The sequence below is a fragment of the Staphylococcus sp. ACRSN genome, assembly GCF_022346615.1.
Lineage (GTDB): Bacteria > Bacillota > Bacilli > Staphylococcales > Staphylococcaceae > Staphylococcus.
Map to the genome: position 1 here is coordinate 173,015 of NZ_JAKRNS010000003.1, position 115,343 is coordinate 288,357.

Here is a 115,343-nt window from a genome sequence, read left to right on the forward strand (position 1 = left end):
CTGCGCGATTTAGTATTATGAATATTGGTGATACATTTAAAGTAGAAGATATTGATTTATCAGGTGAATTATCACTTGCGGATAAATGGATTTTAACACGATTAAATGAAACGATTGCTAATGTAACTGATCTTAGTGAAAAGTATGAATTCGGTGAAGTTGGTAGATCTTTATATAACTTTATTTGGGATGATTTCTGTGATTGGTATATTGAAATGAGTAAAATACCAATGAATGGTGAGGATGAATCACAAAAGCAAACAACAAGATCTGTTTTAACGCATGTATTAGATAATACAATGAGAATGTTGCATCCATTTATGCCATTTGTAACCGAGCAAATTTGGCAAAATTTACCACATCAAGGTGAAACAATTGTTAATGCAGCTTGGCCTGAAGTGGACGAGGCTCTTGTTTTCGATGAAAGTAAAGAAACAATGCAACAACTTGTTGAAATTATAAAATCAGTCAGACAATCTAGATTAGAAGTAGATACGCCATTATCAAAAGCAATCCCAATCTTTATTCAAGCTAAAAATGATAATACTAAAGCAACATTGATTAACAATTCAAATTATATCGACAGATTCTGTCATCCAAGTGAATTGACAATTGAGACTGAAATTGAAATTCCTGAAAAAGCCATTACATCAATAACTACAGCAGGAGAAGTGATACTTCCATTAGAAGGTTTAATTGATATGGATAAAGAAATCGCTCGATTGGAAAAAGAATTGGAAAAATGGCAAAAAGAATTAGATCGTGTAAATAAAAAATTAGCAAATGAGAACTTCGTAAACAAAGCACCTGAGAAAGTAATAAACGAAGAACGTAGCAAGCAAACAACGTATCAAGAAAAATATGATGGTGTTAAGTTACGAATTAAACAATTAAAATCATAGGAGTCCTTAACATGAATTACCTTGACAGCTTATATTGGATACATGAACGAACTAAATTTGGCATCAAACCAGGCGTTAAAAGAATGGAGTGGATGCTAGAACAATTGAACAATCCACAATTTAATATAAATGGTATTCATGTTGGTGGAACAAATGGGAAAGGTTCTACAGTAGCTTATTTAAGATCAGCATTAGTTGATAATGGATATGAAGTTGGAACCTTTACTTCACCATTTATAGAGACTTTCAATGAAAGAATAAGCCTAAATGGTGTTCCAATCAGCGATGATGAAATTGTCGAACTTGTTCAAAAGGTAAAACCAGTAAGTGAATTATTAGAAGTTGAAACTGACTTAGGCGTAGCTACAGAATTTGAAATTATAACTACTATGATGTTTTTATATTTTGGTGAAATACATCCAGTAGATTTTGTTGTAATTGAGGCAGGACTCGGTATTAAAAACGATTCAACAAATGTATTTAAGCCAATTCTGTCTATATTAACTAGTATTGGTTTAGATCATACAGATATTTTAGGAGAAACATACGCTGATATTGCTAGAGATAAAGGTGCTATTGTTAAACCAGAAACACCTGTAATTTATGCAGTGAAAAATGAAGATGCTTTGCATATCATTCGTGAGTTAGTAGAGCAACAAAATGCTGAAGGTATTGAATTAGAAAGAGATATCAGTATTATTTCAGAAGATGAAGAATTCACTTATCGTTATAAAGATTATGAATTAGAGACGCTAATGTTAAACATGTTAGGTGAACATCAAAAAGAAAACGCTGCGCTTGCCATAACTGCATTAATTGAATTAAATGAATCAGGTGTTGTAGATTTAAACTTCAATAAAATGATAGATGGTATAGAATCTGTAACTTGGACTGGTAGAATTGAACAAGTTAAAGAGGAACCACTAATGATTGTAGATGGCGCCCATAATAATGAAAGTATTGAAGCATTAATTGAAACAATTAGAAATTATTATCATAGAGATAAGTTAGATATATTATTTGCAGCTACTAAAGGTAAACCAATTGCGACAATGGTGGATCAACTAAAAGAAATTGCTGAAACGTTTTATATTACTGACTTCGATTTTCATAAAGCTATGGATAAGCAAGATATATTTAATGAAATCAAAGTAGATGATAAAATTCTAATCGATGATTGTGTAAGATTTATCGAAAATTATGAAGGTGAAGGTTTATTAATAACAGGTAGCCTATATTTTATCAGTGAAATAAAAGCAAAAGTGAATTTTTAAATTCATAATTCAAATCATATTTTTTAAACTTTTATGTGTTTATATTTTTTACAAAGTAGTTATATAGTGATTTATTTAAAATTGTATGACTAAGATGAATATATTCAAAACAAATAAAAACGTCAATTTCTATTTACCTCAATAGAAATTGACATTTTTTTTATGTCGAAATTTTAATGTGAATTCATAGGAGCAATAATATTCTGCTCCGTATCTTAAATCATTCAATGTAAATATAAAGCAGTTTTCAAATTATTAAAATTTAAAAAATAAAATTTACAAATTTGTAAAACAATTTTAAAATTACCGTTTAATTTTTATAAATTAGGTAATAAAATATATAAAAAGCAATTATAACGATATAAATTTATGCTTTGTTTATTTATATAGATTAAATAAATATTATATAGTATTATATAATTAGTCGATAATTATAATTAATATATGGGGAATTGATTATAAGATGAAAAATTTTAAAGGGGAGTTTTCAAAATATGCGGATAAACATACTTGGATATAACATTTTCTCTAAAGGTGGGACTTCTAGAAGTAATATTAATTTAATTAAAACTTTTTTAGAAAAAGGTCATATCGTTCAATATTTTAATAGTCAACCATTTGAAGCAAGTGACATAACTAGATTAATTATTCATGAAGACATTAGTTCAGCAAATTTCACAATTTTTAGTAGTCAATTTGAAACTAAACTTTCAACGGGTGACGTATTGATTATTACGCGGGAAGATTTATTTAAATATTCACGAATTATAAAACAACATAATAAACAAATAAAAATAGTAGGGGAGATTCATGGCCCACTTGAATACATAAATGATGAAATTGATTTAGCATTAGATTCTATAGATTGTATAAGGGTGAGTACAGAATCTATAAAGCAGAAATTCAAACAAAAGTATCAGTATGATGCAGTATTTAACAAATATGTTAATGCGCAACATATAAATTTAAATGAGAAACCCACAAATACTAAGCGTAATTTATTGATAAAATCACGTTTTGAAGATGGTATCAAAGATATTTCATATGTAATAAAGTTAATAAATTATATTAAGAAAAATACAGATAAAACAGATATACAATTGTATATTGTAGGATACGGACCTTCAGAAAATTTATATAAAAATTTAGTCGCATATTATAATTTACAAGATAATGTACATATAAATGAAAAAGAACCACTAAATTATATTTATGTATCTACCTCCCCTTATGAAACGTTAGGTTATTCTATATTAGAAACAATAGGTATTGGGAATCAAGCGTTAATATATGCTGGAAACGACAATGTATTAAATGAAATATATGAGCAATACCACGGTGTATCATTTTTGACAAAACATTTTGAAAAAGACAGTGAAAAATTAATATCGGTGCTTGAAGGTAAGTACACTCGTGAGCAGCGTATGGAAGATATACAAAATCTGAAAATCAATTTTACAAACGATAATTATGCTGATGATTATTTAAAGAAAATCAGTAAAATGAAAATAAAAAAAGGCAAAGAACGTAAACTGCCTTCGTATAGGTTTAAAAAAACACATATTAATAAAATACAAAATCTTGATCATAAACGTGATTTATATGAACAACTTAAAAAGACAACAATGTTTAAGTTGCTACTAAACAATAATATCTTTTTTAATCGAATGAAAAAAATGTATACTTTTAGAAAAGAGAGATTAGAAAGAAAAATCATGGATGGAATAGAACCAGATGAAAATAAAGTATTTATAGAATCTTTTCATGGTAATAACTTTAGTGGTGACCCTAAATTTTTAGCACTTAAAATTAAAGAATTATATAAGCATAAAAAGGTATATGTTAGTTCTGTAAATTCACTAGTGGATATTGAAGTAAGAAATGCTGGTTTAATTCCAATACGTTTTGGAAGTACAATATATAAAAAGATATTTCGCTCTTGTAAATATATATTTATGAATGGAAATTCTTTAGACAAGGTTTTCAAACATAAAGATCAAATTTTTATACAAACCTGGCATGGTTTTCCATTGAAAAAAATGGTGAATGATTTAGCTGATAAAAAAGAGAAACAAGCACAACTTAATAAATTCCTTCCTCGTATGAAAAAATGGGATTATTTAATCACTGCTTCAAATTTAAATACATTATTGTTGAAATCTGCATTCAAATTAGAAAAAAATCATAATTTAACAGTGTTAGAGTTAGGTTCACCAAGAAATGAATATTTAATAAATAATAACAATGAGGAAGAGTGGTTAAGGGTGCAGCGCAAATATTTATTTACAAATGATAAAAATATGAAGTATATATTATATTGTCCTACATGGAGACAAGGAGAGCGCGAGAGTTTAACTCAAATTGATTTAATAACTTTATTAAACCAATTACCGAAAAATTATAAAATCATTGTTAAATTGCACCCTAATGAAGCGAGATTACGAAATAAATATAATGGCTTAGATGCAAGAATACACTGTTTTTATAATGAATTTGTTGATATTCAAGAATTATATATTTTGTGTGAATCCATGATCACAGATTATTCTTCTACAATATTTGATTATGCGCATTTAAATAAACCTATATTTTTATTACAAGAGGATGACTCTCAATATAAAAAAGATGTTGGTTTTTATTTTGATATTAATGAGGTAGGAAGATTTCCAGAAGCAGCATTAAATGAAGCAAAGTTAGCAGGTCAACTAACTAGAGTTGGCACAATTGATTATAGTCAAATGATTAATAGATTAATGAAAAATGATAAATCGAATACTTCAGAAAATATTCTAAAATGTATATTTGAAAATACAAAAGAGAATGTGAGTAAATCATCATGATAGAAAATAAAATATTTAAATATACAGAAAATATAATGTTTGAAAATCAAAAGCGAATAATGATAGATACAGGAGATTCAGAAAACTATATTCAAAAAGCAAGACACTCTAGTGCAATTTATGAAAATTATATAGAAATGTTAAAACAAGATTACGTCTTATATTTTCATGAGCAAACAGTTTCAAAATTTTATAAACGACAATATGTGGAAGAACTATTTCAACGAAAAGATTTGATTAGACATAACGATATCTTTTATACATTAGATTATCCACGGGATAAAAAGTTGAACCGTTTTGAATCAGTAAAATTACTTGTTTTATTTACTTGTATGCCTAATGCTGAAAATTATGATAGTTCACTGATTCCTAAGCGTATGTTTCCAAAATTTTTCGATGGTATTGAACGAAGTTTAGTTAAAAATGTATATACAATGAGAATTATGGATCTCAATGCTTCACATGGTTCACATTATATAAATACTATAAATAATATGTCATATGAGTCAGATATTGTTTCTGCAATTCGTAAAGTACAAAATGAGCTAAATATACCTGATAATCACACCGTTTTATATGGCGCTTCTAAAGGCGGCACAGGTGCATTGTATTATAGTGCAAAAATGAATTTGAAAAGTTTAGCTGTTGATCCGATAATTAGTGCAGAAGAATATAATTTGAAAGATGAGCATTTTTTAAAACATATTCGAAAAGAAGACTTAACTAATGAAATTAATCATAACCTAAATATTAATAGTACACGTGAAAAATATATAATTAGTTCTGAAAATGTAGAATTTAATTACTCGAAAGCCAATGCAATTTCAGGAGAAAACTTACAGTTAATTAATAAAAAAGATGAATATATCACATCTCATCCGGAAGTATCAAAAAACACTGTGCCAGAACAATTGATGATTTTAAATAAATTGTTAAGCAGTGAATCTTTGACAAACTTATAAAGTATACGCCACAGTTATAATTACTGGGGCGTTTTTTATTAAACAAAAAATTAGATATTAATAGGAGTGTAAACTATGATTGAAACAGAAAGATTAAAAATTATTAAACCAACACTTCAATATACAAAAGAATTATTTCAAATACATGCTCATATTTCTTCGACACTATATACACCTGCAGGTAAACATCATACAGCAAATGATACAGCTTTGATGATTGAATATTGGCTTGCTGATTGGAATAATTTTGGCTATGGTTACTTCTTATTTTTGGATAAATATAGCCATCAATTAATTGGTAGTGGTGGCATCAAAAATATATATCTAGATCAATTCAAAGTTCTGAATTTATATTATCGATTACATCCGGATAAAACAGGGCAAGGTTATGCTTATGAAGCAATGCAATCAATAATTCAATGGATTGATACGATTGTAGGTAAGGAAATAAAAATGCTGATTAGAACAGATAGAGAGAATCAAAAATCGATTAAATTAGCTAATAGACTAGGTTTTGTAAACGATGATACTTATAATGATTATATTGCAAAAGGTGATATATTCTATTTTAAAAACAGATAATATAAGACGAATTCGTTTATTATAATTTGATTTATAGATATTAGCTTAATTATAATATACAATATAATTGTTAAGTAATATAAATTGTTTAGTAAGAAAAAATATTGGTATAAGATATATATGTATAATGAGATTCAATAGTTTAAAAAAATCATAATATAGCTTGAAACCATATCATGAAAAGAAGGTAATAGCTTGAATAGCTATAGTTGGGCAAATTTTTTTCCATGTTTTTGTTTATTATTTGCTGTAATAATGTTAATGATAAATATACTTATCATTAAATTTTTAAAGCATTAGATTCTTAATAGTTTACCTAAAAGAATAAATGTTGTAACAAATACATAAATTAAGAAAAGTTTAAAAGGCATTAAGTATATACTAAACTATTAGGTTTTTATATACTTAAGTGTGATTGTATTAAGAAGTTTGATAGTCTTTAATTATTTTACGGGCAATGATAATTAACTGAAACAATTAATTCAACATAGAATAGTGCGCTGGGGAGTGACATAATGAGCGTAACATCAATCATCATCATCGCCTTTATATTATCAATATTAATTAAAGTAATAAAAACGGTGTTACATTTTTTAATTACGATGATATTTGCTATATTTTATATTTATTTTCTTGTTAAAATAATGACTTGGTTGATTGCAAACTCAAGTTAACCTTTAAATAATTGATATTAAATCAATTAAAATTCAATCTTGAATGTTACATTATGAAATCAAAATTATAGAGATGTATTTTTAGGAGATTTTAAAATGAAAAAAGTTATAGGATCTATAACATGGATGGTAGTATTCGGCTTAGGGTTAACATTATTTTTAGGTTTTCCAATAGGGTCAATTGTAGGTATTGCAATAGGTGCTGCAATTAGCAAACGTATAAATAGAGATAGATAAAAGTAGGTGTGAAGATGGACTACTATATAAACGAACTGCCTATAGAGGCAGAACTATATAATTTATATCATTCTGTAGGATGGTTTAACTATTTATCATGTGAATATAAATTGACTGCGATGCTAGAGCAATCGAGCTATTTTGTTACTGTTAAACATGATAATCAGTTAGTTGGTTTAATTCGAGCATTAACGGACGGTATATCAATTGTCTATATACAAGATTTATTAGTTTTACCAGAGTACCAAAATAAAGGTGTTGGAAAGCAATTATTAAATTATGTATTGAAGCAATATAATGGAGTTAGACAAATTGTATTAACGACAGACAATGATCCAACGAAGAAATACTTTTATGAAAAATCTGGCTTATTTGCAACAATAGATTTTAACTGTATTAGTTATATGAAATTGAATATGTAATGAATTACAATTGTACTTGAAATAAAAACTGTCGCTAAGCATCTTATCGACAGTTTTTTATATAAATCAGTTGTACAATTATCTTTTTAAAACATGAAAATGATATGTAGAGGGGAGAGATAGTATGATTACTAGAAATGACATTTTTAATTACGTTAATGAGAGATATCATATTATTCCTGATTACCCATGGAAGAATCATAGAAATTTTGCTGTGTTAAGACACAATTCAAATAATAAATGGTTTGCACTCATTATGGATATTTCAGCAGATAAAATAGGATTAAATAAAGATAGTATGATTGATGTTTTAAATATTAAAGTGCAAAAGGAAATGATAGGTGGTTTAAGAAAGAAAAATGGATTTTATAAAGCCTATCATATGGACAAATCAAATTGGGTTACTGTAAATTTATCGGAAATTGACACAATTGATGAAATAGAAGTTTGGCTAACTGATAGTTATGACTTAACGTCATAAAAGTTTATCTATAATACGGACATTTAAATTGAATATTATGACTTAGAAAAAATGAAAAATATTAATAAGTGAGTATTTTCTTACTTGAAGGAAAAGAACGTGATATCTTTACTTTAGGAGGTTTTATGTTTGTATATCAATTTATAATTTGTCCAATTTTGTTTAGTTTTATGTATCAACTTTGTCATGTAGAAACACTGAACATACATTATTTTTGTTCGAGGTCGCAATGCGATAATTGTAAAAAAGCAATTCGATTCTTGGATTTAATACCGATATTAAATTTTATCATATTAAAAGGGAAATCACGCTGTTGTCAATGTAAATTGAAATATACATATTTAGTTGGCGAGCTTCTTTCACTCATACCAAGTTGCCTTTTATTAATTTATAAAATGGATATACATCCTACCACTTTTTTGTTAATTTATTTGTTTTTGCTAGTACTTGCCATCTATGATTTTGAAACCTATACCATACCGTTGCATATCGTCATTATTTTTATTATATGTATAACAATAATTTGTAATGGCTATTTCATGAATTTTATTATAGCTACTACTTTCACACATTGTATTTACTTTATATTTAAAGGTGCGATTGGCTATGGTGATATTCTTTTATTTTCCATATTAGCATATTTACTACCTACAGAGTTGTACATATCAATGGTACTACTTACATTTACTACAGGTGGAATTATAACTTTGTTTTTAATATGCTTTATAAGAAAACCCATCTTAAAAGTGCCTCTAATTCCTTTTATATTAATTGGCTTTATTTTAGCTAACATTTTATAAAAATAATAAAAGGTTTAATTAAAATCCCACTTAAATCAAAGAACTTTTTGTAATAATTTTTGTTTAGTTTTATATTTAGTAACAATAATACCAGTATCGTAAAATCCTAATGATTTATATAAGTTATAGGATACCTCATTACATTCATTTACAACCAGCGCCACATGAAAAATATCTGTATAATTATTTTTTATATACTTACTTAAAGCATTTAAACAGGACTTGGCATAACCTTGTCGTAAAAACCTTTTATCTGTAGAAAATGATCTAAAGAAAAGTGTGTTTTCAGTTTCTGTGGTAAAATGCGTAGCATATTCACTGTTAGATTGTAATACAAAGAAAGATACTAATTGGTTGCTCTCATTAAAGCATAGTATACAGTGTAACTCATTATTCTTTTTTGCCTTTTCTATATGGTATGAAGGGGACTTAGGGAAGTGTATTTGATCTTGCTCTAGTTGGAAATTATTAATATCTGATAAGTGCTGATTAGTAAATTTTATTAATTGCATATACGTGTCTCCTTTCATTTTATTTGAGGTATTGCATAAATTATAAATAAACGGAAAATTCAGTTAAATAAAATTGGATTAATTTAAGGTTTTTGAAGAATTTAGTGATTTTAAAATATAGTAATTATAACTATAAATGAATATAAATACAATACTGATTTGGGGGATTTGTAATTTTCTGGACTAAAATTTAACTGAGATGATGAATAAGTGAATAGTGATGTAATAAAATATACAGCTTATGAAATAAACGTCCGGATACAGCAAATAAAAATACTAATAAATAACAATACATTAATAAGTCGGAGGTATATTTATGAGAAAATATCAATCAGTTAGCATATTTAATAAAATAGCAAATCAAATTGAAGATTTTAATATTTCAAATATAAGCAAAGAAAAATGGAATTCAGAATATGAAGCAATAAGTATGCAAGTTAATGATGTGAAAATTAAAAGTCGATTGGCCAAAAAGACAAATAAGAAAAAAGGGCAATTTTTATCGGTATGGACAAAAGATGACGAAAATAAAAATAGATCATTTACCTTTAAAGAAATTGAAGAATTATTGGTTGTTAACATTATTGAAGGTAGATATTACGGACAATTTGTATTTCCTAAAATGATATTACTCAAGCAACAAATACTAATGACTACAGAAAACAAAGGGAAAATGGCGTTTAGAGTATATCCACCATGGGATAAAGATTTAAATAATACAGCAGCCAAAACACAAAAATGGCAAAATAATTATTTTGTAGATTTAACTACTAATATTGATAAAAATAAAATTAAGAAACTCTATAATTTAAATTGAAAAAGGGAAATGTTTGTAATATTACTTATATTCTGAAAAATCTAATATTTAAATTTTTCAATATTTAATATAAAATAAATAATGTAAGTAAGAATGGGAAGCTTACTTACATTAATTCTCAGGCATTCTATTAAAAAAACATATCTGTTATTCTTAATTTTATCCATACCATTTTATTATTAATGAAAAAATTTATGTTGAATTGCTGTAAGTTACTCAGGCTTACAGCATTTTTTTATGGATATAATTTTAATTTGTATTGAAATATGTGGTTTCATAATGCTTATATACGCTATGTAGACGATACTAGCAATGCTCAAAGTAGATGGACATTAAGGTGCTTAACAGTACTTCTAATATAGACTCAAACAACTGTATGACTTCAAAGAATTTTTGAGGATCTAATCATGGAGCTTTTTTATCCGTAACATCATACAAGAGAAATATAACTTAAAATTAAACATTATTAATTTTGAGTATTTTTGGTTATTATTAATAACTTCAAAACATTTAGTTAACAAAAATTTATTGGAAATAATATATATTTGTTATATAATTAAGTTGGCTTATAAATATGTTGTGTATATTAGAAAAGGTATAGGAGGAATTTTTATGTCATCCAAATTATTAATTGTTTTATTATTGTTGTTCTATCCATTATTTGTAAAAAAAAGCTAAAAGTAGAAAAATTAATGACTAATCTAATTTTAGGAAAGGCAATAAACAACTATTTATTTGTAGTAGTGTAACAAAATAATACATAATGTTTCAGTTAAAAATATGTTCAAATTCAAATCTAATAAATCTGAATATTTAGAAAACAATAGAGTGAAAATCATGCTATACGCTTAATTTTAAAAAATACTTGAACCTAAATATATTTATAAACATGTTGAAAGTAGCAATTCAGATTAATTGAGTAAGTTAATAAATTTTATTTTGACAAATATTTGCAATGATATAAGGGGTTTTAATCTTGAACAAACGTTTCATAAATGGTCTGAAAGATGGTCTATTAGTGTTTATAGGTTTGATTCTGCTGGCAGTCATATTAAATTATATAGGCATTGATTTTGGAGACAATAGAATATGGCATAATCTAGGTGATTTAGGTTTGATTAATATTTTTGTAAATAAAGAATTAAATGGCTTAATTATTTTGGGTCTAATTTTAAGTGTCTTTTCTTTTGCATTTGGATACGCCCATCCGAGTAAAAAGAAGTGAAAATGAATTAGTTAATGAGAAATATAAAATTAGGGGATGAGATTCATGAATTTAGAACAATGGATTATCAGTATTGTAGTAGGTATATTAATGTTTTTAATCGTATTTTATGTAGGTCAATCAACATTATTACCCTCTTTACTTTGCGCCATAATTGGTTTTTTAGGTAATATATATGTTTCGATTAAAGCGAATAAAAACAAGAGCTAATATAGAATGGTTGTTATCAAGATATTATTGTTTGCTTAGCAATATAAAGTAATAAAAATAAGTTATTGCTTTTTTAAGGGAGGGATTAAATGTTCAAGTTTATAAGCTGGATTCCATACATATTGATTTTATCATTCGGTTTTTGTTATACCCTCGGGTTAATTGCAGGATTAGCAGTTTCAATTATAATTGGAACAATGATAGGAATAACTGTTGATTATGATAAAAAAAGAAAGAAACAAAAACAGTTATTAAATAATAGATAGTACGGATTATTATTTATAAAAATAGAGGGTGTATCGTTAGTGGAATTTAAAAAAAGAAAGAAAGAAATAAAAGAGGTGTCTATTTCATTATTTCCTGATATTTGCAGTTTGCTTATTCGCTTCTTTAGAAATATTTTTTCCTAACGCTATTATGTTGTAAATTAAAATATAGAATGGATAATAAACTAGTATAATGAAAATGACAAATACATTAACTTTGTTATAGAAACGGCACATTACCGATAGAATTACTAAAAGGTGCTAGCTTAATAGGCGATCTTAAATATCTCAGAAATATAAAAAAGACTTAATTTCTATTATTAAGTCTTTTTTATTATGTATTAATATTTATTAATTTACAAATGTAATCTCTGAAATTTTATTTGTATCAATTTAAAATAAAAAAAATAAAATTGCCAATATCTATGGCTTTGAGGATTAGAATTTTGTATTATTAAAAAGGTGTGCAATTTAAAAAAATTATCATATTTTATAAACGATGCATTAGCAGGAATTATTAATCGTTAGATATAGTTATTCATGTCGAATGTTCTATTAACAACATGATATTGGGAGTTTGAAAACAATTGAAAAAGATACTGATTGTTCTATTATTTTCGATTGCTTTTTTATATGCTTGTAATGACAATGTTTTGAATAAGAATTATCTTAATATTGCTCATAGAGGTGCAAGTGGTTCTTCACCTGAACATACATTTGCTGCTTATGATAAAGCTATAAATAAAAAAGCTGATTATATAGAATTAGATTTACAAATGACAAAAGATAAAAAATTAATTGCTATGCATGATTACAAAGTGGATAGAACAACTAATGATACAGGATATGTTAAAGATAAAACATTAAAACAAATTGAATCATTGGATGCCGGATCATATTTTGGGAGAAAATATAGAGGTGAAAAGGTACCTGAATTGTCCGAAGTACTAGATAAGTATTATAAGAAAGCAAATTTTTACATAGAAACAAAAAATCCTGAAATGTATCCAACAATGGATGAAAGATTATTTAAAGAATTAAATAAAAAGGTTTTATTAACAAATCATAAACTTAAAAAGGGTAAGATTATCATACAATCCTTTTCTGAAAAAAGTTTGATGAACATTCATCATATAAATAGTAATATACCACTTATTAAATTAATCAGTGATGATGATGTGAATAAGTTATCTGATCACGAATTAGATAGGCTTTCCAAAAATATATATGGTATTGGAATAAATCAAAATAAAGTAACGAAAAATATGATTAAAAAAGCACATAAGCATGGCTTGAAAGTTCACGTATTTACATTAAATAGTAAAAAAGAAGTGAAAAATATGAAAGAATTAAATGTAGATGGTGGTTTTATTAACAACCCTTAAAATCGTAATTTATAAAAATATTTTTGATTACGTATCTTACATATTCTTATTTCTTAATTAGGGTATAGGACAAAGTTTGGTATGCGAAACGTTTTCGTAGCGTTATTGAAAAATATTTTGAGTGTAATTAAGCATTTAATTTCTAAATAGTAGAGGATTAATATGAAAATACAAATGTAATTCACTTGGGAATGATATTACTTAAAATTTGTTAATCTTTATAGGTAGTTTAGTAGACATTTTATTCAAATAATTAAAGACATCTAGTTTTTGAATAATGTATGGTTTATTTATATGATATTTGTATTTTGGAAAGTGAGAAAACATAGGTCGAAATGTTTATGTTACATTTGAAATTGAATTGTTTAAGCTAACGAAGTATTGGTATAAATAGAACTAGTGCTAATCTATCAGATACGATTTACAATTTTTAAACACGAAGTAATGGTGAGTTTGTTTATGTAATTTAATTAATTTGTAAATACAAATGAAATAGAACTAAATAACTACATTTGTGGATTAACATGGGGAGGCGTATATGGTTTTTTCGATATTAATAATTTTTTTATTACTTAATATTTTGCCAGCTATTTATTATGGGAAACAATATTTTGATTTAAAAAAGAAAAAGTCCTCAGATAAGGAATTTAAAAAATTAACTGATTCTATGATGAATGCGGATAAATTATTAATTCCGATTTCTATCATCACAGTTTTAATACTTTATTTTATTCAAAAGTAGAAATAGATAAAAATTTATAGCAAATCATTTAATTGTAATTTTGCTTTATATTAAATCAATAAATTCTAGTATATCAACCCTTTGATTAAGGGGTTAATATTCACAACCTAATACAAAACGTATTTTAAAAGTCCTTATTCAATTTACCAAAATTAAATAAGGACTTTTAATTATATAACAATATGAATATTTAATTCCTTATAAAAAATAAGAGTTACTTCAAAAATATAATGTGGAATTTTATAGATATAATGATTTATTAAATTAAGTATAAGATTTTTATAGTAAAGATGCTAACGAATAACTTTTAAGCATAAGGCGTTTGCTTTTTGTCTATCAAATTCAATCAATTATAACGGTTACCTCTATAATTGAAAAAACACTATCTTATTTAATCGGAAAATTTGAATATGTTATTTTGCTCTGGGTTTCTATTTAATCTTGCTATAATTAACTTATAGATATAGCATAATAATTTTTATATTAAACTTTGAACTATGGATTAATGTCAATTTTAAATCGCTTTGCTTAAATTAGCTATTTTCAACTTAAAGAGATGTTTTAACGAGAAAGGAAATTATTATATTTAACAATAAATTTGTTATGAAGCCTACGAGTCCATATCGATTATTTTATTTATGGAGGTCTAACTATTTGAAAATTAATGAATTAGCAGTAACACAAAAGCCTAGAGAACGTTTGTTAAGTGTCGGTGCCTCTTATTTGTCACATGCTGAATTAATCGCAATTCTAATTAATACTGGAAGAAAGGGAGCGTCTAGTATTGATGTAGCAAATGAACTTTTGAAATCAGTTGAGAGTTTAAAAGAATTAAAGTCATTGTCAATAAATGATTTGAGAAAAGTGAAAGGTATGGGTTTATATAAATCACTAATATTAATAGCAGCATTTGAACTTGGTGAGCGTATGCATTCAGGTAGTGTGGAAGAGAAGATACAAATTAATTCTCCAAAGGATGTTGCAAATTATATGATGGGAAAGATGGAACATCTAAAGCAAGAACAGTTTGTCGTATTGTTTTTAGACTCGAAAAACGTTGTCTTTAAACAAAAGGTAATTTTTATTGGAACTTTAAATGCTTCGATTGTTCATCCGCGAGAAGTATTTTCTGAAGCGGTTAAGCTTTCTGCTAATGCAATTATACTATTACATAATCATCCGTCAGGTGATGTCATGCCTTCACGTGAAGATTTGATTACAACTGAACGTTTGCGTGAGTGTGGTGATATGATAGGTATTGACGTATTAGATCATTTGATTATTGGTGATCATTGCTATTTAAGTATGGTGGAAGAAGGTTATTTTGATTAAGTGTATAAAATAACAGGCATTAACGTATAGTTATAATGAATTGATACGTTGTTCAGTGATACCTAACAATTTGTTTATATGCTTGATTATTTATTAAGTAAGTAAAAGACGTAATTAATTAGGGTTTGAATTTTATAACAAATCTTTCTCCTAATCTAAGATTAAGGTATACTTTAATTGAATTATGAGGAGGATTGTAAAGATGGGAATAGTTTTAATCCTAGGTTTATTGTTACCAATGATTTATGTAATGCAATTGACAAAGAAAAATGAAAAAATAACTTTGAAATGTTTGGGTATTACTACGGTTTTATCGATAGTAGGTAATGTAATTGTTACATTGATTTATTCGTTAGTGGATCAATCGAATCTTTCAATTTGGTTAGCTTTAGGTAGCTCTATTGTAGTTGCTATTGTATGGGCACTTTTGTTATGTGGAAGTTACGCGGCGTACCAAATATTGTCAAATAGTTTAAAAAAATAAGTGGATAACGCATACTTGTTCTATCATTGCGATAATCAATTTTATTATTTAATATTAAAAAGCGCTTAATTAACATAAGTCTATTTAAGCGCTGAAATTTTAATTTATGAAATTTAAATACGTATTAAAGTTGTCCATTAACCAAAGGATACCTTGATAACCTAAGTATATACATAAGATGATAATACCAACATATATAATAAATCTTAGTAAAGATAACCCAACTCTAAATAATAGAATTACTAAGAGTGCTAGTAGAATGATTGAAATAATACTCATAGAAAATTCACTCCCTTTGTAAATGATTATACTATACAATGTATGCTTGATGCATCGGTCTATAGTAAATTTTAAAATACTCCTAAAGACTGATGTAGTTAGGTATTCAAAGGAATTATAATGTAAATGTTGAAGTAGGAGGATGGTTCATGCGGTTTATATTTAGCCTAATAAAAAATATTATAGCTGTGATTGCAATTATAATAATTGTATTTTTCGCATTGAAATACGCGCCTTTTTTAAAAGATCAAGAATGGAATCCAGTCCACAATAATAGACCTCCAATGAGTAATAATGCTCCACCAGAAGAACAACAACTCAATGGTGGCCAAAGATATACATTAGAAGATAATGATTTATTAAATAATGTTCCATTAAGTCAAACTAAAAATATGTTTAATTGGATTGATAAGAAAGAATTTATGTCAGTTTCTGGTATAGGAAGAATGGGTTACAATGATAAATATATTGCTGGTCAAAGAGGAGATCAATTTATTATTTATAAATTCGGGTCTGAAAGTATAAGAGTTTATAAGACTGAAATTGAAATGCAACAAGATTTGAACAAGTTAGGACAGCATATTGAATTGCAGCCGCCGTCAAGTTTCGAGTAACACGTTTGAATTCTAACCGAAAATGCGTTAGCCTTATAATGAAAATAGTTAAAGGTTGGTGTATAAATTATGAGTGAACAATCTAAAGAAAAGAAAGCCGATGAACAAGCAAAGGCACAAAATTTGTTTGCACGATGGCGTAAAGAAGAAACACTTTATAAAGAAGATGAAAAAGAAGACAAAGCATCAGCTGAAACTGAAAAAACTGATGATAAAGCTTAATATGCAATATACTGATACGTCTCATTACATGAGACGTATTTTTTATGCTCAAAAAAGCGTTAATTATTGTGTATGTGTAATGTTAATAATAAAACTTAAATATTAAATGAATTTCCACATATGTTTTATAAAAAATGTAGTCACAATCAATATAGACATGATTGTTTAAAATGTAATTTAAAGGTAATTAGCATAAAATATATATTTTTATTGCTCAATATTAGGGTTCGTGCTTTATTTCGGTCTATTTGTAATATAAAATGATAACAGAACATAAAATAGTAGGTTAATAGAGGTGTTTAGGTTGTCAAAGTTCTTTAAAAATAACAAAGCGATTGTTATTTTATGTGCAATCATTGTATTTATAGCCTTGATTGGCGTTTCTTTGCGCTCACAATCGCAATCACCCGTTGAACAGTATGTCGGGGATTCAGTATCTTTTGGACAAAGAGTAGTGAGTTATCCTGTGCAATTTGTTTCGGGATCAATTGGAAGTCTGTTCTCTGATAATGGCTCTAAGGAACAAAATAGTAAGATTAAAAAATTAGAAGCGGAGAACGAAAGACTAAAAGGAGAGAATAAAAAATATAAAAAGGAATTGGATATAGATGATATATCTGAATATGATCCTATTTCAAGTACTGTTTTATCAAGAAATCCAGATCAATGGATGAATACCTTAGTTATCAATCAAGGTTCAAAAAATGGTATAGAAAAGAACATGGCTGTATTAACTTCTGAAGGGTTAGTAGGGCGCATCTCTAAAGTGAATCAATTTTCTTCGCAAGTTGATTTGATATCAACAAATACACGGTCAAATCGTTTATCTGTCAATGTACAACATAAAGGGAAAAATGTATTTGGTTTAATTGACAATTATGATAAAAAATCTGATGAACTTGTGATTACGGATATTGATAATAAAGATAGTGTTAAAAAAGGAGATAAGGTAGTTACAAGTGGTTTAGCTGATCAACTTCCTAGCGGCATTTACATAGGTGAGGTAGTAAAAGTTGAAAAAGATGAATATGGTTTATCTAAAAAAGTTAAAGTGAAAACAGCAGCTAGTTTAACAGATTTAAATCATGTATATGTAGCTAAAAGAAATGGTTCCACTATACCATCAGATGAAAGCGGTGGTAATTAATGCGTTCATTATATTACTTTCTAATTGGTATTGTGTTATTTTATATTGATACAATCATTGGTTTGGTAATACCGATGCAAATAGGACATAAAGAAATTATTTTTGTACCGCATTTAACATTAATGTATATATTAATTATTTCTGTATATCGAAGTTTTAATGTGGCTATTATCTTGGCTATTATCTTAGGTTTAATTACAGATTTGTATTTCGGTAGTTTCTATGGGTTGTACTTATTTGGTTATATATTACTTGTAGTATTAATGGACTTTTTCTTTAAATCATTTTATCGAGATAAAGCAATGTTGTTCGTGGCTACATGGTTGGCAGTATTAGTGCTAGAAACATATGTAGCTATTATTTATGGCACCTTAGGGCTGATTCATTTTAATTTATTAGATTTTCTATTATTTAGAATTATACCAACCTTAATATTAAACTTTTTATTATTATTAATAGTCTTCCCGTTTATAACAAAATTTTTAAGAAAAGTACAAATCAAGATTGACAGTAAATAGCAGTGATGCTAAAATGCAGTAGTTGAGTAGTTTATAGCTACATACAACCGCTCAGATTCAGGTTCAAGTACAATATTGTCACCTGTCTTTGGCGTGACTTAAATTATAGGAGGTGCAAAGTATGTTTGCTATTATTGAAACAGGTGGAAAACAAGTCAAAGTTGAAGAAGGTCAAGAAATCTTCGTTGAGAAATTAGAAGTAAATGAAGGTGATTCATTTACTTTTGATAAAGTCTTATTCGTAGGTGGAGACGCAGTTAAAGTTGGTGCGCCAACAGTTGAAGGTGCTACTGTTACTGCTACAGTTGAAAAACACGGTCGTGGTAAAAAAATCACTGTATTCACTTACAAACGTCGTAAAGACTCTAAACGTAAAAAAGGTCATCGTCAACCTTACACTAAATTAACAATCAACAAAATCAACGCTTAATTATGATTACTGTTGATGTAACACTGAATGATGCAGGCCAGGTTACTGACGTAGTTATGGATGGTCATGCTGATCATGGCGATTATGGACATGACATCGTTTGTGCTGGAGCATCTGCAGTGCTATTTGGTAGTGTAAATGCTATTATGGGATTGACGTCTGAGAAACCAGACATCAATTATAATGACGATGGTGGACATTTTCATATTAGAAGTGTCGATACCAATAATGAACAAGCGCAATTAATTCTTCAAGCAATGTTAGTATCTTTACAAACAATTGAAGAAGAATATAAAGAAAACATTAGACTAAATTATAAGTGAGGTGCAACCAAATGTTAAAATTAAACTTACAGTTCTTCGCATCTAAAAAAGGGGTAAGTTCTACAAAAAACGGACGTGACTCTGAATCAAAACGTTTAGGTGCTAAACGTGCTGACGGTCAATACGTTACTGGCGGTTCAATCTTATTCCGTCAACGTGGTACTAAAATCTACCCTGGTGAAAATGTAGGTCGTGGTGGCGACGATACATTATTCGCTAAAATCGACGGCGTTGTTAAATTTGAACGCAAAGGTCGCGACAAAAAACAAGTTTCTGTTTACGCAGCAGCTGAGTAATTTTTGTCAACATTAACACCAGAAGTGATTACTTCTGGTGTTTATTTTTTGTCTTTATTTTCTAGTTTTTTGAGAAAATGGTATAATATATAGGATCTTTAATATAAAATTAATGAAAAAGAGGTGAAATCATGTTTGTCGATCAAGTTAAAATATCACTAAAAGCAGGTGATGGTGGTAACGGGATTACCGCTTACCGTAGAGAGAAATATGTACCATTTGGTGGGCCAGCAGGTGGCGATGGTGGCGATGGTGCTTCAATCGTATTTGAAGTGGATGAAGGATTGAGAACGTTATTAGACTTTAGGTATCAAACTCATTTCAAAGCTAAGCGAGGAGAAGGCGGCCAAAGCAGTAATATGCATGGTAAAAATGCTGAACACTTAGTTTTAAAAGTACCACCAGGTACGATAGTAAAAAGTGTTGAAACTGAAGAAGTATTAGCTGACTTAGTAGAGAATGGCCAACGAGCAGTAGTTGCTAAAGGTGGTCGAGGTGGTCGAGGTAATTCAAGATTTGCTTCGCCAAGAAATCCAGCACCAGATTTTAGTGAAAATGGTGAACCAGGAGAAGAGATTGAGGTTACTTTAGAACTTAAATTACTTGCCGATGTAGGTCTAGTAGGTTTCCCGAGTGTGGGTAAATCAACATTGTTATCTATAGTTTCAAAAGCCAGACCCAAAATCGGTGCGTACCATTTTACAACTATCAAACCGAATTTAGGTGTAGTTTCAACAAAAGACCAAAGAAGTTTTGTACTTGCAGATTTACCTGGTTTAATAGAAGGCGCTGCTGAAGGTGTAGGGCTGGGTCATCAGTTCTTAAAACATGTTGAAAGAACGAAAGTGATTGTACACATGATTGATATGAGTGGATCTGAAGGCCGAGATCCGTATGCAGATTATAAAGTGATTAATGATGAATTAAAAGCTTATGAACAACGTTTGGAAGATCGCCCGCAAATTGTAGTTGCTAATAAAATGGATATGCCTGATGCACAAGATAATTTAGAGGTATTCAAATCTCAAGTAAATGATGAAAATATAGAAGTTATTGCTATTTCAACGTTTACAAGGGAAAATATAGATCATTTACTATATGTGATTGCAGACAAATTAGAAGAAGTGAAAGACATCGACTTTAATAAAGAAGAAGAAGACTTAGGTATTAACCGCGTATTATACAAACATACGCCAAGCCAAGATAAATTCACGATTACTAGAGACGATGATGCAGCATATGTAGTAAGCGGAAAAGCGATTGAACGTATGTTCAAGATGACTGACTTCAATAGTGATCCAGCAGTTCGACGATTTGCTCGTCAAATGAGATCGATGGGTATCGACGATGCATTGAGAGCACGTGGCTGTGAAAATGGTGATATTGTAAGAATTCTAGGTGGAGAATTTGAATTTATTGAATAGGAGTGCTTAAAATGGACGAAAAAGATTATAAAAAGTTTTATTTAATAAGGGAAGATGTACTGCCAGAATCGGTTGTTAAAACTCTTAAAATTAAAGATCTTTTGAAAAATGATCCTTCAATGTCCATTTTCGAAGCAGTTAAACAATTTGATTTATCTAGAAGCGCTTTTTATAAATATCGAGATACCATTTTTCCTATAGATGAAAAAATGGAAGAAACGCGTGAATTTACGCTTATATTATATGTCAATGATATCGTTGGTATGTTAGCGAATGTATTGAATACGATTTCTCAACTTAGTTTATCAGTACTCACGATACACCAAAGTATTCCTATGGAAGGTAGAGCTACTATCACACTTTCATTAGATGCAAAAGGTACCGATTTGGAAGTTGATGATGTTATTAAAGCATTGAATAAAGTAGATCAAGTTTCTAAAGTAGATTTAATTAGTATGACGATATAAGGAAGTGTAAATGTGTACGCATATATAAAAGGTATATTATCAGAATTACATCCGACTCATGTAGTTGTAGAAACAACAGGTATTGGTTACGAAATTCAAACACCGAATTCGTACCGTTTTCAAAAATATTTGGACCAAGAAGTGATTATCCATACTTCTTTAATTGTAAGAGAAGATGCGCAATTATTGTATGGCTTTATTAATCAAGAAGAAAAAGATATGTTCTTAAGTTTGATAAAAGTCACAGGTATTGGACCTAAATCTGCTTTAGCAATACTAGCAACTAGTTCTCCAAATGAAGTTAAGATTGCAATTGAAAATGAAAATGATGCATATTTAACAAAATTTCCTGGTATTGGTAAAAAGACAGCTAGACAAATTGTTTTAGATTTAAAAGGCAAAGTACAAATTAATGATATTGATGAGAAACAGCAGTTAGACTTAGGCGTAGATGTAAATGATTCATCACAAGTGATTAAAGAAGCTTTGTTAGCGCTTGAAGCCTTGGGATATTCTAAACGTGAGTTAACTAAAGTTGAAAAGGAATTGAACAAAACGCATTTCGAGTCAGTTGATGATGCGGTTAAACGTGGATTACAATTACTTGTATCCTAAATCAATAAAAAGTAAATGAAAGGGGGATAAGAATGGATGAGAGAATGGTAGATCAAGCAATGCATGAAGATGAAACTTCATTTGAATATTCATTAAGACCGACTAAATTACGTCAATATATCGGTCAATCTACGATTAAATCGAATTTAGAAGTATTTATTAAGGCGGCGAAGTTACGTCAAGAGCCATTAGACCACGTATTGTTATTCGGACCCCCAGGTTTAGGTAAGACGACTTTATCAAATATTATTGCTAATGAAATGGATGTCAACATCAGAACTGTTTCAGGTCCTTCTATTGAACGTCCAGGAGATTTAGCGGCGATATTGTCAGGTTTGCAACCTGGCGATGTATTGTTCATCGATGAAATACATAGATTGAGCAGTGTTGTTGAAGAAGTATTGTATCCTGCGATGGAGGATTTCTTTTTAGATATTATTATTGGCAAAGGTGAAGAAGCACGGAGTATCCGTATTGATTTACCGCCATTTACCTTGATTGGTGCGACAACAAGAGCAGGTAGTTTATCAGCACCACTAAGAGATCGTTTTGGTGTACATTTAAGACTTGAATACTATAATGAAGCCGATTTAAAAGAAATCATTATACGTACTGCGGAAGTACTTGGCACCTCTATAGATGAAGAAAGTGCGGTCGAGTTAGCAAAACGTAGTCGTGGAACACCTCGAGTGGCGAATAGGTTACTAAAAAGAGTACGAGATTTTCAACAAGTAAATCAAGATGAAGTTATTCATATTGATACGACAAGACGTTCATTGGAACTTTTGCAAGTTGATGATCAAGGTTTGGATTATATAGATCATAAAATGATGAACTGTATTTTACAACAATATAATGGCGGTCCGGTCGGTTTAGATACAATCGCGGTATCAATTGGAGAAGAGCGTGTGACAATTGAAGATGTTTATGAACCATTTTTAATTCAAAAAGGCTTTATAGAACGTACGCCAAGAGGTCGTAAAGCTACTGCCTATGCATATGAACATTTTAGCAAGAATGAAAAGAGGGACTAAGTTGGATATTGAAGCATTTGACTACCATTTACCAGAAACGTTAATCGCACAGACACCACTTAAGAATAGAGATGAAAGTAGATTATTGGTACTTGGTAAGCATTCAGGAGACATTGAACACAGACAGTTTAAAAATGTCATTGAATATTTGAATGAAGGTGACACGCTAGTATTAAATGATACACGTGTTATGCCAGCAAGACTGTTTGGTTTGAAAGAGGACACAGGTGCTAAAGTAGAAATGTTAATGTTAACCCAAATTGAAGGAAATGATTGGGAAGTATTACTCAAGCCTGCGAAAAGAATTAAAGTTGGAAACAAACTATCATTCGGAGAAGGGAAAATTATAGCTGAATGTATAGAGGAACTTGATCAAGGTGGACGCATTATGCGTTTGTATTATGATGGCATATTACAAGAGCGATTAGATGAACTTGGAGAGATGCCATTACCTCCTTATATTAAAGAGAGATTAGATGATCAGGAGAGATATCAAACAGTATATGCAAAAGAATCAGGTTCTGCAGCTGCACCAACAGCAGGACTACATTTTACTGACGAACTTTTGCAACAAATTAAAGACAAAGGCATAAATATTGCTTTTGTTACATTACATGTTGGACTAGGTACATTTAGACCTGTAAGTGTTGATAACATCGATGATCATGAAATGCATAGTGAATATTATCAAATCAACCAAAAAACAGCAGATTTATTAAATGCTACAAAAGAAAATGGTAAACGTATAATATCTGTAGGAACAACCTCTACGAGAACACTAGAAACAATTATGCAATCCAATGATACATTTGTAGCGCAAAGTGGTTGGACCGATATTTTCATTTATCCAGGTTTTGAATATAAGGCTATTGATGGATTGATTACCAATTTTCATTTGCCTAAATCAACGTTAGTAATGTTAGTGTCAGCATTTAGTTCACGAGATTATATCATCAAAGCCTATCAAGAAGCTGTGGATTTAAAATATAGATTCTTTAGCTTTGGAGATGCAATGTTAATTATTTAAGGGAATTGAGAGGAGAATATTATGCCAGCAGTTACTTATGAACATATAAAAACCTGTAAACAATCTGGTGCAAGATTGGGTATTGTTCACACACCGCATGGCTCATTTGAAACGCCTATGTTTATGCCAGTTGGAACAAAAGCGACTGTAAAAACAATGAGTCCTGAAGAGTTAAAACAAATGGAAGCGAAAATCATTTTAGGAAATACTTATCATTTGTGGTTACAACCAGGAAATGATATCATCAGAAAGAGTGGGGGCTTGCACCGGTTCATGAACTGGGATGGTCCGATACTGACTGATTCTGGTGGTTTCCAAGTATTTAGTTTAAGTAATTTAAGAAACATTTCAGAAAAAGGCGTTGAGTTTCGTCATCATACAAACGGATCAAAATTATTTTTGAGTCCTGAAAAAGCAATGGAAATTCAAAACGATTTAGGTTCAGATATTATGATGGCTTTTGATGAGTGTCCTCCAATGCCTGCTGAATACAAGTATGTGAAGGATTCTATCGAAAGAACAACAAGATGGGCTGAGAGATGTTTGAAAGCACATAAGAGACCTGAGGATCAAGCTTTATTTGGTATAATTCAAGGTGGAGAATATAAAGACTTAAGACAACAAAGTGCTGAAGAATTAGTTGCTTTAGATTTCCCTGGATATGCAATAGGTGGTTTATCAGTTGGTGAACCAAAACCGGTCATGTATGATATGGTTGAGCACACCGAACAATTTATGCCGAAAGATAAGCCACGTTATTTAATGGGCGTTGGTTCGCCGGATGCATTAGTAGAATGCAGTATTCGTGGTATGGATATGTTTGATTGTGTGTTACCAACGCGAATTGCGCGAAATGGGACATGTATGACTTCAGAGGGCCGATTAATTATCAAAAATGCTAAATACGCAGAAGATTTACGACCACTTGATGAGAATTGCGACTGCTATACTTGTAAAAATTATAGTCGAGCTTACATAAGACATTTAATCAAAGCAGAGGAAACTTTTGGTATCCGTCTTACTACTTATCATAATTTACATTTTCTGCTTAAATTAATGGAAAATATACGACAAGCTATTCGTGAAGATCGTCTTCTTGATTTTAAAGAAGAATTTTTTGAGCAGTATGGGCTAAATGTAGAGAACCCAAAAAACTTTTAAAGAGGAGCAATAAACTATGCAATTTACTTCATTGATATTACCGATTTTATTATTAGTATTAATGTGGTTCTTCTTAATCAGACCACAACAAAAGAAAGCCAAAGAGCATCGTGAAATGATTAGTCAAGTGACTACAGGACAACATATTACTACAATTGGTGGTATTAAAGGAACAGTTCGTAGCGTTGATGAAACTACTGTCGTAATTTCATTAAACAGTAATGGTACTGAAATCACTTTAGAAAAACCAGCAATCAAACAAGTTGATCCTTCATAATAATTGAAGATATATAAGAACTGATGTCTAACATCGGTTCTTTTTTTATTTAATTTTAGATATTCGTTAAGTTAAAGGGTATGATAATAGATATAGTAATATATTTAAGTGATGTTGTTAACCGTTTACAATATGTTATTTAATAAATATATAATTGAGTTGGTTTTTACTATGGTTGTAATATGTTAAGATATATAAGGTTATTCAGAAAAGTTTTTAGAGCTTAAGAATACTTGCAAAAAAGCATTTTAATCAAGTATTCTTATAACATAAGCTAACAATGAGGTGTTTAAGTGAAAAAAGGTAATAGAATTGTTGCATTCATATTACTTGTGGTCCTATTATTTGCAGGTATGGGACTTACATATAAGAATGTAGTTAAAGATGTTAACCTTGGTTTAGACCTCCAAGGTGGTTTTGAAGTCTTATATCAAGTCGATCCTTTACAAAAGGGCGATAAAATAGATGATAAAGCAGTTAAAGCAACTGCTAAGACACTTGAGAACCGTGTCAATGTTCTAGGTGTTTCGGAACCTAAAATTCAGGTCGAAGATAAAAATAGAATCCGTGTCCAACTTGCTGGTATAAAAAACCAATCGCAAGCACGAGACATTTTATCATCACAAGCTAATTTAACAATTCGAGATGCGGATGATAAGGTTAAATTAACTGGTAAAGATATTCAACAGGGTTCTGCGAAACAAGAATTCAAGCAAAATACGAACCAACCTGCAGTTACTTTTAAATTGAAAGATAGCGACAAATTTAAAAAAGTAACAGAAGAAATTTCTAAAAAAGATGAAAATGTAATGGTTGTATGGCTTGATCATCAAAAAGGTGACACGTATCATAAGGAAAAAAATAAAAAAGATCCTAAATACGTATCAGCAGCATCGGTTGATAAACCAATTAATTCTGACAGTGTAGAAATTTCTGGTGGATTTAACGGTGAAAAAGGTGTAGAAAAAGCGAAGCAGATTTCCGAGTTACTTAATGCAGGGTCATTACCTGTTGACTTGAAAGAAATTTACTCTAATTCTGTTGGTGCACAATTTGGTCAAGACGCTTTAGACAAAACTGTACTTGCAGCATTTGTTGGTGTAGCGATTATTTATCTATTTATGTTAGGTTTCTATCGTTTGCCGGGTCTAGTTGCAGTTATTGCACTTACTGCTTATATTTATTTAACATTACTTGCATTTAACTTTATTTCAGGTGTGCTAACCTTACCAGGTTTAGCAGCGTTAGTATTAGGTGTAGGTATGGCAGTGGATGCCAATATCATTATGTATGAGCGGATTAAAGATGAGCTGAAAATAGGTAGGACATTAAAGCAAGCATACAAGCGTGCAAATAAGAGTTCGTTCCTTACGATAGTAGATGCGCAGTTGACAACTGTAATTGCAGCAGCTGTATTGTTCTTCTTTGGTGAAAGTTCGGTTAAAGGTTTTGCTACAATGTTACTTTTAGGTATACTAATGATTTTTGTAACTGCAGTATTCCTTTCTAGAGCACTCTTATCATTACTAGTATCATCTAACTTCTTCAAAAAATCATATTGGTTATTTGGAGTTAAAAGAAAAGAAAGATATGACATTAATGATAGTAAAGATGTTCATGATTTAAAAACACCGTATGAAAAAATTGATTTTATGAAACTAGCAAAACCATTAATTTCATTAAGTGTACTAATTATTATTATTGGTGCAATTATTATCTTTATCTTCCGTTTAAATCTTGGTATTGATTTTACAAGTGGTACGCGAGTTGATTTCGAATCCAATAATAAAGTATCTGATACGAAGATAGAAAAAACACTTGCTGCTAAAGATTATAAACCTGATCAAGTATCGCTTGGTGAGAATGGTAAAAGTGCCACAGTTCAATTTAAAAAAGATTTATCAAAAGAAGATGTATCAAAAATTAAAGATATCATACACAATAATTATGGGCATGATCCAACAGTAAATACTGTTTCACCAGTAATTGGTCAGGAACTTGCTAAAAATGCAATGCTTGCATTATTATATGCTTCCATTGGTATTATTATCTATATTTCATTCAGATTTGAATGGAGAATGGGACTTTCATCAATTTTAGCATTGTTACACGATGCATTTATGATTGTAGCTGTATTTAGTTTATTCCGACTTGAAGTAGACATCACGTTTATCGCTGCGGTATTAACAATTGTTGGTTATTCAATAAATGATACGATTGTTACCTTTGACAGGGTACGTGAGAACTTACACAAGGTTAAAGTTATTACAGAAACAGCTCAAATTGATGATATTGTGAATAGATCAATCAGACAGACAATGACGCGTTCTATTAATACTGTGTTAACTGTTGTAATTGTAGTAGTAGCACTTTTACTTTTCGGTGCACCAAGTATCTTTAATTTCTCATTAGCGTTACTTGTAGGATTAATTATGGGTGTTTTCTCATCTGTATTTATTGCTGTACCGCTTTGGGGTATTATGAAGAAACGTCAACTTAAGAAAACAGATAATCATAAACTAGTAGTTTATAAAGAGAAAAAATCTAATGATGAAAAAATCTTAGTTTAAACTGCTAGAGAATGGGGGAATAAATCCCTATTTTCAAAATAAGAGAGCCAATCCATTGTGGATTGGCTCTCTTTTATATTTAAAGTTTAACGATTTTAAATACTCTCCCGCAGCCTGTGAAATTTTTCGTGCATTCGTGCACAATCATCGTATGCTTATTAATATAGGTGGAGTGATATTATATTTTTTCGTGTAAAATTATAATTATGTTGTGCAGATTTTGGCGAAATTCCTGAGAGGATAATACTATTCAATGACTAAGATTAAGGCGACATCCTAGGAAAGCGAACCGATAATACAAATATAGTCAATCAATATAAACTTCTTTTATTAGTTACTTCACTAAAATATATTTTTTATGCACTTGTTTTGCCTATTTAATAAATCAAATTATAACTTTGATTGTATCTACTTTTTATTTTGTGGTTTCTTTTGTATAATTGCTTGTGGAAATGAGGGATAATCTTATGATTAAATCGAAGTATGCTTGGGATATTAATAATCCCGAATCAAAGATTACGGATACTATTGCTTCAAAATATAAATTAACGCCTATTGTAAAAAAGGTTTTAGAGAGTAAAGGTTTTACTGAAGGCGAAACGATAGATGCATTATTAAGCGATGAGGGTGTTTTACATAATCCTATGGCGATGAGTGACATGCAAAAGGCAGTCGATCGTATTAATTTGGCTATAGATCAAAATCAAAAAATACTTGTGTATGGAGATTATGATGCTGACGGTGTAACTTCAACAACTATTTTAGTATCTACATTAAGAGAGTTGGGTGCACATGTAGGTTGGTATATACCTAATCGCTTTACAGAGGGGTATGGGCCAAATGAAATGGCTTTTAAAAATGCATATGATGAAGGTGTTTCATTAATAATTACCGTTGATAACGGTATACAAGGTCACAAAGAAATAGAAATGGTACAAGCATTAGGCGTGGATGTCATTGTAACAGACCATCATGAAATTGGCGAAACAATACCAAATGCGTTTGCAATTATACATCCTATGCATCCAAATTTTGAATATCCTTTTGAATACCTATGTGGTGCAGGTGTTGCATATAAATTAGCACAATCATTACTAGAGCAACCGCCGATATCATTTTTAGGTTTGGTTGCTATTGGTACGATAGCCGATTTAGTATCGTTAACTGATGAGAATAGAACTTTAGTTAAACATGGATTGAAAGTCTTGAATGAGCATTGTCCACCTGCAGTCAAAGCACTTTTAAAGCAAGCTGATTATAAAGATGAAATAAACGAGGAAACAATTGGTTTTATTATTGGTCCAAGGTTAAATGCAGTAGGCAGACTTGAAGATGCAACGTTAGCTGCAGAATTATTAATGTGTGACAATGAAGAAGAAGCTGATTTTTATGCAGAACAAGTGGAATTTTTTAATCAAGAAAGAAAAGATATTGTAGCTCAAATTACTGAAGAAGCATTACATTTAGCTGAATCCCAAGTCGAAAAAGGGAATCAATTTCTGTTGTTGGCAAAAGAAGATTGGCATGAAGGTGTATTAGGAATAGTGGCTTCGAAAATTGTTGAAACTTATTCATTACCAACATTAATCTTAAATATTGATGAAGCTCAAAATCATGCAAAAGGTTCTGCGCGAAGTATAGAGCAAGTGTCGATGTTTGAAATTTTAAGTGAACATTCCGAATTAATATTAAAATTCGGAGGACATCATATGGCAGCAGGTATGACATTGATGATTGAAAATGTGGAGCCCCTAAGATTGGCACTAAATGAATCGATGAAGGTAATAGCTGAAAATACATCACTTGAACCGAGAAAACATGTGGATGCTCAAATAACAGAATCAGAAATCACTCTCAAAAACATACAAGATATTCAGCGGCTCAGACCATTTGGATCAGATTTTAATAGTCCATGTTTTGAATTAGAAGATGTCATTGTTCAACAAGCTAAAGCAATTGGACAAGATCAAAAGCATCTCAAATTGACGATGGGTAAAGAAAAATTACAGGCAATATTTTGGCAAAACGGCCATTTAGTCAATGAATTGGGTGGCGACCAGCCTGTAAATATAATTGGTACTTTACAGATAAACGAATGGAATGGTTTTCAATCTCCGCAGTTTATGATTCAGGATTTATCAAGTAATAGTTTGCAAATTTTAGATTATAGAAGTAAAAATAAAGTAAATCAGTTTGATGACAATGAATCAGATATCGCATATTTAGTGCACAAACAGAATGATAAAATTAAAGAAAATTATTACGTATATGGTGAAACAATAGATCAAGATTATAAGAAATACGTTTTTAGAGACTTGCCTAGCTCTATAGCGGATTTGAAAAATACATTAAAAACAATTAATGTTTCTCAAATTTATCTTGTGTTGAATCATACACGTTCGGTATACTTTGAAGGTATGCCTAAAATTGAAACTTTTAAGCATTGTTTTAAAGCGATTGCCTCGAAAGGTCAAGTGAATTTAGCAAATGATGGTTTACACCTTTGCCAATTCTTAAATATTGAACCTAGCATGCTTAAATTTATTTTAAAAGTTTTTGTGGACTTAGACTTTATAAATGATGAAAATGGTATAATAACTATGAATCATAATTCGACAAAAAGGGAAATTGAATCTAGTAAATACTATCAAGGTCGACTTGAAAGAATAGAAGTTGAAAAACTCATGCTTTATGAAGATTTTAGTAATCTTAAACAGTGGATTAAGGCGGAATTGAAGGAAAATTAGGAGGAAGTAAGTATGGATTTAAAACAATATGTCTCTGAAGTGAAAGATTGGCCAAAACCTGGTGTAGACTTTAAAGATATAACTACAATTATGGATAATGGTGAAGCATATGGTTATGCAACAGATCAGATTGTTAACTATGCTAAAGAGCGTAATGTAGATGTTATCGTTGGACCAGAAGCACGTGGCTTTATTATCGGTTGTCCAGTAGCATATTCAATGGGAATTGGTTTTGCTCCTGTAAGAAAAGAAGGAAAGTTACCTAGAGAGGTAATTCGATATGAATATGATTTGGAATATGGTTCAAATATTTTAACTATGCATAAAGATGCGATTAAACCAGGTCAACGTGTACTAATAACAGATGATTTATTAGCAACAGGTGGCACAATAGAAGCGACAATAAAGCTAATTGAACAATTAGGCGGCATCGTTGTAGGTATTGCGTTTATCATTGAATTAAAGTATTTAAATGGCATCGATAAAATTAAAGATTATGATGTTATGAGCTTAATTTCATACGAAGATTAATTCATTTAAATAAAGTCAGATGAAAGCATTTATATTAGTGTAATCATTTGGCTTTTATTTTATACATAAATGGGAATGAAGAAATAAAACATCAATAGACTGAATTTTTTGTGAGCTTATTACACAGAAATTGTAAAGAGGTTAAATTTAAAATACATTTTCTTAATAGTAAAAGGAACTCATTTATTTATTTTAAAACATGTAGTATCATATAACTATTATTCGAATTTTGTAAAAAATAAGTTAAATTAAGTTTCAACTGTTCAGTTATGTAGAATAATTGAATTTGAAATTTGGTTGATGCTAATTTTAAAAATAATCAAAAGTGTGGGGGTGTCTAATGTGAATAATGAATATCCATATAGTGCTGATGAGGTATTATCCAAAGCGAAATCATATCTTTCTAAAGAAGATTATCAATATGTATTAAAAAGCTATCACCTTGCTTATGAGGCGCACGAAGGTCAATTTCGTAAAAATGGACTACCCTATATTATGCATCCCATTCAAGTGGCAGGTATCTTAACAGAAATGCATTTAGATGGACCTACTATTGTAGCAGGATTTCTACATGATGTTATAGAAGATACACCTTATACATTTGATGATGTTAAAGGTATGTTTAACGAGGAAATTGCAGTTATCGTTGAGGGTGTAACTAAATTAAAAAAAGTGAAATATCGTTCTAAAGAAGAACAACAAGCAGAAAATCATAGAAAACTATTTATTGCTATTGCAAAAGACGTCCGTGTTATTTTAGTGAAATTGGCCGATCGTCTTCATAATATGAGAACCTTAAAAGCAATGAAGAGAGAAAAGCAAATTAGAATTTCAAAAGAAACATTAGAAATTTATGCGCCATTAGCACATCGTTTAGGTATCAATACAATCAAATGGGAATTAGAAGATACATCATTGAGATACATTGATAGCGTTCAATACTTCAGAATTGTAAATCTGATGAAAAAGAAACGTAGTGAACGAGAAGAATATATACAAAATGCAATTGAAAATATTCAAGAAGATATGTCTTCTATGAAAATTCAAGGTGACATCAGTGGTCGACCTAAACATATTTATAGTATATATAGAAAAATGGTTAAGCAAAAAAAACAATTTGATCAAATCTTTGATTTATTGGCGATTAGAGTAATTGTGAATTCAATAAATGATTGTTACGCAATATTAGGTTTAGTACATACATTATGGAAGCCGATGCCAGGTCGTTTTAAAGACTATATTGCAATGCCGAAACAAAATATGTATCAGTCATTACATACTACTGTCGTTGGTCCGAATGGTGATCCATTAGAAATACAAATTCGTACGTTTGAAATGCATGAAATTGCTGAACACGGGGTTGCAGCACATTGGGCATATAAAGAAGGTAAGAAAGTCACTGAAAAAAATCAGACTTTCAACAAAAAATTAAACTGGCTTAAAGAATTAGCTGAAACAGACAGTACTACTTCTGATGCTGAAGAATTTATGGAAACACTAAAGTTTGATTTACAAAGTGATAAAGTATATGCATTTACACCGGAAAGTGATGTAATTGAATTACCTTATGGTGCTGTACCGATTGACTTTGCGTATGCTATACATAGTGAAGTTGGTAATAAGATGATTGGAGCAAAAGTAAACGGTAAAATAGAGCCTATCGATTATGTTCTACAGACAGGTGATATCGTTGAAATACGGACAAGTAAACATTCTTATGGTCCAAGTAGAGATTGGTTGAAAATTGTTAAATCATCAAGTGCAAAGAGTAAGATACGTAGCTTCTTCAAGAAACAAGACCGTTCATCGAATATTGAAAAAGGTAAGTTTATGATTGAAGCGGAAATCAAAGATCATGGGTATCGAGTTGATGATGTACTTACAGATGAAAATATCGAAATAGTTAATGATAAATATAATTTTGCTAATGACGAAGACTTATTTGCAGCAGTTGGTTTTGGTGGCGTAACAGCATTACAAATTGTAAATAAGTTAACTGAGAAGCAACGCATTTTAGATAAACAAAAAGCGTTAAACGAGGCACAAGAAATTACAAAATCGGTTCCAATTAAAGATGATATTACAACGGATAGCGGCGTATATGTCGAAGGTATTGAAAATGTACTTATCAAACTGTCAAAATGTTGTAATCCAATACCTGGAGATGATATTGTTGGATATATCACTAAAGGTCATGGCATTAAAGTACATAGAACAGATTGCCCGAATATTAAAAACGAGCATGACCGTTTAATTCATGTTGAATGGGTACGTTCAAAGGATTCTACACAACGATACCAAGTAGATTTAGAAGTATCTGCATATGACCGCAATGGTTTGTTGAATGAAGTATTACAAGCAGTGAATTCTACGCAAAGTAATTTGGTGAAAGTGTCAGGACGCTCAGATGTGGATAAAAATGCCATAATCAATATCAGTGTTATGGTGAAAAACGTTAATGAAGTATATCAAGTAGTGGATAAGATTAAACAACTTGGTGATGTATATACAGTAACTAGAGTTTGGAATTAGAGGTGCAACATAAATGAAAATAGTGGTTCAAAGAGTAAAGGAAGCTTCGGTTTCTAATGAAACAATAGATAATCAGATTAAACAAGGCTATTGTTTACTTGTTGGTATCGGCAGCGAATCCACAGATGAAGATATAGCTACCTTAGCTAAAAAAATAGTGAATGCAAGGCTATTTGAAGACGAGCAAGGTAAGTTGAATTTAAATATTCAACAAATTGGTGGTGAAATCTTGTCTATTTCTCAATTTACATTGTATGCGGATGTTAGAAAAGGTAATAGGCCAGGTTTTTCTAAGTCTATGCCACCAGAACAAGCAAATGAATTCTATGAAAAGTTTAATGACGCATTGCGTTCTTATGGTGTCAAAGTATTGACGGGTGAATTTGGTACAGACATGCTCGTTAATATTGCAAATGATGGCCCTGTAACGATTATATATGAAAGTCAGGATGGCAAAATCATATGAAAAAATTCAATACTTGGTTAGAAAATAATAATCTCAGAAATATTCCCACACTAATTGTCGTAGTAGCATTTATTATCTTTATTTTTATGATCATTTCTTTCTTAAATCATAATAGTGAAGATAGCAGTACAATCTATGTTACAGAAGATGCAGAATTAAGAACCGGTCCGAGTTCAGTGTACCCGGTGATTGATCCTATTCATAAAGGACAAAACTTCCATAAAATTAATAAAACAGGTAAGTGGATTCAAGTTGAATCTAACAATGGTAAAAAGAAAGGTTGGGTTGCAGGTTGGCATACGAATTTAGATATTCAAGCAGATGCCAACCCTAATGCTAAACCTTTAAAAGATAAAACAATTGTACTTGACCCTGGTCACGGTGGTAGTGATCAGGGGGCTTCAAGTAATACAAAAAAGCATAGTAAGGAAAAAGTGTATACCTTAAAAACTGCAAAAGAGTTAAAGACCTTATTAGAAAAAGAAGGTGCAGTTGTCAATATGACACGTGAATCTGATGTTTACGTAAGTCTAGATGATAGAAATATCAAAGGGGACGCATATATTAGCATACATAATGATTCACTTAAATCATCTAAAGCAAATGGTAGTACCGTGTACTGGTATAAGGATAACCAAGAAGCTTTAGCAGAAACAATCAGTGCAAGTCTGCAGAAGAAAGCTTTATTGACAAATAAAGGCGCAAGACAAGAGAATTACCAAGTATTGAGACAAACGAATGTACCTGCTGTATTGTTAGAATTAGGATATATAAGCAATCCAACTGATGAAGATATGATACAAGATGAATTACATCGTCATGTAGTAGAGAAAGCAGTTGTTGATGGTTTGAAATCTTATTTCTCTCAATAAAAAAGGTTGCATAATGATAATAAAGTCGTTATTATTGAATATGAATTCTATATTAAAACCGATATCATTCTTGAAATTACTAAACGAAAGAGACAACATTTTTAAAATGCGTAGAGACATAATTCGTGGCTGGAAAATTATGCTGAGTAATTTAGTAATTTAACACAAGAAGAGGTGCTTTATTGTATAAAGCCGTGTAACGAACGTTATTTCGTTTAAAGTGGGTTGTAATTTTTTACAATCAATTAGGGTGGCAACACGGAGAAAATCGTCCCTTGTATGACAGCAATGTCATGCAAGGGATTTTTTTATTGCTAAAAAGGAGAGATTCTATGATAAATATACCTAGAGGTACTCAAGATATATTACCAGAAGAAACAAAAAAATGGCGTTACATTGAGAGTAAATTAAATGAATTAATGGAATTTTATAATTATCAAGAAATAAGAACACCTATTTTTGAAAGCACAGAATTATTTGCACGAGGTGTAGGTGGTTCAACAGATGTTGTTCAAAAAGAAATGTATACATTTCTTGATAAAGGCGATAGAAGTATGACATTACGACCAGAAGGAACAGCAGCAGTGGTGCGCTCTTATATTGAAAATAAAATGCAAGGTATACCAAATCAACCAATCAAGTTGTATTATAACGGCCCTATGTTTCGTTATGAACGTAAGCAAAAAGGACGTTATCGACAATTTACGCAATTTGGTGTAGAAGCAATTGGTGCAGAGAACCCAGCAATTGATGCTGAAGTATTAGCGATGGTGATGCACATCTATGAAACGTTTGGATTAAAGCATTTGAAATTGGTAATTAATAGTATTGGCGATATAGATTCACGTAAGGAATATAACGAAGCATTGGTTAAGCATTTCGAACCTGTAATTGATACATTTTGTAGTGATTGTCAGTCAAGATTGCATACTAATCCAATGCGTATCTTAGATTGTAAAGTGGATCGTGATAAGGAAGCTGTGAAAACAGCACCTAGAATCACTGAGTATTTAAATGAAACATCAAAAAATTATTTTGATGATGTTAAACAACACTTGGATGATTTAGAGATACCGTATGTTGAAGATCCAAATCTTGTTCGTGGTTTAGATTACTATACACATACTGCATTTGAATTGATGATTGATAATCCTAATTATGATGGCGCGATTACTACATTGTGTGGTGGTGGTCGTTATAATGGATTATTAGAATTATTAGATGGCCCAAGTCAAACAGGTATCGGTTTTGCATTGAGTATAGAACGCCTATTACTTGCATTAGAAGAAGAAGATATAGAACTAGATGTAGAAAAGGAATTTGATTTATTCATTGTTACTATGGGCGAACAAGCTGATCGCTATGCCGTTAAACTATTGAATGATCTACGTAGACATGGTGTAAGTGCAGACAAAGATTATTTAAGCAGAAAATTAAAAGGGCAAATGAAACAAGCTGATCGTTTAAATGCAAATTATACAATTGTGATTGGTGAGCAAGAACTTGAAAATAATAAAATAAATATAAAAAATATGCAATCTGGTGAAACAGAAGAGATAGGTTTATCAGAAATCGTAAGCTATTTCAAAAAATAAGGAGAAGATGAAATGACAAAACGTACAACATATTGTGGTCTTATTACAGAGTCACATTTGGAAGAAGAAGTAGTATTAAAAGGTTGGGTACACAACCGTAGAGATTTAGGTGGATTAATTTTCATAGACTTGCGTGATAGAGAAGGCTATGTGCAAATCGTATTTAACCCAGATTTTTCAGAAGAAGCTTTACATGTTGCTGAAACAGTACGTTCAGAATATATCATTGAAGTAAGAGGTACTGTTAAAAAACGTGATGCAGAAACTGTGAACCCTAAAATTGCAACTGGTCAAGTTGAAGTTCAAGTATCAGACATTCAGATAATAAATAAAGCAGAAACACCTCCATTTGCTTTAAATGAAGAAAATCAAAACGTTGATGAAAATATTCGTCTGAAGTATAGATATTTAGATCTTAGAAGACAAGAATTAGCACAAACATTTAAAATGCGTCACCAAACAACACGCTCAATCAGACAATATTTAGATCAAACTGGATTTTATGACATTGAAACACCAGTGTTAACAAAATCAACGCCTGAAGGTGCACGTGACTATCTTGTACCTTCTCGAGTACACGATGGTGAGTTTTATGCATTGCCACAATCACCACAGATATTCAAACAATTGTTAATGATTAGTGGCTTCGATAAATACTATCAAATTGTTAAATGTTTCCGTGATGAAGACTTACGTGCTGACAGACAACCAGAATTTACTCAAGTAGATATCGAAATGAGTTTTGTTGATCAAGAAGATGTTATGGATATGGGCGAAGAAATGTTACAAAAAGTTGTAAATGATGTAAAAGATATTGAAGTACCACGCCCATTCCCTAGAATGACATACAATGAGGCGATGGAACGTTATGGCTCAGATAAACCAGATACACGTTTTGACATGGAATTAATTAATGTTTCAGTACTTGGCGAAATTATGGATTTCAAAGTATTTAAAGATACAGTGAATAATAATGGACAAGTTAAGGCTATTGTTGCTAAAGGTGCATCAGATCATTATACAAGAAAAGATATCGATGCATTAACTGAATTTGTTTCAATCTACGGTGCAAAAGGATTAGCTTGGGTTAAAGTTGTTGAAGAAGGTCTAAACGGTCCGATTGCCAAATTCTTTGAAGATGATCATGTTGCTAAATTACAAGAATTAACAGGCGCTGAGCCAGGTGATTTAGTATTATTTGTAGCAGATAAACCAAGTGTTGTTGCACAGAGTTTAGGTGCATTGAGACTAAAATTAGCTAAAGAGTTAGATTTAATTGATGAATCAAAATTAAACTTCTTATGGGTAACTGACTGGCCATTATTAGAATATGATGAAGATGCAAAACGCTATGCAGCAGCACATCATCCATTTACAGCACCTAAGCAAGAAGACATTGCTAAATTAGATACTGAACCTGAAAATGTGCAAGCTAATGCTTATGATATTGTCTTAAATGGATATGAATTAGGTGGTGGATCTATCAGAATTCATAATGGAGAACTTCAACAAAAAATGTTTGAAGTCCTTGGTTTCACGCCTGAACAAGCGAGAGAACAATTTGGTTTCTTAATTGATGCATTCAATTATGGTGCGCCACCACATGGCGGTATTGCATTAGGATTAGACCGATTAGTTATGTTGCTAACTGGTCGTACGAATCTACGCGATACAATTGCATTCCCTAAAACTGCTTCAGCATCATGTTTATTAACTGATGCACCTAGTGAGGTTTCAGAAAATCAACTTGAAGAATTATCATTACGTATCCGCCATTAATTTATAAGTATTTAATAGGAGTCTTTATTCTTGCTTATTTGAAATAATATGGTATGATATGTCCATAAGATAGTCATCTGTAGTGTTCGTATGTTTGCTTTTTATTTGGGCCTAACACTCTTTGATCAGGGAGCCTAATGGGTTTTCTTGCAGCGCACACGCCTCTCAAGGAGGACTTGCAACACAAGAAACAGGGCACCCACCTGTTTAGAACAGGCCGAATGATCAAGCACTTTATAACTACGGCACAGACGGACTCTATCGGTACGCAAGACTTCGGTCTTGCGTATTTTTTTGCATTTAATTCAAACTAACAAATAAAATTATTGATACTTTATTTTTAAAATGAAAAATTTGTGACATGATATAATAATAATTAAGTTTTAATATTTAAATAAGGAGTATGAAAATGAAACATCAATTTTCACGAAATGAATTGGCATATGGTCAAGAAGGTTTAGATTTATTAAAAGATAAAACTGTCGTTGTATTGGGCGTAGGCGGCGTTGGTTCATTTGCTGCAGAAGCTTTAGCAAGAACAAATATAGGTCATATCATCTTGATAGATAAAGATGATGTTGATATTACAAATGTAAATCGACAATTGCATGCCTTGACCTCTACAATTGGACAAAGTAAAGTTACTTTAATGGAGGAGCGAATAAAATTAATCAATCCTGAATGTAAGGTTACATCTTTGCATATGTTTTATACTGAAGAAACTTATGAAGATTTATTTAATAATTATGATATTGATTATTTTGTCGATGCAAGTGATACCATTATTTATAAAGTCCATCTTATGAAAGAATGCTTAGAAAGAGGGATTAAGGTCATTTCTAGTATGGGAGCAGCAAATAAGACAGACCCTACACGATTCCAAATTGCTGATATTTCTAAAACTTATATGGACCCTATGGCAAAAATCATAAGACAAAAATTAAAAAAATCTGGAATTAAAAAGGGAATTCCAGTAGTATTTTCTGATGAAAGTCCAATTGTTATTAGAGAAGACGTAAAAGAAACAGTTGGTGATGCAAATGCTGCTACAAGAAAAGGTCAAATGCCACCTTCATCAAATGCATTTGTGCCAAGTGTAGTGGGATTGATATGTGCAAGTTATGTTGTTAATGATATATTAAAGGATATTTCTGTTACTCGAATTAAAGATAGAAAACAATAATTACGCTGTTTTTTATAGTTATAGAGAGCCTGAGACATAAATCATCATTCTCAAAATAAGAGAGCTAAACCGTAAATAATTATGGATTAGCTCTCTTTTATATATAATACTTTTGGAATTTGAATGTGCATGTTTGCCTGTCGATATCATTCGAGTTTATATTCTATCATGTATACTACTATTGCTACTTTAATACACTACAAAAACCTTAATTATTTAGAAAAAATTAGGCGTTTTCATAAAATGAAATGGTTACTACGTATATTTAAAACCACAATGATTTGTAAAATATTATGGCGAGGTTCCTGAGTATGCAATGCTAGCTGAAGTCCAAGATTGAAACGCCATCTTAGAAAAGCGAGACAAGAATATGAAATATTGTAAATATAAAGCCAGCAAATGCCTATAAAAGCATTTACTGGTTATCTTTCTAAGGATTTCATTCTGGAGTCTTTATAAGATGGTTATCCATATTATTGTGATTAAAAAACAGTAAAATATGGAATGTGTGTGAGTATTTATTAATATATATTACTTTATTTCAATTTATTCTGAGATTCTAATATATTATCATATATTGTTTTAAATTGTAGCTCTGTTTTAGAAGTTGTTTTTGGTTGATAATATATACTATTTTTTAATTTTGAAGGTAGATATTGTTGTGGTACAAAACCATTATCATAACTATGTGGATATTTATAATCTATTGCTCTACCTAGTTCTTTAGCACCTGCATAATGTCCATCTCTTAAATGGTCTGGTATTTGTCCTATTTTTCCTTTTCTTATATCTGATAAAGCGGCATCTATGGCTGAGATACCAGAATTTGATTTAGGGGAAAGACAAAGTTCGATCACTGCTTGACTCAAAGGTATACGTGCCTCTGGAAACCCTAAACGTTCTGCAGATTCTATAGCTGCTAATGTTCTTTGTCCAGCACTAGGTGAGGCAAGTCCTATATCTTCATATGATATTACGAGTAATCGGCGAACAATTGTTGGCAAATCTCCAGCTTCAATCAATCTGGCTAAATAATGTAATGCTGCATTAACATCGCTACCTCGGATTGATTTTTGGAACGCGCTCATAACATCATAATGCATATCACCATCTTTATCACTAACAAAGGCACCTTTTTGTAGGCAATCTTTAGCATCTTGCAAAGTGATTTCACGATTTCCTGATTCATTTACGTCAGAACTTAATACTGCTAATTCTAATGCATTTAATGCACTTCTTACGTCACCTTGACTTTGTGTAGAGAAATAAGTCATTGCTTCTTCATGTACAATCGGTTTGTACTGAGCTAAACCGCGTTCAGTGTCATCGATAGCACGTGTTAACGATAGCTTAATATCATCATCATTAAGTGGGTATAACTCGAATATTTGCGCACGTGAACGAATTGCAGGATTAATAGCATGATATGGATTTGAAGTAGTTGCACCAATAAGTACTATTTTCCCGTTTTCTAAATGAGGTAATAAAAAATCTTGTTTTGCTTTATCTAATCTATGAATTTCATCCAATAGTAATATGACTTGACCTGACATTTTAGCTTCCTCAACAATGAGTTGCATATCTTTTTTAGTGTTTGTAACGGCATTTAACTGACGGAATTTAAATTGCGTACTGCCAGAAATTGCTTTTGCAATACTTGTCTTACCTATACCTGGTGGGCCGTAGAATATCATTGATGATAATCGCTTGGTCTCGACCATTCTTCTAATAATTCCTTTCGGACCAACTAAATGTTGTTGAGATATAATTTCATCTATATTATTAGGTCTCATTCTTGAAGCGAGTGGTTCGTTTGTCAAAATCTTTCACACCTTTCTGATTCTATATTACCGTAAAAAATGATAGAATGTTAATATATAGTATTCGAATTAAGTGAGGTTATATAATGAAAATTTCAACAAAAGGAAGATATGGATTAACACTAATGATATCCTTAGCCAAAAAGCAAGGTCAAGGATGTGTTTCTTTAAAATCTATTGCAGAAGAAAATAATTTAAGTGATTTATATCTAGAACAATTGGTGGGTCCATTAAGAAATGCTGGATTAATTCGAAGTGTTCGTGGTGCCAAAGGCGGCTATCAATTAAGAGTTTCGGCAGAAGAAATTACAGCAGGGGACATTATTCGTTTATTAGAGGGTCCTATCACGTTTGTAGAGAGTATTGAATCTGAGCCACCTGCACAAAAGCAACTTTGGATTCGTATGAGAGACGCAGTCAGAGAAGTATTAGATAATACAACATTAAAATATTTAGCTGATTATAAAGAAACTAATAACTTAGATGGCTATATGTTTTATATTTAATAAAAGCACGCTACAATTTATTTGAACGCTTTTATTAGATATTGAATTTAAAATATACTCAAAGTGATGGATATACTAAAAAATTAAAATTAAATGTTTAATAAATGATTTAGTGTGGTATATACCACATATGTACATCGCTAAGGAGGTTTTTTGAATGGCTGATGAAAGCAAAATTGAACAAGCCAAAGGCAATGTTAAAGAAACTGTTGGTAATGTTACCGACAATAAAGATTTAGAAAATGAAGGTAAAGACGACAAAAAGTCTGGCAAAGCCAAAGAAGTCGTTGAAAATGCAAAACAAAAAGCAAATGAAGCTATTGATAAATTTAAAAAATAAATTTTTAGATAACTTTTAATTTAAATTTCGAAAGGGGAACATTACCATGGCTGAAAATTTCTTAAATAAAGCGAAAGAAGCTGCTAAAAACGTATCTGATAAGTTAAAAGACTCAGATAATGAAAAAGCAAAACAAGCATCAGAACAAATTGATAAATTCACTGGTGGCAGTGATGATAATAAAGATAAAGACAACGAAAAATAAGTTGTTCATTTAAATTTTTAGACTGTCGATAAAGATTATAACTTTATCGGCAGTTTTTTTGATGAATGATATATGAGATAACACTTTTTTGACCTTAAAGTATATATTTTTCATTATATTTGGTACGAACGTAGATAAAATAATAAATGAAATTAAAAAAGTATATAGAACATAATTTTTAGGAAAGCAACCAGTAATTGAATTATGTTATTTATTTACAACACATCGCAAATTATGATGATTTTAAATTTATGTAAAAATTATTTTATTATACTAAGAGTCCTTATTTTTAAAACATTTTAATGTAAAGTTACATATTGATATGACATATTTTAACCAGACACTTGAGGGAACAGAACAAGCTAAAGATTACTAGCTTAACTTATCTCTTAAAGAAGCGAGCGAACAATACGAAGTATGGTATGAAAAGAAGCACTCGGATGAATTGAAAAAATTCTTCTGAGTGCTATTTTTATGAGATTTATATCCCAGTCTCTTATTTTAAGGATGGAGGATTGTGTCAAAATCTCTTTTGAAATTATTGATTATTAGTAAAATGATTATCAAAGATATGTTTAAGCTTCTTATATGATTCTAATTGTGCATCTTGATCATAAACGTAGCTGATGGCCATTAATTCATCGATTTCACCATATACTTGTATAAATGCTTCTAATTTTTGTTTTACTGTTTCTTCAGAACCGATTAATGATTGATTTAGTCTTTGTTGAGCCATTTCAAATTCTCTAGGTGTTAACAAACCTTTCAAGTCATCAGTTGGTGGTTGTACAGGTTGCATTTTACCTCTAGTGATACTAACCATGACTTGTGCTTGAGTAGAAGCAAGGTAATATGCTTGTTCATCTGTATCTGCAACAATTGCATTTAAACAAACAATCATATAAGGTTCTTGCAATACATCAGAAGGTTCAAATAATTCTTTATAGATTGACATTGCTTCTTTCATTTGTTGAGGTGCAAAGTGTCCAGCGAATACATAAGGCAATCCTTTTCTAGCAGCTAAATGTGCAGAATCGGTAGATGAACCTAAAATATAAAGTGGTACATTTTTATTTACTGCTGGATATGCTCTAACATAAGATTGTTGATTACTTGGGCCGAAATAAGTTGCTAATTGTTCTACCTCTTCTGGAAATTCGTAAACGCCATTATGTTGATCTCTTCTTAATGCACTGGCAGTCATCATATCTGTCCCTGGTGCACGTCCTAATCCTAAGTCAACACGATTAGGAAAGACTGTTTCCATTGTGCCAAATTGTTCAGCTACTATTAATGGTGCATGATTTGGTAGCATAATACCACCAGAACCAACTCTTATTTTAGACGTATGTTCTAAGGTATGTTGAATTAATAATGCAGTTGCTGAGCTAACTAAATTTGGTGCATTGTGGTGTTCGGCAATCCAATAACGATTATAATCCAATTCTTCAAGATTTTGAGCTAGTTTAACCATATCTTTGATAGCATCTTTATCTTCTTGACCTTCTCGTATAGGTACTAGGTTTAATGCAGAGAGTTTTACATCTTTCATTTCTTTATTTCCTCCTCGATGTTTCTAATATAAAGAAGTATAACAGTCGTTTTTAAACTTGCGTAAAATATTGCTCACTGTTATACTATATCCAAATTAAAACGTTAGGTGGCTTAAATTAAGACAATGGATAAAACTCATAAGATAAACAAATTAAAAAGCAAAGCAAATATAAAATTATGGGATATGTCTATGTCTTAAACAGGCTCGTTATTAACAATAACAAAATAGGTAAAGTATGCTTACTGTTGACATGTCATATCCGCGAAAGTGGGGAATTGATATGTCTTTTTATTTTACAGAAAAGCCATTTGAAAGATTTGGCAAGACTTTAATAGAAGAGGTTAGCTTAAGTGTAGAATTAGGCGAACATGTAGCGATAATTGGTGAGAATGGAATAGGTAAGTCTACATTACTAAATGCAATTTACAATAAATACATGGATTCATCATATTTGATGGATCAAGAATTAACAAAATACAATGATCAAGTAGCATTAAATTTTATTATGTCGTGGTACCCAGAGTTATTAGCCATTAAAAATGCTATGGAAACAGATTATGAAAAAATAGGTGACTATATAGAACGTAATGGTTATGAAATTGAAGAAAAAATAATCGTACAAGCAAAGCAATTCAATTTGACAGAGTCAGATTTAAATAAGAAGATGGCACAGCTAAGTGGCGGCCAGCAAACTAAAGTAGCTCTAATTCGAGCTATGATTTCAGATAGAAGTTTAATAATTTTAGACGAACCAACCAATCATCTAGACAAAGAAATGATTGATATTATAGTGGATTATATAAAGCGAGCAAAGCAAAGTATGGTATTTGTGTCGCATCATAGAGGATTTATTGACGAAACAGCAACTCATATTATTGAAATCACACAACAAGGTACGAGAAAATTCACCGGTAATTATAGTCAATATAAATCAATTATAGATTTGGAAAGAGAGACACAAAAAAGAATATACGAGAAAAAACAAAAAGAAATAAAAGCATTAGAAGCAACCGTAGATAGAGTTAAAAATTGGCATCAATCTGCCAACCAATCTGCAAGTGTTCGAAATCCAATAGAACAAAAGCGACTAAGTAAATTAGCCCAAAAAGCAAAAGTGAAAGAATCACAAATTAATCAAAAAGTCGATAAAATTACAGTACAAGAACCTAAAGTGGATGAACGCCATTTTCATTTTGATAATCAAAAAGTTCTTAATAAAAAATATTTAATGCATTTAAATAACTTCAGTGTAACTATGGATAGTAAAAGTATTTTTCAAAATGCTAATTTTGAAATCAAAGATAATGAGAATATTATATTAACTGGTCCAAATGGTTCTGGAAAATCATTGTTAATTTCAATAATCAAGCAATCTATAGTACCAGATAAAGGCGAAGTGTATATCACACCTTCTTTGAATATAGCTTATTTTGATCAAAAAAATGATAATTTAGCGTATGATAGTACGGCAATATCAATGTTATTGCATATGGACGGTATGACACGTAGTCAAGCCCAAACAATCTTGGCATCATTTGGGTTTGATAATCAAAAAATAAATTTACCTATTTCTCAATTATCCATGGGAGAGAAAAGTAGATTACAGTTTGTAATATTGTATTTTTCAAACCCGCATTTATTAATATTAGACGAACCAACTAATTATTTTGATATTGCTACACAAGATTTGATATTACAAATGCTAAAGCAATTTTCAGGACAGGTTATGATTGTGACACATGATGATTATTTAAAATCACAAATTACTGCGACGCAATGGACAATTGAAAATAAAAAATTAAAGAATTTAACTTTGCATGAGAAACAATCACCAAATACAGTGGATGATACATTAAAGTTATTAGACGATTTTAAGTCAATAGATGAATTCGGCCATTTTGAAACAGACAACTAGAAAATTTATATAGATGGTGCTATCATTGGAACATTGATAAAAATTTAAGGAGTGTCAAACATGGAAGTATATGCAGACTATGCTGCAACAACCCCTGTAAAGCAAGAAGTAATTGATAAAATGATGAATATATATACTGGTCATTATGGAAATCCTTCATCGATTCATAGTTTAGGACGAGATGCACGAAAGTATTTAGATGAGGCACGTAGAAATGTAGCCAAAATTCTTGGTGCTAAGCCTAGTGAAGTTATCTTTACTAGTGGTGCAACAGAATCTAATAATACTGCGATTAAGGGTATTGCATATCAGTTGCGTGAACAAGGAAATCATATCATCACGACAAAAATTGAACATCATTCTGTGCTCCATGTATTTGAACAACTTGAACAAGAAGGGTTTGAAGTGACTTATTTAGATGTCAATAAAGAAGGTATAGTGCAATTGGATCAGTTAAAAGATGCCATCACACCTGCTACTATTCTTGTTTCAATAATGTTTGTAAATAACGAAGTAGGTACAGTTCAGCCAATGTATGATATAGATGCTATTGTTGCAGAGTCTAATGCATTACTCCATGTTGATACAGTTCAAGCAATTGGTCATTTAGATATTAAATTCAACGAGTTTGATATTGCAGCTATGAGTATTACTGCGCATAAGTTTGGTGGCCCAAAGGGTGTAGGTGCTTTATTATTAAAAGAAAATACACCTATTCAATATTCGCAATTAGGTGGGGACCAAGAAGCTAAAAGACGTGCAGGTACGGAAAATCTTCCACAGATAGTTGGTTTTTCAGAAGCATTAACATTATCTGATAAGCAACGTGATGAGCATAATGTACACTTATTAAATTTGAAAAACTTGTTTTTCGTTTCATTACAAGAGCGATCAATACCATTTGAATATAATGGCTCAATGACTGATTCAACAGGTCATATTGTTAATTTATATTTTCCATTTATTGATGTAGAAACATTACTTACATTATTAGATTTATCGAATATATATGTTTCTTCTGGTTCCGCATGTACTGCTGGAACTACCACACCATCACATGTACTGGTTGCGATGTTTGATACAGATGAGCGAGCAAAACATTCAGTGAGATTTAGTTTTAACGAATTAACTACAGAACAAGAAGTAAAATATATAGCTACAGAAATCCATAAAATATACCATAAATTCAAGGAGGAAGTTTAGTTGTCAAATAGAGATACACGAGTTGTTGTCGGCATGTCTGGCGGCGTAGATAGTTCCGTTACTGCCCACATACTAAAAGAACAAGGTTATGACGTAATTGGCATTTTTATGAAAAATTGGGACGATACAGATGAAAATGGTTATTGTACAGCTACAGAAGATTATAATGATGTTATAGCAGTATGTAATCAAATAGGAATACCGTATTATGCAGTGAATTTTGAACAGGAATATTGGGACAAAGTATTCACATACTTTTTAGATGAATACAAAAAAGGTCGTACTCCAAATCCAGATGTTATGTGTAATAAAGAAATTAAATTCAAAGCATTTTTAGAGCATGCATTGAAATTAGGTGCAGATTATGTTGCAACAGGACATTATGCGAGAATTAAACGTCATGAAGATGGACATGTCGAAATGTTACGTGGCGTAGATAATAATAAAGATCAAACTTATTTCTTAAATCAGCTATCACAAGAACAATTATCACATGTAATGTTTCCAATTGGGGATATCGATAAAAAAGAAGTACGTAAAATTGCTGAAGAAGCAGGACTTGCTACTGCTAAGAAAAAAGATTCAACAGGTATTTGCTTTATTGGTGAACGTAATTTCAAAGAATTTTTATCACAATATTTACCTGCACAGTCTGGTGAAATGCGCACTTTAACAGGCGAAAAGGTAGGAGTTCATTCGGGATTAATGTATTATACGATAGGTCAACGACACGGTTTAGGTATTGGTGGAGATGGAGATCCTTGGTTTGTAGTTGGAAAAAACTTAGATGACAATATTTTATATGTTGAACAAGGTTTTCATCACGATGCACTATATAGTGATTATTTAATTGCATCAGACATATCATTTATAAATGATGTAGACTTAGACAATGGATTTGCATGTACTGCGAAATTTAGATATCGTCAAAAAGATACTAAAGTGTTTGTTACTAAAGAGAATGATAATTCAATTCGCGTAACATTTGATGAACCTGTAAGAGCAATTACACCAGGTCAAGCGGTTGTTTTATATGATGGTGACGTATGTCTAGGTGGGGCCACGATAGATGATGTATTTAAACAATCTGGACAGTTGAGTTATGTAGTATAATAAAGTTTGACTATCGACATTTTTTGAAAATCGCTAGTATACTATGATAAACGTAGTTTCTAGCGATTTCTTTTTGATAAAATTGATTTAAAAAATAATACGTAATGTTATAATAAAATCTCAGAAATGAGGGTTAATATGGAGCAAGAACAAATTTATGAATTAATTAAAGAAGGAAACATTGAATCGGCCTTAAAGGCGTTGTTTGAAAACATTGAAAAAAATCCAAAAGAAGTAGAAAATTATATAAACGCTGGAATTTTAATTGCAGAAGCAGGAGAAATAGAAAAAGCTGAGAAATTTTTCCAAAAGGCAATCACGTTAGATCCAGAAAATGGTGCCATTTATTATAATTTAGGTAATGTATATTATAATGAAAGTAGATTTAAAGAAGCGATTAAACTTTATCAGCAAGCACTTAAATATAATGTGGATAAAATCGATACAAATTATATGATAGGCATGTCATTTAATCATTTAGAAGCATTTAAAGAAGCAATGCCTTTTCTAATGACAGCTGCTGAATTAGATAATCGTAAAGACGTTGAAGTACAATTTCAGTATGGTCTAGTATTATGTGACTTAGAAATGTTTGAAGCGGCAATTAAACAATTACAACATGTAGTATCAATCGATGATAAACATACGGATGCATTATATAATTTAGGATTAGCTACATATATGCAAACTGAAGATACTGCTACAGCAATTGCATATTTCGAACAAGCTGTAGAAATAAATCCTGAACATTTGTTAAGTCAACATGCTTTAAAAACTTTTAAAGCAATTGCAGAGGAGGAGTAATCATGGAGGACCCTACATTATTTAATACATCGATGATTAAAGGAACTGTAGATGCTATCTTGTTTCAAAATAAGGATAACTTTTATACAGTTTTAAAGGTCGATACCATTGAAACAAATGAAACGTTTGATTCGATGCCTACAATTGTAGGGTTCTTTCCTGATATTGCTGAGGGTGATGTATATACCTTTAAGGGTCAGGTTGTTACCCATGCCAAATATGGTAAACAGTTAAAGGCAGAAACATTTGAGAAGGAATTACCACAAACTAAAGAGGCAATTATTAGTTATTTATCAAGTGACTTGTTTAAAGGAATCGGTAAAAAAACGGCACAGAGTATCGTTAATAAATTAGGGGAAAATGCAATTAACGATATTTTAAATGATCCTTCTGTATTAGAAAGTGTCCCAGGATTACCTAAAAAGAAACAAAAGCAAATTGCTGAACAAATAGCGAGTAATCAAGAAACAGAACAAATTATCATCAGACTACACGATTTAGGTTTTGGGCCAAAATTAGCAATGTCTATTTATCAAGCTTATTTAGGCGAAACCTTAACTATAGTGGAACAAAAACCTTATCAACTTGTTTACGATGTCAAAGGTATTGGATTTAATAAAGCTGATACTTTGGCGAGAAATGTTGGTATTCAATTTAATGATAGTGAACGGCTAAAAGCTGGATTACTTTATGTATTGGAAGAAGAATGTATAAAGCAAGGACACACATACTTACCTACTCAAACTGTACTTGATATGACAAGTGAAATGTTATCAAATCAACCTCAAGAAGTAATTAGTAATGAACAGTTAGAAAAGGTCATGCAACAATTAGTTGATAATGACAAATTAATACGACAAGAAAATGAAGTAGCTATTCCAAGTTTATATTATTCGGAATTAAAAAGCGTGCAAAACTTATACCGTAATTTTACTTATACCAATAAATTAAAAGAAATAGAGCAATCAGATCTGTTAATGGAAATTGGTGAAATAGAAAATCGTAATGATGTAAATTATGCCGAATCACAACGTGAGGCATTACAAACGTCTATTAATTCTAAGGTGATGTTATTAACCGGTGGTCCTGGTACAGGTAAAACAACTGTTATAAAAGGAATAGTGGAGCTTTATGCTGAAATACATGGGTTGTCGTTAGATTATGATGATTATAAAAATGATGACTTTCCGGTTGTGCTTGGTGCACCAACAGGTCGAGCTTCAAAACGATTAGCTGATGCTACTGGATTAGAAGCAATGACTATACATCGACTTATTGGTTGGAATCAGGAAACACAACCTGAGGATATATTAGATAATGAAATCTCAGCAAAACTGATTATCATTGATGAGATGTCTATGGTAGATACATGGCTTTTTCATCAATTCATGAATGCAGTTCCAATTGATGCGCAAATTGTTCTTGTAGGTGATGAAGATCAGTTACCTTCTGTAGGGCCTGGTCAAGTCTTTAAAGATTTAATTGATTCCAAAGTAATCCCCCGTGTTAATTTGACAGAAGTTTATCGTCAACAAGATGGATCTAGCATTATTGAATTAGCACACCGAATGAAATTAGGTGAATCAATTGATATTACTCAAAGATACCATGATCGAAATTTTATAAATTGTAGCACTGAACAAATTCCCAATGTTGTTGAAAAAGTAGTAGCTAGCGCCGTCAAAAAGGGATATGATATGAGCGATATTCAGGTGCTTGCACCAATGTATAAAGGCTCTGCAGGTATTAAAAAGTTAAATACGATTTTGCAATCAATTTTAAACCCTAAAAAGAATGATTCACGGGAAATTGAATTTGGTGATGTTATCTTTCGCAAGGGAGATAAGGTACTACAATTAGTGAATAGACCAAGTGACAATATCTTTAATGGCGATATAGGTATTGTAGTAGGCATTTTTTGGGCTAAAGAAAATGCATTAAATAAAGATGTATTAGTCGTTGATTTTGAAGGCAATGAAATCACATTTACAAGACAAGATTTAATGGAACTCACACATGCCTATTGTACATCCATTCATAAATCTCAAGGTTCCGAATTTCCAATCGTAATTATGCCAATGGTTAAACAGTATTTTAGAATGTTACAAAAACCTATCCTATATACAGGTCTAACGCGTGCAAAACAATCTCTTGTATTTTTGGGTGATCCCCAAGCGTTTGATATAGGCCTGAATACGCACGGACAAGTTCGATTGACTCAGTTATGTTCATTCTTGATGGAATACTTTAACAATGAATCATCCAATGATGAACAGCAAATTGTAAATGAAAAGATTGATACAGAAATCAAATTAACAGAAACAACGATGTTTAAAATTGATCCTATGATTAATATGGGGCAAATTTCGCCTTATGACTTTATAGAAGATTGACAATAGTATGGAAAATAAATACAATATAATTAAAGTTGCATAAAGATGAGTAGGCCATGTTTAACAAAAAGAGATGTACTGGTTGGTGAAAAGTACAGTAAATGTGATTGAACGCTACTTTATGTCAGTAAGTATAAGAACTAATTAAGTGATAAGTGAGAGTTAGTAATTTTATAATGATAAAATGCCATGTAGTCTTTGTTGATAAAGTGACATATATGATAAATTTGCTAATTACTTATAACTAGGGTGGTACCGCGAAACGTTCGTCCCTTATATGAGGATGGGCGTTTTTTGTTTGTAGAATTATTACTTTATGTAAAAATGAGTTTAGATGAAATGAGATGGAGGAAATTTAAGGATGAAAAATCTTAAAGCTAGTGAGATTAGACAAAGTTTCATAGATTATTTTGTTGAAAAAGGACATATGGTAGAACCTTCAGCGCCATTAGTTCCGATTGATGATGATACTTTATTATGGATTAATTCTGGTGTAGCAACTTTAAAAAAATATTTTGACGGTCGTGAAACACCTATGAAACCAAGAATTGTGAATTCACAAAAAGCAATTCGAACAAATGATATAGAAAATGTTGGTTTCACAGCTAGACACCATACGTTCTTCGAAATGTTGGGAAATTTCTCAATTGGAAATTACTTCAAAAGAGAAGCAATTGAATTTGCATGGGAATTTCTTACCAGTGAAAAATGGATGGCAATGGAACCAGAAAAATTATATGTCACTATTCATCCTGAAGATTCAGAAGCATATAAAATTTGGAATGAAGAAATTGGTTTAGAAGAAAGTAGAATTATTCGTATTGAAGGAAATTTCTGGGATATTGGTGAAGGTCCATCTGGTCCAAATACTGAAATATTTTACGATAGAGGCGAACAATTTGGTGAAAATGATCCAACTGAAGAAATGTATCCAGGTGGAGAAAATGAACGTTATTTAGAAGTATGGAACTTAGTATTTAGTGAATTTAATCATAATAAAGATCATTCGTATACACCGTTACCAAATAAAAATATTGATACTGGTATGGGGCTTGAACGAATGGCTTCAATTGCACAAAATGTGCGTACAAATTATGAAACTGATTTGTTTATGCCAATTATTAATCAAGTAGAAATAATTTCTGGTATAAAATACCTTCAAAATGAGGAAAATGATGTTGCATTTAAAGTAATTGCGGACCATATACGAACAATTGCATTTGCAATTGCTGATGGCGCATTGCCTGCAAATGAAGGTCGTGGTTATGTATTACGTAGACTACTTCGCCGTGCTGTAAGATTTAGCCAATCATTAGACATAAATGAACCATTTATGTATCGTCTCGTCGATATTGTTGCAGAAATAATGGAACCATATTATCCAAACGTACTTGAAAAATCAGATTTTATTAAGCGTGTAATTAAATCTGAAGAAGAGCGATTCCATGAAACATTGGAAGAAGGATTATCTATTTTGAATCAATTAGTTGTCGAAGCTAAACAAAGTACACAACAAATTAATGGTAAAGATGCTTTCAAACTTTATGATACTTATGGTTTCCCAATTGAACTTACAGAAGAAATTGCTCTACAAGAAAGTTTAACGGTTGATATGGAAACATTTAGTGTGGAAATGCAACAACAAAGAGATAGAGCACGTCAAGCACGTCAAAGTACACAATCTATGCAAGTTCAAAGTGAAGTACTCAAAAATATTACAACTGAAAGTTCATTTGTTGGTTACAATGTAATGGAATATTCTACAACAGTTACAGATATACTATCTGATGGTGCTCTTGTAAAAACAGCAGATGCGGGACAAACAATCCACTTTGTTTTGAAAGAAACACCTTTTTATGCTGTAAGTGGTGGACAAGTTGCGGATAAAGGCACAGTGGGAAATGAGCAATTTGAAATTACGGTTACAGAAGTTACGAAAACGCCAAATGGTCAAAATTTACACAAAGGTGAAATTCAATTTGGTCAAGTGATAGTAGGAAGTAATGTCGAAGCTAAAGTAAACCAAAAATCACGCATTGCGATAGAGAAAAATCACAGTGCTACACATTTATTACATGCTGCTCTAAAAGAAGTGTTAGGCGATCATGTTAATCAAGCTGGTTCATTAGTTGAAAGTGAACGTTTAAGATTCGACTTTTCTCATTTTGGTCCAATGACTGAAGAAGAAATTTCTAAAGTTGAGCGTCGTGTGAATGAAGAAATTTGGAATAGTATTGACGTTAATATTAAGGAAATGTCAATTTCAGATGCTAAAGCGAGGGGTGCTATGGCATTATTTGGTGAAAAATATGGTGATGTGGTACGAGTCGTTGATATGTCGCCTTATTCAATCGAATTATGTGGCGGAACGCATGTCAATAATACATCTGAAATTGGGTTATTTAAAATTGTAAGTGAATCTGGTACAGGTGCAGGAGTTAGACGTATTGAAGCTATAACTGGTAAATCTGCATTCCAATATTTAGAAGCGATACAAGAAAAATTCAATACAGTTAAAAACCTTGTCAAAGTTAAATCTGATGAACAAGTAGTTGATAAAATACAACAAATGCAAGTAGATGAAAAAGAATTAACAAAACAATTAGAACAAAGTAATAAAGAAATAACAGCATTAAAAATGGGCGATATTACTGATCAAGTAGAAGAAATTAATGGCATAAAGGTATTGGCTACTGAAGTGGAAGTTGCTAATCCTAAAGCTATTCGCGAAACGATGGATGATTTTAAATCTAAATTACAAGATACAGTTATCATTTTAATTAGTAATATTGATGGCAAAGTCTCACTCATAGCTACTGTACCAAAAGCACTTACTAGTAAAATTAAAGCTGGAGATATTATTAAAAATATGGCTCCACAAGTTGGTGGAAAAGGTGGCGGACGCCCAGATATGGCTCAGGGTGGCGGAACTGAACCTGAGAACATAACAGAATCATTACGTTTCATTAAAAATTACATTAAATCACTATAACTTAAAACCATTCTCATGTAGAATGTAACTAAGTATAGAAATAATTGCGCGATTTAAAGGAGTGTTAACAATGGAAAATTTTGATAAAACTATGAAATTTAATTATGATGAAATTCCTAAAGAAGATGTCAAAACAGTATTGCAAAATGTCTATAATACACTTGAAGAAAAAAATTACAATCCGGTAAATCAAATCGTAGGGTATCTGTTGTCAGGAGATCCTGCTTATATACCACGTCATAACGAAGCTAGAAACCAAATTCGTCGTATTGATCGTGATGATATTATGGAAGAGTTAGTTTCCAACTATTTAACTGAAAATGATAAAAATTAAATGTTAAAACATAAAATCATAGGATTAGATGTAGGAAGTAAAACTGTTGGCATTGCAATAAGTGATTTAATGGGTTGGACAGCCCAAGGATTAGATACACTCCGAATAGACGAAGCAAATGGCGATTTAGGTATAGATGCATTAGTAAAAATTATAGAAAAAGAAAAAGTTGGTTCCATAGTTATCGGATTGCCTAAAAACATGAATAATTCTATTGGATTTCGTGGCGAGGCTTCGTTACAATACAAGGAGCAACTACAAGAAGCATTGCCATCATTAGAAATAATAATGTGGGATGAACGATTAAGTACTATGGCTGCTGAACGTTCTTTGCTAGAGGCAGATGTTTCAAGACAAAAAAGAAAAAAAGTAATAGATAAAATGGCAGCAGTTTTCATCTTGCAAGGTTATTTAGATTCTATTCAATAAAAAGGAGCGTTTTATAATGACAGAACATAACGAAAATGCAGAATTACAGATTAACAACGAAGAGGAATTATTAACTTTATATGATGAAGAAGGTAATGAAGTATTATACCGTAAAGTTTTAGAATTCTTCCACCCAGAATTTAAAAAAGAATATGTTATTCTTGCAGAAGAAGGCGCAGAATCTGATGACGATGATTTAGTTGAATTAATCCCAATGATTAATGAAGCTGATGAAAATGGAGAAGGTGGGAAATTCCTACCTGTTGAAACAGATGAAGAGTGGGACATGATTGAAGAAATCGTGAATACTGAAATGGATGATCACGACCACGACCACGAGCATTAATCTAAAACAAGCAATGAGTGATAATATATTAAAAGAGATTGCGAAGGTTCAGTTCAGTACTATATAACGTTTTTGAACATATATATTGAATTACTCGTTTGTTCAAATCAATTGTTTTTTGCTCATGCTAAGAAACAGACCAAGACATTATTTATGTTTTGGTCTGTTTTTTTAGATAGAATGTTATGCATGATCAATCTCAACGCTTCATTGTTAGGGTGTATCGTTTAATAAAGTAAAAGGAACAAAAAGAGCAAAAAAAGTATAGAAATTAAAAGAGTAGTTTAAAGTCCTACCGAAACAAAGTTTATCTGCATTTATAGCTTTATAATTACAATATTGAAAAATTATAATGCGTATGATTATTAGCTTGCTATATTCGAACAATTTACACTTATAAAATCCTATAGTTTGTGGTAAAATATATAAAGTTAAATTTAAATGGGAAATGATGGACATTAGGGTTTTCATGTATATGAAAGCATATCAAATCATAAAATATCTTAATTTATAATTTACTTTATCAATGTAATCAGTCAATTAATGTCGACTGATTTATTTTATTGAGCAAAGTTTAAAAATATCATTTTACCATAAAGGAAGTTATGATAATGGATAAAAATCAGTTGTATTTATTAGACTTACACAAACAAACTGATGCAAATATAGAATCTCTTAGAGCATATGCCGAGTCGAACAATGTACCTATTGTAGATCGAATTACTCTAGAAATGATTAAACAATTAATTAGAATACATAAACCATATGAAATCCTAGAGATAGGCACAGCAATTGGTTATAGCTCGATGCAGTTTGCATCAGTTTCACCTAAAATACAAGTTACGACGATTGAACGTGATGAAACGATGTTAGTACAAGCTCAGAAAAATAGAGAAATCTTCAACTATCAAAATCAAATTAGACAAATTGAAGGAAATGCTTTAGAGCAAGTTGATAGTGTGAATGATAAAATGTACGACATGATTTTTATTGATGCAGCAAAAGCACAATCACAAAAATTTTTCGAATTATATACACCCCTATTAAAAGATGGCGGTATAGTGATAACGGATAATGTGTTATATCATGGTTTCGTTTCAGACATCGGTGTAGTTAGAAATCGAAATGTGCGTCAAATGGTAAAAAAAGTCCAGTCATATAACGATTGGTTAATGAACCATGAAGATTTTACAACGAATTTTTTAAATATAGATGATGGTTTAGCAATTTCAATTAAAGGAGCTTCATTATGACTGAATTATTAGTTACTCCAAAATCAGTTGGACATATAGAAACATTAATTGAAAAAGGCGCAGATGCCTTTGTCATTGGTGAACAGAAATTTGGCTTACGCTTAGCAGGTGAATTTAACAGAGCGGATATGAAAGAAGCAGTCAAAATAATTCATAGACATGGTAAGCAAGCATATGCTGCTGTAAATGGCATTTTTCATAATTATCATTTGAATGCTTTGGAATCTTATATAAAATTCTTACATGAAATCAAAGTAGATAGAATCATTTTTGGCGATCCTGCTGTAGTAATGTATGTAAAAGATCAAAATGACCCTATACCATTAAATTGGGATGCAGAAGCATTGGTTACTAATCATTTTCAATGTAATTATTGGGGAGAAAAGGGCGCTAAACGTGCACAACTAGCAAGGGAATTGAGTCTTGAAGAAATTATTAACATTAAAGCAAACGCAAATGTTGAAATTGAAGTACAAGTGCATGGTATGACATGTATGTTTCAATCTAAACGTATGTTATTAGGGAATTACTACACTTTCCAAGAACGTCAAATGAAAATTGAACGTAATAAAGAAGCAAATGAATTATTATTATATGATGAAGAACGTGATAATAAATATCCAGTTTATGAAGATTATAATGGTACACATATTATGTCGCCTAATGATATATGTTTAATAGAAGAGTTGGATGGATTATTAGAAGCGGGAATAGATTCATTAAAAATTGATGGTGTTTTACAATCAGAAGCATATATAAATGTTTGTACTGAACAATATAGAGAAGCTATCGATTTATTTAAAGAAGACCCAGAAGCATACGAAGATGAAAAATTCATGTTAATTGATCCAATAGAGGCAATTCAGCCTGAACATCGTCCGTTTGATGAAGGATTTTTATTTAAACAAACAGTGTATTAAGGAGGGCTTAAGAATGAAAGTTTTAGAAAAAGAAAAAGCATTAAATAAACCTAAAATAAAAAAGCCTGAGCTACTCGCCCCAGCTGGAAACTTAGAAAAGTTAAAAATTGCTGTTCATTATGGTGCGGATGCGGTATTTCTTGGTGGACAAGAATATGGCTTAAGATCTAATGCAGATAATTTTACTATGGAAGAAATTAAAGAGGGCGTAACATTTGCTAGCCGATATGGTGCTAAGATTTACGTGACGACTAATATCATTGCGCATGATGAAAATATTGAGGGATTAGACACATATTTAAGAGATTTAGAATCAACTGGCGCAACAGGTATTATTGTGGCTGATCCATTGATTATTGAAACTTGTAAACGTGTCGCACCTAAATTAGAAATTCACTTATCTACGCAACAATCACTTTCAAATTACAAAGCGGTGGAGTTTTGGAAAGAGGAAGGGTTAGATCGAGTTGTACTTGCACGTGAAACAGGTGCGATGGAAATGCAAGAAATGAAAGATAAAGTAGATATTGAAATTGAATCATTTATACATGGTGCAATGTGCATTGCCTATTCGGGGCGTTGTACATTAAGTAATCATATGACTGCCCGTGACTCGAATCGTGGGGGCTGTTGTCAAAGTTGTCGCTGGGATTATGATTTGCTTGAAGTTGATGATGAAGGTGAACTTGATCTTTATTATAATGATGAGGGTGAGGTTACACCTTTTGCAATGAGTCCTAAAGATTTGAAATTAATAGAATCCATACCTAATATGATGGATATTGGGGTAGATTCTTTGAAAATTGAAGGCAGAATGAAATCAATACACTATATTGCAACTGTGGTATCTGTTTATAGAAAAGTAATCGATGCTTACGCTGAAGATCCGGAAAATTTTAAAATTAAACCAGAATGGTTAATTGAATTAGATAAATGTGCAAATAGAGATACTGCATCAGCATTCATTGTAGGTACACCGGGATATGAAGAGCAAATGTTTGGAGAACAGGGCTCTAAGAAATCACCATTTGATTTTTGTGGTTTAGTTTTAGATTATGATGAAACGACGCAAATTGCTACTGTTCAACAGCGTAACAATTTTAAACCTGGACAAGAAATTGAATTTTTTGGTCCGGAAATTCAAACATTTAGACAAGTTGTTGATAAGATTTTTGATGAAGAGGGTAATGAACTTGATGCTGCACGTCATCCACTACAAATTGTGCAAATTAAAGTAGATCATCCAATTTATCCTAACAACATGATGAGAAAGGAAATTGGATAATGAAAAATACGACAATTATCGGTATAGCTGGTGGATCAGGGTCTGGAAAAACATCAGTAACAAATGAAATTATGAAAAATTTAGAAGGTCATAGTGTTGCATTATTAGCTCAAGACTATTACTATAAAGACCAATCGCATTTAACATTTGAAGAACGTCTAGAAACAAATTACGATCACCCTTTTGCATTTGATAATGATTTGTTAATAGAAAATTTAAATGACTTGAGAAACGGTAAACAAATTGAAGTGCCAACGTATGATTATTCAAATCATACGAGAAGCGGTGAAACGATTGCATTTGAGCCAAAAGATGTTATTATCGTAGAAGGTATCTTTGCATTGGAAAATAAAACATTAAGAGATTTAATGGATGTTAAGATTTATGTCGATACAGATGCGGATTTACGGATTTTAAGAAGACTTCTTAGAGACACTGAAGAAAGAGGTCGTACGATGGAATCTGTTATTAATCAATATTTAAATGTGGTTCGCCCAATGCATAATCAATTTATTGAACCGACTAAAAGGTATGCAGATATTATAATTCCTGAAGGTGGTAGTAATAAAGTTGCTATCGATATAATGACAACAAAGATTCAAACATTAGTAAGTAAACAATAGTATGAATATGTAAAGGAAGATGACACTATGGAAAATCAAAAACAATATCCAATGACTCAAGAAGGATTTGAAAAATTAGAACTCGAACTTGAAGAATTAAAGACCGTAAAACGTCCTGAAGTCGTAGAAAAAATTAAAGTAGCACGTTCATTTGGTGACCTATCTGAGAACTCTGAATACGATGCTGCTAAGGATGAACAAGGTTTTATTGAACAAGATATTCAGCGTGTAGAACATATGTTGAGAAATGCTTTAATTATTGAAGATACAGGTGATAATAATCAAGTTCAACTTGGTAAAACAGTGACATTTATTGAATTACCAGGAGATGAAGAAGAGAGCTATCAAATTGTTGGTTCTGCTGAAGCTGATGCATTTAAAGGAAAAATTTCAAATGAATCTCCAATGGCAAAAAGCTTAATTGGTAAAAAACTTGAAGACGAAGTACGTGTACCACTGCCAAATGGTGGAGAAATAAATGTAAAAATCGTCAATATAAAATAAAATCATAAATCCCACTCATTAATTATATTTAATGAGTGGGATTTTACACTTAGAAAAGAAATATCTATACGTGAAGCAAGGTATTTGGTAAATTATTACTAATAATAAACTTTATTTTCTAAATTTTCTAAAAGTAAGGATTATTATAGTGTTGAGTTATATGATTATATTAGGTTATTGCCAATTATAATTTTTTATAATTAAACATATAACTTAAATTGATGATATAATTGAAATGTTAAGTGCACAATTAAATATTTTACAAAAACGAATTGTTAGTAATATAAAGGGGAGAATGTTTTTGGAATTTAAATTTATCAATGAGCAAACAATTATGATTTATTTTGAAAATCAAATCGATTCTAAAACGTTCGCAAAGGTACAACATGTCTCGCAATATATTAGAGAGAAACAGTGTGAAGCGATAACTGAAATAATTCCATCTTATAGAGCGATTATGCTTTATGTTGATACTTATATTTCAACGTTGAATGAAGTTTTAAATGATTTGTGTTTAGAAAATTTGGATTTAAGTTCAATAGATGAATCACAATTAAAACATAAGACGATTCATTTACCTGTATTATATGGTGGGGAATATGGACAAGATATAGAAGAAGTTGCAGCATACAATGATTTAACAACTGATGATGTTGTTAAAATACATAGCAGCAATAAATATTTGATATATATGTTAGGTTTTATGCCAGGGTTTCCATTTTTAGGTGGTTTAGATGCTAAATTACATACGCCTAGACGCAAAGAACCTAGAACCAAGATAGAGGCCGGTTCAGTAGGAATCGCAAATAATCAAACTGGGTTATACCCGAAACAATCACCAGGTGGATGGCAAATCATTGGTCGTACACCTATCAATGTGTTCGATATAAATCGTGAGCCAATGTGTTTATATGAAGCAGGAGATGCTATTCAGTTTTATTCAATTGATTTAGAGACCTATAATCAAATTGAAAAACAACAAACACAAAATGATTTTAATATTGAAAAGTGGGTGAAATTTGATTATGAGCATTAAAATATTAAAACCAGGATTATTTAGTACAGTCCAAGATAAAGGTCGAGTCGGTTATCAGGACCAAGGATTTTCATCAGCAGGTGCCTTAGATAACTATGCGCTTCGATTGGGACAAGCATTAGTGAATCATGAAGGACCAGCAATAGAATACACTATAGTCGGTCCTACCATCGAGTTTTTAGCAGATAATGCCATTGTTATGACAGGTGGGCATTTTAATATCACACTAAATAACGATAATGTTGATCAAAACACAGTCATTAAAGTGAAAAAAGGTGACATATTATCAATTGGTCAGGTACTTAAAGGGGCCCGTGGATATTTAAATTTTGCTAATCAGTTAAACGTGCCAAAGGTAGCGGATAGCTATGCAACACATACAAGAAGCCAAATTGGTGGTTATCGAGGTAGAACATTAAAAAAAGATGACGTGATAGTAACTCAAAGAACAAATAATTACACAACACGCATTGGTCTAAGTGCAAATTACAATGAAAATATATTTGACCAACAGGTTATTCATATTGTAGAAGGCCCTCAGATCAATGCATTTTCACAAAACGCTATAAATACGCTTACATCTACTGCATTTAAAATTTCAGAACAATCTGATCGAATGGGATATCGTTTACAGGGTGAAAATATTCCGCCAGAAAATTCTGCGGATATTATATCTGAACCAGTCGCATTAGGCAGTATCCAAGTGCCAAATGATGGAAATCCAATTATTTTGCTCAATGATAAACAGACTGTAGGCGGGTATACCAAGATAGCAACAGTTTGTGCTATGGATTTACAAATACTGGCACAAAAGCAACCTGGGTCTGAAATCCAATTCAAATGGATAACAGTTGAGCAGGCATTAGCACAATTAAAAGAGAAAGAACATCAATTTTTAAATGAATTAACAAACATAGACCAAAAACCGATTTATGATTTAAAACAGTTAAGACGAACAGCTTCAAGAATTAAAAATTTATTAAAAGGGGAATAATGATGAATTTTGAAAAAATAGAGCAACTAATAAAACTTGTTAAAGATAATGATATGAAAAAATTTAAATATAAAGATTATGAGCAAGAAATAGAATTTGATTTTACAAATAAAGAAGTAAATAAAAGTGTAGGAAATGTTACAAACGATCATCCAAGTATAGATACATCACAAAATGAAAATCAACAACAAACAACATCAGATGAGAATGTAAATTATGTCAAAGCACCGATGGTTGGTACATTTTTCTTACAAGATGAAAAGGAACTTACAAATCCATTAATCAATGTAGGTGATGAAATAAAAAAAGGCGAAACAATTGGATATATTGAAGCAATGAAAGTACTTAATGAAGTTACAAGTGATGTTGATGGTGTTGTTGATGACATACTTGTTACTCATGGTGAGAATGTGGAATATGATCAGTCTATTATAAAAATCAAATAAATTTCAGAAAGGGGTGTTTGCATTGTATCGTTGTTTAATTGCAAACAGAGGTGAAATTGCGGTACGTATTATTCGTGCATGTAGAGAGTTAGGTATTGAAACAGTTGCTATTTATGCCAAAGGGGATGAAACAAGTCTACATGTCGCTTTAGCTGATCAAGCAATTTGTATTGGTGAAGCAAATCCGTTAGATAGTTATTTAAATCAAGAAAGAATTATTAGTGCTGCAGAAATATCGGGTGCGAATGCAATTCATCCAGGTTATGGGTTTTTATCAGAAAGTCCTTCCTTCGCTAAAAAAGTCGAAGAAAATAATATCTATTTTATTGGTCCAACTTATAAAACAATGGAGTTAATGGGTGATAAAATTACTGCAAGACAAACAGTTGACCAAGCAGGTGTACCGATTATTCCTGGTTCAACTGATGATGTTCAATCTGTTGAAGAAGTCAAACATATAGCTAAAGAAATCGGATATCCTCTTGTGCTTAAAGCTGCAAGTGGAGGTGGCGGTAAAGGGATTCGTATAGTAAAAAAAGAATCCGAACTACAGAAAATGTTTAAAGAAGCTAAAAGTGAAGGTGAGAAGTATTTCGATGATGATCGCATTTATGTTGAAGCTTTTATACCAGTTGCCAAACATGTTGAAGTACAAGTATTAGGTGATGGACAATTTAATTATATTCATCTTGGAGAACGTGATTGTTCTGTTCAAAGAAAAAATCAAAAGTTAATAGAAGAATCACCGTGTGCAGCATTAACAGAAGAAAGAAGAACTGCAATTTGCAATGATGCGGTAAAAGTTGCCAAGGCTTCAAACTATCGTAGTGCAGGTACGATTGAATTTCTAGTAACAGAAGATAGTTATTATTTCATTGAGATGAATGCACGTATTCAAGTAGAGCATACGGTGACAGAAATGCGAGCAAACAGAGATTTACTGCAAGCGCAACTGTACCTTATGCAACATAATGAATTACCATTTCATCAATCCGATGTCCAATTTGATGGCCATGTAATTGAAGCACGCATTAATGCTGAAAATCCAGAAAAACAATTCCAACCTTCACCGGGTAAGGTGAAATCCTTACATTTACCACAAGGGTTTAATATAAGAGTTGATAGCCTTCTATATCCAGGTTATACTGTCTCACCAAATTATGATTCTTTAGTTGCTAAGGTAATTGTCAAAGCAAGTAATCGTGATTTGGCAATTCATAAATTGAAGGTAACTTTAGATGAAATGGTTATTGATGGATTTACAACAACAGCTGACTTTTTATATGCTGTTCTTTCATATCCTTTATATGCTGAAGGAGATGCACGAGACGTCGATATAAAATTCTTAGATAGACATCAAATAATTAAGGGGGAATCATAATGCAAATTGATTTAAATTGTGATTTAGGAGAAGCGTTTGGTAATTATTCATTTGGTGGCGATAATGAAATTATACCGTTAATCACCTCAGCTAACATCGCTTGTGGATTTCATGCAGGTGATCAACATGTAATGAATCAAACAATACAACTAGCTAAAGCAAACAATATTGGTATAGGTGCTCATCCAGGTTTGCCAGATTTACAAGGATTTGGTAGAAGAAATATGGATTTAACACCTAAAGAAATTTATGATGTTGTTGTCTATCAATTAGGCGCATTAAATGGTTTCTGTAAAATTCATGATGTAAAGTTAAATCATGTCAAACCACATGGTGCATTATATCAAATGGGGGCAAGAAACAAAGAAATTGCTAATGCCATTGCACAAGCAGTGTATGACTTTGATAAAGAATTAATCTTTGTAGGTTTATCAAATACATTGTTAATTTCTGAAGCTCAAGCAATTGGTTTGAAAACAGCTTCCGAAGTTTTTGCTGATAGACGCTATGAGGATGATGGCCAATTAGTAAGTAGAAAAGAAAGTGATGCATTGATTACAGATACTTCAGAAGCTATTGAACAAGTTCTGAGAATGGTTACAGAACAAAAAGTGACTACGAAAAATAATAATGAAATTGACATAGTGGCAGATACAATTTGTGTACATGGTGATGGTATGCATGCACTGGAATTTGTATCACAAATTAGAGAGCGTTTGACGAAAGAAGGTATTTCTATTACCAAATTAGGGGGATAATTAAGATGGGAGATAAATTAAAGCCAAAAAAAAGTGAGGGGAACTTCACCAAAAATCACAAAAGATTATTATTAGGATCCGTATTTTTAATGGCAACGTCAGCGATTGGACCTGCATTTTTAACACAAACAGCTGTTTTTACAGCGCAGTTTTCAGCCAGTTTTGCGTTTGCCATTCTTTTATCAATATTGATTGATATTGGTGCCCAAATTAATATATGGAGAGTACTTGTTGTTACTGGTAAAAGAGGTCAAGAAGTTGCAAATGAAATTTTAGGAGGACTTGGTACTTTCATATCTATTTTAATTGGGATCGGTGGCCTTGCATTTAATATAGGTAATATTGCTGGTGCTGGACTAGGATTAAATGCAATTTTTGGGATTGACGTTAAAATAGGTGCAGCAATAACAGCAGTACTATCAATTGCTATTTTCATCAGTAAAAGTGGTCAAAAAATTATGGATGTTGTAACGATGTTCCTCGGTGTATTGATGATTGTGGTAGTGGCATTTGTTATGTTTAAAGCGAATCCACCTTACCTAGATGCAGCAACACATATGGTTATGCCAGAACAACCACTAGCTTTAGTATTACCAATTATAACATTGGTAGGTGGTACAGTTGGAGGTTATATTACGTTCGCTGGTGCACATAGAATATTAGATTCAGGTGTAGAAGGTAAATCGTTTTTACCGTTTGTAAATAAAGCTGCTATTGCGGGAATTTTAACAACAGGTGTATTGAGAACATTGTTATTCTTAGCGGTGTTAGGAGTAGTAGTCACAGGTGTGACATTAAATTCTGAAAATCCACCAGCATCTGTCTTCGAACATGTACTAGGCCCTATCGGCAAAAATATTTTTGGTGTTGTATTATTTGCTGCTGCAATGTCATCGGTAATTGGATCAGCTTATACAAGTGCAACATTCTTAAAAACGTTACACAAATCTGTGTATAATAAGACGAATGTTATTGTTATTTCATTTATTGTTGTATCTACTTTAGTATTTTTATTCTTAGGAAAACCAGTTACATTGTTAATCGTTGCGGGAGCTTTAAATGGTTTGATTTTACCAATAACTTTAGGCACAATACTTATAGCAAGTAAACGTAAATCTATTGTAGGTGATTATAATCATCCAACATGGATGCTCGTTTTTGGTATTATTGCAGTAATTGTTACGATTGTGACAGGTGTATTCTCATTACAAGGTTTAACGGAATTGTGGGGATCTTAAGGTTTTTCGAGGGTCTTTGATTTCTAAAATTTATGATTGAAATTTAATTGTCAATTTTAATAAAATGTTTGTTATACACTTTTGTATTAATAAAATTTAAGGATCAAAAATTTTCATCGGTTTCTATCTGCCAACAAAGTTTAAGACTTTGTTGGTATTTTTTATGAATTTAAACAAGATGTATATTCATGAATCATGAATGTCGTTATTTCATATATTTAACTATCTAACTAATTGTAGTATATTATAAAGGATAGTACTAAAATGAAATGTACAGTATTGCGCATTTATGTTTTGTAATAGATAGGGATGTTTGAAATGGAAAGAATTATAGATTTTGTAATTGTACTTATAATTGGTATTGTATTAATTTCATTGGTTTGTATGGCAATGACGAGTGTACTACCTTTATTACGGATGACATGGCATAGTGTCTATGAAACTCCAAACATGTCGTATGAGTTTCCACGAAGATATTACTAATTTTCAAGAATAAACATGATATTTATAATTTTAAAATCATTGAACATTTGACCACTTGAATAAGATGGTCTATACTTTTTAAATTAATAAATTTTTCGATGCAGATAAAATGACAGTTTTATCTGTTTTTTACTGTTAAAAATGATGAAGAGTTAAATATTTGAGTATAAGTGTTTATTTTTACATATTTTCTTATAATATGCTTTAAATCAAGCGGAAATATTCTTTATAAGATCGAGCTATGAATATATATATGGTAGAATAACAAAGGCTAGGATTTTAAGATGAGGTGAATTATAATGATAGGTATCATAGGTGCTATGGAAGAAGAAGTAGCAATCTTAAAAAATAAAATTGACGAATTAGAAGAAGTAAAAATAGCACATACTATTTTTTATAAAGGAAAATTAAATAATAAAGCGATCGTACTTACACAAAGTGGTATCGGCAAAGTAAATGTAGCTATTTCTACAACATTATTAATAGAACAATTTAAACCAGATTTAATCATAAATACAGGTTCTGCTGGTGCTTTAGATAAATCACTTGATGTAGGTGATGTTGTCGTTAGTGATGCTGTTATGTATCATGATGCAGATGCTAGAGCTTTTGGATATGAAATAGGTCAAATTCCACAAATGCCAGCACGTTTTGTAAGCGATAAAGTTTTATTAGAAAAAGCAACAAAAGCAATTAACGATCAACAATTAAATGCAAAAGTTGGTCTTATTGTTAGTGGAGATAGTTTTATTGGCACTTATGAACAGAGAGCTAAAATTAAAGAACATTTTAAGGAAGCATTAGCGGCTGAAATGGAGGCTACGGCAATTGCGCAAACATGCCATCAGTTTAATTTGCCGTTTATCATCACACGAGCAATTTCAGATTTAGCTGATGGAGATGCTGGCATTACTTTTGAAGCATTTTTAGAAAAAGCAGCGATATCATCAAGTGAAATTGTAGAACGTTTAATTAAATCTATATAAAAAGGTGAAAGTGAATAATGGGTATGATAAAAAAATATTTTATGCCAAATGAATATGTGCAATCGATTTTCCAAATAGATATACAGAAGCTTGTTGAATCTGGTATGAAAGGTATTATTACAGATTTAGATAATACTTTAGTAGGTTGGGATGAAGCTGACCCTACAGATGCAGTGAAAAAGTGGTTTAAAGACGTAAATGAAGCAGGGATTACTATAACTATAGTTTCCAATAATAATGAACGTAGAGTAGCAGGGTTTTCTAAATCACTAAATGTGGATTATATTTTTAAAGCGAGAAAACCAAGAGGTCGCGCATTTAATCAAGCTGCGCACTCTATGCAACTTGACCCTTCAGAAATTGTCGTTATAGGTGATCAAATGATGACCGACGTATTTGGTGGGAATCGCAGAGGTTTATTCACAATTATGGTGGTTCCAGTAAAACATACAGATGGTTTTATAACTAAATTCAATAGATTAGTTGAAAGACGTTTGTTACAGCACTTTAGGAAAAAAGGTTATATAACATGGGAGGAAAATTGATTGACTGAAACAGAATTATTAAAATGTATAGGTTGTGGTGCACCATTACAATCTGAAGATCCCGATGCACCAGGTTATGTACCAGAACATAATTTATTTCGTGAAGACGTGATTTGTAAACGTTGTTTCAGATTAAAGAATTATAATGAAGTACAAGATGTAGGACTAGATAGTGAAGACTTTTTAAACTTATTAAATGGATTAGCTGATAAAAGAGGAATCATTGTAAATGTAGTAGATGTATTTGACTTTGAAGGTTCTTTTATTAATGCGTTAAAAAGAATTGTAGGTAATAAAAAAATTATACTTGTAGCTAATAAATTAGATTTATTACCCAAGCAAATAAACAAGAGACGTGTTAAGGAATGGTTGAAGAAGACTGCTAGAAAGTATGGTCTTGACGCTGATGACGTTATACTAATTTCGGCCATTAAAAATGAGGGTATAGAAGAATTATTAGAATCCATAAATAAAATGCGAAATAATGAAGATGTTTATATTGTAGGAACAACTAATGTTGGTAAATCAACTTTAATAAATAAATTGATTGAACGTAGTGTAGGTGAAAAGGATGTAGTTACAACTTCACGCTTCCCTGGTACAACATTGGATATGATTGATATTCCTTTAGATGAAACTTCATTTATGTTTGATACACCAGGTATTATTCAGTCACACCAAATGACTCATTTTGTGAGTGATAAAGAATTAAAAACGATTATGCCTAAGAATGAAATTAAACAACGTGTTTATCAATTGAATGAAGGTCAAACACTATTTTTTGGTGGTTTAGCTCGAATTGATTATGTAAGTGGAGGAAAACGTCCATTAGTTTGCTATTTTTCAAATGAGTTGAATATACACAGAACAAAAACAGAAAAAGCAAATGATTTATGGAGAAATCAACTTGGATCTGTTTTGACTCCACCCAATAATCCAGATTTATTTGACTTACAAAATGTTAAAGCAGTGAGATTAGAAACTGGAAAAGAAAAAAAAGATGTTATGATTTCAGGTTTAGGATTTATAACAATTGATAAAGGTGCAAAAGTTATTGTACGTGTACCAAAAAATGTTGATGTAATATTAAGAAATTCAATAATGTAGGAGGAATATTATGAAATACGCGGTGATTGGTAATCCGATAGATCATTCATTATCACCTGCTATGCACAATGCGAATTTTAAAGCTTCAAATGTAGATTCTACGTATGAAGCAATTAATATTCCCGAAGAACAATTTCATTTGATAAAAGAAATTATCAACGAAAAGCATATCAATGGTTTTAATGTTACAATACCGCATAAAGAAAATATTATTCCATATCTTGATGAAATTGATAGTCAATCTGAAACAGTAGGTGCTGTAAACACAGTGAAAATTATTGATGATAAATGGATAGGATATAATACGGATGGTATCGGCTATGTAACAGGTTTAAAGCAAGTATATCCAGATTTAGCCAACGCATATGTTCTTATATTAGGTGCAGGTGGAGCAAGTAAAGGTATAGCAAATGAATTAACAAAATATGTTCAACCTAAATTAACAGTAGCAAATCGGACTATGTCACGATTTGAAAATTGGAATTTAGATATCAATAAAATTTCATTAGCCGAAGCTGAAACAGCACTTGATGAATTTGATATTATTATAAACACGACACCCGTTGGTATGAAAGATAATATGGAAGTTCCAATAAATCTTGATAATTTATCAGAACAGACGCTTGTTAGTGATATTGTATATGTACCTTTTAAAACACCAATATTAGCTGAAGCTGAAGCTAAGGGTAATCCAATTCATAATGGGTTAGATATGTTTGTTTATCAAGGAGCAGAAAGTTATAAAATTTGGACAGAAAAGATGCCAAATATAGAAGTGATGAAAGAAACAGTATTAAATAGATTATAGAGGAGAATATAAATGTTAACAGGTAAACAAAAAAGGTTTTTAAGAAGTAAAGCACATAATGTAGATCCAACTTTCCAAATAGGTAAATCAGGTATTAGTGATAATATGATTACACAAATAAATGATACTTTGGAGAACAGAGAATTAATTAAGATCCATGTCTTACAAAACAACTTTGAAGATAAAAATGACCTAGCTCAAAGCTTAAGTGATGCAACTAAGAGTGACATTGTACAAGTAATCGGGTCAATGATTGTATTATACAAAGAATCAAAAGATAATAAACAAATCCAATTACCATAATGACAAATTCAATTGTTCTTTACGGTGGGCAATTTAACCCGATTCATATAGCTCACATGGTCGTAGCTAGCGAAGTTAATCACAAAATTCAACCTGATAAGTTTATATTTTTACCCAGTTTTATGTCTCCTTTAAAAGTACAAGATGAGTATTTAGATGCAAAATATCGAGTGGAAATGATTAAACGTGCGATTGATGAGCTCGGTTTCGGAGAAATTTGTTTGGATGAAATTGAGCGTAAAGGTCAAAGTTATACGTACGATACAATTATAAATTTTTTAGATAAATATCCATCAGCTAAATTATTTTTTGTGATTGGTACAGATCAGTATAATCAACTAGATAAATGGTATAGAATCGAAGAACTTAAATCTAAAATTACTTTTGTAATTGTTAATAGAGCACAATCAACACAAACTGTTGAATCTGGCATGTTAGCAGTTAATATTCCACGAATTGATATAAGTTCTACGCTAATTAGATCGAATGTAAAGAATAATGTTAATATAAAAGGTTATGTACCTTCTAGTGTAGAACGTTATATCCGAGAGGAAGGGTTATATGAAAATTGATCAAGCTATAGCTATAGTTAAGGAAAAGTTACCGCAAAAACGCTTTGAACATTCTATGAGAGTATCTGAAACAGCTATGAAACTTGCAGATATTTATGATGGTGATAAAGAAAAGGCGCAACTTGCTGGAATTTTACATGATTATTCTAAGTATGATGACCTTGGAGAAATGTATCAAATTGTGACGCGATATAATTTAGATAGCAAATTATTAAGTTATGGTTCGGAAATTTTACACGGTCCTGTCTGTGCTGTTATTATGAAGGAAAAATATGGTATAGAAGATGATGAAGTTTTACGTGCTATAGAATATCATACAACAGGTAGAGCCCAAATGACCAAAACGGAAAAGCTTGTTTTTGTTGCAGATTACATTGAACTTGGTAGAAAAACCCCAGGCGTTGAAGAAATTCGTGATTTAGCATACAATCAAGGTAGCTTAGATAAAACAATTTATGAAATTTCTAAGCGTACTGTATTGTATTTAATCGGAAAAGATATCAATGTATTTGACGCGACGATTGCATGCTTGAATTATTACAATTATAGTGACGAAAGAGTAAAGGATGATTAAATGAATTCAGATCAATTATTAAACATTGCTGTCGAAGCAACAGAGAGTAAAAAAGCAGAAGATATAATTTCTTTAAAAATGCAAGGAATTAGTGATATGACAGATTATTTTGTGATATGTCACGGTAACAACGAAAGACAAGTCCAATCAATTGCACGAGCTGTTAAAGAAGCGGCGAATAAAGCTGAAATTGAGGTAAAAAGAATGGAAGGCTTTAATGAAGCGAGATGGATATTAATTGATTTAGCAGACGTTGTTATCCACGTGTTCCATAAAGATGAAAGAGATTATTATAATATTGAGAAATTATATCGCGATGCACCTTTAGAATCTTACGGACAGGCTGTTTATTAATTATGGTTCAGTATGAAGAAATGAGTTTGTTCTATGATCAACTTACCATGGACCAACCTTATGAGTCTTGGCTAGCTATAGTTCGAACTTTTGCTGAAGGGCATGATTCGGTATTAGATATTGGTTGTGGCACCGGAAGTTTTACATCACTGTTGTCAGAATACGAAGATGTCACAGGTATGGATTTAAGTGTCGATATGCTAGCGATAGCTTCACAAAAGTCCAAGCATGTTAACTGGATTGAAGGAGATATGACAGACTTTAATCTTAGTAGACAATTTGGTGTAATCACTATATTTTGTGATTCTTTAAATTACTTACAAGAGCAAAATGACGTTATATCTACATTTCAACATGTGAATAATCATTTGGAGAATGATGGTGTTTTTATGTTTGATGTTCATACAACACATAAAATGGACACGCTTTTTAATAACCAAAGTTATATTGATGAATCAGATGATGTCTTTTTAGGCTGGGAAGCGGTACAAGGTGATGCTGCTCACAGTGTTTGGCATGATATGTCATTTTTTGTAAAAAAAGATAATGGTCAGTATGAACGATTTGATGAATCACATTATCAAAGAACATATACCAAAAAGCAATACATTGATATGCTAAAGCATTCGGGCTTTACAAATATAAAAACATTTGTAGATTTTGATATAAACAATGAGGATGAAGAGGGTCAACGATTATTTTTCATTGTAAAAAAATAAAGTAAAATCACTCCTTGATACGTGTTATGTATTGAGGAGTGATTTTTTATGCTATCAATAATAGAAAGTATTAAATCATTTATATTAAAGTATCGTTATTTCTTAATTTGTATCTTCTTTTTATTTATTATCATTATATACTTGGTATTTTGTAAATTTGGTGTTCAACAGCAAGTAGTTCAGCATAAAGAGAATAACATTGAAAGTTTTGCTCATCATAATCAGAAAAATACTAGTAAAAGTGATAACAAAGAACAACAAATTGACAGTAAACAACCAACAACTGTTTTTGTAGATATTAAGGGAGCTGTAAAAAGGCCAAATGTATATGAAATGAAATCTACTGATAGAATTAAGCAACTATTAGATAAAGCTGGTGTTCAAGATAATGCAGATTTAAGTCAAATTAATCTTTCGGAACGATTGATAGATCAGAGAATGATTATTATTCCAAAGAAAGGGGACACTAAATCACAAAATTTGTCAAAATCAATAAATGAAAATAATATTAAAAACACGCAAGGAACTGAAAAAGTAAACTTAAATATTGTCACGGAATCTGAATTACAGAATATCCCAGGAATAGGTTCAACCAAGGCAAAGGCGATAATTGCATATAGAAATGAAAGTGGTGGTTTTAAAAATGTTGAAGATTTAAAGAAAGTAAATGGAATAGGCGAAAAAACATTTGAAAAGTTAAGAGAGTATTTTATCGTATAGATTTTTGTTGCAATCTGTCATAATAGAAATTAATCTATAATAAAATTTACATTGGAGGAAACATCATGGATCGCATAAAATGGGAAGAATACTTTATGGCTCAAAGTCATTTGTTGGCTTTAAGATCAACGTGCGAACGTTTATCAGTTGGTGCAACAATTGTTAAAGATAATCGCATAATTGCAGGAGGATATAATGGCTCAGTTTCTGGAGAAGTACATTGTATTGATGATGGTTGTTTGATACAAGATGGTCATTGTATTAGAACTATACATGCCGAAATGAATGCTTTGTTACAATGTGCAAAGCAAGGCGTTTCTACTGAAGGAGCAACAATATATGTTACACACTTCCCTTGTCTTAATTGTACTAAATCTATAATTCAAGCAGGCATTAAGACAATTTATTACGCAGAAGATTATCATAACCATGAATATGCATTAAAGCTATTAAACCAATCTGGAATTATTTATAAGAAAATTTCGTTTAATCAGCAACATGTAGCACAATATTTAGTCGATAAATCATAATTTGATTTACTATGCCATCGCATATTTAGTCGGCATCCTATGGATACATGTTAAGTTGATTTCATTGTTTCTATTTTTGCTTTTATTGTATATTTCGATTAAAAAGAAATTCAGTACCTTTAAAATTATTATACTTGTATTAATTTCTTTCGTTAGTTTTTTTGTATTTTATAACCACTTTGAACAAATTAAAGCGCAACAAAATCAATTATCAAATAATAAAATAGAAAATGCCCAAGTCGATTTTCTTGGGAATTTCTCATTTGCTGATAACAAAGCAACAGGTACATTACGTTATGATGACAAAGAATTTAAATTCTCATATTATAATAATAGTAAGGACAGTTCATCTGTATTACACGATATTGTGAATAAAACTTGTTATATTAACGCAGAAATTAAACCTTTAAAGCATCTCTATACCAATAAATCTCAAATGCTTATTAAACAAATAGACTATGGAAGTTGCTATGATGCAAAGAATAACTTGATTTCCACTATGTTAAATAAACATAAAGTATTCGTGGAGCGGAAATTAAATGCATTGAATATTAAAAATTCAGATAGAATCTTAGCATTAATTACAGGTGATACTTCAGTACTTAATCAAAACTACTTAGAAAAAATAAAAGAAATTGGAATTTATCACTTATCTGCTGTTAGTGGCACGCATGTTGCCATATTGATATGTATTATAAGTTTTGTATTGAATCGGTTTAAAATACCAATAATATTGATTAAAATTACTTTGATTATAGTTTTGATAGTTTATTTATTTTACACTAATTTTATTCCTAGTGCAGCTAGAGCTATCATGACAGCAATTATTCTAATAAGTTTACCTGTACGTGTAAGTGGTAATTCAATGAATATTTTAGGTCTTTGTTTTATCACGTTATCAGTTGTAAATCCTTCTTATATATATAACATTGGTTTTCAATTCTCATTTTTCATAACCTTTTTAATTTTGTTTTCTCTGCCGATTTTAAAAAAACTGCCTTTTTTATCCTCTTTAATAACACTAACTATCATTGCTCAACTTGGTGGAATGATAATCAGTGTTATTAACTTCAATCAAATCCAATGGATTGGTTTATTTTCTAACTTGATATTTGTTCCTTTCTATAGCTTTATTCTATTTCCTTTTATAATCTTTATATTTATTATGATTCATTTACCTATCCAATATAGTGTTTTACATACTTTGTTTAATAAGATAATGGCTTTACATGATTTTATATTAGACATTTTTTATAAATTAAATCGATTCAAATGGTACGTTGTTGATCTGAATGAAATTATTAAATTAATGATGCTGATTTTAGTGTTGTTGACTATAATTTTAATTGTGAATCAGAAGTTTAAATATATTGTTGTACCACTCGTTTTACTTTGTTTTATATTAACCACCATGCCGTTGCAGAAAACGGATCGATTAACAATGTTGGATGTTGGTCAAGGTGATTCAATCCTATTTGAAACAGCCACAAATCGAAATATATTAATTGATACAGGTGGAAATATTAATCAAGGTAATTCAGAATATAATTATCAAATCACTAAATATAAAGTACTACCCATATTCAAAAAGCGTGGAATATCAAAGTTGGATTATATTATTATTACCCATCCACATTTAGATCATATGGGGGAATTACCTTATTTAATGAAGACGATTATAATTGAGCATCTGATTATAGATAAAGAGAGTTTTACAAGAGGGCAGCTTAGAGCACTGGAAGGTCAATGTCAACGGTATAATATTCAGTTGTTAGACTTTAGACAATGCTTGCAATTAAATTTAGGTGATGCAACAATTAATCTTTTAGATACAATTATAGATGATTCAACTGATTTAAATGAACACTCAATCATTACTTATATAAGAGTGAATCAGCACACTATGTTATTAATGGGTGATGCGACATCAAATAATGAAAGTATATTTCTGGAAAACTATAATATTTCTAATGTTGAAATATTAAAAGTAGGACATCATGGTAGTAAAACAAGTTCAACCGATGCTTTTATTGATAGAATACAGCCTAAAGTGAGTTTAATTTCAGCAGGTAAAAATAATATGTATCATTTACCAAGCAAAGAGGTAGTAGATAGACTGAATGTTAGACATACAAATTTGTTTCAGACCAGTGAAGTTGGAAATGTCACAATATCATTGCAAGCTGAATTGAAAATACATACTGAAGTAAGTAACTAAGTAGCACTAGTTAGCACTAAATTGACATGGTATAATATTTTAATGTGTAATGGTTAAGAAAGGATGCTATAAATGAGTGGAAATATCATAACGATATATGGTGAAGTATCAGAATTAATTGAAAAGAAATCTGCTGAGTTAATTAAACAATATTTACAGCAGCCTAAAGATGATTTTAATTTCGTGAAATTCAATTTATATGAGACTGATTTATCAGCCATTATTGAAGAATCACTAACAATGCCTTTCTTTTCTGATAAAAAAGTAGTTCTTATTCAAAATGCTTATGTTTTTACTGGTGAAAAACCACCTAAAGATATCAATCCAAACATTGATCAATTAATCAAATTTATTGAAAAATATGATGGAGAAACATTAATAATTTTTGAAGTTTATCAAGCTAAATTAGATGAACGTAAAAAAGTAGTAAAAACATTGAAGAAAAATGCGCAATTAAAGAAAATAGAGCAGATGTCAGAAGATGAAATAAAGCAATGGATAAAAAATGAATTACATGCAAATTATAAAGATATAAAGCAAGATGCATTAGATTTGTTTATTGAACTTACTGGTATACAGTTTAATATAGTAAAGCAAGAGATTGGTAAGTTAGTGCTATTTTTAGAAGATAGGGCAACTATTAATAAACAGGACGTAAATCAAATTGTAAATAGAAGTTTAGAACAAAATGTATTTTTATTAACTGAATATATACAAAAAAATGATAAAGAAAAAGCTATACAATTAGTTAAAGACTTAATTGCAATGAAAGAAGAGCCAATTAAATTATTAGCATTAATTACTAGTAACTATAGACTTTTTTATCAAAGTAAAATCTTAAGTCAAAAAGGGTATAGTGGGCAACAAATAGCTAAAACTATTTCAGTGCATCCATATCGTGTGAAACTTGCACTTAATCAAGCGAGACATTATAAATTAGAAAGTCTATTGAATATAATAAATAGTTGTGCTGAAACAGACTATAAGCTTAAATCATCATATATGGATAAACAACTTATTTTAGAACTCTTTATTCTTTCTTTATAATCTTCAAAGAATTTACAGTTAAATAAATTATAGGAAATAATAAGTTACAAAAAAAGTTCAAGCCTCGGCTTGAACTTTTTATTATTTAGCAGCTGTCATTAATGAAGATTTAATACGAGCAGCTTTGTTTTTGTGGATTAAGTTGCTTTGAGCAGCTTTATCTACTTTTTTCAAAGCGAAACTTACTAAGTCAGCTTTATTATCAGCATTAGCTTCTGTAGCTGATTTAGCTCTCTTAACTGCTGTACGCATTTCATTTTTTTGAGAAATGTTACGCTCCTCAGCAGTGTGAGTTGTTTTAACACGTTTAATTGCAGATTTAATGTTTGGCATGTGTGTCACCTCCTAAAAGTGATCTTCGCTATCAAATTTAATTTGATTACAACAAGAAATATTTTATCAAAATGACGCAGATTCTGCAATCATTTATTTGGTAATGTGCTTAAAAATCCTGTTTTCAGGCAACATATATAGAAATATATACTTTGTACTCTATATATTATATGCTATGTGTGAGTGTTGCAATAAGTAATATTTACACAATAATCTATTCTATTCCTTATGAAGTTTGCAATTGTATGCTAAAAACGTTATTATATCAAAGAATGTCATACATATTTACGGGCTAGAATTATGAAAGTGAGAATGATAATACATGGATAAACAAGAACGTTTAGATAGACGTAAAAATATAAGGAACTTTTCTATTATCGCACATATCGACCATGGTAAATCGACTTTAGCAGATAGAATATTAGAAAATACCAAGTCAGTTGAAACTAGAGATATGCAAAACCAATTACTCGATTCAATGGATTTAGAAAGAGAACGTGGTATTACAATTAAACTAAATGCAGTAAGATTGAAATATGAAGCTAAAGATGGTGAAACATATACGTTCCATCTAATTGATACACCTGGTCATGTCGACTTCACATATGAAGTTTCAAGATCATTAGCGGCCTGTGAAGGTGCTATTTTAGTAGTAGATTCAGCGCAAGGTATCGAAGCGCAAACATTAGCGAATGTATATTTAGCTTTAGATAATAATCTTGAATTATTGCCTGTTGTGAATAAAATTGATTTGCCAGCTGCAGAACCAGAACGTGTCAAACAAGAATTGGAAGATGTTATCGGCATTGATAAAGATGAAGTGGTGCTTGCAAGTGCAAAATCTAATATTGGTATTGAAGATATATTAGAAAAAATTGTTGAAGTTGTCCCTGCACCTGAGGGTGATCCTGATGCACCATTAAAAGCACTGATATTTGATTCGGAATATGACCCTTATAGAGGCGTTATATCTTCAATACGTGTTATGGAAGGTGCGGTTAAAGCTGGTGATCGAATAAAAATGATGGCTACCGGTAAAGAATTCGAAGTGACGGAAGTAGGAATTAACACTCCAAAACAGTTACCTGTTGAAGAATTGACTGTTGGGGATGTTGGATATATCATTGCAAGCATTAAAAATGTCGATGATTCTCGCGTGGGTGATACAATTACAAATGCAGATAGACCAGCCGAACAAGCATTGCAAGGATACAAGAAAATGAATCCTATGGTATTCTGCGGTTTATTCCCGATTGATAATAAAGATTATAACGATTTACGTGAAGCTTTAGAAAAATTACAACTTAATGATGCCTCTTTAGAATTTGAACCAGAATCGTCTCAAGCACTTGGATTTGGTTATCGTACAGGTTTCTTAGGTATGTTGCATATGGAAATTATTCAAGAACGTATTGAACGTGAATTTGGAATTGAATTAATTGCGACTGCACCGTCAGTAATTTATCAATGCATCATGAAATCTGGGGAAGAAGTTGCTGTAGATAATCCTGCACATATGCCAGAACGTGATAAAATCGATCAAATATTTGAGCCGTTTGTTCGTGCAACAATGATGGTGCCTAATGATTATGTAGGTGCTGTAATGGAATTATGTCAACGTAAACGAGGTCAATTTGTTAACATGGAATATATGGATGATATCCGAGTGAATATTATTTATGAAATTCCATTGTCTGAAGTTGTTTTCGATTTCTTTGATCAATTAAAATCAAATACAAAAGGTTATGCATCATTTGATTATGAATTTATTGATAATAAAGAAAGTGATTTAGTTAAGATGGATATCTTATTAAACGGTGAGAAAGTAGACGCATTAAGCTTTATCGTTCACAAAGACTTTGCATATGATAGAGGTAAAGCTTTAGTTGAAAAATTAAAAACACTAATACCTCGTCAACAATTCGAAGTGCCGGTACAAGCTGCTGTTGGTCAAAAAATCGTTGCACGTACTAACATTAAGTCGATGGGTAAAAACGTATTGTCTAAATGTTATGGTGGCGATATCAGTCGTAAGAGAAAATTACTTGAAAAGCAAAAAGCTGGTAAAGCTAAAATGAAAGCTGTAGGAAATGTGGAAATACCACAAGATGCATTTTTAGCTGTTCTTAAGATGGACGAAGATTAATAACAAACTCATTGGGGCCTTAAATCCATACGATTTATGCCCCAGTTTTTTGTGTTAATCCTATAAGTTTCAAAAAATGAAAGTAGGTGAACGCATTATGGAAGTGAAAAGCGCTTATATCCACATTCCTTTTTGCGTGAGAATATGTACGTATTGTGATTTTAATAAATATTACATTCAAAACCAGCCTGTTGATACGTATATTGATTGTTTAATACAAGAAATGCAAAACAGTAAAGTGCGTGAATTAGAAACTATATTTGTTGGTGGTGGCACACCAACAGCACTAAATATAAAGCAATTAAAAAGGTTGCTAGAAGCAATCACTGAAATTTTTACGATAAATGGTGAATTTAGTTTCGAAGCTAATCCTGATGAATTGACATTAGAAAAGGTTCAATTATTGAAAGACTATGGTGTTAATAGATTATCAATGGGTGTACAAACATTTAAGCCTGAATTATTAGAAATATTAGGTAGAACACATAACACAGAAGACATTTATAAATCTGTTGATAATGCTAGGGCTGTTGGCATTGAATCTATAAGTCTAGATTTGATGTACCACTTGCCAAAACAAACATTAGAAGACTTTAAGGAAAGTTTGGAAAGTGCACTTTGTATGGATATCGATCATATTTCAAGTTATGGTTTGATTTTAGAACCTAAAACACAATTTTATAATATGTATCGTAAAGGTCAGTTACAAGTACCTAATGAAGATATTGGTGAAGAAATGTATGAATATCTATTAAACAGAATGGCAAAGTCTGATATGCATCAATATGAAATATCAAATTTCGGCAAGCAAAACCATGAATCTGAACACAATAAAGTATATTGGAAAAATGAAGGTTATTACGGGTTTGGAGCAGGTGCAAGTGGATATGTTGATGGAGAACGCTATAATAATGTGAATCCAGTAAATCACTATATTAAAAAAATTCAAAATAATGAACGACCTTTACTTGATTCAACATTTCCTACGAAAACTGAACAAATGGAAGAAGAAATGTTCTTAGGTTTGCGAATGAATAAAGGTGTCAATAAAGCAAGATTTGCTGAAAAGTTTAATCAATCAATTGAAACTGTATATGGTCAAGTAATTAAAGATTTAATTTCAAAGGAATTGTTATTTGAGAAAGATGGGTATTTAGCAATGACTGAGCGTGGAAAAGTAATTGGAAATACGGTCTTTGAGTCTTTTTTATTAAATGTATAAATTTTAATGCTTTAACATTGACTTACTTTGACCAATTTGATAAATTATAGTTAGCACTTGATACAAAAGAGTGCTAATGAGGTGAAAGCATGATTAGTGATAGACAATTGAGCATATTAAATGCAATTGTTGAAGATTATGTTGATTTAGGTCATCCAATTGGTTCTAAAACTTTGATAGAGCGACACAAGTTAAATGTAAGTCCAGCGACAATTAGAAATGAAATGAAGCATCTTGAAGATTTGAAACTTATCGAAAAGGTGCATAGTTCATCTGGACGTTCGCCTTCAGAAGTTGGTATAAGATACTATGTGAATCAATTATTGCAACAAACATCTCATCAACAACAAATTAAAATCCAACGTTTAAAAGAGTTATTAGCAAGTAATCATTATGATATTTCATCAGCATTAAGTGCATTTGCAGATGAATTGTCAATTGCTTCACAATATACTACGTTGGTGATGCGTCCAAATCATAAAAAAGATATTATTAATAACATTCATTTGATTCGTGCTAATGATTATCTGATTATCATGGTCGTTGTATTTACTTCTGGTCATGTAGAGCATTTACATTTAGCATCACAAGCTCCTTTGACAAATGATGAATTAACAAAGATTTCTAACTTTGTTAGCGCAAAGTATAACGAGTGGAATAAAACTCAATTCGAAGATGAATTGAATACCTTTGTAAAGTCAACATTTGAAAAAGAATTTATCAAGGATATGCTAAATACAATTGAAGTTCATTTTGATGATCAAAGTAATGGCATTTTTATGGGTGGTAAGGTTAAACTTATTGATGCATTGAATGAAACTAATGTATCTTCAATTCAACCTATTTTGCAATATATCGAATCAAATAAAATCGCGCAATTGCTTGATGACATGAACAATGCTTCAATCAATGTGAGAATTGGTCATGAAATTGAATCAAGTTTGAGTGATATATCTATCGTTACAAGTGAATATCACATTGATGATAGATTAAAAGGAAAGATAGCAGTAATTGGACCAACAGCTATGAATTATCAAAATGTTATCAGATTACTAAATACGATTTGGTAATTTTAAATATGTATTGGAGGGCAGACAATGACAGAAAAAAATGAATCAGTCTTTGATCAAGCTGAGGAAAATGACCAAACGACTAATAATGAACAGTCAGTTGAAAACGAATCAGAAAATCAAACTGATGAAACAACAGAACAAACAGAAGAAAATCTGCAGGATGACAATACAGAAGATTTTAATACAGATGTAGATCCTAAAGATGAAGAAATTCAACAATTGAAAAAAGATGTACAAGAAAATGAAGAAAAATATTTAAGATTATATGCAGAATTCGAAAATTACAAACGTAGAATTCAAAAAGAAAATCAAACAATGAGAGCTTATAAGTCTCAAGATGTATTGAATGATATTTTACCTACGTTGGATAATATCGAACGTGCGTTACAAATAGATGGTGAAGATGAACAATTCAAATCACTGAAAAAAGGTGTAGAAATGGTTCATGAAAGCTTATTAAATGCTTTAAGTAATAATGGCCTAGAAAAAATTGAAACAGAAGGCCAAGCATTCGATCCAAATGTACATCAAGCTGTTGTTCAAGATGATAATCCAGACTTCGAGTCAGGACAAATTACTCAAGAACTACAAAGTGGTTATAAATTGAAGGAGAGAGTATTAAGACCTTCGATGGTTAAAGTAAATCAATAATTTTTGATGAAAATACCCAATTTTATAAACAAACAGGAGGAAATTTATTATGAGTAAAGTAATAGGTATAGACTTAGGTACAACAAATTCATGTGTTTCTATTTTAGAAGGTGACGAACCAAAAGTAATTCAAAATCCAGAAGGTGCTAGAACAACACCATCTGTTGTTGCATTCAAAAATGGAGAAACTCAAGTAGGTGAAGTTGCGAAACGTCAAGCAATTACAAACCCTAACACAATTCAATCTATCAAACGTCATATGGGTACTGATTACAAAGTTGATGTTGAAGGTAAATCTTACACACCTCAAGAAATTTCAGCAATGGTATTACAAAATTTAAAAAGTACAGCTGAAGATTATTTAGGTGAAAAAGTAGAGAAAGCAGTCATTACTGTTCCTGCTTACTTCAATGATGGTGAACGTCAAGCTACTAAAGATGCTGGTAAAATAGCTGGTTTAGAAGTTGAACGTATTATCAATGAACCAACAGCTGCTGCATTAGCTTATGGTCTAGATAAAACTGAAACTGACCAAAAAGTACTAGTATTTGACTTAGGTGGCGGTACATTTGACGTTTCTATACTAGAATTAGGTGACGGCGTATTTGAAGTACTTTCAACTGCTGGTGATAATAAACTAGGTGGAGATGATTTTGACCAAGTCATCATTGACTATTTAGTATCTGAATTTAAAAAAGAAAACGGCGTAGATTTAGGTCAAGATAAAATGGCGCTTCAACGTTTGAAAGATGCTGCTGAAAAAGCTAAAAAAGACTTATCAGGTGTGTCACAAACACAAATTTCATTACCATTTATTTCAGCTGGAGAAAGTGGTCCATTACACTTAGAAATCAACTTAACACGTTCTAAATTTGAAGAGTTAGCTGACTCATTAATCAAACGTACTATGGAACCAACTCGTCAAGCTATGAAAGATGCTGGATTATCAAGTTCAGAAATTGATGAAGTTATTTTAGTTGGTGGTTCTACAAGAATCCCAGCAGTTCAAGAAGCTGTGAAAAAAGAAGTAGGTAAAGATCCTCACAAAGGTGTTAACCCTGATGAAGTAGTTGCTATGGGTGCAGCAATCCAAGGTGGCGTTATCACTGGTGATGTTAAAGATGTTGTATTATTAGACGTTACTCCATTATCATTAGGTATTGAAATTATGGGTGGACGAATGAATACACTTATTGAAAGAAATACTACAATCCCTACATCTAAATCACAAGTTTATTCAACTGCCGCTGATAATCAACCAGCTGTTGATATCCATGTATTACAAGGTGAGAGACCAATGGCATCTGACAATAAAACACTTGGCAGATTCCAATTAACTGATATTCCACCAGCACCACGTGGTGTACCACAAATTGAAGTAACATTTGACATTGACAAAAATGGTATTGTAAATGTTACAGCAAAAGACTTAGGCACAAACAAAGAACAAAATATTACAATCCAATCAAGTTCTTCACTTTCTGATGACGAAATTGATAAGATGGTTAAAGATGCTGAAGAAAATGCTGAAGCAGATAAAAAACGTCGTGAAGAAAGTGACTTAAGAAACGAAGCTGATAGCTTAGTATTCCAAGTTGAAAAAACAATCACTGATTTAGGTGAAAATATTAGCGATGAAGATAAGAACAATGCTGAAGAGAAAAAAGAAGCATTGAAAACGGCTTTAGAAGGCGATGATACAGATGATATCAAAGCTAAAAAAGAAGAATTAGAAAAAGTTGTTCAAGAATTATCAGCAAAAGTCTATGAACAAGCTGCACAAGCACAACAACAAGCTCAAGGTGAAGATGCAAATGCTTCAAACGATAGTAATGTTGAAGATGCTGAATTTAAAGAAGTTAAAGATGAAGACGATAAAAAATAAGTTTAATCTTTAATGCATTGTAGTTCATCATATTAACTAAATATGAGACAATTGCTTAGCCAAATTAAGTCAAAGTCAATTGAACATTGGCTTTGACTTTTTCTTTTTTTATAAGTGATTTAACAAAATAGTAAAAGGAGAGAGCATAGTGGCCAAAAGAGATTATTATGAAGTCCTTGGTGTTAGTAAAAGTGCTTCTAAAGATGAAATAAAAAAGGCTTATCGTAAACTATCAAAACAATATCATCCAGATATCAACAAAGAAGAAGGTTCAGATGAAAAATTCAAAGAGATATCTGAAGCTTATGAAGTCTTAAGTGATGAGAATAAACGTGCTAATTATGATCAATTTGGACACGACGGTCCACAAGGTGGTTTTGGTGGCCAAGGCTTTGGTGGTCAAGACTTCAGTGGATTTGGTGGTGGCGGATTTGAAGATATATTCAGTTCGTTCTTTGGTGGTGGCCGTCAACGTGACCCTAATGCACCACGTAAAGGTGATGACTTACAATATACAATGACAGTAACTTTCGATGAAGCTGTTTTTGGTGCAGAGAAAGAGATTTCTATTCGTAAAGATGTTACTTGTCATACATGTGATGGTGAAGGAGCAAAACCAGGTACGAATAAGAAGACTTGTTCATATTGTAGTGGTGCAGGACATGTATCAGTTGAACAAAATACAATTTTAGGTCGTGTACGCACTGAAAAAGTTTGTCCTGTGTGTAGTGGTTCAGGACAAGAATTTGAAGAACCATGTCCAACATGTAATGGTAAAGGTACAGAAAATAGAAATGTTAAAATTAGCGTAAAAATACCAGAAGGTGTTGATAACGAGCAACAAATTAGATTGGCAGGTGAAGGTGCTCCAGGTGAAAACGGTGGTCCTCATGGTGATTTATATGTTGTATTTAGAGTTAAACCATCTGAAATATTTGAACGTGATGGCGATGACATTTATCATTCATTAGATATCAGTTTTGCTCAAGCTGCTTTAGGTGATGAAGTGAAAGTGCCAACTTTAAATGGTAGTGTAATGCTAACAATACCTTCAGGCACACAAACTGCTAAACAATTTAGACTAAAAGACAAAGGTGTTAAAAATGTTCATGGTTATGGTCATGGTGATCTATTTATTAACATAAATGTCGTAACACCTACCAAAATGAGTGACAGACAAAAAGAATTGTTAAGAGAATTTGCAGAAATTAGTGGCGAAGAGATCGAAGAACAACCTTCTAATTTTAGAGACAAAGCAAAAAGATTCTTTAAAGGAGAATAGTAAATGAACTGGACCGAAATATCAATTACTGCAAACCATGAAGTGTCACCAATTATTACTAATATATTAGAAAATGCTGGATCTAACGGTGTCGTGATTGAGGACTCAAATGACTTGAATCATGAATTTGAAGATAAATTCGGCGAGATATATAATTTGAAATCTTCCGATTATCCTGAAACAGGTGTACGTTTAAAGGCTTATTTCAATGAAATGAAATTTGATGAGCATTTTAGAGCAAAATTAATTCAGCAAATTTCCGAAATAGAAGATTTAGACCAAAATATTTTTAAATTTGAAGAACATTCGATTCAAGAGCAAGATTGGGAAAATGAATGGAAAAATTATTTTCATCCATTTCGAGCATCTAATTTATTTACAATTGTTCCTAGTTGGGAGCAGTATGATAAAGAAGAAAATGATGAATTATGCATTGAGTTAGATCCTGGTATGGCATTTGGTACAGGTGATCATCCAACAACAAGTATGTGCTTAAAGGCAATAGAACGTTATGTATCACCAGATAATTCAGTAATTGATGTTGGAACAGGTTCAGGTATTCTAAGTATTGCTGCACATCTCATTGGTGCAAAACGTATTAAAGCGTTAGATGTAGATGATTTGGCTGTGAGAGTTGCAAAAGAAAACTTTGCTAAGAATAACTGTGAAAGTTATATTGAAGCTGTTCCAGGAAATTTATTAAAAGAAGAAAATGAAAAATTTGATATTGTAATTGCCAATATTTTAGCTCATATTATTGAAGAAATGATTGAAGATGCTTATAATACTTTAAATGAAGATGGTTATTTTATAACTTCAGGTATAATTGAAGAAAAACACGAATCCATTGTAGAACAGATGAAGCGTGCAGGTTTTAAAATTATTTCTATTGATCATGATAACAGTTGGGTATGTATCGTTGGTCAGAAAGTGGGCGAATTATAATGCAGAGATACTTTATTAACCAAAACGCTGATGAAAATCAGCGTTTTTTTATTGAAGATAAAGGTGATATACATCATATAGTGAATGTAATGAGACATCAAGTAGGTACTAAAATCATTGTTACTTTTAGTAATGAGCAAGCATATAAATGTGAAATTAGTAGTATTCAAAATGATTACATAGAAGTGCATTTGATTGAGAATCTAGAAATAGATACAGAACTACCACAAAAAATTACAATATGTAGTGGTTTAATCAAAGCAGATAAATATGAGTGGATGCTTCAAAAAGCGACCGAATTAGGTGCAAATGATTTTATTGCGGTAGGAATGCAACGTTCAGTTGTAAAATTAACTGAAAGTAAAGTTGATAAAAAACTAGACAGGTGGCAAAAAATCATCAAAGAAGCAGCTGAACAAAGTTATCGTTTAGTTATTCCAGAAATACAGTATAAGTCGAATTTAAAAATGATATATGATAATATAAATGAATATGATTATGTACTGATTGCCTACGAAGATGCTGCAAAAGATGGGGAAGCTAGCACCTTTAAAAAGCAAGTTCAAAATTTCAAGTCTGGTGATCGTGTATTAGTCATTTTCGGGCCAGAGGGCGGCTTATCATCTGATGAAGTTGAAATGTTCAACGCAAATGCTTCACAGGTAGGGCTTGGTCCTAGAATTTTAAGAGCTGAGACAGCACCATTATATGTCTTAAGTGCTGTAAGCTATCAAAAAGATTTGTTGGGGTGATATTTATGGCAACAGTTGCATTTCACACATTAGGTTGTAAAGTAAATCATTATGAAACTGAGGCAATTTGGCAATTATTCAAAGAGGCAGATTATGACAGAGTTGATTTCGAAACAAATGCTGACGTATTTGTGATCAATACTTGTACTGTCACAAACACAGGTGATAAAAAAAGTAGACAAGTAATAAGACGTGCTATCAGGCAAAATCCCGACGCAGTAGTCTGCGTAACGGGTTGTTATGCCCAAACATCGCCAGCTGAAATTATGAATATTCCTGGTGTTGATATTGTTGTAGGAACTCAAGACAGAAATAAATTAATTGGATATATTGAAACATTCAAAAATGAAAGACAACCAATTAATGGTGTCGGAAATATTATGAAAAATAGAACTTACGAAGAATTGGAAGTACCATATTTCACTGACCGTACACGTGCATCACTTAAGATTCAAGAAGGATGCAATAACTTTTGTACGTTTTGTATTATTCCTTGGGCAAGAGGCCTAATGCGTTCTAGAGAACCGGAAAAAGTAATCGCACAAGCAGCACAACTTGTTGATTCAGGTTATAAAGAAATTGTATTAACAGGTATACACACAGGTGGTTATGGTCAAGATTTGAAAAATTACAATCTCGCCCAATTACTTCGCGATTTAGAAACTATAGATGGATTAGAACGAATCAGAATTTCTTCAATTGAGGCGAGTCAACTAACTGATGAAGTTATTGAAGTTATTGCACAATCAAATAAAGTTGTAAGACACTTGCATATACCACTTCAATCTGGTTCCGACATAGTGCTTAAGAGAATGAGAAGAAAGTATACTATGGCTCATTTTTCAGAAAGACTAACACGTCTGCATGAAGTCTTACCTGGGTTAGCAGTGACAAGCGATGTTATTGTTGGATTTCCTGGAGAAACTGAAGAAGAATTTCAAGAAACCTATGATTTTATAGTAGATCATCAATTTTCGGAACTGCATGTATTCCCTTATTCTCCTAGAATTGGAACACCTGCAGCAAGAATGGACGATCAAATCGAAGAAGAAGTCAAAAACGAACGTGTTCATCGATTGATTAATTTAAGTGACCAACTAGCTAAAACCTATGCATCTAAGTTTGATCAAGATGTGTTAGAGATAATTCCAGAAGAATCGGGTGAAGAACCAAATACCTTAGTTGGTTATGCTGATAATTACATGAAAGTTCAATTTACCGGAGATGAATCGCTAATAGGACAACTGGTTAAAGTTAAGATTAATAAACCAGATTATCCTATTAATCAAGGGGAATTATTAAGAGTAGTTGATCATGCAACAAATAAAACTGAACGCTCAGTCTTAGTGTGAAATTTCTGATTTAATAATTTTAAAAGTATGTTTAAAACAGGCGAAGTTTGTTTAAAAGCTTTCATTGATTTGTTATTAAATTGAATTTCTTGAAAATACTGATACAATCGACTTTAACAAGATTATTATTTGAGTATGGAAAAATTTTTAAACTTAAAATAAATGCAACTTAAATAGCTTCAAAGCCTGTCATTGAGCCATTTTTATAATTTTATTAACAAGAAGTCAATAAAGGGGAAAATTTCCTAATTGACCACATTAATCAGATATATTATACTAACTTATACATGGTTCAAAACCATGTAATGATAATAAAGTTTCGTTGATATTTGGAGGGAGGGAAATACACATGTCTAAAACAGTAGTCAAAAATAACGAATCACTTGAAGATGCTTTACGTCGTTTCAAACGCTCAGTTTCTAAAAGCGGTACGATTCAAGAAGTACGTAAACGTGAATTTTACGAAAAACCAAGCGTTAAACGTAAAAAGAAATCAGAAGCTGCACGTAAACGTAAATTCAAATAATTAATTGTTTCGTTGACTCCCTCAACACCAACATTAATTATAAAAGCAAAGCCTTAGTTGAATATTCAACTAAGGCTTATTTTTTGTCCTAAATTAAGACAATATAAATGCATTGATTTTATTTCAAAATTTGATTTTAACACCGTTAATGTAATAATATTTTGAAATTAATAAGCAATATTAAAATTATTAAATAACTTAAATATTGGCAAAAATAAAATAAAACTAAATAATATGATGCTATCTCTATAATCGCATATTAATTTCATGTATAATTAAGTAGAGAGCGAGGTGATAGGGTGTTTTCTTCGGGTAGTATACATACAGTCTTTTTAACAGCTTTTGGCGGAAATGGAGATTGGATGAATTATTTAGCAAATATAATTGTGAATCCTGTGATTGCACTTATTTTAACGTGTATAATTTTTATGGGATTTTTATATCAACTATACTCAAAACGTATTAATTTAATAGGAATTTTAGCTACATTAGCTTTACTTATCTTCTTTTTAGGATTTTTCATTAAAGGAGATGTTAATTTCTATTCAGTAATACTGTTTGCTATAGGTGTACTATTTGTAATCATTGAATTGTTTGTAGTAGGTGCAATTATAGGTATTATTGGTATTACGTTTATTGTCTTAAGTATTGTCACTTTAGGTGATAATTTAATTTTTATGATTGCAAATGTTGTTGTTGCGCTTATATTATCAATCATTGAATGGGTGGTACTTGTGAAAATTTTCAAACGAAACATTCCATTTTTGGAAAAAGTTGTACTAAAAGATTCTACAAATGCAGAGGCTGGATACACTTCACATGAAGATCGCTCTTATTTAGTTGGCCAAACTGCGACTACGTCAACTGACTTAAGACCAGCTGGTATTATTACATACAATAATGAACGTATCGATGCAGTTTCTGATGGATCATTTATTTTACGAAATAAAGAGGTCACAATTTTAGAAGTAGAAGGTACGCGTGTTGTTGTAAGAGAAATCGAATCATAAAGGAGAGAAAATATGACTGGATTAATTATTATTGCTGTCATAGTTGTTATTGCATTATTACTTTTATTTTCATTTGTTCCTGTAGGGCTTTGGATTTCTGCAATTGCAGCAGGAGTTAAAGTAGGTATAGGTACACTTGTAGGTATGAGATTAAGAAGAGTTTCACCTAGAAAAGTGATTTCACCGTTAATTAAGGCACACAAAGCTGGGTTACAATTAACTACAAATCAACTTGAGTCTCACTATTTAGCAGGAGGAAATGTAGATAGAGTTGTAGATGCTAATATTGCTGCGCAAAGAGCAGATATTAATTTGCCATTTGAACGTGGTGCAGCGATAGATTTAGCAGGTAGAGATGTATTAGAAGCAGTACAAATGTCAGTAAATCCTAAAGTTATTGAGACACCGTTTATTGCAGGTGTTGCTATGAATGGTATCGAAGTCAAAGCGAAGGCGCGTATTACAGTACGAGCAAATATCGCCAGACTTGTAGGTGGTGCTGGTGAAGAAACAATTATAGCACGTGTCGGTGAAGGTATTGTATCGACAATTGGTTCAAGTGAACACCATACACAAGTACTTGAAAATCCTGATAATATTTCTAAAACTGTATTAAGTAAGGGATTAGATTCGGGAACAGCTTTTGAAATTTTATCAATTGATATTGCAGATGTTGATATTAGTAAAAACATTGGTGCAGACTTACAAACTGAACAAGCGCTTGCAGACAAAAATATTGCACAAGCAAAAGCAGAAGAACGAAGAGCAATGGCTGTTGCGCAAGAGCAAGAAATGAAAGCCAAAGTTCAAGAAATGCGTTCTAAAGTTGTTGAAGCTGAAGCTGAAGTACCTTTAGCGATGGCAGAAGCTTTACGTGAAGGAAATTTAGGTGTGAAAGATTACTATAATTTGAAAAATATTGAAGCAGATACAGGTATGCGTAATTCAATTAATAAACGTACAAATCAAGAAGATGAAGAATCACCGGATAAATAATTTAGGGGTGATTAAATGAGTATAGGTATTATCATTTTTGTCATTTCTGTAGTAGTAACTATCATTAGTGCTATTAATGACAATAGTCATAAAGAAAGACAAAATCAAAAACGGCCAACAAATACCCAAACTAAGCAGAAACAAGAGCAACCACAAAAACGTGGTTTCCTTGAAGAAGTAGGGAAGGCATTTAAAGAAATAGAAAAACAATTAAATGAAGAACCACCTACAAATGGTCCTAAACCGGAACCTTCTAGTCCTGTGGATCAACCGTCAAAAAAAATAGAAACACAACAACGTCAAGAAAAACCAAATCCAATGACTTCTAATGATACAAATGAGACTGAAGCAGAAAAAGCGAGACGTTCACAAAATCAAAAAGAAGAACAATTAAGAAAAGAATTGGAAAGCAATTTAAAAGGTGATTTACAAGACGTTCGTAGTGAATTAGATAAAGAGAATGAAAAGAAATTACAACGAACTGAACGTAAAGCACGTGCAATTATTGCAGATAAAAATTTATCTGAACGCACGAAGCGTTATCGATTGAAACAGTTGATATATTCACATAAAATTCAAAGTTCTAATTCGAATGGTCAATTTCGATTTGATAATGACGAAGTAGTCAATGGTATCATATGGTCAGAAATTTTAGAAAAACCTAAACAATTATAAAAACACACTATGAGGTATGAGTTTATACCCGTGCTTAAGAAGAGCTAATTCGAAATATGAATTAGCTCTTCTTTATTTAAAATTTTATGGGTTCTACGACATTATAAAATTTTAAATGAAGTAATAAATACTCGATTAATGTATGACTATAACGCGTCTGTTAATTTTAAATATAGATGAAAAATGGATCCTAAAATCCAATTGTATTGTATGTTTTATAAAAAAGGATTAGGACATAAGTCGAAATAGTATGACCAATAATGAAGATAGCTACATTGAGAAACTTTTTGCGGTCGACTTTACATATTTTTTAATGAAGATTGTTAATTAAACGTAAAATTTCCTAGAAAGATAAGCGATTTAATTCTCTTTGAAATGATATAAAGTTAATTCATGATATAATTAGAATGTAATTATATTAGGTTTAAAAGCTAACTTTATTACAAGAATGAAGAAGTTATTTTGAAAAACTATTTTTTGTATCTTAAAATCTAATAAGATAAAATAAGGATAAACGACTATGTTTGAAAAGGAGCAACTATATGCCTGGAATTATTCAAATTGATGACATCAATGAAGCACAAGCGCTCATTGGAAATAACGATGAACACCTTAAAGCAATCGAGGAAGGATTTGATGTCATTGTACATGCTCGAGGACAAGAAATTGCTGTTAGAGGTGCACATGTTGAGCATGTAGAAAAAGCTGAATCAGTACTTATCAATTTATTAAAAGTCATTCAACAAGGTGTATCGATTACTTTAAAAGATGTCGAAGCAGCGATTAAAATGGCACATAAAGGTACGATTCAATACTTAATCGATTTATATGATGATGAGATTACCAAAGATGCATTTGGTAAAACGATAAGAGCTAAAACAATGGGACAACGCTTATATGTTAATGCTATGCACCATAATGATTTAGTATTTGGTGTTGGTCCTGCAGGTACAGGTAAAACATTTTTAGCAGTAGTATATGCAGCTAAACAGTTACGCAAAGGAAATGTAAAGCGTATTGTATTAACACGACCAGCAGTCGAAGCTGGGGAATCATTAGGTTTCTTACCTGGTGATTTAAAGGAAAAAGTTGATCCTTACTTACGTCCTTTATATGATGGATTGAATACAGTATTAGGAAGAGAACAAACTGCTAGGTTTATTGATAGAGGTATAATTGAAATTGCGCCATTAGCATACATGCGTGGTAGAACTTTAGATGATGCTTTTGTCATTTTAGATGAAGCACAAAATACGACACATGCTCAAATGAAAATGTTCTTAACACGTCTAGGATTTGGTTCTAAAATGGTTGTCACTGGTGATCACACTCAAATCGACTTACCTAAAGGTGTGAAAAGTGGACTCAAAGAAGCAATCAATAAATTAAAAGATGTGAAAGGTTTAAGTATCCATCATTTAGATCAAAGTGATGTGGTGAGACACCCATTAGTAAGTAAAATCATAGATAGATATGAGGGAGATGAGTAGATGTTCACAATTGATTTTAATGACCATACAGACTTAGTAAAAGATGAATGGTATGAACAAATAGATAAATTGTTAACTTTTGCAAAGGAACAAGAACAAATTGAAGGTGAAGCAGAACTATCTGTTACCTTTGTAGATAAAAATGAAATTCAAGAAATTAATAAAACCTATCGAGATAAAGATAAAGTGACTGATGTTATTTCGTTCGCGCTAGAAGAAGATGAACCCGAAATAACAGGCTTAGATATGCCACGTGTGTTAGGAGATATTATTATATGCACTGATGTAGCAAATGAACAAGCCGAAAGTTATGGGCATTCATTTGAACGTGAACTTGGATTTTTAGCATTACATGGATTTTTACATTTATTAGGTTATGATCATATGAATGAAGCTGATGAAAAAGAAATGTTTGGACGACAAGATCAAATTTTAAATGCCTATGGATTAACTAGAGATTAATAGTTATGAATAGGTTTAAATATGCATTTCAAGGTATGATGATACTTTTGAAAAAAGACACGAAATTTTTAATGCATGTGATTGTCGGAATAATAGCTTTACTCTGCGGTGTTTGGTTTAATATTACATCGATTGAGTGGGTGTTTATCATACTTGCAATAGGATTAGTATTAGCATTCGAAGCTATAAATACTGCAGTTGAATTCGTTGTAGACCTCGTCACAAGTGAATATCAACTACTGGCAAAATATGCGAAAGATGTTGCAGCATTCAGCGTTATGATTGCATCAATGATCGCCTTAGCTATTGGTTTGATTGTTTTTCTACCTTATTTATTCTGAAAGTAGTGCATTTTTATAGAAAATGTTTATAATTATAGAGCATACATTAATATACTAATCAATGATAGTTGAATGGGAGAGGGCGAATTATGGCATATCAACCGCATTATTATAAGGAAGTAAGAGAAGCGCAATCTAGAGCTTATGTACCATATAGTAATTTTAAAGTAGGTGCATTTTTAAAAACAAAGGATGGTCAAACATTTTATGGCGCTAATGTAGAAAACGCAGCATACCCAATGACGATATGTGCTGAAAGATCAAGTTTAGTAGCTGCAATTTCACAAGGATACAAACCAGGTGATTTTGAATCAATAACGATTACCGTAGATGCAGATGAGCCGTCATCACCATGTGGAGCATGTAGACAAGTTATGAAGGAACTTTGCGATGATGATATGCCGGTCTACATGACTAATCATTCTGGTAAAGTAATAGAATCAACAGTTGAACAATTATTACCCTTAGGGTTTTCTGGAAAGGATTTAAATTAATGACAGAACATAAATCAGGTTTTATATCAATTATTGGTAGACCAAATGTTGGGAAATCTACCTTTGTAAATCGTGTGATTGGACATAAAATTGCTATTATGTCTGATAAAGCACAGACGACAAGAAATAAAATTCAAGGTGTTATGACTCAAGATGATGCACAAATTATTTTCTTGGATACACCAGGCATTCATAAACCTAAACATAAATTAGGCGATTATATGATGAATGTAGCAAAAAATACATTGTCAGAAATTGACGCAATTATGTTTATGGTTAACGTAAATGAAGATATTGGTCGTGGTGATGAATTTATTATGGATATGTTAAAATCTATAAAAACACCTGTATTCCTCGTGTTAAATAAGATAGATTTAGTTCATCCTGATCAACTTATGCCTAGAATTGAAAAATACAAACAGTATATGGATTTCACGGAAATTGTTCCAATTTCTGCACTAGAAGGTTTAAATGTAGATCATTTTATTGGTGTGTTAAAATCTTACTTACCTGCTGGACCAAAATATTATCCTGACGATCAAATTTCAGATCATCCCGAACAATTTGTTGTTGGTGAATTAATACGAGAGAAAATTTTACATTTAACAAGTGAAGAAATTCCTCATGCGATTGGTGTCAATGTCGATCGTATGATAAAGGAAGATGAAGATAGAGTTAGAATTGAAGCGACGATTTATGTGGAAAGAGATTCTCAAAAAGGTATTGTTATTGGTAAGGGCGGTAAGAAATTAAAAGAAGTTGGAAAACGTGCCCGTCAAGATATTGAAAGATTATTAGGATCTAAAGTTTACTTAGAGTTATGGGTTAAAGTACAAAAGGATTGGCGTAATAAAGTGAACTTTATTCGTCAAATGGGTTATCTTGAAGATCAAGATTAATTTTGAGAGTCGGTGAGCTACAATGTTAATCAAACAAAAAGGTATTATAATAAAAGCGGTTGATTACGGCGAGTCCGATAAAATTATAACGATATTAAATGAACATGGTGCGAAAGTACCGTTGATGGTCAGAAAAGCTAAAAAGAGTAGAAGTGGATTGCAAGCTAATACACAATTGTTTGTGTATGGCTTGTTTATTTATTCTAAGTGGAAAGGTATGGGGACATTAAGTACAGTAGATGTAATCGATCAACATTACCACTTGAGATTAGATATCTACGAAAGTAGCTTTGCAAGTTTGTGTGCAGAAGTAATCGATAGATCGTTTGAGTATGAAGAAGTTTCGCAATATAGCTATGATATTCTACATTTCGTATTAGAAAAAATTAAAGCAGGTGTATCGGCACAATTGATGTCTGTAATTGTATTACTAAAATATATGACAAAATTTGGCTTTAAAGCAATTTTTGATAAATGTGTAGTTACAGATAGTCCTGACCAATCTAAATTAATAGGTTATAGTTTTAAGTTTGACGGTGCAATTTCTGACGCTGTGAAAGATCGAGATCCACATGCATTGATAGTATCCAATAAAACGCTTTATTTATTGGATATCTTACAAAAATTACCATTTAAACAAATGAGTTCCTTGAACATTCATAACGATATAGTTGATGAAATGTCTGAATTAGTTATATTAATGTATAAAGAATATGCAGGTATGTATTTTAAAAGTCAAAAATTGATTAACCAATTACATAGGCTAGATCATCTATCGTAGTAGTGAGAACGATAAAATGTTCAATGAAGTTAAAAATTTTTAATAACGGTTTAGTTATAAAATAAGGATAAAAACAAGTCTGAAAGATAAATCGCTCGGACTTAAAAACAAACGTAAATTTATATTAAAAATATATAGAAATTTACGTTTTCATTGTTTCAATGAAAGTTTGGAGTTTGTAGTGCTTATATATCCTTTATATTTATTTCATTTAACCTTATTTATTTTTATAAATATTATCTAGACAAATATGTAAAATCAAAGCGGTAAGATTTTAAATAAAAAAGAGAGTCAATCCAATATGGATTGACTCTCTTTTTGAGTATGGGAATTTATGCCCCAAACAAGATTAAGTGATTAAATTAATTAAAATTTAGTTTTTTCAACTAAAAATGCTTCTAATTCTGAAATAGGCATACGTACTTGTTCCATAGTATCACGGTCACGTACTGTAACTTGTTGATCTTCTAAAGAATCGAAATCAAATGTAATACAGTAAGGTGTTCCAATTTCATCTTGTCTTCTATAGCGTTTACCAATAGATTGTGATTCGTCAAAGTCTATAGAGAAGCTTGCACTTAATTCTTCAAAGACTTTAATTGCTTCACCAGATAATTTTTTGCTTAATGGTAACACTGCAGCTTTATATGGAGCAAGTGCAGGGTGGAAACGTAATACGGTTCTTGCATCTTTACTTCCTTCTACACCTTCTTCTTCATAAGCATCACATAAGAATGCAAGTGTAACACGGTCAGCACCTAATGATGGTTCGATACAATATGGAATATATTTTTCTCCAGTTTCTTGATCGTGGTATTGGAAATCTTCGCCAGAATGTTCACTATGTTTTTTCAAGTCGAAGTCAGTACGACTAGCGATACCCCATAGCTCACCCCAACCGAATGGGAAGCGATATTCAATATCAGTCGTTGCATTTGAATAATGTGATAATTCATCATCATCGTGGTCACGTAATCGTGTATTTGCTTCACTTAATTTTAAATCTTTTAACCATTGGCTAGCGAAAGTCTTCCAATAGTTTTGCCATTCAATTTCTTCACCTGGTTTACAGAAGAATTCTAATTCCATCTGTTCGAATTCACGTGTTCTGAAAATAAAGTTACCTGGTGTAATTTCGTTTCTGAATGATTTACCAATCTGACCAATACCAAATGGTAATTTTTTACGCATTGTACGTTGAACGTTTTTATAGTTTACAAAGATACCTTGTGCTGTTTCTGGGCGTAAGAAAATTTCATTAGTTGAATCTTCGGTAACACCTTGGAATGTTTTAAACATCAAATTAAATTGACGAATATCAGTCCAATTTGCTGTACCACTAACTGGACAAACGATGCCTTCTTCGTCTATGATGCGTTTCATTTCATCAAAACTTAAACCATCTGCAACGAAATTTTCGTCACCTTTTTCGTTGGCCATATAATCTTCGATGATTTTATCGGCACGATATCGAATTTTACTGTCTTTGTTGTCAATCATCGGATCATTAAAGTTACCTAAATGTCCAGATGCTTCCCAAGTTTTTGGGTTCATTAAAATTGCTGCATCGATACCTACATTATATGGTGATTGTGTAATGAATTTTTGCCACCATGCTTTTTTAACATTGTTTTTTAATTCTACACCTAGCGGACCGTAATCCCATGTGTTTGATAAACCACCATATATGTCACTACCTGGAAAAACGAAACCTCTATGCTTCGCTAATTGTACTATCGTTTCCATATCTTTTGCCATTTACAAAATACACTCCTTTTTTACATAAAAACGCCCCAAGACAAAGAAACAAGCTTATTGCTCATTTCTTTATCTTGGGACGAGTTAATCACTTTTAATCACATAAATCCATGTGTTGATATGCTTGATTGTTGTTAACCCGCGGTTCCACCCAAATTAGTGTGTGCACTCGCTTTTAACTATAATTTAATTGTAGCCATTAACCATTGCTAAGCTCTCACTATCCTTAACTCGCTTTCATTACAATTTTAATGTATTGCATGTTTATAAGCAAGTAAATAGATGTATTTGTAGCAATTTAAAATAGTATGTATAATTAAGAAGAATGAATGAAGGGGTGAAGACCTATAGAACTGAGTAAGAGACAACAACAAATTGTTGAAATAGTGAAGAATAACGGGCCAATTACTGGGGAACATATCGCAGAACGTTTGAGTTTGACAAGGGCAACGCTAAGACCAGATTTAGCAATTTTGACGATGTCTGGTATTTTAGAAGCAAGACCAAGGGTGGGATATTATTATTCTGGAAAACCTAAAAACAAACTAATTGCTGATGAATTAAAGCAGTATATAGTCAAGGACTATGCATCGCATCCTGTTGTTGTAAAAAACGAAATGTCTATTTATGATGCAATTTGCACTTTGTTTTTAGAAGATGTAAGTACATTATTTGTTATAAATAATAATGGTGATTTTGTCGGTGTATGTTCACGTAAAGATTTATTACGGGCATCTATGATTGGAGAAGACATTCATACAATGCCAGTTGATGTCATAATGACGCGTATGCCGAATTTACACTTTGTCTTAGAAGATGAGCGTGTTATACATGCTGCTAACCTTATGATTGAAAAGGAAATAGATTCATTACCAATTGTGATGAAAAAAGAAAACGGGAAGTATGAAGTTAAAGGTAGAATTTCAAAAACTACTATCAATAAAATATTTGTATCATTATTTAATGAATAGGTGGTATTTATCATGGAAAACATAAAAATCATTGTTGCATCAGATTCAGTAGGTGAAACAGCTGAACTTGTTGCAAGAGCATGTATTTCACAATTTAATCCCAATCAATGTGATAGTGAGATATATAGATATCCGTATATAGAAGCACTAGAAAATGTAGATGAAGTTATACAAGTAGCACGTGATACAGAAGCAATTGTCGTATATACTTTAGTTAAACCAGAAATAAGAAAATATATGGAAGCTAAACTTAGAGAATTCGAAATAAAATCAGTAGATATTATGGGACCGTTAATGAATATTCTGTTGGATAAAATTGATGAACAACCTTATTTTGAACCTGGGTTAGTACATAGATTAGATGAAGCATACTTTAAAAAAATAGATGCAATAGAATTTGCTGTGAAATATGATGACGGGAAAGATCCAAAAGGATTACCAAAAGCAGATATTGTTTTATTAGGTATTTCACGCACATCCAAAACACCATTATCTCAATATTTAGCACATAAGAGTTATAAAGTGATGAATATTCCAATAGTTCCGGAAGTAACACCACCTGATGATTTATTTGAAATCGATCCGTCAAAATGTATCGCTTTAAAAATCAGCGAAGAAAAATTAAATAAAATACGCAAGGAACGTTTAAAGCAATTAGGACTTGGAGATAGTGCAAGGTACGCAACAGAACAACGTATTGAGGAAGAATTAAATTATTTTCATGAATTAGTAGATAAAATAGGTTGTCCAGTATTAGATGTATCTGATAAAGCTATTGAAGAAACAGCTAATAATATTATTAGCATAATTGAGCAAAATAGTTTCAAAAATGAATGAAAACATTTATAATATTATAATTAATGTTTAATAGGTGATATATTTGCGAATTGATCAAGCAACAATTAATGAAATTAAAGATAAGACGGACATACTTGATTTAGTAAGTGAGTATGTCAAATTAGAAAAAAGAGGGCGCAATTACATTGGTTTGTGTCCTTTTCATGATGAAAAGACACCTTCTTTTACAGTTTCTGAAGATAAACAAATATGCCACTGTTTTGGTTGTAAAAAAGGTGGTAATGCTTTTCAATTTACCCAAGAAATAAAAGGTATTTCATTTACTGAAGCCGTTAAAGAACTTGGCGAACGTGTGAATATTAAAGTAGATACTGGTAATTCAAGTCAAGAGGGTAATGAAAATCATCAAGTTGCTTCAGATGACTTAAAGATGATTGAAATGCATGAGTTAATGCAAGAGTATTATCATTATGCGTTAAAGAAAACAGTTGAAGGTGAAGCGGCTTTAAACTATTTAAAAGAACGTGGATTTACTGATGATTTAATTGATGCTAGAAAAATAGGTTATGCACCAAATAGCTCTCATTTTTGTCATGATTTTTTACAAAAAAAAGAATACGATATACAACTTGCATACGAAGCGGGTCTATTATCAAGAAATGAAGAAAACTTCAGTTACTATGATAGATTTAGAGATAGGGTGATGTTCCCACTTACTAACGCACAAGGACGTACAGTGGGCTACTCAGGTAGAACATACACAAATCAAGAACCTAAGTATCTAAACAGTCCTGAAACTCCTATTTTTCAAAAGCGTAAATTACTTTATAATGTTGATCATGCACGTAGAGTAATAAGAAAGCTTGATGAAATCATACTACTAGAAGGTTTTATGGATGTCATTAAATCGGATCAAGCAGGGCTAAAACACGTTGTAGCAAGTATGGGGACTCAAATTTCTCAAGAACACATGGCTTTTATAAAAAAATTAACTTCAAATGTAACTTTAATGTTTGATGGTGATTTTGCAGGCAGCGAAGCAACTGTGAAAACGGGGCAAATGTTATTACAACAAGGACTTAATGTGTTTGTGGTGCAATTGCCTAAAGACATGGATCCTGATGAATACATTAGAAAACATGGCGCAGATGCATTTAATTATTATGTTGAGCATGAAAAGAAATCATTTATTTTGTATAAAGTGCATCTACATCAAGATGAAATTGAAAATAATGACCTTGCTTATGAGCGTTACTTAAAAGAAATAACGAGTGACATTTCCTATGTGAAATCAACTATTCTCCGTAAAAAGATATTGCAAGAAGTATCAGAATTGTTTAAAGTTAGCATGGATAGTCTAATTAATGAAGTAGGACACCAACAAGATTATAGTCAGCCCGAGTATTATCAATTACCGTCATTACCTCAATTTAATAATTTGAATAGACAAGAAAAAGCAGAACGGGCGCTATTAAAACATTTTATGAATGATAAAGATATTTTTCTGAATTATCATCAGACACTTCAGTTTGAAGACTTTACAAATCAGTTTTTTAAGCGTATATTTAATGTTTTACATGAGTTTTACTCAGAAAATGATACGTTTAATATTAGTGATGTGTTACAGTATATCGATTCCAATGAAATTAAAGAAGCATTGATATCATTAGATAACTATATGATTAATGAAGAACCTTATGAACATGAAATCGAAGATTATGTAAACACAATTATATCTAATAGAAATGAAGAAACGATTGAATCACTTAATCATAAGCTCCGGGAGGCTTCAAAATTAGGTGATATTGAATTACAAAAATATTATTTAGAAAAAATTGTTAATTTCAATAAAAATAGAATGAGTTAATTTTAAAAAATGAATATATTTGTATATTAATGCTATTGACAACATGTATATTGAAGTATTATTCTAAGTTAGTTTCATTAATTTTTTGTCTTTATAATATTTTAATATCTAGTTGATATTATATTCGGGAGGCCATTTCATGTCTGGAAATAGAGTTAAAATAAAAAAACAAACCATCGATCCATCTCTTACATTAGAAGATGTAAAAAAACAATTAATTGAAAAAGGTAAAAAAGAAGGACACCTAAGTCACGAAGAAATTGCTGAAAAAATGCAGAATTTCGAAATGGATTCAGATCAAATGGACGAATTCTTTGATCAATTAACTGATAATGACATTAGTTTAGTTAATGAAAAAGATAGCTCTGATACGGATGCAAAACTAAATCCAAATGATTTAAGTGCCCCTCCAGGAGTTAAAATTAATGACCCAGTCCGTATGTATTTAAAAGAAATTGGACGTGTAAACCTTTTAAGTGCACAAGAAGAAATTGAATTGGCTAAAAGAATTGAGCAAGGAGACGAAATTGCGAAATCACGTTTAGCTGAAGCTAACTTACGTCTAGTAGTAAGTATCGCAAAACGATATGTTGGACGTGGCATGTTATTCCTTGATTTAATTCAAGAAGGTAACATGGGCTTAATAAAAGCAGTAGAGAAATTTGATTTTAGTAAAGGTTTCAAATTCTCAACATATGCTACGTGGTGGATAAGACAGGCAATTACACGTGCAATTGCAGACCAAGCGAGAACGATTCGTATTCCAGTGCATATGGTAGAAACAATTAACAAATTGATTCGTGTACAAAGACAACTATTACAAGACTTAGGCCGTGATCCAGCACCAGAAGAGATTGGTGAAGAAATGGATTTACCACCTGAAAAAGTAAGAGAAATCTTAAAAATAGCACAAGAGCCTGTTTCACTAGAGACACCAATAGGTGAAGAAGATGATAGTCATTTAGGTGACTTCATCGAAGATCAGGAAGCACAAAGCCCATCTGATCATGCAGCTTATGAGTTATTAAAAGAACAATTAGAAGATGTTTTAGATACATTAACTGACCGAGAAGAAAATGTATTAAGATTACGTTTTGGTTTAGATGATGGTAGAACGCGTACATTAGAAGAAGTAGGTAAAGTCTTTGGTGTTACTCGAGAACGAATTCGTCAAATTGAAGCTAAAGCGCTAAGAAAGTTAAGACATCCAAGTAGAAGTAAACGTTTAAAAGACTTTATGGACTAATTTTTTCAGCTCTTTTGTACATAGTACAAAAGAGCTTTTTACATATCATGTGAGGAGATTCAACTAATATGATTCCGTTAAATCAAAGATTAAAAAAGGTAAGTCAATATATTAAAGGTGATTATTTAGCAGATATAGGTTCTGACCATGCTTATTTACCAATTTATGCGATTGAAAACCAATTAGCGACGAAAGCAATTGCAGGGGAAGTAATCAAAGGGCCTTTTGAAGCTTCGAAAAGAAGTGTAGCTGAACACGTTCTAGGGAAAGTAATAGATGTGCGATTAGGAGACGGTCTGTCGGTACTCGATGATATAAATGAAGTAACAGCTGTCACAATTTGTGGCATGGGTGGACCTCTTATTGCGAAAATTTTAAATGAAGGCCAAAGCAAATTAACTAATTCGCCAAGGTTGATTTTGCAAAGTAATGTACAATCAAGTGCAATCAGAAAGTTATTACCAAATTTACATTATACTATTGTGGCTGAAGAAATTTTTGAAGAAAAAGGTCATATTTATGAAATAATTGTTGCTGATTACAGTGAACAACCTGTATCTATGAACGAACAAGAATTGAAATTCGGCCCATATTTACTTGTCGAAAAAAATGCTATATTTTATAAAAAATGGCAACATGAGCTTGAGTCACTTTATAAAATTAAACATAATTTAAATGAAACGCAACATGCTGAAAGATTGATAGAAATTAACGGTGAAATTAATTTAATTAATGAGGTGTTATAAATGAAAATCAGCGATTTATTACAAATTATTGATAAACATACCCCATTTGATACTGCGGAAAATTGGGATAACGTTGGCCTGTTAATTGGAAATAAAAATGCTGAAATTACTGGTATTCTTACTGGATTGGATTGTACAGAACAGGTAGTTGATGAGGCTATAGATATAGGAGTAAACACGATTATTTGTCATCATCCACTTATTTTTAAAGGTGTCAAACAAATTATTCAACAAGATGGATATGGCGCTATAATTCATAAATTGATACGAAATGACATAAATCTTATTGCATTGCATACGAATTTAGATGTTTATCCCAAAGGTGTCAATGCTATGCTCGGCGATAAAATAGGTTTGCAAAATATGCAAATACTCAATCCTGAAAAAACGACATATTACAAAGTGCAAGTGTTCATTCCAAGCAAGAACCTTCAAAATTTCAAGCAACAATTAAGTGACCATGGATTAGCTCAAGAAGGGGATTATGAATATTGTTTCTTTGAAAGTGAAGGAACTGGTCAATTTAAACCTGTAAACGGTGCTAAACCTTATTTAGGTGAAATAGATAAAATTGAATATGTGGATGAAATCAAATTAGAATTTATGATTGAAAAAAATCAAAAATCAATAACTATTGATTTAATAAAACAATTCCATCCATATGAAACGCCTGTTTATGATTTTATTCAATTAGAAAAAGAAGCTGGCTATGGTTTAGGAATGATTGGTAGTCTTGATCGACATTATTCTGTGACTGAATTTGTAAATCATGTTAAGTCTAAATTGGATATGCCGAGCGTTCGTTTTACTGGTAACTTAGAAGATTCAATTAATAATGTGGCAATTATTGGTGGTTCGGGTATAGGTTTTGAATACGATGCAACTAGAAAAGGCGCAGATATATTTATAACTGGAGACATCAAACATCATGATGCCCTGGATGCGAAAATAGCAGGCCTTAATTTACTCGACATTAACCATTATAGTGAATATGTTATGAAGGAGGGTTTGAAATCTTTACTTGAGCAATGGTTAGGTGAAGCATCTTTACATGTCAATATCAATGTTTCGACAATTAACACAGATCCATTTACTTATTTGTAACATGTATAGAACAATAGTATTTCGCATTAATGATTTGAATTATTAATACATGAGCAATATAAATGAAGTTTAATTCTTTATTTAATTAATTTTGTTCAAAATTATAGGTTAATGCTTTATAATAGATAAGATGAAGATTTAAGGAGGCCAAGACATGGCGAATCACCCATTTGAAAATTTTAAGTTAGAACCAAGTCTGATTGATGCTGTGAAGGATTTGAATTTCAATCAACCGACGGAAATTCAAACACGTGTAATACCAAAAATTATTAAACAATCAAACTTGATAGGTCAATCGCAGACAGGTACTGGTAAATCACATGCCTTTTTATTACCTCTATTGCATAATATTGATGTTTCTATTAATGAACCACAAGCAATTGTTGTTGCACCTACAAGAGAGTTGGCTCAACAATTATTTGATGTAGCTAGTCATTTAGCAAAATTTAAAGACCAAGTATCAGTAAAATTATTTATCGGCGGAACAGATATCGAAAAAGATAAGCAACGCGCTAAAAACCAACCTCAATTGGTAATAGGCACTCCAACAAGAATCAATGATCTTGCAAAACATGGAGATTTACATGTACATTTAGCATCTTATTTGGTAATTGATGAAGCTGATTTAATGATAGATTTAGGGTTAATGGAAGAAGTAGATCACATTGCAATTAGATTAGATGAGTCTGCAAATATTGCAGTATTCAGTGCAACAATTCCAAAATCGTTACATCCATTTTTAACTAAATATCTAGAAAACCCTGAATTTGTAGAGATTGAAAATACAAAGAAAAATAAAAAAAATATTGAATTTTATCTTATTCCAACAAAAGGAGAAGATAAAGTTGAAAAAACGTTACGTTTAATCGATATATTAAACCCTTATTTAAGTATTGTTTTTTGTAATAGTAGAGAAAGTGCGGATGAATTAGCAGGGCAATTAAACGCATCTGGTATTAAAGTTGGTATGATACATGGTGGGTTAACACCAAGAGAACGTAAACAACAAATGAAACGTATTCGCAACCTCGAATTCCAATATGTTATCGCAAGTGATTTAGCATCAAGAGGTATTGACATTGAAGGCGTTAGTCATGTTATAAACTTTGATGTGCCAAATGATATTGACTTCTTTACTCACAGAGTAGGACGAACAGGTCGTGGTAATTATAAAGGTGTAGCCATTACACTTTACAGTCCAAATGAAGAAGAGAATATTAATTTGATAGAGCAACAAGGCTATCATTTTGAAAATGTTGATATCAAAAATGATGAATTAACTCCGATAAAAGCGCATAATACAAGACAATCTCGTAAAAATAAAGATGACCATTTAACAAATGAATTAAAATATAAAGTGAAAAGAAATAAGAAAAAAGTTAAACCAGGTTATAAAAAGAAATTCAAACGTGATTTAGATCAATTAAAACAAAAAGAACGTAGACAACATAGTAAACAACAGAAAAGACAAGATAGAAAAAATAGAAAGGGGTAAGTTAAATAATGTTATTAGGTTCACATGTTTCTATGAATGGTAAAAAAATGTTACAGGGTTCTGCAGAAGAAGCAAGTAAATTAGGCGAATCTACTTTCATGATTTATACTGGCGCACCTCAAAATACAAGAAGAAAACCAATCGAAGAACTTAATATAGAAAAAGGGCATGAAGTAATGCGAGAAAATGGATTATCTAATATCGTTGTTCATGCACCTTATATTATAAATATTGCAAATACGGTAAAGCCACATGTTTTTGAGTTAGGTGTAGAATTCTTACAGAGTGAGATTGAACGAACTCAAGCACTAGGTGCCAAAGATATTGTATTACATCCTGGTTCACATGTGGGCGAAGGTGCGGACGTAGGCATTAAGAAAATTATCGAAGGCCTTAATGAAGTGTTAACTAACGATAATGATGTAAGAATTGCTTTAGAAACAATGGCAGGAAAAGGTTCCGAAGTTGGACGTAGTTTTGAGGAAATTGCTAAAATTATCGACGGTGTTCAACACAATGAAAGGTTATCAGTTTGTTTTGATACATGTCATACTCATGATGCTGGATACAATGTACGTGAAGACTTTGATGGCGTATTAAACGAATTTGATAAAATTGTTGGCGTTGATAGAATTAAAGTCGTTCACGTGAATGACAGTAAAAATGATATCGGAGCACATAAAGATAGACATGAAAATATAGGTTTTGGTTATATAGGTTTTGATGCACTCAATTATATTGTGCATCATAAAACGTTTGAAAATATACCAAAAATTTTAGAAACGCCTTTTGTTGGTGAAGATAAAAAAAATAAAAAACCTCCTTATAAACATGAAATTGAAATGCTAAAAAACCAAAAATTTGATGCTGATTTAAAAAATAAAATAATGAGCGAATAATAAAACTAACTACCTTTAAGAATGAATGATGCAAAGTATCTTACTTCGTATCATAAGTTATAAGTAAAGGTAGTTTTTTAATTCGTAAACATTACTATTTACATAATGTTTTACACGTTGTATAGTATAGAGCGAGGTGAAAACATGTCTACTCCTGTATTTGAATTAAATAATATCGATTACTATTTTGACAATAAACATGTATTAGAAAATATCAATATAAAAATTAACCGAGGCGAATTTTTAGCAATCGTCGGACCTAACGGAGCAGGGAAGTCTACATTATTAAAAATTATTCTAGGTTTGTTACCTATTCAAAAAGGTAAAATTTTTGTTGATGGCATAGATTATAATGGAAAACAATCTATGCTAAAAATCAGCTATGTCTCTCAAAAGGCACAAGCATTTAAATCTGGATTCCCTGCAAGCGTAAAAGAAGTTGTTTTAAGTGGTTTAACTAAAAGAAAAAAATTATTTCAGCGTTTTAATAAATCGGATGAAGCGAAGGTAAAAGCTGTATTAAAACGTTTGAACATTTCAAACTTAATCGATAAAAATATTGCTGAATTGTCTGGTGGACAACAACAACGTGTATTAATCGCACGCGCTTTAATTAGTGAACCCTCTGTATTAATCTTAGATGAGCCGACAAATGGTATAGATGCGAAACATGTAAATGAATTTTATGAAACATTGCATCGTTTAAAACAAGAAGGTGTAACGATCATATTAGTCACACATGATATTGGTGTTGTTGCAGATACTGCAACCGAGGTCGCATGTTTAAATAAACATCTTCACTTCCATGGTTCTACTGAAGAATTTAAATCTTTAGATGAAGTAGAAATCTCCAAAATTTATGGTCATCCTATTCAATTTGTAGATCACCAGCATAATAGGGAGTGTTGTTCATCATGATTGAAGCATTAATGAATTTTGACTTTATGCGTTATTCTCTACTAAGTGGTTTACTCATAGGATTTATCGCGCCATTAATCGGTGCATTTATCGTTGTTAAAAGGCTATCACTTATAGCAGATGCCTTAAGTCACGTAACATTAGGTGGTATTTCCTTTGGTATGTTTATCATTACGGTGATACCTATATTGACATTTATCAATCCTATTTGGTTTGGTATACTATTTGCAATTATTGGAGCAGTATTAATAGAAAAATTAAGAACTTCTTATAGTAATTACCAAGAAATTGCGATACCCATTATAATGAGTACAGGTATTGCATTAAGTGCAATATTTATTTCACTTGCCGATGGATTTAATCAAGAAGTAGTAGGATTATTATTCGGTTCTATCAGTGCAGTTACGAAAAGTGATGTCTTAACAATCGTTGCTATAGTAGTGATTGTTTTAGTCTTTATTGTTTCATTTTATAAAGAAATGTTTATACTCGCATTCGATGAAGAATATAGTAAAGTCATAGGTATACCAAAATGGATTCAATTTTTATTTATTGTTATCGTTGCAATGGTGATATCGGCTTCAATGCGTGTGGTAGGCATTTTATTAGTCAGTGCGTTGATAACATTACCTGTAGCAATTTCGATTCGAATAACAAAAGGATTTAAACAATTAATAATATTAAGTATTATCATTGGTGAAATATCTGTGTTAGGTGGATTAGTGCTTGCATTTTATATCAATATTTCGCCAGGTGGGGTAATTGTTGTGTTGCTAGTTGTAATTCTTGCAATAACAATGCTAGTTCAAAAATTAAAAATGAAATCTATGAAAGGAACTGTTGAAAATGAAAACTGATGACGCAATTGGTATTTTAAAGAAAAATGGACATAAATATACTGATAAAAGACGTGAAATGTTGGATATATTTGTAAAAGAAGATAAATATATAAACGCAAAGCATATTCAAAAACAAATGGACCATACGTATCCGGGAATCTCTTTTGATACAGTGTATAGAAACTTACATTTATTTAAAGAATTAGGAATTGTTGAAAATACTGAATTAGATGGTGAAATGAAATTTAGAATAGCATGTACGAACCATCACCACCATCATTTTATTTGTGAGTCTTGTGGAGAAACTAAAGTGATTGATTTTTGTCCTATTGATTATGTTAAATCATTTTTACCGAATGTTGAAATACACACGCATAAACTAGAAGTATATGGCGTATGTGAGTCTTGTAAAAGTGCATAGATAACAGGGTGGTTGTAAAAAAACACATTTTTTCCATTAATACAAGTAAATGAACAATAAAACATAGGTCATTAGTATGAATTAGTTTGAATTTTAAATTTAGTTAGTTTATCATGTTTAAATATTCTCATTTTGAGATATACTTAATAATGTAACTAAAGATGACAAATAGCATGCTATGACATTTATAATTAGCTTTCAAAGCAAATTAATTGTTGTCATTTGTATTAATTGTTATGCTTTATTTAAAGATTAATTAGGAGGATGATTATTTATGGCTTTTGAATTACCAAATTTACCTTACGGTTTCGATGCTTTGGAACCTAATATCGACAAAGAAACTATGGAAATCCACCATGGTAAACACCACAACACTTATGTAACTAAATTAAACGCAGCAGTTGAAGGAACTGATTTAGAATCTAAATCAATTGAAGAAATTGTTGCTAACTTAGACAGTGTACCAGAAAACATTCAAACAGCTGTTAGAAATAATGGTGGTGGACATTTAAACCACTCATTATTCTGGGAATTATTAACTCCTAACTCTGAAGAAAAAGGTACTGTAGTAGATAAGATTAAAGAGCAATGGGGTTCTTTAGATGCATTTAAAGAAGAATTTGCTAATCAAGCTGCAGCACGCTTTGGTTCAGGTTGGGCATGGCTAGTTGTTAATAACGGTAACTTAGAAATCGTTACAACACCTAACCAAGACAACCCTATTACTGAAGGTAAAACACCTATCTTAGGTTTAGATGTATGGGAACATGCATATTACCTTAAATATCAAAACAAACGTCCAGACTATATCAGTGCATTCTGGAACGTAGTTAACTGGGAAAAAGTTGACGAGTTATATAACGCTGCAAAATAATTTATGTATGCGCTAATGACGGCCTTTATAAAGGTCGTCATTTTTTTAGTAAAATAATAGAAATAATCTTTAATTTCATATATCATTTATTATGAGAACTTTTGAATAGAGGTATGTTATTGTGTTAAAAAGATTAAAAGAGAAATCGAACGATGAGAAGATCAGAAATGTCATGAACAAACGAATTGGCTTTATATTTGGTGTTATTGTATTCATCTTCGCAATAATTGTATTAAGGTTAGGTTATTTGCAAATAGCTCAAGGTTCTCATTATAAGCAGCTCATTAAGAACAGTGAAAATCTAACAATCAATGAAGCTGTACCAAGAGGACGCATTTTAGATAGAAACGGTAAGGTATTAGTAGATAATGCGTCAAAAAAGGCTATTACATATACACGAGGTAGAAAAACAACACAATCAGAAGTGTTGAAAACTGCCAAAACATTATCCGGTTTGATAAAAATGGATACGGATAAAATAACTGACCGAGATAAACAAGATTATTGGATTCAAATACATCCTGATAAAGCTAAGCAATTGATGAAGAACGAACAGCAATTACTCGATGATGGTAGTATTTCTCAAGATGATTATAATGAAACACTATATAAAAAAATCGGTAAAAAACAAATGAGTTCTTTATCTAAGAAGGACTTACAAGTACTTGCGATTTATCGACAAATGATGTCTGGATCTACGTTAGACCCACAAACAATTAAAAATGATGATGTGTCTAATAAAGAATATGCAGCAGTTTCACAAAAATTATCTGATTTACCAGGTGTCAATACTACAACAGATTGGGATCGTACATATCCTTATAAAAATACGTTAAGAGGGGTATTCGGTGATGTATCGACTACTGAAGAAGGAATCCCTAAAGAATTGACCGAGAAATACTTAGCAAAAGGTTATTCAAGAAATGATCGTGTTGGTAAATCATATTTAGAGTATCAATATGATGATATTTTAAGAGGTAAAAAGAAAGAAATGAAGTATACTACTGATAAATCAGGGGATGTCATTGATTCAAAAGTAATTAATCCTGGTTCTCGTGGTGATGATTTAGTACTTAGTATTGATGTTGATTTACAGAGAAAGACAGAGAAGTACCTAGAAGAACAAATTCAAAAATTACGTAGCGAAGGTGCGAAAGATATGGATAATGCCTTAATGGTTGTTCAAAATCCTAATAACGGAGATATCTTAGCAATGGCTGGTAAACAAATTGATAAAAATGGTGAATTAACTGATTATGATATAGGTACTTTCACTTCACAATATGCAGTTGGTTCCTCAGTTAAAGGTGGAACTTTATTAGCAGGTTATCAAAATAATGCGATTAATGTAGGCGAAGAAATGGTAGATGAACCCTTGAAATTCGCAGGAGGATTATCAAAACATTCATACTTTAACCAAGATGGTAAAGTAACAATCAATGATAAAGAAGCATTGATGCATTCATCCAACGTTTATATGTTTAAGACCGCATTAAAAATGGCTGGTTCACCATATACACCGAATATGACATTGCCATCTGATATTTCAACTGCTGGTCAAAAACTGAGAAAAGGTTTAAATCAAGTTGGACTAGGTGTTAAAACAGGAATAGATTTACCAAACGAAACAAGTGGACAAACAGAACCATTAACAAATAACCCTGGTAACTATCTTGATTTAGCAATCGGTCAATATGATACGTATACACCTTTACAATTATCACAATATGTTTCAACAATAGGTAATAATGGATATCGTATCCAACCACATATTGGTTTAGAGGTAAGAAAAGCGACTAATAAGGATTCACTTGGCCCAGTTAAGAGTAAAATTAAAGGTACTGTACTGAACAAAGTGAATAACAGTCAAAATGAATTGAATGAAGTGCAAGATGGTTTTTATATGGCGTTTAATAAGCAAGAAGGTACCGGATATCAAAGTTTTAAAGACACTGATGTTCCTTCAGCAGGAAAAACAGGAACCGCAGAGGTATTCCAAGATGGTAAACCAAAGGTTAACTCAACATACATTGGTTATGCACCTGCTAAAAATCCTAAACTTGCATTTTCAATTGTCTACACTAATCAACCCGTGCCAGAGCCTTGGTTAAATGGCGGAGATTTAGGAAGAGATGTTATTAATTATTACTTTAAAAATAAAGACAAAGATTAAAAATAAAGACAATTAAAGTAAGTGAGACACTGTTATAATCGTCTTTAATAAAAAATAATACTTTTCAATTTTATAACTAAATGGTATGATAAATAGGTCGTATTTTGAAAAGGTAAGGAGGAATTAGCATGCGCGTAAACGTAACACTTGCTTGCACAGAATGTGGAGAAAGAAACTACATTACTAAAAAAAATAAACGTACTAATCCTGAACGTATTGAAATGAAAAAACACTGTGCTCGTGACAACAAACATACATTGCACCGTGAAACAAAATAATTATTATTTTAAACCAGATTCTTTTAAAAGAATCTGGTATTTTTTTTACAGATTAAGAATTTTATACTTTTAAATAATTCACTTTAATGACATTATAATTCATTAACGTTATAATAATAACAGTATGTATTAGGGGAAGGTGTTTTAGTGGATAAACAAATATTACGCCGAAGTAAATTAAATGAAATGCATGAATTCAAAATAAATGATAATAAGCAATCTATAGATATTGAACTCTCGAATCGTTTGTTTGATACAGATGAATACAAACAGGCTACAAGAATAGGTGTTGTTTTATCTATGGACCATGAATTTGATACATATAAATTGATTGAAAGTATGTTAAAGGATGGTAAAGCAGTTTTTGTTCCAAAAACAGATTATCAGAATAAAACAATGACTTTCCAATCTTTACAGAACTTAAATGATATTGGTCCTGATGAAAAGGGGATAAACCACGTTGTAACAGATACAGATTTAACAAATGAATTGGAGTTACTTATAGTTCCTGGCGTAGTATTTAATCAAATGGGTTATCGAATTGGTTACGGTGGAGGTTATTTTGATAAATTCCTTAGTCAAAATAAGCAGCCGACAGTTAGTTTGATTTATGATTTTCAATTAGATCAATTTAAACCCGAATCTCATGATCAACCTGTTGATAAGTTAATAATAGCTACAACTAAATAATGGAGGCAAAAATGATTACTGAAAAGTATTTTTGGAAGTGTATATATACTTGGGTGAAATATCTTGACTATCAAGTGATACATCAAAATACTGATGATAGTGAAATTTGGTTAGTAAACAAGAAAAAGTCATCAATTGTCGTTTTTAAATTTGGTGCAAATTCAGCACAAGAAGTAAGATTTGATAAGAGTAGAATCCAAGAACACAATAGTGATATTGTTACATTTTTAGGATTTACTCCAAAAAATTATGAACTCTATATATTAACCGACAAAACATTTACGGATGAAAACTTGGACGAATATGAAAATACAAAGTTTAAAGTGAGAATAATAAGAGACAATAAACAATTAGAAAACATATTACCCAATTTCGCATTGAAAAAGATTTTTACCAAACAAACAAATCAAACTAAAACGTTTTATAAAAACAGAGCGTTAAACCGTAATCCAATTGAAAAGCATATGGTGAAATTTTCACCTGTAACTTATGCTTTAATAACAGTTAATGTATTAATATGGTTATTGATGTTTCTTATATTGAATCATTTTTCTGATTTTAAACTGCTAGATGTAGGAGGTCTAGTTCACTTTAATGTTGTTCATGGAGAATGGTATAGATTAATTACATCAATATTTTTACATTTTAATTTTGAACATATTTTGATGAATATGCTAAGTTTATTTATCTTTGGGAAAATAGTTGAATCAATTGTGGGTCACTGGCGAATGCTTGCTATATACATTATTTCGGGATTATTCGGTAATTTTGCATCGTTATCTTTTAATACTGATACCGTGTCTGTTGGTGCAAGTGGTGCGATTTTCGGACTGATTGGCGCAATATTTGCATTTATGTATATAAGTCAACGTTATAATCGTAAAGTAATCGGTCAGTTGTTAATTGTTTTAGTAATATTAATCGGTATGTCATTGTTTATGCATAACGTTAACATAGTTGCGCATATCGGTGGATTTATTGGTGGCGTATTAATTTCATTAATAGCTTATTATTTTAAAGCAAATAGAAATCGTTTTTGGATATTACTTATTCTTATACTTATCCTATTTATAGCTGCACAAGTTAGAATTTTCACCATTAAAGAAGATAATATATATAATACAATTATCGCAAATGAGATGAAAGAAAATAATTATAAAGAAGCTCAAGAAATGGTGCAACAAACGATAGATAAGCATTATGCGGATGATGAAACATACTATTTAAATGGTTTGATTCTTGCAACTACAGAGTCGAAGGCCGAGGGTGTTGCAGCTTTGGAAAGAGGCTTAAGTTATTTTCCAAACTCAGCAATTTTAAATTATGAGTTAGCGAT

The 115,343-nt window shown here is 31.3% G+C and carries 119 protein-coding genes, 1 other RNA gene and 1 other annotated feature (2 of these 121 running past the window's edge); of the genes, 114 read left to right on the forward strand and 6 right to left on the reverse strand.

Annotated features, from left to right (window positions below; all coding sequences use genetic code 11):
• The 10 genes from MHZ36_RS04290 to MHZ36_RS14415 form a co-directional block, all read left to right on the forward strand.
• Nucleotides 1–902: the end of a valine--tRNA ligase gene (locus tag MHZ36_RS04290; RefSeq protein ID WP_239229830.1), read on the forward strand. 1,729 nt of this gene lie to the left of the window's left edge; 902 of the gene's 2,631 nt are visible here — the last part of the coding sequence; the start codon falls outside the window, past its left edge; it ends in the stop codon at nucleotides 900–902.
• 11 nt (nucleotides 903–913) lie between these two features.
• Complete coding sequence (locus tag MHZ36_RS04295) at nucleotides 914–2,176, forward strand: bifunctional folylpolyglutamate synthase/dihydrofolate synthase (RefSeq protein ID WP_239229832.1); 1,263 nt, start codon at nucleotides 914–916, stop codon at nucleotides 2,174–2,176.
• Nucleotides 2,177–2,670: 494 nt separating this feature from the next.
• The gene (locus MHZ36_RS04300; protein WP_239229834.1) at nucleotides 2,671–5,016 is read left to right on the forward strand and encodes a CDP-glycerol glycerophosphotransferase family protein; all 2,346 of its coding nucleotides are present in this window, start codon (nucleotides 2,671–2,673) and stop codon (nucleotides 5,014–5,016) included.
• A complete protein-coding gene (locus MHZ36_RS04305) occupies nucleotides 5,013–5,978 on the forward strand; it encodes an XcbB/CpsF family capsular polysaccharide biosynthesis protein (protein WP_239229836.1) in 966 nt (321 codons plus the stop codon). The genes MHZ36_RS04300 and MHZ36_RS04305 overlap by 4 nt, the downstream gene beginning before the upstream one ends.
• A 75-nt stretch (nucleotides 5,979–6,053) precedes the next feature.
• Nucleotides 6,054–6,560, forward strand: a complete 507-nt coding sequence (locus MHZ36_RS04310) for a GNAT family N-acetyltransferase (RefSeq protein WP_239229838.1) — start codon at nucleotides 6,054–6,056, stop codon at nucleotides 6,558–6,560.
• Nucleotides 6,561–7,075: 515 nt separating this feature from the next.
• Nucleotides 7,076–7,234, forward strand: coding sequence for a hypothetical protein (locus tag MHZ36_RS04315; protein ID WP_239229839.1), 159 nt, complete (start codon nucleotides 7,076–7,078; stop codon nucleotides 7,232–7,234).
• A gap of 96 nt (nucleotides 7,235–7,330) precedes the next feature.
• On the forward strand, nucleotides 7,331–7,471 hold the full coding sequence (locus tag MHZ36_RS04320) for a hypothetical protein (protein ID WP_239229840.1): 141 nt from the start codon (nucleotides 7,331–7,333) through the stop codon (nucleotides 7,469–7,471).
• A 14-nt stretch (nucleotides 7,472–7,485) separates the two neighbouring features.
• A complete protein-coding gene (locus MHZ36_RS04325; protein WP_239229841.1) occupies nucleotides 7,486–7,893 on the forward strand; it encodes a GNAT family N-acetyltransferase in 408 nt (135 codons plus the stop codon).
• 124 nt (nucleotides 7,894–8,017) lie between these two features.
• A complete protein-coding gene (locus MHZ36_RS04330; RefSeq protein ID WP_239229842.1) occupies nucleotides 8,018–8,374 on the forward strand; it encodes an MmcQ/YjbR family DNA-binding protein in 357 nt (118 codons plus the stop codon).
• A gap of 125 nt (nucleotides 8,375–8,499) precedes the next feature.
• Nucleotides 8,500–9,174: a prepilin peptidase gene (locus MHZ36_RS14415; RefSeq protein ID WP_481867121.1), complete on the forward strand. Its 675-nt coding sequence runs from the start codon at nucleotides 8,500–8,502 to the stop codon at nucleotides 9,172–9,174.
• A 35-nt stretch (nucleotides 9,175–9,209) separates the two neighbouring features.
• Here the strand turns inward: MHZ36_RS14415 and MHZ36_RS04335 are convergent, their stop codons facing one another.
• Complete coding sequence (locus MHZ36_RS04335; RefSeq protein WP_239229843.1) at nucleotides 9,210–9,686, reverse strand: GNAT family N-acetyltransferase; 477 nt, start codon at nucleotides 9,684–9,686, stop codon at nucleotides 9,210–9,212.
• 316 nt (nucleotides 9,687–10,002) lie between these two features.
• Here MHZ36_RS04335 and MHZ36_RS04340 point away from each other — a divergent pair, with 316 nt between their 5' ends.
• The 8 genes from MHZ36_RS04340 (at nucleotide 10,003) to MHZ36_RS04375 (ending at nucleotide 16,147) form a co-directional block, all read left to right on the forward strand.
• Nucleotides 10,003–10,503: a MepB family protein gene (locus tag MHZ36_RS04340; protein WP_239229844.1), complete on the forward strand. Its 501-nt coding sequence runs from the start codon at nucleotides 10,003–10,005 to the stop codon at nucleotides 10,501–10,503.
• Between the two features lie 976 nt (nucleotides 10,504–11,479).
• Entirely contained in the window at nucleotides 11,480–11,728 is a 249-nt protein-coding gene (locus MHZ36_RS04345) for a hypothetical protein (protein WP_239229845.1), read from the forward strand.
• Nucleotides 11,729–11,773: 45 nt separating this feature from the next.
• Nucleotides 11,774–11,938: a 5-bromo-4-chloroindolyl phosphate hydrolysis family protein gene (locus MHZ36_RS04350; protein WP_239229846.1), complete on the forward strand. Its 165-nt coding sequence runs from the start codon at nucleotides 11,774–11,776 to the stop codon at nucleotides 11,936–11,938.
• An 89-nt stretch (nucleotides 11,939–12,027) separates the two neighbouring features.
• The gene (locus MHZ36_RS04355) at nucleotides 12,028–12,204 is read left to right on the forward strand and encodes a hypothetical protein (RefSeq protein ID WP_239229847.1); all 177 of its coding nucleotides are present in this window, start codon (nucleotides 12,028–12,030) and stop codon (nucleotides 12,202–12,204) included.
• Between the two features lie 587 nt (nucleotides 12,205–12,791).
• Nucleotides 12,792–13,589 carry a glycerophosphodiester phosphodiesterase family protein gene (locus MHZ36_RS04360; RefSeq protein ID WP_239229849.1) on the forward strand — a complete coding sequence of 266 codons (798 nt, stop codon included), beginning with the start codon at nucleotides 12,792–12,794 and terminating at the stop codon, nucleotides 13,587–13,589.
• A 538-nt stretch (nucleotides 13,590–14,127) separates the two neighbouring features.
• Nucleotides 14,128–14,331 carry a hypothetical protein gene (locus MHZ36_RS04365; RefSeq protein WP_239229850.1) on the forward strand — a complete coding sequence of 68 codons (204 nt, stop codon included), beginning with the start codon at nucleotides 14,128–14,130 and terminating at the stop codon, nucleotides 14,329–14,331.
• Between the two features lie 654 nt (nucleotides 14,332–14,985).
• Nucleotides 14,986–15,663 carry a RadC family protein gene (gene radC / locus MHZ36_RS04370; protein ID WP_239229851.1) on the forward strand — a complete coding sequence of 226 codons (678 nt, stop codon included), beginning with the start codon at nucleotides 14,986–14,988 and terminating at the stop codon, nucleotides 15,661–15,663.
• Nucleotides 15,664–15,865: 202 nt separating this feature from the next.
• Nucleotides 15,866–16,147 (forward strand): hypothetical protein, encoded by a 282-nt coding sequence (locus tag MHZ36_RS04375; RefSeq protein WP_239229852.1) that lies wholly within the window; start codon nucleotides 15,866–15,868, stop codon nucleotides 16,145–16,147.
• 99 nt (nucleotides 16,148–16,246) lie between these two features.
• Here MHZ36_RS04375 and MHZ36_RS04380 read toward each other — a convergent pair whose 3' ends face one another.
• Entirely contained in the window at nucleotides 16,247–16,426 is a 180-nt protein-coding gene (locus MHZ36_RS04380; protein WP_239229853.1) for a hypothetical protein, read from the reverse strand.
• A 149-nt stretch (nucleotides 16,427–16,575) separates the two neighbouring features.
• Here MHZ36_RS04380 and MHZ36_RS04385 point away from each other — a divergent pair, with 149 nt between their 5' ends.
• From MHZ36_RS04385 to MHZ36_RS04500, 24 genes are all read left to right on the forward strand, one after another.
• Nucleotides 16,576–17,040 (forward strand): DUF4930 family protein, encoded by a 465-nt coding sequence (locus MHZ36_RS04385; protein ID WP_239229854.1) that lies wholly within the window; start codon nucleotides 16,576–16,578, stop codon nucleotides 17,038–17,040.
• Between the two features lie 69 nt (nucleotides 17,041–17,109).
• Nucleotides 17,110–17,262, forward strand: a complete 153-nt coding sequence (locus MHZ36_RS04390; protein ID WP_239229855.1) for a hypothetical protein — start codon at nucleotides 17,110–17,112, stop codon at nucleotides 17,260–17,262.
• A 304-nt stretch (nucleotides 17,263–17,566) separates the two neighbouring features.
• Complete coding sequence (mreC, locus tag MHZ36_RS04395; protein ID WP_239229856.1) at nucleotides 17,567–18,409, forward strand: rod shape-determining protein MreC; 843 nt, start codon at nucleotides 17,567–17,569, stop codon at nucleotides 18,407–18,409.
• A complete protein-coding gene (gene mreD / locus MHZ36_RS04400) occupies nucleotides 18,409–18,927 on the forward strand; it encodes a rod shape-determining protein MreD (RefSeq protein WP_239229858.1) in 519 nt (172 codons plus the stop codon). Before mreC ends, mreD begins: the two co-directional genes overlap by 1 nt.
• A gap of 35 nt (nucleotides 18,928–18,962) precedes the next feature.
• Nucleotides 18,963–19,036: a sequence feature (ribosomal protein L21 leader region), on the forward strand.
• A 12-nt stretch (nucleotides 19,037–19,048) separates the two neighbouring features.
• Nucleotides 19,049–19,357: a 50S ribosomal protein L21 gene (gene rplU / locus MHZ36_RS04405; protein WP_239229859.1), complete on the forward strand. Its 309-nt coding sequence runs from the start codon at nucleotides 19,049–19,051 to the stop codon at nucleotides 19,355–19,357.
• A gap of 2 nt (nucleotides 19,358–19,359) precedes the next feature.
• Complete coding sequence (locus tag MHZ36_RS04410) at nucleotides 19,360–19,680, forward strand: ribosomal-processing cysteine protease Prp (protein WP_239229861.1); 321 nt, start codon at nucleotides 19,360–19,362, stop codon at nucleotides 19,678–19,680.
• A gap of 11 nt (nucleotides 19,681–19,691) precedes the next feature.
• Nucleotides 19,692–19,976 (forward strand): 50S ribosomal protein L27, encoded by a 285-nt coding sequence (gene rpmA / locus MHZ36_RS04415; RefSeq protein ID WP_042738496.1) that lies wholly within the window; start codon nucleotides 19,692–19,694, stop codon nucleotides 19,974–19,976.
• 131 nt (nucleotides 19,977–20,107) lie between these two features.
• Nucleotides 20,108–21,400, forward strand: coding sequence for a GTPase ObgE (gene obgE, locus MHZ36_RS04420; protein WP_239229862.1), 1,293 nt, complete (start codon nucleotides 20,108–20,110; stop codon nucleotides 21,398–21,400).
• A gap of 11 nt (nucleotides 21,401–21,411) precedes the next feature.
• Nucleotides 21,412–21,867: an ACT domain-containing protein gene (locus tag MHZ36_RS04425; RefSeq protein ID WP_239229863.1), complete on the forward strand. Its 456-nt coding sequence runs from the start codon at nucleotides 21,412–21,414 to the stop codon at nucleotides 21,865–21,867.
• Nucleotides 21,868–21,879: 12 nt separating this feature from the next.
• Nucleotides 21,880–22,482 (forward strand): Holliday junction branch migration protein RuvA, encoded by a 603-nt coding sequence (gene ruvA / locus MHZ36_RS04430; protein WP_239229864.1) that lies wholly within the window; start codon nucleotides 21,880–21,882, stop codon nucleotides 22,480–22,482.
• 32 nt (nucleotides 22,483–22,514) lie between these two features.
• Entirely contained in the window at nucleotides 22,515–23,516 is a 1,002-nt protein-coding gene (ruvB, locus tag MHZ36_RS04435) for a Holliday junction branch migration DNA helicase RuvB (protein WP_239229865.1), read from the forward strand.
• A 1-nt stretch (nucleotide 23,517) separates the two neighbouring features.
• Entirely contained in the window at nucleotides 23,518–24,543 is a 1,026-nt protein-coding gene (queA, locus tag MHZ36_RS04440) for a tRNA preQ1(34) S-adenosylmethionine ribosyltransferase-isomerase QueA (RefSeq protein ID WP_239229866.1), read from the forward strand.
• Between the two features lie 21 nt (nucleotides 24,544–24,564).
• Nucleotides 24,565–25,704: a tRNA guanosine(34) transglycosylase Tgt gene (tgt, locus tag MHZ36_RS04445; protein WP_239229867.1), complete on the forward strand. Its 1,140-nt coding sequence runs from the start codon at nucleotides 24,565–24,567 to the stop codon at nucleotides 25,702–25,704.
• A 16-nt stretch (nucleotides 25,705–25,720) separates the two neighbouring features.
• Entirely contained in the window at nucleotides 25,721–25,981 is a 261-nt protein-coding gene (gene yajC / locus MHZ36_RS04450) for a preprotein translocase subunit YajC (protein WP_239229868.1), read from the forward strand.
• Between the two features lie 293 nt (nucleotides 25,982–26,274).
• Nucleotides 26,275–28,551: a protein translocase subunit SecDF gene (gene secDF, locus MHZ36_RS04455; protein WP_239229869.1), complete on the forward strand. Its 2,277-nt coding sequence runs from the start codon at nucleotides 26,275–26,277 to the stop codon at nucleotides 28,549–28,551.
• 467 nt (nucleotides 28,552–29,018) lie between these two features.
• Nucleotides 29,019–31,298, forward strand: coding sequence for a single-stranded-DNA-specific exonuclease RecJ (gene recJ, locus MHZ36_RS04460; protein WP_239229871.1), 2,280 nt, complete (start codon nucleotides 29,019–29,021; stop codon nucleotides 31,296–31,298).
• 12 nt (nucleotides 31,299–31,310) lie between these two features.
• On the forward strand, nucleotides 31,311–31,829 hold the full coding sequence (locus tag MHZ36_RS04465; RefSeq protein WP_239229873.1) for an adenine phosphoribosyltransferase: 519 nt from the start codon (nucleotides 31,311–31,313) through the stop codon (nucleotides 31,827–31,829).
• Nucleotides 31,830–32,171: 342 nt separating this feature from the next.
• Nucleotides 32,172–34,361, forward strand: coding sequence for a RelA/SpoT family protein (locus MHZ36_RS04470; protein WP_239229874.1), 2,190 nt, complete (start codon nucleotides 32,172–32,174; stop codon nucleotides 34,359–34,361).
• A gap of 13 nt (nucleotides 34,362–34,374) precedes the next feature.
• The gene (dtd, locus tag MHZ36_RS04475) at nucleotides 34,375–34,827 is read left to right on the forward strand and encodes a D-aminoacyl-tRNA deacylase (RefSeq protein WP_239229875.1); all 453 of its coding nucleotides are present in this window, start codon (nucleotides 34,375–34,377) and stop codon (nucleotides 34,825–34,827) included.
• On the forward strand, nucleotides 34,824–35,699 hold the full coding sequence (locus MHZ36_RS04480) for an N-acetylmuramoyl-L-alanine amidase family protein (protein WP_239229876.1): 876 nt from the start codon (nucleotides 34,824–34,826) through the stop codon (nucleotides 35,697–35,699). The genes dtd and MHZ36_RS04480 overlap by 4 nt, the downstream gene beginning before the upstream one ends.
• A gap of 332 nt (nucleotides 35,700–36,031) precedes the next feature.
• A complete protein-coding gene (hisS, locus tag MHZ36_RS04485; protein WP_239229877.1) occupies nucleotides 36,032–37,294 on the forward strand; it encodes a histidine--tRNA ligase in 1,263 nt (420 codons plus the stop codon).
• 12 nt (nucleotides 37,295–37,306) lie between these two features.
• Nucleotides 37,307–39,073 carry an aspartate--tRNA ligase gene (aspS, locus tag MHZ36_RS04490; protein ID WP_239229878.1) on the forward strand — a complete coding sequence of 589 codons (1,767 nt, stop codon included), beginning with the start codon at nucleotides 37,307–37,309 and terminating at the stop codon, nucleotides 39,071–39,073.
• A gap of 71 nt (nucleotides 39,074–39,144) precedes the next feature.
• A non-coding RNA gene (gene ssrS, locus MHZ36_RS04495) (6S RNA) lies at nucleotides 39,145–39,335 on the forward strand.
• Nucleotides 39,336–39,482: 147 nt separating this feature from the next.
• Nucleotides 39,483–40,256 carry a tRNA threonylcarbamoyladenosine dehydratase gene (locus tag MHZ36_RS04500; RefSeq protein WP_239229879.1) on the forward strand — a complete coding sequence of 258 codons (774 nt, stop codon included), beginning with the start codon at nucleotides 39,483–39,485 and terminating at the stop codon, nucleotides 40,254–40,256.
• A gap of 536 nt (nucleotides 40,257–40,792) precedes the next feature.
• Here MHZ36_RS04500 and MHZ36_RS04505 read toward each other — a convergent pair.
• Entirely contained in the window at nucleotides 40,793–42,076 is a 1,284-nt protein-coding gene (locus MHZ36_RS04505) for a replication-associated recombination protein A (protein ID WP_239229880.1), read from the reverse strand.
• Between the two features lie 86 nt (nucleotides 42,077–42,162).
• On the opposite strand from MHZ36_RS04505, the gene cymR reads away from it, so the two are divergent.
• From cymR to MHZ36_RS04520, 3 genes are all read left to right on the forward strand, one after another.
• Complete coding sequence (cymR, locus tag MHZ36_RS04510) at nucleotides 42,163–42,582, forward strand: cysteine metabolism transcriptional regulator CymR (RefSeq protein ID WP_042738514.1); 420 nt, start codon at nucleotides 42,163–42,165, stop codon at nucleotides 42,580–42,582.
• Nucleotides 42,583–42,739: 157 nt separating this feature from the next.
• Nucleotides 42,740–42,922 carry a CsbD family protein gene (locus MHZ36_RS04515; RefSeq protein WP_042738515.1) on the forward strand — a complete coding sequence of 61 codons (183 nt, stop codon included), beginning with the start codon at nucleotides 42,740–42,742 and terminating at the stop codon, nucleotides 42,920–42,922.
• Between the two features lie 46 nt (nucleotides 42,923–42,968).
• A complete protein-coding gene (locus MHZ36_RS04520) occupies nucleotides 42,969–43,127 on the forward strand; it encodes a hypothetical protein (RefSeq protein WP_239229881.1) in 159 nt (52 codons plus the stop codon).
• A gap of 538 nt (nucleotides 43,128–43,665) precedes the next feature.
• Here the strand turns inward: MHZ36_RS04520 and MHZ36_RS04525 are convergent.
• Complete coding sequence (locus tag MHZ36_RS04525) at nucleotides 43,666–44,679, reverse strand: LLM class flavin-dependent oxidoreductase (protein ID WP_239229882.1); 1,014 nt, start codon at nucleotides 44,677–44,679, stop codon at nucleotides 43,666–43,668.
• Between the two features lie 283 nt (nucleotides 44,680–44,962).
• Here MHZ36_RS04525 and sal point away from each other — a divergent pair, with 283 nt between their 5' ends.
• The 34 genes from sal to holA all read left to right on the forward strand — a co-directional run bounded on the left by sal (nucleotide 44,963) and on the right by holA (nucleotide 77,615).
• Entirely contained in the window at nucleotides 44,963–46,597 is a 1,635-nt protein-coding gene (sal, locus tag MHZ36_RS04530; RefSeq protein WP_239229883.1) for a Sal family ABC-F type ribosomal protection protein, read from the forward strand.
• A 60-nt stretch (nucleotides 46,598–46,657) separates the two neighbouring features.
• Nucleotides 46,658–47,800, forward strand: a complete 1,143-nt coding sequence (locus MHZ36_RS04535) for a cysteine desulfurase family protein (protein WP_239229884.1) — start codon at nucleotides 46,658–46,660, stop codon at nucleotides 47,798–47,800.
• Nucleotides 47,801–48,913, forward strand: coding sequence for a tRNA 2-thiouridine(34) synthase MnmA (mnmA, locus tag MHZ36_RS04540; RefSeq protein WP_239229885.1), 1,113 nt, complete (start codon nucleotides 47,801–47,803; stop codon nucleotides 48,911–48,913). It begins immediately after the preceding gene.
• 138 nt (nucleotides 48,914–49,051) lie between these two features.
• A complete protein-coding gene (locus MHZ36_RS04545) occupies nucleotides 49,052–49,717 on the forward strand; it encodes a tetratricopeptide repeat protein (protein WP_239229886.1) in 666 nt (221 codons plus the stop codon).
• Nucleotides 49,718–49,719: 2 nt separating this feature from the next.
• Nucleotides 49,720–52,110 (forward strand): SF1B family DNA helicase RecD2, encoded by a 2,391-nt coding sequence (recD2, locus tag MHZ36_RS04550; protein ID WP_239229887.1) that lies wholly within the window; start codon nucleotides 49,720–49,722, stop codon nucleotides 52,108–52,110.
• Between the two features lie 361 nt (nucleotides 52,111–52,471).
• Nucleotides 52,472–55,102 carry an alanine--tRNA ligase gene (gene alaS / locus MHZ36_RS04555; protein WP_239229888.1) on the forward strand — a complete coding sequence of 877 codons (2,631 nt, stop codon included), beginning with the start codon at nucleotides 52,472–52,474 and terminating at the stop codon, nucleotides 55,100–55,102.
• Nucleotides 55,103–55,172: 70 nt separating this feature from the next.
• Entirely contained in the window at nucleotides 55,173–55,436 is a 264-nt protein-coding gene (locus MHZ36_RS04560; protein ID WP_239229889.1) for an IreB family regulatory phosphoprotein, read from the forward strand.
• Complete coding sequence (gene ruvX / locus MHZ36_RS04565; protein WP_239229890.1) at nucleotides 55,437–55,865, forward strand: Holliday junction resolvase RuvX; 429 nt, start codon at nucleotides 55,437–55,439, stop codon at nucleotides 55,863–55,865. It begins immediately after the preceding gene.
• A 16-nt stretch (nucleotides 55,866–55,881) separates the two neighbouring features.
• On the forward strand, nucleotides 55,882–56,211 hold the full coding sequence (locus MHZ36_RS04570) for a DUF1292 domain-containing protein (RefSeq protein ID WP_239229891.1): 330 nt from the start codon (nucleotides 55,882–55,884) through the stop codon (nucleotides 56,209–56,211).
• Between the two features lie 608 nt (nucleotides 56,212–56,819).
• Entirely contained in the window at nucleotides 56,820–57,464 is a 645-nt protein-coding gene (locus MHZ36_RS04575) for an O-methyltransferase (protein WP_239229983.1), read from the forward strand.
• Complete coding sequence (locus tag MHZ36_RS04580; RefSeq protein WP_239229892.1) at nucleotides 57,461–58,384, forward strand: peptidase U32 family protein; 924 nt, start codon at nucleotides 57,461–57,463, stop codon at nucleotides 58,382–58,384. The genes MHZ36_RS04575 and MHZ36_RS04580 overlap by 4 nt, the downstream gene beginning before the upstream one ends.
• 13 nt (nucleotides 58,385–58,397) lie before the next feature.
• The gene (locus MHZ36_RS04585; protein WP_239229894.1) at nucleotides 58,398–59,669 is read left to right on the forward strand and encodes a peptidase U32 family protein; all 1,272 of its coding nucleotides are present in this window, start codon (nucleotides 58,398–58,400) and stop codon (nucleotides 59,667–59,669) included.
• A complete protein-coding gene (gene udk, locus MHZ36_RS04590; RefSeq protein WP_239229896.1) occupies nucleotides 59,669–60,292 on the forward strand; it encodes a uridine kinase in 624 nt (207 codons plus the stop codon). Before MHZ36_RS04585 ends, udk begins: the two co-directional genes overlap by 1 nt.
• Before the next feature lie 27 nt (nucleotides 60,293–60,319).
• A complete protein-coding gene (gene greA / locus MHZ36_RS04595; RefSeq protein ID WP_239229897.1) occupies nucleotides 60,320–60,796 on the forward strand; it encodes a transcription elongation factor GreA in 477 nt (158 codons plus the stop codon).
• Nucleotides 60,797–61,091: 295 nt separating this feature from the next.
• On the forward strand, nucleotides 61,092–61,832 hold the full coding sequence (pxpB, locus tag MHZ36_RS04600) for a 5-oxoprolinase subunit PxpB (protein ID WP_481867122.1): 741 nt from the start codon (nucleotides 61,092–61,094) through the stop codon (nucleotides 61,830–61,832).
• Nucleotides 61,822–62,826 (forward strand): 5-oxoprolinase subunit C family protein, encoded by a 1,005-nt coding sequence (locus MHZ36_RS04605; RefSeq protein WP_239229899.1) that lies wholly within the window; start codon nucleotides 61,822–61,824, stop codon nucleotides 62,824–62,826. The genes pxpB and MHZ36_RS04605 overlap by 11 nt, the downstream gene beginning before the upstream one ends.
• Before the next feature lie 2 nt (nucleotides 62,827–62,828).
• Nucleotides 62,829–63,272 carry an acetyl-CoA carboxylase biotin carboxyl carrier protein gene (locus MHZ36_RS04610; RefSeq protein ID WP_239229900.1) on the forward strand — a complete coding sequence of 148 codons (444 nt, stop codon included), beginning with the start codon at nucleotides 62,829–62,831 and terminating at the stop codon, nucleotides 63,270–63,272.
• A gap of 22 nt (nucleotides 63,273–63,294) precedes the next feature.
• Nucleotides 63,295–64,653, forward strand: a complete 1,359-nt coding sequence (locus tag MHZ36_RS04615) for an acetyl-CoA carboxylase biotin carboxylase subunit (protein ID WP_239229901.1) — start codon at nucleotides 63,295–63,297, stop codon at nucleotides 64,651–64,653.
• Nucleotides 64,653–65,411, forward strand: a complete 759-nt coding sequence (pxpA, locus tag MHZ36_RS04620) for a 5-oxoprolinase subunit PxpA (RefSeq protein WP_239229902.1) — start codon at nucleotides 64,653–64,655, stop codon at nucleotides 65,409–65,411. The genes MHZ36_RS04615 and pxpA overlap by 1 nt, the downstream gene beginning before the upstream one ends.
• Before the next feature lie 5 nt (nucleotides 65,412–65,416).
• Complete coding sequence (locus tag MHZ36_RS04625) at nucleotides 65,417–66,649, forward strand: NRAMP family divalent metal transporter (protein ID WP_239229903.1); 1,233 nt, start codon at nucleotides 65,417–65,419, stop codon at nucleotides 66,647–66,649.
• A gap of 318 nt (nucleotides 66,650–66,967) precedes the next feature.
• Nucleotides 66,968–67,132, forward strand: a complete 165-nt coding sequence (locus MHZ36_RS04630) for a hypothetical protein (RefSeq protein WP_239229904.1) — start codon at nucleotides 66,968–66,970, stop codon at nucleotides 67,130–67,132.
• Nucleotides 67,133–67,431: 299 nt separating this feature from the next.
• On the forward strand, nucleotides 67,432–68,118 hold the full coding sequence (locus tag MHZ36_RS04635) for a 5'-methylthioadenosine/adenosylhomocysteine nucleosidase (RefSeq protein ID WP_239229905.1): 687 nt from the start codon (nucleotides 67,432–67,434) through the stop codon (nucleotides 68,116–68,118).
• A 17-nt stretch (nucleotides 68,119–68,135) separates the two neighbouring features.
• Nucleotides 68,136–68,663 carry a YqeG family HAD IIIA-type phosphatase gene (locus tag MHZ36_RS04640; protein ID WP_239229906.1) on the forward strand — a complete coding sequence of 176 codons (528 nt, stop codon included), beginning with the start codon at nucleotides 68,136–68,138 and terminating at the stop codon, nucleotides 68,661–68,663.
• Nucleotides 68,664–69,770 carry a ribosome biogenesis GTPase YqeH gene (yqeH, locus tag MHZ36_RS04645; protein WP_239229907.1) on the forward strand — a complete coding sequence of 369 codons (1,107 nt, stop codon included), beginning with the start codon at nucleotides 68,664–68,666 and terminating at the stop codon, nucleotides 69,768–69,770.
• Nucleotides 69,771–69,780: 10 nt separating this feature from the next.
• On the forward strand, nucleotides 69,781–70,578 hold the full coding sequence (gene aroE, locus MHZ36_RS04650) for a shikimate dehydrogenase (protein WP_239229909.1): 798 nt from the start codon (nucleotides 69,781–69,783) through the stop codon (nucleotides 70,576–70,578).
• 12 nt (nucleotides 70,579–70,590) lie between these two features.
• On the forward strand, nucleotides 70,591–70,881 hold the full coding sequence (yhbY, locus tag MHZ36_RS04655) for a ribosome assembly RNA-binding protein YhbY (RefSeq protein WP_239229910.1): 291 nt from the start codon (nucleotides 70,591–70,593) through the stop codon (nucleotides 70,879–70,881).
• Nucleotides 70,881–71,453 carry a nicotinate (nicotinamide) nucleotide adenylyltransferase gene (nadD, locus tag MHZ36_RS04660; protein ID WP_239229911.1) on the forward strand — a complete coding sequence of 191 codons (573 nt, stop codon included), beginning with the start codon at nucleotides 70,881–70,883 and terminating at the stop codon, nucleotides 71,451–71,453. The genes yhbY and nadD overlap by 1 nt, the downstream gene beginning before the upstream one ends.
• On the forward strand, nucleotides 71,443–72,027 hold the full coding sequence (gene yqeK, locus MHZ36_RS04665) for a bis(5'-nucleosyl)-tetraphosphatase (symmetrical) YqeK (protein ID WP_239229912.1): 585 nt from the start codon (nucleotides 71,443–71,445) through the stop codon (nucleotides 72,025–72,027). Before nadD ends, yqeK begins: the two co-directional genes overlap by 11 nt.
• Nucleotides 72,028–72,381 (forward strand): ribosome silencing factor, encoded by a 354-nt coding sequence (rsfS, locus tag MHZ36_RS04670; RefSeq protein WP_239229913.1) that lies wholly within the window; start codon nucleotides 72,028–72,030, stop codon nucleotides 72,379–72,381.
• A 2-nt stretch (nucleotides 72,382–72,383) separates the two neighbouring features.
• Nucleotides 72,384–73,100, forward strand: coding sequence for a class I SAM-dependent DNA methyltransferase (locus MHZ36_RS04675; protein WP_239229914.1), 717 nt, complete (start codon nucleotides 72,384–72,386; stop codon nucleotides 73,098–73,100).
• A 48-nt stretch (nucleotides 73,101–73,148) separates the two neighbouring features.
• Nucleotides 73,149–73,820 (forward strand): helix-hairpin-helix domain-containing protein, encoded by a 672-nt coding sequence (locus tag MHZ36_RS04680; protein ID WP_239229915.1) that lies wholly within the window; start codon nucleotides 73,149–73,151, stop codon nucleotides 73,818–73,820.
• Nucleotides 73,821–73,885: 65 nt separating this feature from the next.
• Entirely contained in the window at nucleotides 73,886–74,350 is a 465-nt protein-coding gene (locus MHZ36_RS04685) for a ComE operon protein 2 (RefSeq protein ID WP_239229916.1), read from the forward strand.
• Nucleotides 74,351–74,405: 55 nt separating this feature from the next.
• Nucleotides 74,406–76,568 (forward strand): DNA internalization-related competence protein ComEC/Rec2, encoded by a 2,163-nt coding sequence (locus MHZ36_RS04690; protein ID WP_239229917.1) that lies wholly within the window; start codon nucleotides 74,406–74,408, stop codon nucleotides 76,566–76,568.
• A 72-nt stretch (nucleotides 76,569–76,640) separates the two neighbouring features.
• Nucleotides 76,641–77,615: a DNA polymerase III subunit delta gene (gene holA / locus MHZ36_RS04695; protein ID WP_239229918.1), complete on the forward strand. Its 975-nt coding sequence runs from the start codon at nucleotides 76,641–76,643 to the stop codon at nucleotides 77,613–77,615.
• Between the two features lie 81 nt (nucleotides 77,616–77,696).
• Here the strand turns inward: holA and rpsT are convergent, their stop codons facing one another.
• Nucleotides 77,697–77,948: a 30S ribosomal protein S20 gene (rpsT, locus tag MHZ36_RS04700; protein ID WP_239229919.1), complete on the reverse strand. Its 252-nt coding sequence runs from the start codon at nucleotides 77,946–77,948 to the stop codon at nucleotides 77,697–77,699.
• A 322-nt stretch (nucleotides 77,949–78,270) separates the two neighbouring features.
• Here rpsT and lepA point away from each other — a divergent pair, with 322 nt between their 5' ends.
• From lepA to recO, 19 genes are all read left to right on the forward strand, one after another.
• Nucleotides 78,271–80,094, forward strand: a complete 1,824-nt coding sequence (gene lepA / locus MHZ36_RS04705) for a translation elongation factor 4 (protein ID WP_239229920.1) — start codon at nucleotides 78,271–78,273, stop codon at nucleotides 80,092–80,094.
• A gap of 97 nt (nucleotides 80,095–80,191) precedes the next feature.
• Nucleotides 80,192–81,316 (forward strand): radical SAM family heme chaperone HemW, encoded by a 1,125-nt coding sequence (gene hemW, locus MHZ36_RS04710; RefSeq protein ID WP_239229921.1) that lies wholly within the window; start codon nucleotides 80,192–80,194, stop codon nucleotides 81,314–81,316.
• A gap of 89 nt (nucleotides 81,317–81,405) precedes the next feature.
• Nucleotides 81,406–82,386 carry a heat-inducible transcriptional repressor HrcA gene (hrcA, locus tag MHZ36_RS04715; RefSeq protein ID WP_239229922.1) on the forward strand — a complete coding sequence of 327 codons (981 nt, stop codon included), beginning with the start codon at nucleotides 81,406–81,408 and terminating at the stop codon, nucleotides 82,384–82,386.
• A gap of 27 nt (nucleotides 82,387–82,413) precedes the next feature.
• Nucleotides 82,414–83,040: a nucleotide exchange factor GrpE gene (gene grpE, locus MHZ36_RS04720; protein WP_239229923.1), complete on the forward strand. Its 627-nt coding sequence runs from the start codon at nucleotides 82,414–82,416 to the stop codon at nucleotides 83,038–83,040.
• A gap of 49 nt (nucleotides 83,041–83,089) precedes the next feature.
• Nucleotides 83,090–84,925 carry a molecular chaperone DnaK gene (gene dnaK / locus MHZ36_RS04725; RefSeq protein ID WP_239229924.1) on the forward strand — a complete coding sequence of 612 codons (1,836 nt, stop codon included), beginning with the start codon at nucleotides 83,090–83,092 and terminating at the stop codon, nucleotides 84,923–84,925.
• A gap of 148 nt (nucleotides 84,926–85,073) precedes the next feature.
• A complete protein-coding gene (gene dnaJ, locus MHZ36_RS04730) occupies nucleotides 85,074–86,207 on the forward strand; it encodes a molecular chaperone DnaJ (protein WP_239229925.1) in 1,134 nt (377 codons plus the stop codon).
• 3 nt (nucleotides 86,208–86,210) lie between these two features.
• Nucleotides 86,211–87,152 (forward strand): 50S ribosomal protein L11 methyltransferase, encoded by a 942-nt coding sequence (gene prmA, locus MHZ36_RS04735; RefSeq protein ID WP_239229926.1) that lies wholly within the window; start codon nucleotides 86,211–86,213, stop codon nucleotides 87,150–87,152.
• Nucleotides 87,152–87,904, forward strand: a complete 753-nt coding sequence (locus tag MHZ36_RS04740) for a 16S rRNA (uracil(1498)-N(3))-methyltransferase (protein ID WP_239229927.1) — start codon at nucleotides 87,152–87,154, stop codon at nucleotides 87,902–87,904. Before prmA ends, MHZ36_RS04740 begins: the two co-directional genes overlap by 1 nt.
• A gap of 5 nt (nucleotides 87,905–87,909) precedes the next feature.
• Nucleotides 87,910–89,256 carry a tRNA (N(6)-L-threonylcarbamoyladenosine(37)-C(2))-methylthiotransferase MtaB gene (gene mtaB, locus MHZ36_RS04745; protein WP_239229929.1) on the forward strand — a complete coding sequence of 449 codons (1,347 nt, stop codon included), beginning with the start codon at nucleotides 87,910–87,912 and terminating at the stop codon, nucleotides 89,254–89,256.
• Nucleotides 89,257–89,605: 349 nt separating this feature from the next.
• The gene (gene rpsU, locus MHZ36_RS04750) at nucleotides 89,606–89,782 is read left to right on the forward strand and encodes a 30S ribosomal protein S21 (protein WP_042738558.1); all 177 of its coding nucleotides are present in this window, start codon (nucleotides 89,606–89,608) and stop codon (nucleotides 89,780–89,782) included.
• 362 nt (nucleotides 89,783–90,144) lie between these two features.
• Nucleotides 90,145–90,792, forward strand: a complete 648-nt coding sequence (locus MHZ36_RS04755; RefSeq protein WP_239229984.1) for an NfeD family protein — start codon at nucleotides 90,145–90,147, stop codon at nucleotides 90,790–90,792.
• A gap of 12 nt (nucleotides 90,793–90,804) precedes the next feature.
• The gene (gene floA, locus MHZ36_RS04760) at nucleotides 90,805–91,788 is read left to right on the forward strand and encodes a flotillin-like protein FloA (protein WP_239229931.1); all 984 of its coding nucleotides are present in this window, start codon (nucleotides 90,805–90,807) and stop codon (nucleotides 91,786–91,788) included.
• Nucleotides 91,789–91,803: 15 nt separating this feature from the next.
• The gene (locus MHZ36_RS04765; protein ID WP_239229933.1) at nucleotides 91,804–92,463 is read left to right on the forward strand and encodes a hypothetical protein; all 660 of its coding nucleotides are present in this window, start codon (nucleotides 91,804–91,806) and stop codon (nucleotides 92,461–92,463) included.
• A 542-nt stretch (nucleotides 92,464–93,005) separates the two neighbouring features.
• Entirely contained in the window at nucleotides 93,006–93,953 is a 948-nt protein-coding gene (locus MHZ36_RS04770; protein ID WP_239229935.1) for a PhoH family protein, read from the forward strand.
• Nucleotides 93,954–94,415, forward strand: a complete 462-nt coding sequence (gene ybeY / locus MHZ36_RS04775) for an rRNA maturation RNase YbeY (RefSeq protein WP_239229937.1) — start codon at nucleotides 93,954–93,956, stop codon at nucleotides 94,413–94,415.
• Between the two features lie 5 nt (nucleotides 94,416–94,420).
• Nucleotides 94,421–94,756 (forward strand): diacylglycerol kinase family protein, encoded by a 336-nt coding sequence (locus MHZ36_RS04780; protein ID WP_239229939.1) that lies wholly within the window; start codon nucleotides 94,421–94,423, stop codon nucleotides 94,754–94,756.
• Nucleotides 94,757–94,845: 89 nt separating this feature from the next.
• Complete coding sequence (gene cdd / locus MHZ36_RS04785; protein ID WP_239229941.1) at nucleotides 94,846–95,250, forward strand: cytidine deaminase; 405 nt, start codon at nucleotides 94,846–94,848, stop codon at nucleotides 95,248–95,250.
• Nucleotides 95,250–96,149, forward strand: coding sequence for a GTPase Era (gene era, locus MHZ36_RS04790; RefSeq protein WP_239229943.1), 900 nt, complete (start codon nucleotides 95,250–95,252; stop codon nucleotides 96,147–96,149). The genes cdd and era overlap by 1 nt, the downstream gene beginning before the upstream one ends.
• Nucleotides 96,150–96,171: 22 nt before the next feature.
• Nucleotides 96,172–96,930: a DNA repair protein RecO gene (gene recO / locus MHZ36_RS04795; RefSeq protein WP_239229945.1), complete on the forward strand. Its 759-nt coding sequence runs from the start codon at nucleotides 96,172–96,174 to the stop codon at nucleotides 96,928–96,930.
• Between the two features lie 366 nt (nucleotides 96,931–97,296).
• Here the strand turns inward: recO and MHZ36_RS04800 are convergent, their stop codons facing one another.
• Nucleotides 97,297–98,688, reverse strand: a complete 1,392-nt coding sequence (locus tag MHZ36_RS04800; RefSeq protein WP_239229946.1) for a glycine--tRNA ligase — start codon at nucleotides 98,686–98,688, stop codon at nucleotides 97,297–97,299.
• A 347-nt stretch (nucleotides 98,689–99,035) separates the two neighbouring features.
• Here MHZ36_RS04800 and ccpN point away from each other — a divergent pair, with 347 nt between their 5' ends.
• The 16 genes from ccpN to MHZ36_RS04880 all read left to right on the forward strand — a co-directional run.
• Nucleotides 99,036–99,659, forward strand: coding sequence for a transcriptional regulator CcpN (gene ccpN / locus MHZ36_RS04805; protein WP_239229985.1), 624 nt, complete (start codon nucleotides 99,036–99,038; stop codon nucleotides 99,657–99,659).
• Nucleotides 99,660–99,671: 12 nt separating this feature from the next.
• Nucleotides 99,672–100,496, forward strand: a complete 825-nt coding sequence (locus tag MHZ36_RS04810; RefSeq protein WP_239229947.1) for a pyruvate, water dikinase regulatory protein — start codon at nucleotides 99,672–99,674, stop codon at nucleotides 100,494–100,496.
• 43 nt (nucleotides 100,497–100,539) lie between these two features.
• Nucleotides 100,540–102,324: a DNA primase gene (dnaG, locus tag MHZ36_RS04815; protein ID WP_239229948.1), complete on the forward strand. Its 1,785-nt coding sequence runs from the start codon at nucleotides 100,540–100,542 to the stop codon at nucleotides 102,322–102,324.
• Nucleotides 102,325–102,463: 139 nt separating this feature from the next.
• On the forward strand, nucleotides 102,464–103,570 hold the full coding sequence (gene rpoD, locus MHZ36_RS04820) for an RNA polymerase sigma factor RpoD (RefSeq protein ID WP_239229949.1): 1,107 nt from the start codon (nucleotides 102,464–102,466) through the stop codon (nucleotides 103,568–103,570).
• A 68-nt stretch (nucleotides 103,571–103,638) separates the two neighbouring features.
• Complete coding sequence (locus tag MHZ36_RS04825; RefSeq protein WP_239229950.1) at nucleotides 103,639–104,316, forward strand: tRNA (adenine(22)-N(1))-methyltransferase; 678 nt, start codon at nucleotides 103,639–103,641, stop codon at nucleotides 104,314–104,316.
• A complete protein-coding gene (locus MHZ36_RS04830; protein WP_239229951.1) occupies nucleotides 104,317–105,420 on the forward strand; it encodes a Nif3-like dinuclear metal center hexameric protein in 1,104 nt (367 codons plus the stop codon).
• A gap of 154 nt (nucleotides 105,421–105,574) precedes the next feature.
• The gene (locus MHZ36_RS04835) at nucleotides 105,575–106,915 is read left to right on the forward strand and encodes a DEAD/DEAH box helicase (protein WP_239229952.1); all 1,341 of its coding nucleotides are present in this window, start codon (nucleotides 105,575–105,577) and stop codon (nucleotides 106,913–106,915) included.
• Between the two features lie 8 nt (nucleotides 106,916–106,923).
• Nucleotides 106,924–107,814: a deoxyribonuclease IV gene (locus MHZ36_RS04840; protein WP_239229953.1), complete on the forward strand. Its 891-nt coding sequence runs from the start codon at nucleotides 106,924–106,926 to the stop codon at nucleotides 107,812–107,814.
• Nucleotides 107,815–107,958: 144 nt separating this feature from the next.
• Complete coding sequence (locus MHZ36_RS04845) at nucleotides 107,959–108,732, forward strand: metal ABC transporter ATP-binding protein (protein WP_239229954.1); 774 nt, start codon at nucleotides 107,959–107,961, stop codon at nucleotides 108,730–108,732.
• Nucleotides 108,729–109,589, forward strand: coding sequence for a metal ABC transporter permease (locus tag MHZ36_RS04850; RefSeq protein ID WP_239229955.1), 861 nt, complete (start codon nucleotides 108,729–108,731; stop codon nucleotides 109,587–109,589). The genes MHZ36_RS04845 and MHZ36_RS04850 overlap by 4 nt, the downstream gene beginning before the upstream one ends.
• Nucleotides 109,579–109,992 carry a Fur family transcriptional regulator gene (locus MHZ36_RS04855; protein WP_239229957.1) on the forward strand — a complete coding sequence of 138 codons (414 nt, stop codon included), beginning with the start codon at nucleotides 109,579–109,581 and terminating at the stop codon, nucleotides 109,990–109,992. Before MHZ36_RS04850 ends, MHZ36_RS04855 begins: the two co-directional genes overlap by 11 nt.
• 274 nt (nucleotides 109,993–110,266) lie before the next feature.
• On the forward strand, nucleotides 110,267–110,866 hold the full coding sequence (locus MHZ36_RS04860; RefSeq protein ID WP_239229958.1) for a superoxide dismutase: 600 nt from the start codon (nucleotides 110,267–110,269) through the stop codon (nucleotides 110,864–110,866).
• 121 nt (nucleotides 110,867–110,987) lie between these two features.
• The gene (locus MHZ36_RS04865; RefSeq protein ID WP_239229959.1) at nucleotides 110,988–113,039 is read left to right on the forward strand and encodes a peptidoglycan D,D-transpeptidase FtsI family protein; all 2,052 of its coding nucleotides are present in this window, start codon (nucleotides 110,988–110,990) and stop codon (nucleotides 113,037–113,039) included.
• 128 nt (nucleotides 113,040–113,167) lie between these two features.
• Nucleotides 113,168–113,317 (forward strand): 50S ribosomal protein L33, encoded by a 150-nt coding sequence (rpmG, locus tag MHZ36_RS04870; protein ID WP_042738581.1) that lies wholly within the window; start codon nucleotides 113,168–113,170, stop codon nucleotides 113,315–113,317.
• A gap of 147 nt (nucleotides 113,318–113,464) precedes the next feature.
• Complete coding sequence (locus MHZ36_RS04875) at nucleotides 113,465–114,007, forward strand: 5-formyltetrahydrofolate cyclo-ligase (protein WP_239229960.1); 543 nt, start codon at nucleotides 113,465–113,467, stop codon at nucleotides 114,005–114,007.
• Nucleotides 114,008–114,018: 11 nt separating this feature from the next.
• Nucleotides 114,019–115,343: the 5' portion of a rhomboid family protein gene (locus MHZ36_RS04880; RefSeq protein ID WP_239229961.1), read on the forward strand. 130 nt of this gene lie beyond the right edge of the window; the window shows 1,325 of its 1,455 coding nt (coding positions 1–1,325); its start codon is at nucleotides 114,019–114,021; its stop codon lies off the right edge, out of view.

Bases quoted from the DNA above. Each gene is read 5' to 3' on its own strand.
- MHZ36_RS04295 (WP_239229832.1), top strand. From the start codon at position 914: ATGAATTACCTTGACAGCTTATATTGGATACATGAACGAACTAAATTT.
- MHZ36_RS04300 (WP_239229834.1), top strand. From the start codon at position 2,671: ATGCGGATAAACATACTTGGATATAACATTTTCTCTAAAGGTGGGACT.
- MHZ36_RS04305 (WP_239229836.1), top strand. From the start codon at position 5,013: ATGATAGAAAATAAAATATTTAAATATACAGAAAATATAATGTTTGAA.
- MHZ36_RS04310 (WP_239229838.1), top strand. From the start codon at position 6,054: ATGATTGAAACAGAAAGATTAAAAATTATTAAACCAACACTTCAATAT.
- MHZ36_RS04315 (WP_239229839.1), top strand. From the start codon at position 7,076: ATGAGCGTAACATCAATCATCATCATCGCCTTTATATTATCAATATTA.
- MHZ36_RS04320 (WP_239229840.1), top strand. From the start codon at position 7,331: ATGAAAAAAGTTATAGGATCTATAACATGGATGGTAGTATTCGGCTTA.
- MHZ36_RS04325 (WP_239229841.1), top strand. From the start codon at position 7,486: ATGGACTACTATATAAACGAACTGCCTATAGAGGCAGAACTATATAAT.
- MHZ36_RS04330 (WP_239229842.1), top strand. From the start codon at position 8,018: ATGATTACTAGAAATGACATTTTTAATTACGTTAATGAGAGATATCAT.
- MHZ36_RS14415 (WP_481867121.1), top strand. From the start codon at position 8,500: ATGTTTGTATATCAATTTATAATTTGTCCAATTTTGTTTAGTTTTATG.
- MHZ36_RS04335 (WP_239229843.1), bottom strand. From the start codon at position 9,686: ATGCAATTAATAAAATTTACTAATCAGCACTTATCAGATATTAATAAT.
- MHZ36_RS04340 (WP_239229844.1), top strand. From the start codon at position 10,003: ATGAGAAAATATCAATCAGTTAGCATATTTAATAAAATAGCAAATCAA.
- MHZ36_RS04350 (WP_239229846.1), top strand. From the start codon at position 11,774: ATGAATTTAGAACAATGGATTATCAGTATTGTAGTAGGTATATTAATG.
- MHZ36_RS04355 (WP_239229847.1), top strand. From the start codon at position 12,028: ATGTTCAAGTTTATAAGCTGGATTCCATACATATTGATTTTATCATTC.
- MHZ36_RS04365 (WP_239229850.1), top strand. From the start codon at position 14,128: ATGGTTTTTTCGATATTAATAATTTTTTTATTACTTAATATTTTGCCA.
- MHZ36_RS04375 (WP_239229852.1), top strand. From the start codon at position 15,866: ATGGGAATAGTTTTAATCCTAGGTTTATTGTTACCAATGATTTATGTA.
- MHZ36_RS04380 (WP_239229853.1), bottom strand. From the start codon at position 16,426: ATGAGTATTATTTCAATCATTCTACTAGCACTCTTAGTAATTCTATTA.
- MHZ36_RS04385 (WP_239229854.1), top strand. From the start codon at position 16,576: ATGCGGTTTATATTTAGCCTAATAAAAAATATTATAGCTGTGATTGCA.
- MHZ36_RS04390 (WP_239229855.1), top strand. From the start codon at position 17,110: ATGAGTGAACAATCTAAAGAAAAGAAAGCCGATGAACAAGCAAAGGCA.
- mreD (WP_239229858.1), top strand. From the start codon at position 18,409: ATGCGTTCATTATATTACTTTCTAATTGGTATTGTGTTATTTTATATT.
- rplU (WP_239229859.1), top strand. From the start codon at position 19,049: ATGTTTGCTATTATTGAAACAGGTGGAAAACAAGTCAAAGTTGAAGAA.
- MHZ36_RS04410 (WP_239229861.1), top strand. From the start codon at position 19,360: ATGATTACTGTTGATGTAACACTGAATGATGCAGGCCAGGTTACTGAC.
- rpmA (WP_042738496.1), top strand. From the start codon at position 19,692: ATGTTAAAATTAAACTTACAGTTCTTCGCATCTAAAAAAGGGGTAAGT.
- obgE (WP_239229862.1), top strand. From the start codon at position 20,108: ATGTTTGTCGATCAAGTTAAAATATCACTAAAAGCAGGTGATGGTGGT.
- MHZ36_RS04425 (WP_239229863.1), top strand. From the start codon at position 21,412: ATGGACGAAAAAGATTATAAAAAGTTTTATTTAATAAGGGAAGATGTA.
- ruvB (WP_239229865.1), top strand. From the start codon at position 22,515: ATGGATGAGAGAATGGTAGATCAAGCAATGCATGAAGATGAAACTTCA.
- tgt (WP_239229867.1), top strand. From the start codon at position 24,565: ATGCCAGCAGTTACTTATGAACATATAAAAACCTGTAAACAATCTGGT.
- yajC (WP_239229868.1), top strand. From the start codon at position 25,721: ATGCAATTTACTTCATTGATATTACCGATTTTATTATTAGTATTAATG.
- recJ (WP_239229871.1), top strand. From the start codon at position 29,019: ATGATTAAATCGAAGTATGCTTGGGATATTAATAATCCCGAATCAAAG.
- MHZ36_RS04465 (WP_239229873.1), top strand. From the start codon at position 31,311: ATGGATTTAAAACAATATGTCTCTGAAGTGAAAGATTGGCCAAAACCT.
- dtd (WP_239229875.1), top strand. From the start codon at position 34,375: ATGAAAATAGTGGTTCAAAGAGTAAAGGAAGCTTCGGTTTCTAATGAA.
- MHZ36_RS04480 (WP_239229876.1), top strand. From the start codon at position 34,824: ATGAAAAAATTCAATACTTGGTTAGAAAATAATAATCTCAGAAATATT.
- hisS (WP_239229877.1), top strand. From the start codon at position 36,032: ATGATAAATATACCTAGAGGTACTCAAGATATATTACCAGAAGAAACA.
- aspS (WP_239229878.1), top strand. From the start codon at position 37,307: ATGACAAAACGTACAACATATTGTGGTCTTATTACAGAGTCACATTTG.
- MHZ36_RS04500 (WP_239229879.1), top strand. From the start codon at position 39,483: ATGAAACATCAATTTTCACGAAATGAATTGGCATATGGTCAAGAAGGT.
- cymR (WP_042738514.1), top strand. From the start codon at position 42,163: ATGAAAATTTCAACAAAAGGAAGATATGGATTAACACTAATGATATCC.
- MHZ36_RS04515 (WP_042738515.1), top strand. From the start codon at position 42,740: ATGGCTGATGAAAGCAAAATTGAACAAGCCAAAGGCAATGTTAAAGAA.
- MHZ36_RS04520 (WP_239229881.1), top strand. From the start codon at position 42,969: ATGGCTGAAAATTTCTTAAATAAAGCGAAAGAAGCTGCTAAAAACGTA.
- MHZ36_RS04525 (WP_239229882.1), bottom strand. From the start codon at position 44,679: ATGAAAGATGTAAAACTCTCTGCATTAAACCTAGTACCTATACGAGAA.
- sal (WP_239229883.1), top strand. From the start codon at position 44,963: ATGTCTTTTTATTTTACAGAAAAGCCATTTGAAAGATTTGGCAAGACT.
- MHZ36_RS04535 (WP_239229884.1), top strand. From the start codon at position 46,658: ATGGAAGTATATGCAGACTATGCTGCAACAACCCCTGTAAAGCAAGAA.
- MHZ36_RS04545 (WP_239229886.1), top strand. From the start codon at position 49,052: ATGGAGCAAGAACAAATTTATGAATTAATTAAAGAAGGAAACATTGAA.
- recD2 (WP_239229887.1), top strand. From the start codon at position 49,720: ATGGAGGACCCTACATTATTTAATACATCGATGATTAAAGGAACTGTA.
- alaS (WP_239229888.1), top strand. From the start codon at position 52,472: ATGAAAAATCTTAAAGCTAGTGAGATTAGACAAAGTTTCATAGATTAT.
- MHZ36_RS04560 (WP_239229889.1), top strand. From the start codon at position 55,173: ATGGAAAATTTTGATAAAACTATGAAATTTAATTATGATGAAATTCCT.
- ruvX (WP_239229890.1), top strand. From the start codon at position 55,437: ATGTTAAAACATAAAATCATAGGATTAGATGTAGGAAGTAAAACTGTT.
- MHZ36_RS04570 (WP_239229891.1), top strand. From the start codon at position 55,882: ATGACAGAACATAACGAAAATGCAGAATTACAGATTAACAACGAAGAG.
- MHZ36_RS04580 (WP_239229892.1), top strand. From the start codon at position 57,461: ATGACTGAATTATTAGTTACTCCAAAATCAGTTGGACATATAGAAACA.
- MHZ36_RS04585 (WP_239229894.1), top strand. From the start codon at position 58,398: ATGAAAGTTTTAGAAAAAGAAAAAGCATTAAATAAACCTAAAATAAAA.
- udk (WP_239229896.1), top strand. From the start codon at position 59,669: ATGAAAAATACGACAATTATCGGTATAGCTGGTGGATCAGGGTCTGGA.
- greA (WP_239229897.1), top strand. From the start codon at position 60,320: ATGGAAAATCAAAAACAATATCCAATGACTCAAGAAGGATTTGAAAAA.
- pxpB (WP_481867122.1), top strand. From the start codon at position 61,092: ATGTTTTTGGAATTTAAATTTATCAATGAGCAAACAATTATGATTTAT.
- MHZ36_RS04605 (WP_239229899.1), top strand. From the start codon at position 61,822: ATGAGCATTAAAATATTAAAACCAGGATTATTTAGTACAGTCCAAGAT.
- MHZ36_RS04610 (WP_239229900.1), top strand. From the start codon at position 62,829: ATGAATTTTGAAAAAATAGAGCAACTAATAAAACTTGTTAAAGATAAT.
- pxpA (WP_239229902.1), top strand. From the start codon at position 64,653: ATGCAAATTGATTTAAATTGTGATTTAGGAGAAGCGTTTGGTAATTAT.
- MHZ36_RS04625 (WP_239229903.1), top strand. From the start codon at position 65,417: ATGGGAGATAAATTAAAGCCAAAAAAAAGTGAGGGGAACTTCACCAAA.
- MHZ36_RS04630 (WP_239229904.1), top strand. From the start codon at position 66,968: ATGGAAAGAATTATAGATTTTGTAATTGTACTTATAATTGGTATTGTA.
- MHZ36_RS04635 (WP_239229905.1), top strand. From the start codon at position 67,432: ATGATAGGTATCATAGGTGCTATGGAAGAAGAAGTAGCAATCTTAAAA.
- MHZ36_RS04640 (WP_239229906.1), top strand. From the start codon at position 68,136: ATGGGTATGATAAAAAAATATTTTATGCCAAATGAATATGTGCAATCG.
- aroE (WP_239229909.1), top strand. From the start codon at position 69,781: ATGAAATACGCGGTGATTGGTAATCCGATAGATCATTCATTATCACCT.
- yhbY (WP_239229910.1), top strand. From the start codon at position 70,591: ATGTTAACAGGTAAACAAAAAAGGTTTTTAAGAAGTAAAGCACATAAT.
- nadD (WP_239229911.1), top strand. From the start codon at position 70,881: ATGACAAATTCAATTGTTCTTTACGGTGGGCAATTTAACCCGATTCAT.
- yqeK (WP_239229912.1), top strand. From the start codon at position 71,443: ATGAAAATTGATCAAGCTATAGCTATAGTTAAGGAAAAGTTACCGCAA.
- rsfS (WP_239229913.1), top strand. From the start codon at position 72,028: ATGAATTCAGATCAATTATTAAACATTGCTGTCGAAGCAACAGAGAGT.
- MHZ36_RS04675 (WP_239229914.1), top strand. From the start codon at position 72,384: ATGGTTCAGTATGAAGAAATGAGTTTGTTCTATGATCAACTTACCATG.
- MHZ36_RS04680 (WP_239229915.1), top strand. From the start codon at position 73,149: ATGCTATCAATAATAGAAAGTATTAAATCATTTATATTAAAGTATCGT.
- MHZ36_RS04685 (WP_239229916.1), top strand. From the start codon at position 73,886: ATGGATCGCATAAAATGGGAAGAATACTTTATGGCTCAAAGTCATTTG.
- holA (WP_239229918.1), top strand. From the start codon at position 76,641: ATGAGTGGAAATATCATAACGATATATGGTGAAGTATCAGAATTAATT.
- rpsT (WP_239229919.1), bottom strand. From the start codon at position 77,948: ATGCCAAACATTAAATCTGCAATTAAACGTGTTAAAACAACTCACACT.
- lepA (WP_239229920.1), top strand. From the start codon at position 78,271: ATGGATAAACAAGAACGTTTAGATAGACGTAAAAATATAAGGAACTTT.
- hemW (WP_239229921.1), top strand. From the start codon at position 80,192: ATGGAAGTGAAAAGCGCTTATATCCACATTCCTTTTTGCGTGAGAATA.
- hrcA (WP_239229922.1), top strand. From the start codon at position 81,406: ATGATTAGTGATAGACAATTGAGCATATTAAATGCAATTGTTGAAGAT.
- grpE (WP_239229923.1), top strand. From the start codon at position 82,414: ATGACAGAAAAAAATGAATCAGTCTTTGATCAAGCTGAGGAAAATGAC.
- dnaK (WP_239229924.1), top strand. From the start codon at position 83,090: ATGAGTAAAGTAATAGGTATAGACTTAGGTACAACAAATTCATGTGTT.
- prmA (WP_239229926.1), top strand. From the start codon at position 86,211: ATGAACTGGACCGAAATATCAATTACTGCAAACCATGAAGTGTCACCA.
- MHZ36_RS04740 (WP_239229927.1), top strand. From the start codon at position 87,152: ATGCAGAGATACTTTATTAACCAAAACGCTGATGAAAATCAGCGTTTT.
- mtaB (WP_239229929.1), top strand. From the start codon at position 87,910: ATGGCAACAGTTGCATTTCACACATTAGGTTGTAAAGTAAATCATTAT.
- rpsU (WP_042738558.1), top strand. From the start codon at position 89,606: ATGTCTAAAACAGTAGTCAAAAATAACGAATCACTTGAAGATGCTTTA.
- MHZ36_RS04755 (WP_239229984.1), top strand. From the start codon at position 90,145: ATGAATTATTTAGCAAATATAATTGTGAATCCTGTGATTGCACTTATT.
- floA (WP_239229931.1), top strand. From the start codon at position 90,805: ATGACTGGATTAATTATTATTGCTGTCATAGTTGTTATTGCATTATTA.
- MHZ36_RS04765 (WP_239229933.1), top strand. From the start codon at position 91,804: ATGAGTATAGGTATTATCATTTTTGTCATTTCTGTAGTAGTAACTATC.
- MHZ36_RS04770 (WP_239229935.1), top strand. From the start codon at position 93,006: ATGCCTGGAATTATTCAAATTGATGACATCAATGAAGCACAAGCGCTC.
- ybeY (WP_239229937.1), top strand. From the start codon at position 93,954: ATGTTCACAATTGATTTTAATGACCATACAGACTTAGTAAAAGATGAA.
- MHZ36_RS04780 (WP_239229939.1), top strand. From the start codon at position 94,421: ATGAATAGGTTTAAATATGCATTTCAAGGTATGATGATACTTTTGAAA.
- cdd (WP_239229941.1), top strand. From the start codon at position 94,846: ATGGCATATCAACCGCATTATTATAAGGAAGTAAGAGAAGCGCAATCT.
- era (WP_239229943.1), top strand. From the start codon at position 95,250: ATGACAGAACATAAATCAGGTTTTATATCAATTATTGGTAGACCAAAT.
- recO (WP_239229945.1), top strand. From the start codon at position 96,172: ATGTTAATCAAACAAAAAGGTATTATAATAAAAGCGGTTGATTACGGC.
- MHZ36_RS04800 (WP_239229946.1), bottom strand. From the start codon at position 98,688: ATGGCAAAAGATATGGAAACGATAGTACAATTAGCGAAGCATAGAGGT.
- MHZ36_RS04810 (WP_239229947.1), top strand. From the start codon at position 99,672: ATGGAAAACATAAAAATCATTGTTGCATCAGATTCAGTAGGTGAAACA.
- rpoD (WP_239229949.1), top strand. From the start codon at position 102,464: ATGTCTGGAAATAGAGTTAAAATAAAAAAACAAACCATCGATCCATCT.
- MHZ36_RS04825 (WP_239229950.1), top strand. From the start codon at position 103,639: ATGATTCCGTTAAATCAAAGATTAAAAAAGGTAAGTCAATATATTAAA.
- MHZ36_RS04830 (WP_239229951.1), top strand. From the start codon at position 104,317: ATGAAAATCAGCGATTTATTACAAATTATTGATAAACATACCCCATTT.
- MHZ36_RS04835 (WP_239229952.1), top strand. From the start codon at position 105,575: ATGGCGAATCACCCATTTGAAAATTTTAAGTTAGAACCAAGTCTGATT.
- MHZ36_RS04840 (WP_239229953.1), top strand. From the start codon at position 106,924: ATGTTATTAGGTTCACATGTTTCTATGAATGGTAAAAAAATGTTACAG.
- MHZ36_RS04845 (WP_239229954.1), top strand. From the start codon at position 107,959: ATGTCTACTCCTGTATTTGAATTAAATAATATCGATTACTATTTTGAC.
- MHZ36_RS04850 (WP_239229955.1), top strand. From the start codon at position 108,729: ATGATTGAAGCATTAATGAATTTTGACTTTATGCGTTATTCTCTACTA.
- MHZ36_RS04855 (WP_239229957.1), top strand. From the start codon at position 109,579: ATGAAAACTGATGACGCAATTGGTATTTTAAAGAAAAATGGACATAAA.
- MHZ36_RS04860 (WP_239229958.1), top strand. From the start codon at position 110,267: ATGGCTTTTGAATTACCAAATTTACCTTACGGTTTCGATGCTTTGGAA.
- rpmG (WP_042738581.1), top strand. From the start codon at position 113,168: ATGCGCGTAAACGTAACACTTGCTTGCACAGAATGTGGAGAAAGAAAC.